Origin of the sequence: Promicromonospora alba, from assembly GCF_042654905.1 — a bacterium.
GTDB lineage: Bacteria > Actinomycetota > Actinomycetes > Actinomycetales > Cellulomonadaceae > Promicromonospora > Promicromonospora alba.
In genome coordinates this window covers 115,343-228,466 of record NZ_JBHSFI010000003.1, presented here as the reverse complement: position 1 = coordinate 228,466, position 113,124 = coordinate 115,343, and the positions used below count along the sequence as shown (strand labels likewise).

The following is a 113,124-nucleotide window of genomic DNA, read 5'->3' as shown; positions in this document are numbered from 1 at the left end:
ACGGCCGTGGTGTCGTAGGTCTTCGCGCCGTCGGACGACCCGGAGACCTTCTTGTAGTCGTGCGCCTCCTCGGGCGACTGCACGAAACGCACGGACCGAGAGCAGAACAGTGTCTCGAAGCCCAGGTCAGGCTTACGCGGCAGCTCGAACATGTCCATCGGGCACCTCCCATGTCGACAACCGGCAGGCGCCGCGCCTGCCCGATACCGATCCAACCGTCCAGCCCGCTGGCATCCCAGCGCACCGCTGATGCATCTCTGTGGCGTTCGTGCTGCACATCACCCCGCAGCCCTTGGCCGGCGCGCTGGCGGCACGGCTCCTCAGGGGGTGACACGTGACTGGTTACGCTGACCCGGTGATTCGCGCTGTGTGGTTCGACGTCGGTGAGGTTCTGGTCAACGAGACCCGCGAGTACGGCACGTGGGCGGACTGGCTCGGCGTACCACGGCAGACGTTCTCGGCGGTTTTCGGCGCGGTCATCGCCCAGGGGCTCGACTACCGGGACACGTTCCAGGTCTTCCGGCCGGGGTTCGATCTCGACGAGGAGCGGGAGATGCGTGCCGCCGTCGGCCAGCCGGAGTGGTTCGGGGAGGACGACCTCTACCCGGACGCGCGTCCCTGCCTGGCCGCACTTCGTGACCAGGGGCTGCAGGTTGGTATTGCCGGGAACCAGACCGTGCGGGCGGAGGGCATCCTGCGCGAGCTCGACCTGCCGAACGACATGCTCGGTACTTCCGACTCCTGGGGCGCGTCGAAGCCGGACGGTGCGTTCTTCGAGCGGCTCCTCGTCGAGGCCGACCTGCTGCCGGGGGAGATTCTCTACGTGGGCGACCGCCTGGACAACGACATCCGACCGGCCCTGGCACTCGGCATCCAGACGGCAGTGCTGCGCCGCGGCCCTTGGGGACACATCCTGCGCGGCGACACAGCGGCGCGGCTCTTGGGCGAGGACTGCGAGGCGCTCTGCCTGTTCCAGCTCGAAACACTCGCCGAGCTGCCCAGCCGCGTCGCGGAGTACAACGCCCGCTGACCGTCTCGCTCAGGCAGGCTGGAGGGTGCGGGCCCGTTCTGCGAGGCGGGTGCCGTGTGGAGTCCCGTCGAACCTGGACATCACGTCGCCGAGCCGATCGATCGCCGCGCTGTACGGCTCTGTCTCCAGAAGAGTGAGTGCCTCGTCTGCGTACGCCGCGCCCTGGTCCGCGTCGAGGGTCCGATGTGCGGCGGCAAGGTCAAGCAGGAGCACCGTGCGCTGCTTGGTCGCCTTGTCGTCGAGCTCGTCGAGTGCGCGCCCGAGCCAGGTCGCGGCGGTGGCGGGCTTGCCGGCCAGCAGCTCGGCGTTGCCGGCGAAACCGGCCAGGCGGCTTGCGTCGTAGAAGTCGAACCAGCCGGGAGCTTCTGTCGATCTGGCCAGAGCCTGCTCGGCGCGACCAGTCAGGTTCCGAGCCTCGACGGCGGACCCGTTGCGGGCATGCAGCTCGGCGGAGACGCAACCTAACCACGACTCCACCAGGCCGCTGGGTCGGTAGCGCAAATGGACCATGGAAAGGTCCAGGTGACGCTGGGCTGCCGTGAGGTCGCCGGCGAACCCAGGGACAAACGCGTGGTGACCGGCTACGACCGCGGCGAGCCACGGGTCTCGGGCGTCCGCCGCAATCGACTCAGCGACGGCAAAGCACCGCTCGGCCAGACGGGGTTGACCGAGGTCGAACAGTGAGACACGTGCCGCGAGTAAGGCCGTGTGCGCGACAGCGGCGGACATGGTTCTGGTCAGATGGTCGTCGCGCGCCGATGCGTTCAGGAGCTGGGTACCCAAGCGGAGGTGACCCAGGGTCACATCGAGCATTGCGGGCGCGTCGAGCGACCAATACAGGTCCCGCTGTACGGCTGCGATCGAGGCGTAGGACTTTACTGAGCGCGGATCGAGCACAGACCTGGGGGATGCCGCAGCCTCAACGGTGCTCAGAGCTGAGACGGCACCAGTGGCGAGTACCAAACGCAAGAACTGCTTGCGCTCCAGCTCGTCGCCCTCGTCCATCAGGATCCTCCACAGCACGTCATCGTCCAGGGTTGCTGGCCCGGGAGGCTCCTCTGCCACTGGCGTCGCGACGACAACCTCCTGCAGCGCGGCCGGATCGAAGACTGCATCCAAATCCACGAGCGAAAGTCCAAGAGCTTCGGCGAGCCGCGGCCGAACCCACGGGAGAGGAACGACCTCGCCTGACTCCCACCGCGCCACTGTGGTCCGCGCAACATTCAGCAGCGCGGCCAGCGCCTCCTGGCTCAGCCCTTGCACCCTACGACGTCGTGCGATCTCCTCGCGCCGGTTGTCCACCGTGCCTCCCTTGGGCTCGACGATGTCTCGCAGGCCACGCACCGGGGCTGCTACACCGCTGGTAACAGGGTGCCGCACGGCTCTGACAACGGGTATCCCGAAGATGCGATGCGTCAAAGGTGCTACAGAACTGCTACAGCGCCGGGCTCTCACAGATTTCGTGGTTGGGAAGGTCGAGCTCAGGAGCGCACGTGGATGACGGCGTGCGTGCCGTCGGTGCGCCATCCAGGCGTGTTGGCCTCCAGCTGCGTCAGGCGATCTGGGTCTACGCCGACGGCGACGTCCGACTTGAGTGTCCGTAGCGCCGCCAGCGGTGCGGGGAAGTAGGACGTCAGGTCCTGGAACGAGGTCGTGGGATCCCAGTGGGCGTCGCCGACGAGGCGCCGGTAGTTCAGGTCGCCCTTGATGATCACGACGGTCGCCTCGGCCAGCTGGGTGGCGAGGTCGGCGGGCAGCTCGTGGAAGCTCAGCGGGCTGCACCAGAAGGCATGGGCGCGGACCTGGAGTCGCCCATCGCCGATTGCGGCACCGAGTCGGTCAGCGATGTCGCCAGCGGTGTCACCTGCCGCCTCCAGGCGCCGTAGAACCTGGAGCAGGTCGGTGGTCGTGGCGTCAGAGACGTAGTAGGGGTGGGGCTTGAGGTGCAGCGTCACCGTTGCGGCACGCCCGGTCGCCAGGAGGCGGTCGATCAGGACGAGGTCGGCAGTCAGTTCCCGGCCGGCGTTGTCCGCGACGAGGTGCACCTGGCCCTGTGTACCTGCACCCAGGAGGCGCCACAGTTCTGCCGAGTCGTCCGCGACGAGGTCGTCGACCTGGTCCTTGCCCTGGGCGGACGGGTCGGACATCCGGAAGCCGAGGTCTGCCCGGTTGCCCCACAGCGAGGCGGTCAGCGCCGCGGACAGGCCGGCTTGCTCGGGGGCCGTGACGAGACGGTCAAGGTCTCCCAGGTCGCGGGCCAGGTCAGGTGTGTCGAGCTCTGCGGTCTTCTGCGGAGCGAACGGGTCGATCCCGGCCCACGGTCCCGAACTGAAGTAGCCCGTGGCTTCCAGCAGGAGGCGGTAGAAGTACGACTCGGACCACAGGAACGGTACGTCCAGCCACCCGCGACCCAGGTACGGGGCTGCCCACTCCTGCCATGCCGCCCGGTCGTGAGCGTCGGCCGGGAGCGGCGGAATGGTGCCATCGATGGTCACCAGCAGCTGGTCGAGCGACTCCTGGATCGCTGGTGGGTAGGGCACGAGCCGACGGACTGTGGCGATCAGCTCAGGGTGCCGTCGCGTCAGCACGCCCCAGGGGAACGAGTCGGGCACGTTCGACACGATGGCCGCAGCGGCCGGAACGGGATGCTGGCCCTCGTCAATGGTCACTCGCTGGCTCCTCGTTCGTCGTCATCTTCAGCGGTTCATGACCCTGGCGGCCGCGAGGGGGCGCCATGACATGCCGAGGCCACGGTAGAGACGGACGGCGGCGGCGTTCCAGCCGTCGACGATCAAAGCGGCCATGCCGTGGCGCTCGACGAGGCTGTCCAGGACGAAGCTGCACACCGCCGCGCCGACACCGCGACCCCGTGCCAGTTCCGCGGTCGCGACGCCGGCAAGGAAGCCGACATCTGGAGCGCTCCAGGCGTCGGCGGCACAGCCCAGCAGCGCTCCCGATTCGTCGCGCATGCCTGCCCAGCGGTGCACACCTGGCCGCCCGGGTCGGGCATAGGAGTCCGGAAACGTGTCATCGAGCAATGCGGTGATGTCATCGCCGTCTGCCGCGGTCAGCCAGGAGGCTGTGCCGCGGCTGCCCGTGGCGGTCTCGGTCTGCATCCATCCGAAGGCGTCGACGAACTCCAGTTCTGGAACTTCGGTCACCACATGCTTGATCAAGTCTTCGTCGCCGATCGGGCGGAATGCAGAGCCGACGTGCGGCAGCACTGCGCGGACCAGAGCCGAGGCGTCCCCGGCAGGGCCTGTGACGGCAAGCCGGTCGCGGCCGGACAGACCCGGCGCCGCCACCGCGGTGGCCTCGCCAACAGAAAATGCGCGCGAGCCACGTGCCGATCCCGCGGCGGCCCACAGCACCAGCGCATCGCCACCAGCCGCGCTGCGCACGTCAGCGAGGCTATTCAGCTCGCGCACGGTGGTCACGAGCGCAGAATAGTCGCAGTAGAAGCCACCGCTGAGGTGCCGTCACCTACCGGGCGGGAGCCTCAGAGGGGCCGCGACCTCGCCCACAGTTCTTCCGCCACGCTTCCTGGTCCGAACCCGAAGTGCTCCAGCATCGCCGTGGCCTCAGGAAAGTTCGCCGCGATCGCGTCAGGCGTGTGCGCGTCGCTGCCGATACTGACCGTCGCGCCGCCTTCTTCGGCCCACCACTGCGGGATCCACGACCAGAGTCGTCGCGTGTTCATCTCGAGGGCTCGGCCGCTCTCGGCGATCGACCGCATCGCGGCTCTGAACTCTTCCTCGAACACGCGCGGATCGAACGGTCCGACAGCTTCGGTAGGCCAGGACCGGACCGCGTAGTCGATGTGCGTGAAGACCTCGAACGCGTCCGACCCCTGCACCATGACGGGGACCTGCTCCAGGTAGGCACGCATGACGACCGCCGGGTCGTGCTCACGGAAGAGCGTCCTCGGTTCCGCGGCACCTCCGCCGAGGTCGAGGGTGTGCAGCGAGCCGAGGACCCGGTCGATCAGGCTCAGGTCGATGATCTCCGTGGCCTGAGCGCCGAACAGGTGCGGCTGCCCGAACTCCACTCCGGTGTGGATCCGGAGATCGGGGAAGTCGTGCCGCATGCGATCGATGGCGTCGAAGTAGCCATCGGCATCGAGCGGGGCGAAGTCGACGCGGCCCGCATCGTTGAGGAAGCCCTGCTGGTGCGGCATCAGGTCCTCGGGCTCGGCGTGCCACGTATCCGGGATGTCGAGGTGCTCGGTGAAGAAGAGCGCAGGCAGGCCGATCCTCACGGCCTGGGCGCAGGTGGCGCGCATACGTCCGACGGCGTGAGAATGCGGGCCGCCGGTGTCCCATGACCACTCGCTGTGAACGTGGCTGTCAGCCGGCAGCGTCATGAGCCGATGCTGCCGGTCGGAGAGGCGAACGAACAGACGACGTCGCCCAGGGCGCTATGGAAGGTCGGGAAGGTCTTCTTCACACACCCCGGGTCGTCGAGCGTGATGCCCGGCGTCCGCAGGCCGGTGACGCTGAAGGCCATGGCGATCCGATGGTCTCCGAAGCAGCGGATCTGGGCCGGGTGCGGCGTGCCGGGCTGGATCTCGATCCAGTCGGGTCCGGTCTCGACCTGGACCCCCATCGCGCGCAGGTTCGTGGCGCAGGCATCAAGCCGGTCACACTCCTTGACCCGGGTGTTGGCGACATCGACGATTCGCGTGGGCCCATCGGCGAAGGGCGCGATGGCCGCCAGCGTGGGCATCGTGTCCGAGATATCGCGCATGTTCACGGTGATCCCGCTGAGCCTGCCGGTACCACTGACCGTCGTCGCTGTGGCGCCCTTGTCGACGTGCGCGCCCATGCGTGCGAGGACGTCGACGAACGCCAGGTCACCCTGCAACGCGTCGACCCCGAGACCGGGCACGGTGATCGACTCTCCCAGCAGTGCAGCCGCTCCGAAGAAGTAGCTTGCCGACGACGCGTCCGGCTCGATCTCGTACCGCCGTGCCGTGTAGGTACCCGGCTCGACGCGGTAGACGCGTCCGGACTGGGTGACCTCGACGCCGAACGCGCGCATCATCTCCGTCGTGATCGCGACATACGGCTGCGAGACAAGGTCGGTGACCTCGACGGTCAACCCGTTCCGCATCAACGGCCCAGCCAGCAGCAGCGCCGTGAGGAACTGCGATGAGGTCCCCGCGTCCAGGCGGACCGAGCCACCGGCGAGCCCCGCGGCGTGCACGGTCACGGGATGATGATCGGGCTCGCCACCGAATTCCAGGTGCGCCCCTAGATGCCGCAGCGCCTCAGTCAGGGGTGCCATCGGACGCCGACGCATCTGGGCCGAGGCGTCGAAGGCGTACCGGCCGTGACCGGTCGCTGCCAGCGACGGCAGGAAGCGCGACGTCGTCGCTCCATCGCGGGTGAACACCTCGGCCGTCTCCAGCGGCGGCCCAGCGGGCGCTCCGCCGATCACCCACGCGGACGCGTCCTGCTCTACCCGGTACCCGAGCAGCCGCAGTCCCTCGGCGAACGCCTCGGTGTCGTCCGAGACCAGCGGGTTCACCAGCGTCGTGTCACCGTCCGCCGCCGCAGCGAGGAAGAGCGCACGCGCCGTCATGGACTTCGAACCAGGGATCTCCACCACAGTCACGCCCCGACGGTAACGGTCCCGCAGACCGTGGGCGCGGAACGATCACGCAGCGAACGATGGGGCCTGCACCAGGAGCCGCGAGCCTGAAGGTGCGGCCCTTGCCGACGTCGAGATCAGAGCTCGAACACGACGGTGACCGCATCCGTCAGCAGCACCCGGTACGGCAGCTCGGCCAGTGTCCCGCCGTCCACATCGATACCGCGCAGCTGGGCCGCTTCTGCCAGGTCCTCCCACGGATGGGAACCAGGATTGTGGCGGTCGTCCGCCTGCACCAGATCCAAGATCTCCGCGATCAGGTCGTCCGCCGTGCGCTTCCACGAGATATTCTCGTCGGCTTCGCTGCCGCCAGTGGTGACGCCTCGATCCATGTCGAGGCGGATCAAGGACTCGTCGGACAGGCGCACGTACTGCGTGATCTTGATGCTGATGCTCGGCTGGACGTTGGCCGTCGGTGTTTCATCGACGTCGCAGATGGCAACCGTCCCGATCACACGAAGGCCAAACAGGTCGAACGGCAGGCGCTGAGCGGGTTCAGCGTCCCCTGGCTTTCCATAGAACGGGGCGTAGTGAAAACCTTCGATGGGACCGTCCGAGGGCCCACGGACGCCGTCGGCGTCAGAAGAGGACGTCATGCTGGACCTCCGTCGTAGCCCGGGGCTTCGCGACCGGCGTCGTCCGGGCCGTGAGCAGCGCATCGTCCTCAGCGCGGTTCAGGGCCCAGCCCTGGAGCAGGCCGGTGTCCAGCAGGACGATCCCACCGGGCGTGGACAGGTACAGGTCGCGCCCGATCCGGCACACGACTTCACCGTTGATCGTGGCTCCGGTCTGCAGGGGATCGATCTCCTGCTCGGCGGCGATCCCGCCGTCGGGCAACCCGTAGGCCAGGGTGTGATCCACGGGGCCGGTAGCGGTGCGGGTCTGACCGGGCGGCCAGTCCAGGCCCGCGGCCTGTTCGGCGACGGCGACGAGCTCTGCCGCGCGGGCCGACGCCGTCCCAGGGGCCAGCCGGGCGCCACGCTTACGGGCGGTGTGGACTTGCTGGGGTACGCCGAGCGCGGTGGTGAGCAGTGCCTCGCACCGTCTGGCGGACAGCAGTGTCCCGGCCGATAGGACCATCGAGGACAGCGCGCCCTGTTCCAGCAGCCGGGCTTGCCCACGCTCGGTCGCGGTGATCCCAGCCTTGACCACGCTCCCGTGGTGGGCGAGATAGACGCAGAACTCGCGCGGGTCGTCCAGGACGGTGTCGGTCGCCACCGACCGGGTGCGGGCGATCGCCGCGCAGGAGTCGCACTGCCCGGACTTCGCACCCGCGTCGATCTGTGCGCGGGCGGTGCAGGGCACCCGGCGGCCGTCCCACCACAGCCCGACACAGCGCCGGTCCAGCCCGACCATGAGCGACAGGCGCGCCCCGAGATCGACAGCGCTGGCCCGCACGCCACCGGTCGGTGAGAGCCACTGCAGCGCGGCGCCCGCCTCGGTCCAGACGAGCCCGGTAGGCCGCCAGGCGGGTGCGGGGGTGTCGGTCACGAGGCGCCTCTCAGCGGTCATGGAGCGGGTGATCAGTACGTGCCGGCCCAGAGCTTCCTCGCGCGGTTCGCGAGCGTCTTCGGAGTCAGCTGTTCTCGCACGCCGAGGAGGTAGCTGACCTCGGACTCCGTGCGGAGCTTCTTCCGATCGTGTCGTACTCCTGTCCACCATGCCGTGCCGACAACTGCCACGGTCTCGACGCCCGCCGCGATCACTGGCTGGTCCAGCAGACTGGTGGCGGCCGCGACACCGGCCGGAGCCGCGAAGGAGCTCGCCGTCAGCATGGTCCGGGTCGTGGGCAAGCGGAGCAGCTTCAGCCCGCGCTCGAGGTCCTCCAGGGGCTTCTTGATGTGCTTCTCGACGTGCTCGTTGAACGTCTCGAGCTCGCGGTGGTCTACCGAAATCGATGCGATCTGAGCCAGCTCATCGGCCTGCTTGGCAACGTGGTCGCGGAAGGCCATGAGCTCATCCCGCAGCTTCTCCCGGCACTCCAAGATCTTGTCGGGCGGCACGATCGACAGGTCTGCAGGTGCAACTGCCTGTACCGAGAGTGCGACGTAGCGGTCGAGACCCTCTCGTGACGGCGGCCGAGACGCCGCCCCCACAAGAAGCTGGAGGGCTTCCGTGACGTCGCGATGCGGTACAGCGGCCCGCAGATCGTCCTGGTCGGTGATCGGCTGAAAGTTGCCGCGCTCGCTGAACCGGCCGACGAGGGCGGTCATGTACGCGGCGGCGACGGCGGGATGCAAGCCGATCCACGTCTCGGCCGGGTAATGGTCATAGCCGTAATCCGACCAGGCTGGGTCCTGCTCGCTGTCGACCGACGGCGCGCTGTCCCGGCCGCGGACCGCGAGCCCGTGGCCTACCAGCATGTCCACGGCCCCGAACGGGAACTTGTCGAGGTGTACCCATCCGAGGTGTTTGTGCCCCGCCGGGACGAACACGCCGCGTGCGGTGTCGTGGTCCACGTGTGCCGGGCCGTCGCCAGGGACGACACGGTAGCGGGAGGCCAGCTGGTCTGCATTGGCCCGAAGAGCCATGAGGAGGTCCAGTCCGGCCGTCGCGAGGAGCTTCCGCGGGTCCTCGCTGCCGAGTACTCCTGCCTCGGCGAAGACGCGTGCCGTCGGGGAGTCGCGGGTCTGATGGCGGTGGGGCACGAGCCGCCGCACGGTCGGCCAGTAGAGCGCCGCCGTCTTGAGCCAGTTGTCGTCGCGGACGTGGATGTAGGGGAAGTACAGGCCGTGGGGCTGCACGATGTCTCCTCGGTGCTCGAGTCCGTCCCGCGTAAGATCACCGATGATATGACCAGGCAGAACAGCGAGAGCGAGAGTGCGGCCGACGGGACCGTCCCCGCGGTGACGAAGGGCCGTTTCGAGAGCATCGAAGCTGCCTACTCGGTGCTGGAGCCGGTCATGCGCGCCGTCGCTTCCGCCGTCGGCGACCACTGCGAGGTCGTGCTGCACGATCTCAGCCAGCGCGACCTGAACCACACGATCTACGCGATCGTCAACGGTCACGTCACCGGCAGGAAGGTCGGCGGGCCGTCCACGAACCTCGGGCTCGAGGTGATGCGCGACGAGGCCGCCGAGCACGACGAGTTCGGCTACTCGGGCCGCACGACGGACGGGCGCGAGCTGCACTCGTCGTCCGTCTACTACCGCGACGAGTCGGGGCGGATCATCGCCGCGCTGTGCATCAACATCGACCTGACGCCGTTGCAGACGGCGCAGAACGTCCTCAGCGCCCTGCTGCCGCCGTCGCCGTCGGCGCCGCCGGGAAAGCGCGACCGTGAGCTGCACACGCACGACATCTCGAGCCTGCTCGACACGATGATGGCCGACGCCATCTCGGCGGTCGGCCGGCCGGTGGCGATGATGGACAAGTCCGACCGGATCGCCGTGCTGCGCACCCTCGACGAGCTGGGCGCGTTCCATGTCAAGCGTTCGGTCGAGACGGTGGCGAAGCGCCTGGGAATCTCCAAGGTCACCGCCTACGCCTACCTGGACCAGATGCGGTCGGGGCGCGACTGATCTCGGCGGCTCCGCGCGAGCGCTCAGACTTTTACCTTAACGAAACGTTCGAGGCGTAGACGTTGTGTTCAGAAGTCGCCATCATCGTCCGATGACGACTTCGCCGCTGACCCGAACCCAGAAGCGCACCATCGCCGGTGGCGCGATCGGCACGCTCATGGAGTACTACGACTACTACCTGTACGGCCTGGCCTCGGCGGCGATCTTCCCCGCGGTGTTCTTCACCGGTGAGGACCCGATCGTCGCGCAGCTCTCGTCGTTCGCCACCTTCGCGGTCGGCTTCTTCCTGCGCCCTGTCGGCGGCCTGGTGTTCGGCCACATCGGCGACCGCGTGGGTCGCAAGACGACGCTGATGATCACGGTCGTCGGCATGGGCATCGCCACCGCCGGCATCGGGCTGATCCCGCCGGAGGCGTCGATCGGCATCGTGGCGCCGCTGCTGCTGATCTTCTTCCGCATGTGCCAGGGCTTCTTCGTCGGCGGCGAGATGGGCGGCGCGGCGACGATGGTCGTCGAGCATGCCCCGGTCGGCCGGCGCGGCATGTACGGCGCGTTCCTGATCAGCGGCGCGGGCATCGCGAACGTGGCGTCCGCCGGTCTGATGGCCGGTCTGGGCCTCGGCCCGGAGTCCTGGTTCATGACCTGGGGCTGGCGCATCCCGTTCGTGCTCGGCCTCGTGCTCGCCATCGTCGCGATCGTGCTGCGCAGCAAGCTCGAGGAGTCGGAGGAGTTCAAGGACACCAAGCAGGCTCAGACGGACGCCGGAGTGAAGAGCAACCCGATCAAAGAGGTCTTCCGGCACCCGAAGAACGCGATCATGGGCATCCTCATCGGCCTGCCGCAGAGCATCGCCGGGTATGTGGTCCTGACGTTCGGCATCGCCTACATGGTGAACGAGAACGACATCCCGGCCTGGCAGGGGTTCGCGGGAACGATGATCGTCGGCCTGCTGCAGATCGTCGTCGCCCCGGCATACGGCGCGCTGTCCGACCGGATCGGACGCCGGAAGGTGTACATCGCGGGCTGCGTCGGGTTCGCGGTACTGGTCTGGCCGGCGTTCCTGCTGTTCGACACGAGCAACCTGCTCCTGATCTGGGCGGGCATGATCCTCGGCTTCGTGATCCCCGGCGTAGCCATGCAGGCGACGCTGCAGACCATGCTGGCCGAGATGTTCGACCCGGAGGCACGCACCACCGGGGTGAACATCGGGTACCAGATCTCCAACACCCTTGGCGGCGGGCTCGCGCCCTTCATCTGCACGGCGCTGGTCGCGCTGGTCGGCGGCCAGATCTGGCCCGTGATCGTGTACTGCGCGGTGATCTGCCTGATCGGCGCGATCGCGACCGCCACCGCGACCATCAGCACCGACGGCTCGCGCCTGCACGAGCTGAGGACCGCACCGGTCGCGGCCGACGCGTGACATCCGGGCCCAGCCCCGAAGCGGGCTCAGCCATCAGCCCCCGGCGGCGCGTCCAGCACCGTGGGGATGTACTCCAGAAGCTGGAGCTGCCCGTCGAACAGGTGGTTGTTGACCAGCTCGAGCGTGACGTCCGGGTACCCGTCGAAGATGCGTTCCTTGCCGTTGGCGCCCGTGATGACGGGGAAGACCACCACCCGGAAGCGGTCGACGAGGCCCGCCCTGAGCAGCGACCGGCTCAGGCTGAGGCTGCCGATGGTGCGCAGGGGGCGCGAGGACGTGCGCTTCAGCTCGCGCACCACCTCTACCGCGTCGCCGTCGACCAGCTCGGAGTTGGCCCACGAGAGCGGCGCCTTCAGGGTCGACGAGAACACCACCTTGGGCATGGTGTTCAGGGGATCGTCGGGCATCTTGGCGGCGAACCCGGACATGACCCGGTACGTCGTCGCGCCCATGAGCGTCGTGTGCGACGTCTCGGAGTCCGAGGTGATCCAGTCCAGGTACTCGGGCCCGCCCATGCCCCACAGGCCGGGCCAGTCCTCCGCCGCCGCGTAGCCGTCGAGCGAGATGATGAAGTCCACCATCAGGTTCGGCATCGGTCTCTCCTTCGTCGGGGAATCTTCCGTACCAGGAGAGACCTGCCGTGCGCGGAGAACTCATCGCCCCGCGCCGTTGACGGCTACTTCGATGCGACGTGCTCGATGCTCATCACCAGGATGACGCGGTCGGCGCTGTCCGGCGGCGGCAGCTGGTCCGGGTTGCCGTAGCGCTTGCCCAGGTGGACGTAGAAGTCACCCGTCGGGTCCGGGATCACCTCGATCAGCTTGCCGCGGAGCTCGACGTAGCCGAACACGTCCTCGTGGTTGATGATCGCGAGGCTCATCGACGGGTTGCGCTGCAGGTTGCGGTACTTGGCGCGCTTCGTGGTGTGCGTGAAGCGCAGCGTCTTGCCGTCGAAGTCGAACCACATCGGGTTGACCTGGACGGTGTCGTCCGGGCGGATGGTGCCGAGGAACCCGTAGTTCGGCGCCTCGAGGATCGGCAACAGGTGGGCGGGGATGATGTCGGTCGCACTCATACGGCAGAACATAGCCCGCACCTGGGCCCGGAGGCTCCGGAAGACGCCTCGCAGGTGGCGAGCCCATTTCGATTGGACCGGCACACCGTTTGTGAACTACTCTTCCGGAGCGTCACCACAGGGACTCGAAAGGGTCCGAGCTGGTGCAACGCGGATGTAGCTCAGTGGTAGAGCATCACCTTGCCAAGGTGAGGGTCGCGGGTTCAAGTCCCGTCATCCGCTCGAACCCGCTTTGGTGGGAGAGCACGGTGGGTTGGCCGAGAGGCGAGGCAGCGGTCTGCAAAGCCGTACACACGGGTTCGAATCCCGTACCCACCTCGCAATGGGCGATTGGCGCAGCGGTAGCGCGCTTCCCTGACACGGAAGAGGTCACTGGTTCGATCCCAGTATCGCCCACCAGCAGAACAAGGCCCTCTGGCCAGCGGAAACGCAGGCCAGAGGGCCTTTTGCATGTCTGGCGCCAGTGGACTGGTGTGGGCAGACGTCGTGCCAGCGGAGTCGCTCGGGTGTTGATTTCAAGGGCTCGTCCGCCCTCGCCGATCGACCGCATTGCTGCTCTGAACGTTTCCTCCACGGGCGCGGATCGAACGGTCCGGAATTCCTGTCGGCCACACTGGGTCGATGGAGTACGTCGGTCGGGTGCCAGGCCCGCCGCTCGACCAGTTCATCGACGATATCTACTGCTTGACGGGGGCACCGCGCCATCGCCGGATGAACGTTCCGCCGATGCCGTCGGCCCACCTGTTCATCAACCTCGGCGAACCCGCACGCCTGTTGGGTCCCGACCCGTCGGTGCCACCGGCGGTGGTGGCGGACGGATGGTTCATGGGCGTGTGGACCAGGCGTTTCACCATCGAGTACCCCACGCGAGTGCACTTCGTCGGGGCGCACTTCAAACCCTGGGGACTCTCGCCGTTCGTCGGCATACCCGCGACCGAACTGCGGGACCGATGGGTGCCGGTCGATGCCGTCTGGCCACGGTCCGCGGACAGGATCCGCAACCAGCTCGGCGACGTCGCATCGGCCGCCGAGGCGCTGCGGCTACTGGAGGAGGAACTGCGGACGCGACTTGCCGAGGCGCCGGCCCGTGGCCTCGACCTGGTCCGGCACACCGGCGGGCGCCTGGAGGCATCCTGGGGCGCGGTCCCCGTCCGCGCGTTGACCGATGCCGCAGGGGTGAGTGGCAACCATCTGGCTACGCAGTTCAAGTCTCACGTCGGGGTCACCCCGAAACGGGTGGCGCGGATCTACCGCTTCGCGCGGCTGATCGTGTCCGTGGACACCTCGCGTCCGGTCGACTGGTCGGCACTCGCTCATACGGCGGGCTACTTCGACCAGGCTCACTTCAGCAAGGAGTTCAAGGACTTCACCGGCCACACGCCGACGGAGTACCTGGCTCTGCGACGCAGACATCCGGCTGAGCGGGATTTCCCGCCGGACAGCGGTCCGATGCCCGCTGATTGATTTCCTACAAGCCGTGCTGCCCCGCCGGGCGACAAGATCGTCCGTGAGGTAGCGACGAGACCTAGGAGAAACCCGTGGGCACAGTGATCATGCACAGCGTAGCGTCGGTGGACGGCTTCATCGCCGACGAGAACGACGGCGTCGGACCGCTCCACGACTGGTACTTCAGCGGGGACGTCCCGATCACCGGCGACCGCGACGGACAGTACGACCATTCCGGCTCCGGGAGCGGGTTCAGGGTGTCGAGCGCGTCCGCGGAGTACGTCCGGCCGATGTGGCAGGAGATCGGCACGATCGTGATGGGTCGCCACATGTTCGACCTGATGAACGGCTGGGAGGGCCAGCCGCCTACGGGCGACCACGTGGTCGTGGTGTCCCACCGGCCCAAGCCCGAGGGCTGGCACCCCGAGGCGTCGTACCACTTCGTCGATGACGTGAAGGCCGCGATCGACAAGGCCCAGGAGCTCGCCGGAGAGCGGACAGTCGCCGTCAACGCCGGCGAGGTGGGCGGTCAGATTCTCGCCGCGGGTCTGGTGGACGAGGTGGCGATCGACGTGGTGCCGGTCGTGTTCGGGTCGGGCAAGCGTTACTTCGGCAGCATCGACGGACAGCATCTCCTGGAGGATCCCCACGTGGTCATCCAGGGTGGCCGGGTGCTGCATCTGCGATTCAGGGTCCGGCCTTCGTGACCGCGTCGATGACCGGTGGTCTTCTTGCGCTGAGTCAGGCGGGTGTGCTTGACGTAGGCGGTGACAACCTGGATCCAACCGAACGCAAGGGCTGTTGCGCTACCTGCCGAAATTTGCCCCTGACCAGCGCCGATGCAGGTCAGGGCGGGAAGCACTCATGAGACCCTCGGCATCGCTGGGCAGGGCTCTGAGCCGTAGCCTGCCCTCCAGGCGTCGTCGCACCCGCGTCGTCGTCCCCGGCCTGCGACAGCACCCGCGCTCAGCTCAGAGACGCTGTCGTTGCAGGTGAGAGCAGGTGCTGAAACAGTTTCGGTCCCAGTATCGCCCACCAGCAAGACGAGGCCCTCTGGCCGGCGGAAACGCCGGCCAGAGGGCCTTCTGCATGTCTGGTGCAGCGGGCGGTCCGGCCCTTCCCACGACCGTCAGCGGGAAGCCTCGGGCGCGGCGATCCCGTCGAACACCATTGCGGTCAGCCTGCGTCCTTGAGCCACGCCGAGCGCGTCGGGTGCCACTCGCCAGAGAAAGCTCATCAGGAGCAGCACGTCGCCGGCGCCCAGGCCGGGGCGGACCGAGCCCTGCTCGACACAGGCGTCCAGCAGCTTGCCGATGGCGGCGGTGACCGGGGCGTAGGTCCGGTTGATGGCGTCCTGGATCGCGGCGTGGTGCAGCGCCTCGCCCAGGCCGTGCTTGACGCGGATGTATGCGGCCAGCATCTCGAACCACTCGATGAAGGCCTCCTTCGCCGGGCGGTCAGCCAGGAGTTCGTCCACCGAGCCGACCAGCTTCTCCACGTCGTGCTGGTACACGGCCAGGATCAGCGCTTCCCGGGTGGGGAAGTGGCGATACAGCGTCCCTGCGCCGACGCCGGCCCGCTTGGCCACCTCGTTCAGTGAGGTCGCCGGGTTCTTGGCGAACAGGTCGTGGGCGACCTCCAGGATCGCGGCGCGGTTGCGCTCGGCGGCCTTGCGCTGTGTCCCGTAGGTCGCGGTCGTCTCTTCAGGCACAGACCTTTCCTCCCGTTGACTCCCGGAGAGTTCTCCGCTAGTTTCGCATCATGTTGCGGAGAACTCTCCGCGAGTTCCTACTTTAGCAGGAGGCACCACGTGCGTTACGTGAAGCTCGGCACCACCGGCCTGGACGTGTCCCCGGTCGCGATCGGCGCCATGACCTACGGCGAGCCCGACCGGGGACACCCTGTCTGGTCGCTCGGCGAGGAGCAGGCCCGCCCGCTGATCCAGCACGCGCTCGAGGCGGGCATCAACTTCTTCGACACCGCGAACCTGTACTCCAACGGTTCCAGCGAGGAGATCCTCGGTCGGGCGCTGGCCGACTTCGCCGACCGCGACGACGTCGTCATCGCGACCAAGCTGCGTCACCCCATGCGGCCAGGCCCGAACGGCAAGGGTCTGTCGCGCAAGGCGATCATGACCGAGGTCGACCACTCGCTACGCCGCCTGGGCACCGACTACATCGACCTGTACCAGGTCCACCGCAACGACCCCGCGACCCCGCTGGAGGAGACGCTCGAAGCGCTGAGCGACCTCGTCAAGGTGGGCAAGGTGCGCTACCTGGGTGCGTCCTCGATGCACGCCTGGGAGCTCGCCAAGGCTCTGCACCTGCAGAAGCAGCACGGCTGGGCCCGGTTCGTCTCGATGCAGGACCACTACAACCTCCTGGCCCGCGAGGAGGAGCGCGAGATGATTCCGCTGTGCCTGGACGAGGGTGTCGGCACCGTCGTCTGGAGCCCGCTCGGCCGCGGTCGCCTCGCCCGGCCCTGGGACCAGGCCAACGCCACCCACCGGGCCGAGACCGACGGTGCCTACGCCGACCTGCTCTACACGCCCGCACAGGAGGCGTCCAACCGCGCCATCATCGACGCAGTGGGGTCCGTCGCCGAAGTCCGGGGCGTGAGCCGCGCACAGGTCGCCCTGGCCTGGCTGCACCGCCAGCCTGTGGTCACCGCACCCCTGGTGGGCGCCGGCACGGTGGCGCAGATCGACGACGCCGTGGCATCCCTCGACCTCGACCTCACCGACGACGAGGTCCGCGCACTCGAGGGGCCGTACGCGCCCCGGTACGACTTCCAGGGCATCTCCGACGAGGCCGAGCTCGACGCCATCCGTGCCCGCATCCCCGGCATGGCCCTGAAGGCGTGAGCACCATGACCTCGATCCTGCGTACCGGGCCGGCCGCTCGGCTCGGCGCCCTCCTGCTGCTCGTCGGCCCGCTGGTCAGCTGGGCCGCCGAGCTCGTCACCGCCGCCGCGTGGACCAGTCCCCGCTACGCGCCCCTGTACAACTGGGTCAGCCACCTCGGTCTGCCCGAACGCGAGACCGCGTTCGGGCAGACCGCGGACTCCCCGCTGGCCTGGGTCATGAACACCGGCTGGGTGTTCTACGGCGCCGTCCTGATCCTTGGTGCCGTCCTGCTCCTGGACCAGCGCAAGGGCTGGCGGCCGATCGTCCTGACGGCGCTCGCGGTGCTCTCCGGCGTCGGGGTGTCGCTCGTCGGTCTCGTGCACGGCTCGACCGAGAACCTCGCCAACGGGCTTGCCGTGTTCCACTTCCTCGGCGCGCAGAGCGTCATCGTCAGCGGCAACGTCTTCGCGTTGGTCGCCGGCGTGTCCGCTCGGCACCTCGGCCTCGATCGCTCCCGCGGGAGGCTCCTCATCACCCTCGGCGTTCTCGGTCTGATCGGCTTCGTCCTGTTCATGGTGGACGTCCGCGCCGGCATCGAGTGGAACATCGGCCTGTTCGAACGCTGGGCGATCTACCCCATCATGGTCGGGCACGCACTGCTCGGCGCCACCCTGTCGACCCGGCAGGCGGTGCGCGTGGTGGACGCGCATGACGGCGCAGTGCTCGCGCGCTGAGGTGCTGGTGCTCCGATCCCGCCTTCTGCGTGTCCTCGCTCAGACGCGGACGAGCATCTTCCCGGTGTTGGCGCCGCGCATCATGTCGAGGAACGCGTCGACCGTGTTCTCGATGCCGTCGGCGATCGTCTCGTCGTAGGAGATCTCCCCGGCGGCGAACCAGGCCGTCATCCGCTCCTGGAACTCGGGGGCGAGGTGGAGGTAGGCGCCGAGGGTGAACCCCTGCAGGGTGAGCCCGCGCGTGATGATGTTGGCCATGTTGTCGGGCCCGGGGGTCTTCCCGGTGGTGTTGTAGACGGCGATGGCCCCGCAGAGCGCGGCCCGTCCGCCGTCGTTGAACGCGTCGAGGGCGGCCTCGAGGTGGTCGCCGCCGACGTTGTCGAAGTACACGTCGATCCCGTCGGGCGCGGCCTCGGCCAGCTGGGCGCGCACGTCGCCGTCCTTGTAGTTGAAGGCGGCGTCGTAGCCGTACTTCTCGGTCAGCAGGGCGACCTTCTCGGGTGATCCCGCGGATCCGATGACGCGCTTGGCCCCGAGGAGCTTGGCGATCTGGCCGGCGGCGGTGCCGACCGCGCCGGCCGCGCCGGAGACGAAGACGGTGTCGCCCTCCCGCATCCCGGCGATCGCCGTGAGCCCCACGTACGCGGTGAGTCCGGTCATGCCGAGGACGTGCAGGCGCAGCGACAGGGGCACGCCCGGCACGTCGGGGACGACGCGGAAGGTCGAGGCGTCGTCCTGCACCGTGTCGGACCAGCCGTGCTGGTGCAGCACGACCGCCCCGACGGGGACGCCTTCGGCGGCCGACTCGACGACGCGGCCGATCGCACCACCGGGGATGGTCTCGCCGAGCGCGAAGGGAGCGACGTAGCTGCGCACGTCGTTCATCCGCCCGCGCATGTACGGGTCGACCGACACGAACTCGTTGCGCACGCGTACCTGACCGGGCCGGAGGGCGTCGTGGGCGACGGCGACCGTGCGGAAGTTCTCGTGCGTCGGCCATCCGGTCGGGCGGGAGACGAGCTGGATCTGCGTGCTCATGAACTCGGACATAAAAACGTGCTCCCTCGGGGTGGATCTATTCTGTAACGACCCTTCCAATATATACTGGACCGAGCGTTACAGAACAACTGGAGGCAGGGATGGCTCGGACACAGGGCTTCGACCGCGATGTGGTGGTGCGTGCGGCGCGCACCCTGTTCTGGCGTGTCGGGTTCGAGGGTGCCTCGGTCCCGGCCCTGGAGGAGGCGACGGGGCTGAGCCGGTCGAGCATCTACAACACGTTCGGCTCGAAGCGAGGGCTGTTCGACGCCGCGGTGCAGAGCTATCTCGACGAGGTGATCCGGCCGAGGCTGCGCCCTCTGCGGGCCGACGTCGTCGCCCCGGAGGCGGTGCTCACGTACGTGGACGGGCTGCGGGAGGCGTTCACGCGGGCCGACTCGATGTCGGCGACCAGCGGCTGCCTGCTCATCAACACCGCCACCGCACCGGTCGTGCACGACGGCGAGGTGGCGCGCGTCGTCGCCGACTACCGTGACGAGCTGCGCGCGGCGATCGGCCGTGGGGTTGCCGCGTACCTCGGCGCGGTGGCGCCGGCGGAGCAGGAGCGCCTCGCCGACGCGGTCACCGGGCTCTCGATCGCCGCGTTCGCGCTCGTACGCATCACCCCGGCCGAAGCCGACCGCACGCTCGCCGCCGCTCGGGACCTGCTCACCGCGGCACGTGACCAGGCGGCGCGCGCCCGCTGACACGCGCCGTCGTCGCGGCGAAGTGATCAATACCGAACAACATCTTGGCGCTTTTCGCCGCTGGCTATAACGTGGCGCCCAGTAGCTGATCTTAAACGATCAGAAACGAACATCGACGCCGATGGTAGCCGAGTGCGGTTCGAGGAAGACCTGCACCACCTCCGCCGTGAGCCTGGCGTCGAACGAACACTTCAACGTGGAAGGGGAGCACCATGAGACGTAGCCGAATGTCGTCAGCCGCCATCGCCGGGATGCTCGTGTGCGGCGTGATCGGGTCGTCGCTGGTCGCGGGAGCCGGAGCATCGGCCGCGGAAGCACCTCGCGCGCCGGAGGTCACCGAGATCACCGTCGACGGGGACGACGTCGCCGCGGACAACGTCAACGGGCTGACGTTCAAGGGCTTCGGCGTGCTCAGCGCCAACAGCACCAGCGCCCTCCTGATGGACTACAAGTCCGAGCAGCCGCGGAAGTACGCGGAGCTGCTGCAGATCCTGTTCGGCGGCGAGCGCCCGATCATGCAGCACGTCAAGATCGAGATGGGCGACGACCGCAACAACTCGACAGGCTCGGACGTGTCGACGATGCGCACCCCGGACGAGCCCGCGAACGTGCGCCGGCACCCGGGCTTCCAGCTCGCGGCGGACGCCAAGAAGGTCAACCCCGACCTCAAGGTGTCGATCCTGCGCTGGAACGCCGCACCCTGGGCGAACACGAACGACAAGATCTACGACTGGTACAAGAACACGATCCTCGCCGCGTACCGCGAGTACGGGTACATGGTCGACTACGTCCACCCCGGCGTGAACGAGCACACCGCGGACCTGGACTGGACCAAGGAGTACGCCGAGCGCGTCCGCACGGACGACACGGGATACGTGAGCGACGACCCGCGGCTCGCGGGCTTCCGCCGCGGGGAGGCGAGCCTCTTCCACCAGATCCAGGTGATGATCTCCGACGAGGCAGGCCTCGGCAGCTTCGGTGACGAGATGGTCGCCGACGCGTCGCTGCGCGACGTCGTGGCCGCCTCCACCTACCACTACTTCACCGACGACGACGCGTCCGGGAACTTCAAGCGCCTGGCCGACGAGTTCGACGAGGAGGTCTGGAACAGCGAGGCGCAGGCCACGTTCAGCAACTCCTCGTTCCGGCCGAACAACAACACCGCGGACCCGTCCGTGGAGGGCACCGGCCTCGGCGGGAGCGGAAGCTCCCTGGAGATGGCGAACACCATCGTCAAGGGCTTCGCCAACTCCCGGCGCACGCACTTCATCTACCAGCCCGCGATCGGGTCGTTCTACGAGGGCGGGCAGTACTCGTACAAGGAGCTCGTGAGCGCCCGCGACCCGTGGTCGGGGTGGATCCACTACGACGCCGGCCTGGCCGCGCTGCAGCACTTCTCGAACTTCGCGGTGACCGGCTGGGAGGACTCGCGCAACCAGGCGGGGATCTGGCGTGCGGTACCCCAGGCCTCCGCCACCACCGCGACCGGCACCAACCCGGTCAACGGGCGGAACGGCGGCCCGAACTACCTGACGCTCGCGGCGCCCGACCGCTCGGACTTCTCCACGGTGGTCGTCAACGACTCCGAGACGCCGCGGACCTACCGGATCACCCCGGAGGACCTGGACCTCGGCTACAAGCCCCGCCTCGCGGTGTGGGAGACCCGTGCCGCGGACGACGGCGAGGCCTTCGACGCCCGGTACAAGCAGCACGTCGGCAACGTCTCCGCGGACGCCGACGGCGCCTACAGCGTCACCGTGCAGCCGTACTCGATCACGACCGTGACCTCGCTCGACGTCCGCCGCGACAAGGGCTGGACCACGCCGCTGCCCGTCGAGGGCGAGCGCACGGTGCTCGACGCCGGCGCCTCCCGCGAAGCACCGCGGAACGTGCTCTGGTCCGACGGCTTCGACTACTCGGACAAGCGCGTGCCCATCGTCCGCAAGGGCGGCGGGCTGACCGGCCGGACCGAGGACTTCACCGACTCCCGCGGCGGGGACACCGGCGCGATCCCGCTGTACACGTGGGACCGCAACGGCTCCTTCGAGGCCTTCAGGGCCGACGACGGCGAGCGGGTCCTGCGTCAGCAGGTCGACCGCGAGGGCACCGGCGTCGGCGGCGCGTGGAACAACGGCGAGCCGATCACCGCCGTCGGCGACCGGCGCTGGAGCAACTACCGCGCAACCGTCGACGTCCGCTTCGAGCGCGACACCGTGAGCGGCAACTACGCGGCCCTCGGCGCCCGCTCCAGCGGCGGCGACACCTCCCACGACCTCCGCGGCACGCCGTACGCGCTCAAGCTGGCCGTGGACGGCGGCTGGCAGCTCACGCGGCGGGGGAGCGTCGTCGAGAGCGGCTCCGTCGCGGGCGCCGGCTGGGACGGAGCCGCGTGGCACGAGCTGTCCGTGCAGGTCGCGGGCGACCAGGTCACCGGCTGGATCGACGGCACGCAGGTGTTCGCCTGGACCGACGCCACCCCGATCCTCTCGGGCTGGGTGGACCTCGCCAGCGGGTTCCACTGGACGCAGTTCGACAACCTCAGGGTCGAGCGCGTGGCCGACGAGGTGCCGTACTACGGCGAGTACCTCGACGGCCACGAGATGACCGACCTCGACGACCCGGCAGCCACCAAGCTCGTCTACGACGGCGAGTGGGCGCATGCCAACGGCAAGGGCATGTTCGAGTACGGCCGCACGTCGTCGATCAACCAGGCCGACGGCGCCTCCGTGAGCTACACCTTCACGGGCTCCGGACTGGACGTGCTGGGGCCGAACGACGGGTCCGCACGCCTGGACGTCGCCGTGGACGGCGAGCCCGTAGCGCTCAACGCCCGCACCCGCGCGTCCGGCCAGTACCAGCAGGCGTTCGAGCTGCGGGGCCTGCCCTGGGGCGAGCACACGGTGACGCTCACCGTCGCGTCGGGCAAGCTCAACGTCGACGCCGTCGGCGTGGTCTCGGCACCGGCTACCCGGGCGACCGACGTCCGGGCGCTCGCCGCCGCGCTGGACGCCGCGGAGGACGTCGAGCGCACCGGCGACTTCACCGACGTCGAGTGGACGGTCCTCCAGAACGGCATCGCGGACGCTCGCGCCGCGGTCGCCGACCCGAGGCGCTACCGGCTCGACGGGCAGGGTGCGGCGGACCTCGCGGCCCGGCTCCGGACGGCGTCCGCGCCGGTCGCGAACCGGATCGTCCACCTCGAGGAGCCCACCGTGGCGGCCTACGTCGGCGAGGCTCCGGAACTGCCGGACACGCTCACGGCGGAGCTCACCGACGGCACCACCCGCGAGGTCCCGGTGGACTGGACCGTCGACCCGGCGGCGTTCGACGAGGCCTGGGCGACGGTCGCCGTCAAGGGCTCGTACGGCCAGGCGTCCGCCACCGCGCACGTCGAGGTGGTGCCGCGGGGGACCGTCGCGTTCGCCGACGTGAACGCGACCAGCGGGGGTGCGCTCGGGTACGACTCGCCCGCCTACACAGCGATCGCCGGCCTCGTCGGGGACGCGCTCGTGAACGACGCACCCGACCAGGTGCGGGAGAACGGCGCGGACTGGGGTCACTGGGGGCAGGGCGCTTCGGGGAGCCGGTCGATCAGCTACAAGGGTGTCCTGCCCGGCGCGTACGACAAGACGACGACCACCGGGATGTACACGGCGAACCAGGTGGGGGCCGAGGTGTCCTACACCTTCACGCTGCCTGCCGGCTCGTACACGCTCGCTGCCGGATCGCACTCGTGGTGGCCGGACAGCAGCAGGAGCGCGGACGTCGTGCTCGACCACGGCGGCGCGAGCCACCCCGTCGGGACGGTGACCCTGAACTCGGGCAACCCGAGCGAGGTGCTCAGCTACGACGTCGAGCTGGCCGAGCCGGGTTCGGTGACGATCCGCCTCAGGTCGACGAACACCCAGTCCCCGATGCTCTCCTGGGCGGCGGCAACAACCCACCCCTGACCTCCCGTTGAGTGCTGGGTATTTGTTGGTTTGGGCCCGCCAAACCAACAAATACCCAGCACTCAACGAGGCGTGGGGGCTGTTAGGCGGGCGCGGAGGGCTCGGGTGTGGCCTCGGGTGAGGCCGTTGCGGGTCAGGTAGGCCTCTATCGAACCGTGGCGCGTGCGGAGGTGCTCCAGGGCGCCGAGGATGACGTGCCGGGTCGGCGGGATCTCCCGCCCGGGGACCGCCCCGTCCGCCGCCTCGAAGCGCTCGGCATACCGCGGGGCGAGCCGCTCGTTGGTGAGCTCGTAGTCGTCGGCCAGCGCGTCGAGGTCCGCCCCGACGAGCGAGAGCGCGAGCGCCACCACCAGCCCGGTGCGGTCCTTGCCGGCGGCACAGTGCACCAGCACCGGCCCCTCTGGCGCGTCCGCGACGGCGGCGACGGCGCGCGCGAACAGCTCGGGACGCCGGTCCAGCAGCCCCGTGTAGAGGGTGACCCACGGCCCTTCGATGGGGTCGTCCGCCGCCTGTACCGGGAGGTGCAGGTGGGAGGGGAGGCCGGCCAGCCTGCTCGGCCACTCCTCGAGCTCGGCCGGACGGCGCAGGTCGATGATCCGCGAGAGGCCGTACGCGGTGGCGGCGGCGACGCCGTCGTCCGTCAGGAAGCTGGGGGACTCCGAACGGACCAGCGCCCGTTCGCGGACGGTGCCGCCACCGGTGAGGGGGAGTCCGCCCAGGTCACGCACGTTGAGACAGCCGGGCCAGTCGAGATGGAGCGGTGTGTAGTCCGTCACAGGGGTGAGATTAACGGTCCGAATCGTCCGGATGTACCGGCAGCTTGCCCTTGCGCATCTCGACGGCGATCTGCTCGGCGTCCAGCAGGTCCAGGGCGTCGCCGAGCTGGGCCGAGTCGTAGGTGCCGGCGGCCCGGGCCGCGAGCAGCTCCTCGCGCTGGGCGGCGATGGCGGCCAGCCGCAGCTCCCGGTACTGGACGAAGCGCTCCCGGGTGAGCTCCGCGTCCTCGTCCTGCGACTCGTGCTCCCGGAACATGTCCTTGCGCACCCGGGCGACCACGCCGTCGTCGTACGGCGTGCCGTCGGGGCGGCGGGGATCGGCGAGGAACTCGCGCGCCGCCCGCACGGTCTCGCGGCGCAGGGCCGGGAGGTCGCCGGTGGTGTCCTGCCCGACCAGGCCCAGCCGGCGGGTCACCCACGGCAGGGTGCTGCCCTGGACCAGCAGCGTGCCGAACGCGACGCCGAACGCGACGAGGACCAGGAAGGACCGGCCGGGAGTCTCCGCGGGCAGCGTCTGTGCGGCGGCGAGCGTCACGACGCCGCGCATGCCCGCCCACACCAGCAGGGTGCCCTCGCGCCAGCCGAGCGGCTTGGCGAGGACGTAGTCGATGTCGGCGGTGCGGCGGCGCAGCGTGCCCTGGATGCGTTCCAGCCGGGCGGCGGTCGAGCGCCTGCCCTTGACCTCCGTGTTCCCGGCGGCCGGCGACGGGGTGGCGGCGACCCGGAGGTCTATGCGGTCCTGGAAGCCCGACAGGGTCTCCCGGACGGCTTCGCCGCGGCGGGCCCTGCGCGCCTGGAGGCCGATCAGCGGCGTGACGAAGGCCGTTCGCACCAGGAGCACCACGGCGCCCGCGATCGCGGCGACACCGGTGGCCTGCAGGACCGAGCCGTTGCCGCGCTCCACGTCCTCGATCAGGTCGAACAGCTGGATGCCCATCGCCAGGAAGACCGCGCCCTCGAGCAGCAGCTCGACGGTGTGCCAGTTGGACCGCTCGGCGATCCGGTCCTGCGGGCGCAGGTGCCGCGCGGAACCGTTGCCGGTCACCAGGCCCGCCGCCACCACGGCGACCAGGCCCGAGGCGTGCAGCTCCTCCGCGGGCAGGTACGCCGCGAACGGGACGACGAACGACATGGCGGTGCTCAGCGCGGCGTGCCCCAGCCGCTTGCGGATGCGCAGGCCCACCCAGCCGATGGGGACGCCGATGAGGACCGCCACGCCAGCGGCGTACGCGAAGTCGCCGACGACCTCCCACAGGCTGACGGTCGCCGCCGTCGCCGCGATCGCCGACCGGAGCAGCACCAGCGCCGACGCGTCGTTGAGCAGGGACTCGCCCTCGAGCATCGTGACGCTGCGCGGGGACGCCCCGAGCCGTTTGACGATGGTGGTCGCCACGGCGTCGGTCGGGCTGACGATGGCGCCCAGTGCGATGGCGGTGGCCAGGTCGATGTCCGGGATCAGCCACCGGAACAGCAGGCCCAGCAGCACCGAGCTGATCACCACGAGGGTGACGGACAGCCCGCCGATGGCCGCGAAGTCGCGCCGGAAGTCCATCGACGGCAGGCCGACCGCCGCCGAGTACAGGAGCGGGGGCAGCACACCGCCGAGGATCAGCTCGGGCGGCACCTCGATCGCCGGGACGAACGGCAGCAGGCTCACGCCGGCGCCGAGCACCACCAGGACCAGGGGCGACGCGACGCCGGCCCGGGGCGCGAGCGCGGTGACGGCGATGATGACGGCCGCCGCTGCGACGGCGATGGTCAGGTACTCCACGTACTCCACGGCCTGACGGTACGAGACGCGGAGCCCGCCTGCCGACTCCTGAGTCCGGAATGCTCCGATCTGCCCAGCCCAGCAGTGCGCGAGCGGCAGGGTGCGCGTAGGTTCTCGACTGGTGGCGGGACCCCGTCGCCGAGCAGGGGGCGCACAGCCGTGTGCCTGTGTCGAGAGGATTCGAATCATGGGGCTTTTTGACAAGGCCAAGGAGTTCGTGACGGACCCGGACAACATCGAGAAGGCGAAGGAGCAGCTCAACGACGGCAACGTCGACGCGGCTACCGACAAGCTCAAGGAGATCGCGCCCGACAAGGCGGACGGCCTCATCGACACGCTGGGCGAGAAGGCCAAGGACTTCGGTCAGAGCTGACTCACCGGTCCGCCTGCGGTGCGACCGCAGGCACGGAACCGCTGCTGTATCGGTACGATCGAGGGGCACCGTCCGCGGACGGTGCCCCTCGATCCGTTTCGTTCAGCTTTCGCAAGGAGCACCCCTGTGTCCGACGTCGTATCGCCGCCCAGCCCTGCCGCACTCAACCCGGCTGACACCGGCACGGAGGCGACGACGACCACCGCGACGACCACCGGTATCGAGCTGTACGGCACGCGCCGCGACGTCGTGGTGGTCCGGGTGGACGGTGAGCTGTGGGACCTCGACCGGGAGATCCCGGCCGGTCACAAGGTCGAGCCCGTGACGGTCGCCGAGCCCGACGGCCTGGCCGTGCTGCGGCACAGCGCCGCGCACGTGCTCGCCCAGGCGGTGCAGCAGGTCAACCCCGACGCGAAGTTGGGCATCGGCCCGCCCGTGACCGACGGCTTCTACTACGACTTCGACGTCGAGACGCCGTTCACGCCCGAGGACCTCAAGAACCTCGACAAGATCATGGGCCGCATCATCAAGGAGGGCCAGACCTTCCGCCGCCGGGTCGTCACCGAGGACGAGGCGCGCGCCGAGCTGGCGAACGAGCCGTACAAGCTGGAGCTGATCGGCCTCAAGGGCGGCTCCGACACCGACGACAACGGCGAGAACGTCGAGGTCGGCGGCGCCGAGCTCACGATCTACGACAACGTCCGGGGCGCGGGCCGCGAGACCGAGACCGTGGTCTGGAGCGACCTGTGCCGCGGGCCGCACCTGCCGAGCACCCGCCTGATCGGCAACGGCGTGCAGCTCATGCGCTCGGCGGCCGCCTACTGGCGCGGCAGCGAGAAGAACCCGATGCTGCAGCGCGTCTACGGCACGGCCTGGCCCTCCAAGGACGAGCTCAGGGCGCACCTGGAGCGGCTCGCCGAGGCCGAGCGCCGCGACCACCGCCGCATCGGCGCCGAGATGGACCTGTTCAGCTTCCACGACGAGGTCGGCTCCGGCCTGCCGCTGTTCCACCCCAAGGGTGGCGTGATCAAGCGCGTCATGGAGGACTATGTCCGCCAGCGGCACATCGAGGAGGGCTTCTCCTACGTCGGCACGCCGCACATCACCAAGGACGGCCTGTTCCACACCTCGGGGCACCTGCCGTACTACTCGGACACGATGTTCCCGGAGATGGACCTCGAGGGGTCCAAGTACCGGCTCAAGGCCATGAACTGCCCGATGCACAACCTGATCTTCGCCTCGCGCGGGCGCTCCTACCGTGAGCTGCCGCTGCGCCTGTTCGAGTTCGGTTCGGTGTACCGGTACGAGAAGTCCGGCGTGGTCCAGGGCCTGACGCGCGTGCGCGGCCTGACCCAGGACGACTCGCACTCCTACGTGACGCCGGAGCAGGCGCCGTCGGAGGTCAAGCACCTGCTGGACTTCATGCTCAGCGTGCTGCGCGACTTCGGCCTGGACGACTTCTACCTGGAGCTCTCCACGCGGGACGACTCCAAGCCGGACAAGTTCGTCGGCTCCGACGAGGACTGGGCCGCGGCCACGAAGATCCTCGAGGAGGTCGGCCGTGAGACCGGCCTGGAGCTGGTCGCCGACCCGGGCGGCGCCGCGTTCTACGGCCCGAAGATCTCCGTGCAGGCGAAGGACGCCATCGGCCGGACCTGGCAGATGGGCACCGTGCAGTACGACTTCAACCAGCCCAAGGGCTTCGGGCTGGAGTACACGGCCGCCGACGGCACGCGCCAGCAGCCGGTCATGATCCACTCGGCCAAGTTCGGCTCGATCGAGCGGTTCATGGGCGTGCTCATCGAGCACTACGCGGGCGCCTTCCCGGCCTGGCTCGCCCCCGTGCAGGTCAAGCTCGTGCCCGTCGCCGAGGCGTTCGACGACTACGTGAAGGACGTCGCCGCGCAGCTCACGGCCCGCGGCGTCCGCGTCGAGATCGACCTGTCGGACGACCGGTTCGCCAAGAAGATCCGCAACGCGTCCAAGGAGAAGGTGCCCTTCACGCTCATCGCCGGTGGCGAGGACGCCGAGGCCGGCGCCGTCTCGTTCCGGTTCCGCGACGGCACGCAGGAGAACGGCGTGCCCGTGGCGGACGCCGTCGAGCGCATCGTGGCAGCCGTGGCCGAGCGGTCGCAGCAGGCCTGATGGAACCCACCGTCCAGGACGCCGCGGACTTCGGCCCGCCGGAAGACGGCCTGCAGCGTCTCTGGACGCCGCACCGCCTGGTCTACATCGGCGGAGAAGCGAAGCCGGCCGACGGGAGCATCGAGAACTGTCCGTTCTGCCGCATCCCGCAGGGCGACGACGAGCAGGGCCTCGTCGTCGCCCGCGGCGAGCGGTGCTACGTGGTGCTGAACCTGTACCCCTACAACACAGGGCACCTGATGGTGCTTCCGTACCGGCACGTGTCGGACTACACGGACCTCGACGCGGCCGAGACGGTCGAGCTGGCCCAACTCACCCAGCAGGCCATGCGCGTGTCGCGCGCCGTCTACGCGCCCGCAGGCTTCAATCTTGGTATCAACCAGGGCGAGGTCGCTGGCGCGGGTATCGCGGCACACCTCCACCAGCACGTGGTACCACGCTGGCTGGGCGACGCGAACTTCCTGCCCGTGGTGGCGCAGACCAAGTCGCTGCCCGAACTGCTGGGAGAGACGCGCCGCCGGCTCGCGGAGGCGTGGGTGACCGCAGGGGGCGGCAACCAAGAGGAGAACTGAATGCTACGGAGCCTGCGCTCCCTCATGACCACGGTGTTCACGCCCCTGGCCCGGCTGCTGCTCGCGCTGCGGGTCTCACCGGACGCCGTGACCATCGCCGGCACGCTGATCGTCTCGGCGATCTCCCTGACCCTGTTCCCCCTGGGGTACACGCTCGTGGGCGGCCTCCTGGTCGGGTTCTTCGTCCTCTTCGACTCGCTCGACGGCGTGATGGCGCGCATGTCCGGGCGGTCCGGCCCGTGGGGCGCGTTCCTCGACTCCACGCTGGACCGCGTGGCCGACGGCGCCGTGTTCGGCGGCATCATGCTCTGGTTCGTGCTGCACCCCGACGAGCACAACGGCCTCTGGGGTATCGCCGTCGCGCTGGCCTGCCTGGTGCTCGGGAGCGTCGTGCCCTACGCCAGGGCCCGGGCCGAGAGCGTCGGCGCCACCGCCCAGGTCGGCATCGCCGAACGCGCCGACCGGCTCCTGCTCGCGCTCGTCCCGTTCACGTTCATCCAGGTGGGCCTGCCCGTGGTGGTGCTGGAGGTGGTCCTGACGCTGCTGGCGCTCGCGAGCCTGGTGACCGTGTTCCAGCGTATGGCGACGGTGCGGGGCCAGCTCACCAGCAGGGCCGGGCAGGAGGCCTGATGAACGTCGCGGCGGCGTACACGTTCGCGTGGCGGAACGCGACGAAGATTCCGGAGCCCGTCCTGCGGGGCCTGTTCACCGTGGTGGCCGACGTCACCTGGCTGCGGCGCACCAAGGGCGTGCGCCGCATGGAGGCCAACTACGCCCGCGTCCGGCCGGACCTCGACGCCGCCGCGATCCGTCGCCTGTCCCGTGCCGGGATGCGCAGCTACATGCGCTACTTCCGCGAGGCGTTCACCCTCCAGGGCGTCACGCCGGAGCAGCTGAAGGCGCGCGTGCGCGTAGTGGGTTACGACGAGCACGTCCGGCCAGGGGTCGACGCCGGGGGAGCAGCCTCCCTGGCGCTGGGCCACCTCGGCAACTGGGACCTGGCCGGGGCCTACGGCTCCCGCTACCTCGCGGGCGTGCTCACCGTCGCCGAACGACTCAAGCCCGACGAGCTGTTCGACGAGTTCGTCCGGTTCCGCAGCTCCCTCGGCATCAATGTGCTGGCCCTCGGCAGCGGCGACGTGCTCGGCGCCCTGGTCCGCGGCGCCAAGGAGGGCAGCCGGCTCATCCCGCTGCTCAGCGACCGCGACCTCACCTCGACGGGCATCGAGGTGGACCTCGCCGGGCACCGGGCCCGGGTCGCCGCCGGGCCGGCCCTGCTCGGCCTGGAGGCCGGCGTCCCCGTGCACGCCGTCAGCATCATCTACGAGCGGCTGCGGGGCGACCGGCGTCGGGCCGCCCGCACGCCGTGGGGGATCGTCATCACGTTCCACCCGCCGCTGCCCGTACCCGACGCCGGGCTGCCCCGCGACGAGCGGGCCCGCCTGCTCACGCAGAGCTGGGTGGACCAGCTCGCGCGGACGATCGTCGAGCACACCCACGACTGGCACATGCTGCAGCGCGTGTTCGTCGACGACCTCGGACCCGCCCGCCAGAACGCCGCTCGCCGCGCGCGGGAGACCGGATGAGAGGCGTCCGACGCCGCAGCCACCGCGTGCTGCGGATAGGTATCGTCTGCCCCTACTCCTTCGACGCCCCCGGCGGCGTCCAGTTCCACGTGCGTGATCTCGCCGAGGCGCTGCAGGCTGCGGGCCACGAGGTCTCCGTGCTCGCCCCGTCCAGCGACGACACGGAGCTGCCCGACGTCGTCACCGCCGCCGGCCGCGCCGTCCCCGTGCCGTACAACGGGTCGGTCGCCCGGCTCACCTTCGGGCCGCTGACCGCCACCCGGGTCCGCCGCTGGCTCGAGGGCGGCATCGGCGGCCACGCCTTCGACATCGTCCACCTGCACGAACCGATGGTGCCGTCGCTGTCGATGCTCGCGCTGTGGCAGGCGACCGAGCCGGTGGTCGCCACCTTCCACACTTCACAGGTGCGCTCGCGGGCGCTCCAGGTCGCCTACCCGCTGGTCCGCCAGTCCCTGGAGAAGGTCGCCGCCCGGATCGCCGTGTCCGAGGACGCGCGCCGCACCCTGGTGGACCACCTCGGCGGCGACGCCGTCGTCATCCCGAACGGCGTGTACACGCAAGTGTTCGCGAGCAGCCCCCGGCGCCCCGAGTGGACCGGCACGCCTTCCGCCCCGACCGTCGCGTTCCTCGGCCGGCTCGACGAGCCGCGCAAGGGCCTGAACCTCCTCGTGCAGGCCGTCCCCACCATCCTCGCCGGCAAGCCAGGCACCCGGTTCCTGGTGGCGGGCCGCGGGGACGGCATAGTCGCCGAGACCCGCGAGCTGCTCGGCGATCAGGCCTCGTCCGTCGAGTTCCTCGGCGGCGTCACCGACGCCGACAAGGCCGAGCTCCTGGCCTCCGCCGACCTGTACGTGGCACCCCAGACCGGCGGGGAGAGCTTCGGCATAGTGCTCGTCGAGGCCATGGCCGCCGGCGCCGTGGTGGTGGCCAGCGACCTCGGCGCCTTCCAGCGCGTCCTGGACGACGGCGCCGCGGGCGCCCTCTTCCGCACCGGCGACCCCGACGACCTCGCCGCCACGGTGCTGGCGCTGCTCGCCGACCCCGCGCGGCGCGACGCCTACCGCGCCCACGCCACGCAGTGGGTCCAGCGGTTCGACTGGTCCGGCATCACCGAGCAGGTGCTCGCCGTCTACGACATGACGCTCGCCGCCGACAACGCGATCGGCGGCGACGTCGTCGGCCGCGTCATGGGACTCTTCCCGCGCCGGGTCGGAGGCGACGCATGACCTGGTCGGAGATGGTGCTCGTAGGGCTCGGAGTCCTGGCGATCGGCCTGCTGCTCGCCTGGCGGGGTGCCTATCGCGTGGACCGGCTGCACCGGAAGGTCGCCGCATCACGGATCGCGCTCGACGCACAGCTCGTGCGCAGGGCGTCGACGGCGGTCGAGCTCGCGGCGTCAGGGGCGCTCGACCCCGCGAGCGCCATCCTGGTGGCGGACGCCGCGTACACGGCGTCGGACGCCGGACCCGTCACCTCGCCCGCCGCCGCGCTGAAGATGGACGGGCTGGGCCCGGACCGCGAGCGGGCGGAGTCGGGGCTCACCGCGACCCTCCGCGAGGCGATGGGCGCGCCGGAGTCGGTACAGCTCCTGCTCGCGGGGCCGTCGAGCGAGATCGTGGCGGCGCTCGCGGCAGCCTGGTACCGCGCGACGCTGGCGCGCCGGTTCCACAACGAGGCGGTCGCGCAGACGCGGCGGGTCCGCAGGCTCTGGTACGTCCGGCTGTTCCACCTGGCGGGCCGGGCGCCCATGCCGCGCACCGTCGAGCTGGACGACGCCCTGCCGCACGCCCTGGAGCCCAACGGCGGATGACCGCCCTGTGAACGGCGGACTGGGCGGGTCTGGACGGGCGACGGGGCGGGTCCGGGTGGGCGATAAGATCTAGTCAGGGCGCCGACCGCGCCCGGAACGACCGGCGTCGAGCTCATCGGCGAGAACTTTGCGAGGTAACCGTGACTGAATCCGTGACCGGCGAGAACACCGTGGGTACGGTCGGCACCGCGCGCGTGAAGCGCGGTATGGCCGAGATGCTCAAGGGCGGCGTCATCATGGACGTCGTCACCCCCGACCAGGCGAAGATCGCCGAGGACGCGGGCGCGGTGGCCGTCATGGCGCTGGAGCGGGTGCCTGCGGACATCCGTGCGCAGGGCGGCGTGTCGCGCATGAGCGACCCCGACATGGTCGACGGCATCATCGAGGCCGTCTCGATCCCCGTGATGGCGAAGGCGCGCATCGGGCACTTCGTCGAGGCGCAGGTGCTGCAGTCGCTCGGCGTCGACTACATCGACGAGTCCGAGGTGCTGACCCCGGCGGACTACACGAACCACATCGAGAAGTGGAACTTCACCGTTCCCTTCGTGTGTGGTGCGACGAACCTGGGTGAGGCGCTGCGCCGCATCACCGAGGGCGCGGCGATGATCCGCTCGAAGGGCGAGGCCGGCACGGGCGACGTGTCGAACGCGACCACGCACATGCGGCAGATCCGCCAGCAGATCCGCCGCCTGACCTCGCTGCCGGAGGACGAGCTGTTCGTCGCCGCCAAAGAGCTGCAGGCGCCGTACGAGCTGGTCAAGGAGGTCGCGACCACCGGCAAGCTGCCCGTCGTGCTCTTCACCGCGGGCGGCATCGCCACCCCGGCGGACGCCGCGATGATGATGCAGCTCGGCGCCGAGGGCGTGTTCGTCGGCTCGGGCATCTTCAAGTCGGGCAACCCGGAGCAGCGTGCGAAGGCGATCGTCCAGGCCACCACGTTCTTCGACGACGCCGACGTGATCGCCAAGGTCTCGCGCGGTCTGGGCGAGGCGATGGTCGGCATCAACGTCGACGAGATCCCGGAGCCGCACCGGCTGGCTGAGCGCGGCTGGTGAGGTAGGTCGCTCCTGCGACTGACGGAGGGCCCTGCGGACATCGAGTCCGCGGGGCTCTTCTGCTCTCCTGGGGCGGCGGGCGGCGTGAACAGACCATGGGTGCGTGGTTCGCCCTGGCGGTACCCGCCGACAGAGTTCGCGAGGCAGTCGCCGCCGCGTGGATCGTGACGACCTCGGAACTGCGGGGTATGTATCGGCAGCCATCGCCCGCCTGGGCGGTCCTCCGCCGTTTGATCCCGGTCCCATAGTTGTTGCCTCGTTCCAGGACTCACTGAAGGTTGCTACCGATCTTCAGAGCGACTCCGAACTGCGCGCCGTTCAGCGTGGCGCGCACCTCTCTGGCGGGGCGGTAGAAAAAGTTATACCGTTGATCCATGAAGACAGCGATCAGCCTCCCGGATCACACGGCGGAGCGCTTCGACCACATCGCGCAGAAGCACGGTATGACGCGGTCGGAGTTCTATCGGCGTGCCGCTGAGCACTACGCCGACGAACTGACCGGTGCGGACCTGACCGCACAGATCGACGACGCGATCGACGCCATCGGGCAGCCTGGCGACGACACCACCGACTTCCGCCGCACCGCGAACGCCCGCCTGGTCGAGGCCTCGGGCGAGTGGTGATCCGGCGCGCAGAGGTGTGCTGGGTCGACTTCGGAGAACCCAAGGGCAGCACTCCGGCCAAGCGGCGACCGGCCGTCGTCGTGCAGTCCGACCAGTACAACAAGTCCCGCATTGCCACCGTCGTCGTCCTGCCGATCACGTCCAACACGTCGCACGCACGGCATCCCGGCAACGTATTCCTGCCGGCCCTGGCGTCGGGGCTACCGAAGGACTCGGTCGTCAACGTGTCCCAGCCGATGACCGTGGACCGCACTGACATCGAACCCACCGGATTCGCACTTCCTGACAACCTGATGGATGCCGTCGACGCCGGCCTCCGACGAGTGGTGGACCTGTGACGGTCGACCCGCTGGTCCACGCCGCCCGCACCCTGCGCGAGCTCCTCGCCGACGTCGACCGGCGGCCGGCCCTCGTCGGTATCGACGGGCAGGGAGGCGCCGGCAAGTCCACGTTCGCCCGTGCCGTCGCCGGTGAGCTCGGGCACGCCGTCGTCGTCGAGGGCGACGACTTCTACCGTGACCTCCCCGACGACGAGCGTGCGGCGCTCGACCCGGCCGCGGGCGTCGAGCAGTACTTCGACTGGCAGCGGCTGCGCCGTGAGGTGCTCGAGCCGGTGCGGCGCGGCGACGCCGTCCTGCGCTACCAGCGTTATGACTGGGATCGGGCGACGATGGGCGACTGGGTCGAGCAGCCGATGCCCGACGTCGTCGTGGTCGAGGGGGTCTACATGCTGCGGCCCCAGCTCCTCGACCTCATCGATGTCGCGGTGTGGGTCGAGACGTCGGAGGAGACCCGCCTGCGGCGGCAGGTGGAGCGGGGCGAGAACGACGACGTGTGGATCCGGCGCTGGGTCGCCGCGGAGGACCACTATGTCGCCACGCATGACCCGCGGTCGGCGGCAGCGCTGCACGTCGAGGGAACCTGACGTACGTCCGTCGGCGGCCTCGGTGTGCCCGACGAGTGGCTGGTGGGTCACTCGGGGGCCGTGGTCACGGTGCCAGCATGCGCAGCGGGACCACGTCGACCCCATCCGGTCGTCGGGTTGCCATGCCCCCGTTGGTCAGTACCGCGAGGAAGGCGCACCGGTCGTCGTCTACGAGTGCGGCCATCTTCTTCAGGTTCGTCGCTGCGGTGTCGATGACGTTCGTCGCCGTGCCGAGCTTGATCTCGAACGCTCCCCAGCGGCCGTCGTGGAGTTCCACGATGGCGTCGACCTCGAGCTTGTCGTAGTCGCGGTAGTACGACACGCGCCCTCCCAGCGGCTGGCTGTACACGCGTAGGTCGCGCACCGCCAGGGACTCGAACAGCATCCCGAGTGTCTTGACGTCGGTGGCCGGGGTTCCACCCCGACCTGGAGCGCGGCAACGGCCAGCGACGGGTCGACGAAGTGCCGCTTCGGAGAGGTCTGCAGGCGGCGCGCGGAGCGCATGCTCGGCCCCCACGCGGGCTGGTCCTCGACCAGTCGTAGACGGCGCAGGGCATCCAGGTGGGTACTGACCGCGTCCCGGCTGGTCGCGTCGGGTCCTCTTTCCGGCGCCTCACCCTCGCGGAGGTCCTTGGCGATAGTGACTTCGCTCATCGGGGTCGAGACGCCCCGGGCGAACGAGCGCATCACGCGGAGGGCCACCACGGGGTCCTTGCCGCTTCCGGTGGCTCTCTGGATGTCGTAGCGGCGCACCATGTCCAGGTGGTCCCGGTTGGTCAGCAGTGCGTCGGCGGTGTTGAGGCCGACGTTGATCGGCCAGCCGCCGATGGCGACACGTTCGGCGATCCGCTCGCGTGCGCTTGTCGGGGTCCAGTCCGAGTCGAAGGCGCGGGGCGCTTCACCGTCGAACATCGCGGCGAGGGAGACCTGCCCGGTCGAGTGCCCGGTCTCGTACAGGCTCATGGGGCGCATCTGGATGACAGCGAACCGTCCCGCTCCTGTGTGCCGGCGGGCGTCGTCGTCGGGCGTGGCTGTAGGTCTTCGACACTGAGGCCCCGCGGACATCAAGTCCGCGGGGCCTTTCTGCTTCCTTGCCCAAGGTGGGTCACGCGGGCGTCGTCCGGCCGGCTCGCGCCCGCAGTGCCCCGACCCCCGCTCTCGCGGCGACGGCAGCCGTGAGGACGAGCGGCCCGAACAGCGCGACGGCAGAGGCGAGGGTCCACCAGAACGTCCCGGTCGCCGGCGACGCCGCGAGCCCGGCCACGGTCCAGGCGGCGGCCCCGCTGATCCAGGGCAGCAGGTACCAGACCAGGTAACCGACGGCGAACACCGGTCCGATCAGCCACACGTGGACGAACCAGCGGCTCACCCGGCGATCAGCCGCGGAGGCGTCGTTGAGTGTTTGCCGCTCCGCAGCGCTGATCAGGTGGAACATCGCCTTCGCGCGCAGCTGGGTCGTCTCCCACAGGTTGGTGCACCCGGTCGCGGTCACCAGCACGGCGTACAGGTCGGAGCGCAGGAAGACCATGGCCTGCCACATCAGTGTCGCCAGGTTGAGCAGCACGAGCAGCCGCAGGAACGGTGCGTCCCGCCACAGCACCTCGGCGAGCAGAGTCGCGGCCAGCAGCACGCCCTGGACGGCCATCCCGGCCAGCTGTGGTCCGTAGCGTCGGCGCCGAGCAACGCTCCAGATCTGCGTCAGGTCTGTCTCGAAGACGAGGAAGACCCCGTATCGCACGTCGATCCCGAACCGCGACTGCAGACCCAGCGCCCGGGCCGCGAGCCAGTGCCAGTACTCGTGCAGGGCGGTGATCGACCAGCCCACGGGCAGCACGATGAGCGCGCTGATCCCGAAGTCGGCCACGACGATCGCGTCCGTCGAGAGGGGGAGCAGGTCCGGACGTACGACCAACGTGACCAGGGAGAACAGCGCAGCGAGTGCGTAGCCGGTCCAGGCGGTCCGACCGAAGAACCACCGGGCGACCCGCTCGTCCGCGCCGGTGAACCAGGTGCGCTGCTGGACCGGTGCGGTCGGTGTCGGGCCTGCGTCACCGGCCGCGCTGTCGTGGGCGACGAACCCGAGCTCGTCGAGCGTCTCGACGAAGGACGCGACGTTCACGGTCTCCCCGGCGAACGTCTCGGCCTCGGCTGTCGCCTCGGCGACGGTCCGCCCGGCGAGCAAGGACCGGACCACGACGCCGCCCACGGCGGGGACGTTGATGAACGTCCCCGCGGACGGGTCGCCGATGATGCACTCCTCGCCGTCGTCGGTGACGGAGAGATCGCGCAGCGCGACCGTGGTGGTGCCGGCGTCGCTCACGATGTGCCCGCCATCGCGCGAGGTGTTCGGGCGCAGGCCGGGCAGGCCGGGTCACGGGTCCATTCCGTGCGGGTCTGGCGGCAGCCGTCGGCGGTGTCGAGTACCACGGACGCGCCCGCCGCGTACGGCGGCGTGAACCCGGTGAGATAGCGCAGCGCCTCGAAGGCCACGAGCGAGCCGACCAGCGCGGCCGCCGGGCCGATGCCCCGGTTGACGCGATCGAGCCCGTTGCTGAGCCGGCGGACGACGCCCTGGTCCGACGCTGTCCGGCTGCAGCGGTAGCACGCCGTCCTGCCGGGGTCGACCGAGAAGTAGATGACCATGGTGCCGAACATGCCGCCGCGGATCCACGGGACACCGGCCGCCGTGCAGGCTTCGTTCACCCACAGGTCGATGTCGTTCGGCTGGTCGATTCCGGAGACCACGAGGTCGGCATCATCGAGCAGGTCGCTGACTCCGTCGGGTCCGTCGACCCAGCGGCTCACGGTCCGCACGTCGATGTCAGGGTTGAAGGCCCGGGCCCACTGCGCGGCGCGCTCCACCTTCGGGGTGCCGATCTGCTCCTCGCGGTACACGAACTGGCGCGCGAAGTTCGCGGGCTCCACCAGGTCGTTGTCCAGCAGGGTGAGGTGGCCGACACCTAGCCCGCACAGCGACTGCAGGACATTCGATCCGAGGCCGCCGACGCCGAGCTGCACCACGTGCGCGTCGGCCAGGGCGCTCCGGAACCCCTCCGCGGTGACGTCGAGGCTGCTGAACAGGTCGAAGTACGCAAGATTGCTGTAGTCCCGGTGGTCCTTGGGCCGTCGGCCGATCGACGTCTCGGACCGTTCCAGCACCCGCAGGCCATCGAGGGCCTCGATCGCCGCCCGTACCGTGGCGACATCGGTGTCGTGGCCGGCCTCGCGCAGCCGGGTCGTGAGCGAGGCGGCGTCCTCGGTACCTTCACGGAGGGCAGCGAGGAGGGCGTTGACGTCCCCGGTCGGGTCGTCGAGCTCGATGGTCCGGCTCTGGTCCGCCATGAGGATCAACACCTCACCGGACCGCTCCCACCGGCAATTCTTCAGCGCGATCATCGCAGGCTCCCTGTCGTCGTGTGCCGGGCTGTCGCGAGGTGCGAAGGGCCGGCCCCTGCGCACGCGAGGTGTGTGGGGCCGGCCCGTTGTGCGGGACTGCCGCTCAGCTGTCGCCGGGCGGCACGGGGTAGTTGGTCGCCTTCACCGGCTCGACCTTACGAACGACGATCGTCATGGCTGGTCTCCCTCCTGGGTGTACGGACTGAGCCATCTAAGGCAGCGTGCGGTGGTGAGGACCAGGAAGTTCCTCCGGCAAATCGACCGGCACCGCGCAGGCAACTTTCGGCGACCGGCAAGATGTCCTGGGCGGTTCGGCGGCGCGCTGTCAGCATTCACCTGTCACCAAAGGTCTTGGTGCCGCACCCGAACGAGGAGACGCACATGACGACGATGAAGCGAGCGCTGGTGGTCGCCACGACGATGCTGCTGACGGTGGCCGGCGGCCTGTCGTCGGCCGCGCCCGCGAGCGCGTGGGACCCGTGCAAGCGGTTCGACTGCGGCGTACCCGCGCCGGTGAGCGTGCAACAGTGCCCGAAGGAACTGGTCTGGTGCGTCGCGCCGGAGTGACCGCGAGCCCGGCCGTAGCGGTCGCTCGTCGCCGTCGCCGGCGCGCGGCGCGCAGCGTGTGATCAGCTGTGCGCCGCGCGGCCGGTGGCCCAGTGTTCGAGCATCCCGCGCAGGGCCGCGCGTCTGATCGGCTCGGGGTCCTGGCCGACGCCGGTCTCCCGGGCGAACTCCCACAGCAGCCCGTGCAGCTCGTACGTGCCCGGCGACGGCTCCTCGACCAGGTGCGCCGAGACCAGTTCGGCCAGGATCCTGTCCGTGGTCTGGAACGGTAGGTCCCAGAGCGCCGTGATGGCCGCCCTGGACAGACGCGTACGCGGTGCGACTCCCAGCAGGCGGAAGTATCGGGCGGCCTCGTCCGTGATCTTCCGGTACGACGCCGAGAAGGCAGCGCGCAGGTCGCACTCGGCGTCGTCGGCGGTCTGGAACGCGTCGAGCAGTACGGGCTCGGCGAGCCAGGCCGCCAACGCCTCGGGCGCCTGCGTGGCGGCCCGGCGGATCAGGTGGTCGCATGCGATGCGCAGCGCGAGCGGAAGCCCGCAACAGCGGCGCACGATGGCGTCGACGGCCCCCGGTGCCCTGCGCAGGCGCTCGTAGCCCAGGAGCGTGCGGACGAGCCGGTCGGCGTCGTCGTCGGGCATCGGGTGGACGCCGACGTGCCGGGCGCCATCACGGATGCTGAGCCCGCGCAGCTGGTGCCGACTGGCCACGATCGTCGTGCAGGCGCCCGGGCCGGACAGCAAGGGCCGGACCTGCGAGGCGGACGCGACGTCGTCGAGGACGACGAGCATGCGCCGCGCGGCCAGGACCTGACGCAGCAGCGCGGTTCGGGCGACGGCCGACGACGGGACCCCGGCGTCCGGGATCCCGAGGTCGGTCAGGAACCGGCCGGCGATGTCCTCGGCCGAGGGCGGCCGGCCGGGGGCGGAGCCACGCAGGTCGGCGTACAGCTGACCGCCGGGGAACGCGCCGCGCCGTGCGTGGGCCCAGGCCTGCACGAGGGCGGTCTTGCCGACGCCGGCCGTGCCGTCGAGCACGGTGCACCGGTGACCGCCGTCGGAGCCGGTCAGCACGTCATCCAGCTCAGAGAGCTCCGCCGTCCGTCCGGAGAACGTCGACGGCGCGGCCGGGAGCTGGGCGGGCGCCTCGCCGGTGGCGGAGGGTGTGCTTGGAGCACCCGTGGCGGGGGTCGCCGGAGTGCGCCAGGTGGGCGGGGCGGCCGTGACCGGGCGGGCGGGGTCGTTCCGGGCGCCGTCCGCGGCCCGGTCCGCCCACCGGCGACGATAGAAGTCGAGCAGCTCGCCGACCCGGGCGTCGTCGAGTCCGAGGCCGGCGCCGATGGCGAGGAGGGTGCTCGCCCGCGGCCTCCCGACGGCGCTGCGCTCGATGTTGCTGACCGATCGCACGGCCAGGCCGGCCCGCTCGGCGAGCTCCTCCTGGGTCAGACCCGCCCGGCGGCGGAGCTGCGCGAGCAGGTCGTGCTGCGTGCTGTGCTCGGACATGCGACTCCCGAGGGGACGTGAAACGACGTGTCGTCCCCAGCGTGAGCGTTCGCCGCCGTGGCGTGGTGCAGGTTCCTGCAAACCTCTTCCAGCCCTACCAGGGCGACGGCACGTAGTCCTTGAGGAAGCACCCGTACAGGTCGGTCCCTGCCTCGCCCTGGACGATCGGGTCGTAGACGCGCGCTGCGCCGTCGACCAGGTCGAGGGGCGCGTGCCAGCCCTCGGCTGCGATCCGCAGCTTCTCCTGGTGCGGGCGCTCGTCCGTGATCCACCCGGTGTCCACCGCGGTCATCAGGACCCGGTCCTTCTCGAACATCTCCGCCGCGGAGGTCCGGGTCAGCATGTTGAGGGCGGCCTTGGCCATGTTGGTGTGCGGGTGCCCCGCGGACTTGTACCGGCGGGAGAACTGCCCCTCCATCGCCGAGACGTTGACGACGTACCCGCGGCGCGCCTTGGACGTCGCGGCCCGCATCGCCGGCCGCAGCCGGGAGATGAGCAGGAACGGCGCGATCGCGTTGCAGAGCTGGACCTCCAGGAGCTCCAGCGGGTCCACCTCGTCCACGACCTGGGTCCACGAGTTGGTCGTCTGCAGGTCGGGGAGGAGCCCGCCGGCGTCGACGGCGGTGCCGGCCAGGTGGGCGTCCAGGGAGGCCGAGCCCGCCCGGAGCGCGAGCGCAGTCAGGGATGCCGCGCTGTGCATCGCGACGGCGTCGTCCTGCGACTGTCCCTCGTGGTGGGCGACCGACAGGGCGGTCAGGGCCCCCGCGATCGCGGCGGGGTGCGCCTCCGAGATGCGGTCGAACGTGACCATCTCCGGCGCCACCAGCCCGTGGGGGAGCGGGGCGACCGGCGTCGACTCGCCCGTGACGAGCTGTGAGTAGGACCCCGGGGACCGGCGGACCGTCTGGCAGGCGTTGTTGACCAGGATGTCGAGGGGGCCCGCCGCGGCGACGTCGTCGGCGAGCGCGATCACCTGGGTGGGGTCGCGCAGGTCGATCCCGACGATCTTGAGCCGGTGCAGCCAGTCGGCGGCGTCGGGCATCGCCGAGAAGCGGCGCACCGCGTCCTTCGGGAAGCGGGTGGTGATGGTGAGGTGGGCGCCGTCGCGCAGCAGGCGCAGCGCGATGTACATGCCGATCTTCGCGCGGCCGCCGGTGAGCAGGGCGCGGCGGCCGGTCAGGTCCGTGCGCTGGTCGCGCCGCGCATGGCTCTTCGCTGCGCAGTCCGGGCACAGCCCGTGGTAGAACGAGTCGACCAGCGTGTAGTCCGCCTTGCAGATGTAGCAGGCGCGGGCGGTGCGCAGCTCCCCGGCGAACGCCCCCGGCGCGGTCGAGACCAGCGGGATGCCGGCGGTCTCGTCGTCGATCCGCGCCGCCGAGCCGGTCGCCGTCCGCTCGATGACGCTCCGGTCGTGCGCCTGGATCTCCTCGCGGACCGCGGCCTTACGGGACTTCTTGAGCAGCTTCCACATGTAACCGGTCGCCCGTTTGACCGTCTGGACGTCGGGATGGTTGGGGTCGAGGTCCTTGAGGCTGCCCAGCACCCGGAGGGTGGTGGCGAGCTCGTCCGGGTCGATCCCCGCGTTCGTTGGCACGCCGTAGGGTACCCGCCGCCCGGGCCGGAACCCCAGTCGGGGCACCGTCGCTGCCTGCCCGACGGCGTTCCGCGCGGCCCACGAACCCGCCACGTTAATCCTTTAGGTTCGTTGCCCCGCGCCGCCCTCCGACCGGAAAGTCATGACGCGCCCCGGCCCGCCGAGGCGTCGGCCATGTGCACCGACCAAGGAAGGCGGCCCGCCATGCACGGGATGCACGGGATGCACCGAGACCCAGCGGCTCCGAGGAGTCCGAGACGACGGCGGCGAATAGCCGCGACGACCGCGACGCTCACCGTCGCGGCACTGGCGACGATCGGCATGATGGCGCCCGCGAGCGCCGGCCTGCCGGGCGTCACCCCGGAGGACGACGGCGGCGGGGCGACCGTAGCCGCGCCGTTGGCGGTGGCCGGTGAGTACACCGACCGGTTCCTCGAGATGTACGAGAAGCTTCACGACCCGGCGAACGGCTATTTCTCGCCGCAGGGGATCCCGTACCACGCAGCAGAGACGCTGATGGTCGAGGCCCCGGACTACGGGCACGAGACGACGTCGGAGGCGTACAGCTTCTGGCTCTGGCTGGAGGCGTCGTACGGCCAGGTGACGGGGGACTGGGACCCGTTCAACCAGGCCTGGGAAACGCTCGAGGACAACATGATCCCGACGACGGAGAACCAGCCGACGAACGGCGCCTACAACCCGGCCGACCCGGCGACGTACGCCCCCGAGCACGACCACCCGAGCCAGTACCCGTCACAGCTCGACACCGGTGTGTCCGTCGGCTCGGACCCGATCGGCTCCGAGTTGCGGCAGACCTACGGCACGTCCGAGGTCTACGGCATGCACTGGCTCTCCGACGTCGACAACATCTACGGCTTCGGCGCCGCGCCTGGCTCGTCGACGCTGCAGGGCCCGAACCACCCCGGCCCCTCGTACATCAACACGTTCCAGCGGGGTCCGCAGGAGTCGGTGTGGGAGACCATCCCGCAGCCGTCGATCGACGACTTCTCCTTCGGCGGGCCCAACGGCTACCTCGACCTGTTCACGGGTGACGCGAGCTACGCGAAGCAGTGGAAGTACACCAACGCCCCGGACGCCGACGCCCGCGCCATCGAGGCCGTGTACTGGGCCAAGCAGTTCGCCGAGGCGCAGGGCGCCGGATCCGAGATCGCCGGCACCGTCGACAAGGCGTCCAAGATGGGCGACTACCTGCGCTACGCGCTGTTCGACAAGTACTTCAAGGAGCCCGGCTGCGAGTCGACGTCGTGCCCGGCGGGCAGCGGCCGCAGCTCGGCGCACTACCTGCTGTCCTGGTACTACGCGTGGGGCGGCGCGCTGGACACGTCCGGCCCGTGGGCCTGGCGCATCGGGTCGTCGCACGCGCACTTCGGCTACCAGAACCCGCTCGCGGCGCACGCGCTGTCGACGGACCCGGACCTGGTCCCGTCGTCACCGACCGCGCAGGACGACTGGTCGGAGAGCCTGGACCGGCAGATCGAGTTCTTCCAGTGGCTGCAGTCCTCCGATGGCGGGATCGCCGGCGGGGCGACCAACAGCGTCGGCGGCCGCTACGCCGCTCACCCGGCAGGTTCCAGCACGTTCTACGGCATGGTCTACGACGAGGACCCGGTCTACGAGGACCCGCCGTCGAACCAGTGGATCGGCATGCAGGGCTGGGGCATGGAACGGATCGCGCAGCTCTACCACGAGACGGGCGACGCGCGGGCCGAGGCCATCCTGGAGAAGTGGGTGCCGTGGGTGCTGTCGGAGATCACCGTCACCGACACCACCTGGGAGGTGCCGTCCACGCTGTCGTGGTCCGGCCAGCCCGACACGTGGAACCCGGGTAACCCGGGCAGCAACGCGGGGCTGCACGTCGAGGTGACCGACCACGGGCAGGACGTCGGCGTGGCGGGTGCTCTCGCCCGCACGCTGATCTACTACGCGGCGGCCTCGGGCGACCAGGCCGCGGACGACACCGCCAAGGCCCTGCTCGACGCCATGTGGACCCAGGACAGCGACGACATGGGTGTCGCCACCGTGGAGACCCGCACGGACTACGGCCGGTTCGACGACGAGATCACCCCGGGCGGCAACGGCACCTACGTGCCGCCGGGCTGGTCGGGCACGAACCCGAACGGCGACGTGGTCGAGCCCGGGGTGTCGTTCCTCGACATCCGGTCGTTCTACCAGGACGACCCGATGTTCCCCGAGGTGCAGGAGTACCTGGACGGCGGCGCCGCGCCGCAGTTCACGTACCACCGGTTCTGGGCTCAGGTCGCCGTCGCGACGGCGATGGCCGACTACGACCGGCTCCTGGGCGACGGCGTCGGCGAGCCGGACACGCAGGCGCCGACGGCGCCGACCGGCCTCCGGGTCACCGGAACGACGGCGAACTCCGTCTCCCTGACGTGGGCCGCCGCGACGGACGACGTGGGCGTGACGGGTTACGAGGTGCTGCGGGGTGGCGCGGTCGTGGGCCGTTCGAGCACGACGTCGTACACCGAGACGGGCCTGGACCCCGAGACCGCGTACGGGTACACGGTGCGGGCGTACGACGCCGCGCGCAACGTCTCGCCACCGTCCGGCGCGGTCACGGCGACGACCGGCGAGGGCCCGGTCGTCGAGCCGGGTGGCTGCACGGGCGCGCTGACCGTCGTGAACCAGTGGGGCGGCGGCTTCCAGGCGGCCGTCCGGGTCACCGCGGGCAGTGCCGCGATCGGTGGCTGGACCGCGAGGTTCGACCTGGCGCCGGCGTCGTTCGTGCAGGGCTGGAACGGGCGGTTCACCACGTCGGGCTCGGCGGTGACGGTGTCCGACGTCGACTGGAACGGGTCGCTGGCTGCCGGGGCGTCCACCGAGATCGGGTTCACCGCGAACGGCACCGCGCCGTCGTCGGTGCCGGTGACCTGCACCGCTGACTAGGCGCGGTTGCTCTCCGGTGCAGCTGAGCTCGTCCTGAGCAGGTGGGGAGCCCTGCGGACTCTTGTCCGCAGGGCTCCCTTTGTGGTTGAAGGGGTATGCCCAGCACTACCTCCGAACGGCCCCTTGCAGTCAATGACCGTGCCCGTGCCCCGATGGTCTTGTGGGGGCATGACAGCCATGAAGACCCGCGCACGCGGGCTGACCACCTTTCTCGTCATCGCGTTCGGCTTTGCCTGGCTGGGCATGGTCGGTGCCTGGGCGCTCGGCTACTCGCTGGTGAACCCGTTGGTGCAGCTGCCGTTCGCGTTCGCGCCGGCGCTCGCGGCCTTTGTCGTGCGACGGTGGGTGACCGGCGAGGGGTTCGCGGACGCCGGGCTGCGGTTGCGGCTGCGCGAGGCGTGGCCTCAGTACCTCATGGCCTGGCTCGGCCCGGTTGCTCTCGTCGCGGCCACCGCTGCCGTGGCCGCGCTGTTCGGCGTGCCCCTCGCCTCGTTGGACGGCCAGATGGGCGGCCTGCCCGGCTGGGCGCTGGTCGCGGTGCTCCTGTTTGTCGTGCCACTGCTCACGCCGATCTACTGGGGCGAGGAGTTCGGCTGGACCGGCTACCTGCGGCAACGGGTGTTCGTCGGCCGGCCCGTGGCAGCGACCCTCGTGACCGGTCTGATCTGGGCGGTCTGGCACTACCCGCTGGCGACGGGGCGGCTCGCCCCGGTGCCGGAGGTGGACCGCGACGCCACTGTTGAGGAAGCGACGGCGCAACCGTTGACCCGGTAGGCCGGTCCGGCTCCGCAAGGGATCACCTCAGCGGGACGATCCCCGTCCGGCCCTCCCAGGTGCCGTGCTCCGCGAGCGGGCGGAAGCGGAACGTCGCGAACTCGTGGTGGAAGTCACGGCGCCGCCGTTCGACCATGGCATCCGCGTGCCGCCGGTCGGCCGGGACGCCGGAGTGGCCGTGCACCATCTCCTCCATCTCGCGCACCGTGCGCCACACGGAGAACGTCGAGATCGTGTGCGTCGGCCGGAAGGCAGCCAGGGCGAGCGTGGTGCCGGGGTGGTCACGCACCTGACGCTCCACAGGCTTGCCCCACCGCAGGAACCGGGGGACCTCGAGCAGGCGCATCCGCGCGACGGTCACCGCGACCACCGGCTCGTCCTGGTCCCAGTCGCCTGCCCGGGCCGGCAGCCCCGGCAGGGCCGCCAGCCGGGACCAGCGGCGCAGGTACTCCAGACGGACGTGCCAGCCGGTCGCCAGATGGCGGCCGAGGACGTCGTCCGACAGGAAGCGGTCCACCGCGTCCTCGTCACGCCACTGTGCGAAGACCGCTATCCGCCGGAGCTGCAGCCGGTCCAGGGAGACGGTGGGCGCCCCCAGGCGCATGAGCGCCAGGCACTCGGCGTGGTCCAGCCCGGGTGTGGTGATGCCCGACGGCGGCCGCAGCAGCGCGCGTGCAGTGACCGCGGCCGGCAGCTCGGCGAGGTGGAAGGTATGGATCATCGGGCGGGCTCCATCTTGTCGTGGAGACACATCATCCAGGTGCGCCAGATCCGCATCGGGCGCAGGAACACCTGGACGTTGCCGGACTCGAGCGGGAACGCGACGTGGACGCTCGGCTGTGCCGCACCGGGAAGCCGACGCGTCGAGTAGCAGCCACTGAACACGTAACGGCCCGACGGCCGGAGCGTCCGCAGCCAGGCGGCTCCCACCTGCTCGCCGTCCCGGTCGCGGATCACGCGGACCCGGCTGTCCATGCCGTGCGCGACGTCGAGCGGGCGCATCGGGAGCGACAGCTGCAGCCCGGCGACCGGATCCTCCGCTGCGCCAACGTGGAGATGTCGTCCGCCGGGGTCTTCAACGCCCATGCCCGGGTAGCCGACAGGGACGACAACTACAACTACAGCGTCCGGGTTGTCGAGGTCCGCCTCCAGTACAACTACAACGGCACCTGGTTGAACCTCCGGGACGAGTTCCCCGCCGACAGCTGGGCTTCCGAGCAGGATGTGGAGCGCACCAACTCATGGTCGTGCGGCTCCTCCGCGCGAAAGCTCGTCCGGGCGCAGGCGTACGTGCAGTGGCTGCGGTCGGGCTCGGTGGGCGCGGACTGGGTCACCACGAACTCGGTGTACATCTGCCCGCGTAGCTGACCGCGTCGCCGGGAGCGCCCCGGTCAGGGGCGACGGGGCGCTCCCGGCGCGCAGGACGGTCAGGAGATCTGGACCGACTCCGCGCTGTTGTTGAAGCCGTACACGTTCAGGTTCGCGGCCTCATCGATGAAGGGCGTCGAACTGCCCGAGCCGCCGGTGCCGTTGTACAGCTTCACGTCGCAGCCGTTGTACGTCTTCACCGAGTTGATCTTGTTCCGGTGCGCCGTGCCCAGGGTGAAGCGCCCCTCGTTGTCACCGGTACCTCCGGTGCAGCCGACGGAGTACCGCGGGTTGTAGACGACGATCTGAAATCCCTCGACGCCGTTCCTGGTGACGTTGAAGTTGCTGTACTGGTAGAGACGAGCGACAACGAGCCCGCTGCCGATCGGGTAGCCGCTCTGGCAGCCGGTCGTCCCGTCGATCACCGCGCAGTAGTAGAACGTCTGCGCCTGGGCGCTGATCTCGCCGGCCGCTGCTTCCTTTGCCAGCACCTCATCGATGGTGAGTGTCTCCGTGGCGGACTGCGCCTGAGCTGCTCCCGTTGGCGCGGCGAACAGGAACGCGGAACAGAGGACGGCGATCGCGGCTGCGACAGGGCGGTGGATCCGCATGGTGGTTGCTCCTCGCATCTCAGTGCGTCCCCGCTGTTCGGGGAACGAACGAGCGCCATCGTGGCGCCGCAGGGCACCGGCATGTTGCAGGAATCTGCAACATGCACCCACGGGGCGAGGTCCTTGCGGCAGCGGCCGGTCAGGCGATGACGGCGCTCAGGTACTCCCGTAGCCGGACCCCTGCCACGAACCGCGTCGGCGCGTCGAGCAGGTCGAGGACCGCCGCGACCTCCGTGCGCACCGTCCGGACGCTCACCCCGAGCCGCCGGGCGATCTGCTCGTCCGACGGGCACGTGAGCATGAGCGTGACGACGCGCCGCTGGCGTTCCGACAAGCTCTCGATCGCCGGAGCCTCGGCAGCGCACGGATACATCGTGCTGCGCACCGCCTCCCAGTAGCCGCGGGCGGCATCCAGGCAGGCCGCGTCCCGTACCGCGATCACCGTCGGCTCGCCGCGGATCGTCGGTCCGTCCAGGAACACCTCGGCGTTGTCGACGATCTTCATCTGCACCGGTGCGTAGCCGAAGAAGTACGCCGCCGGGTCCTCGGCAGACAGGACCAGCCGCACCTCCGGGTCCAGGCCGTCGAAGTGCCAGATGCTGGTCATGCGCAGGCCGTTCTCCATCACGATCGTGTTGTTCGGGAGACTCACGGCGAGCTGGCCGATGGTGCCCGAGTTGCGGATCGACTCGAGAGTCCGCCAGGACGGCACCTCGAGGGCCATGTTCCGGTTGATGGCGATCGTGCCGCGCCCGAGGATGCGCGCTGCGACCCGCTGTCCGCACTCCACCGCGCGGCTGACCCGTGAGCGTTCGGTCTGGAGCCGAGCCAGCTGATCGAGCACTCGTAGCCGGCCCGGTCGGGAGAACCTTCCCGAGTCCACGTACGCGGAGAAGTCCATGTTGGGCAGCACGCGTTGGTTCATCGGTCTCCTTCATGCCTTCTGCGGCCGTCGAACGCCCGGTACCGCGTTCTGGACGTTTCTAGCAGAGCGAGGAACGTCGGGACAGGAAAGTGGTCGGTCAGCGCTCCTGGAATCGGTTAGCGTCGGGGCGTGCTGCTACCTGAACCGTCGGTGCGGGGGGCGGACCTGCCCGTCCGGGCCGTGCTGCCCGCCACGGTCGACGCCGTGCGGTCGCGCGGCACCGCGGTGCTGGTCGCGCCGCCCGGGTCGGGCAAGACGTCGCTGCTGCCACTCGCGCTGGCCGATGCGTTCGAGGGCACCATCGTCGTCGCCGAGCCGCGCCGGATGGCGACGCGCGCGGCCGCGGCCCGGCTCGCGACGCTGGTCGGCGAGCCGCTGGGCCAGCGGATCGGCTACGCGATGCGCGGCGAGCGCAGCGGCGGCAAGGGGCTCCGCGTCGAGGTGGTGACGACGGGGCTCCTCGTCCGGCGTCTGCAGCGGGACCCGGAGCTGCCGGGGGTCGCGGCGATAGTGATCGACGAGTGCCACGAGCGGCATCTCGACGCCGATCTGCTGCTCGCGCTCTGCGTCGACGTCCGGGCGAACCTCCGGGAGGACCTGGCGATCGTCGCGACGTCTGCCACGGCGGACACGGTCCGGCTGAGCCGTGCACTGGGTGCCGACGTCCCGGCGCCCGTGGTCACCGCGTCGGCCGCGCTGTTCTCCGTTGCGGTCGAGTGGGCCCCACCACCCGTCCCCGTGCCGCTGCTTCCGGGCGGGCGGGTGGACCCGCGTCTGCTGGACCACGTCGCCGCCGTCGTGCGGCGTGCACTTGCCGAGAATGAAGGCGACATCCTCGTGTTCGTCCCCGGGGAGGGGGAGATCAGCGGTGTGACTCGCCGGCTGGCCGGTGAGAACGTCCTGCCGTTGTTCGGCCGCCAGTCGCGGGCCGAGCAGGACCGCGCCCTGGCGCCGTCCGCCACTCGCCGGATCGTGGTGACGACGTCGGTCGCGGAGAGCTCGCTGACCGTGCCCGGGGTCCGGGTAGTGGTCGACGCGGGTCTCGCCCGGGAGCCGCGGACCGACCAGTCCCGCGGCCTCGGTTCGCTGGTCACCTGCCGGGTCTCGAAGTCGTCGGCCGACCAGCGGGCGGGCCGCGCCGGCCGGGAGGCACCCGGCCGGGTCTACCGGTGCTGGTCCGCCACCGACCACGCGCGTCTCGACGACCACGCGGCGCCCGAGATCGCGATCGCCGACCTGGCGGGCTTCGCCCTCGACCTCGCGGCGTGGGGTGCGCCCGCCGGCGCCGGTCTGACCTTGCTCGACGCGCCGCCGGCGCCGGCGATGACCGCGGCCACCGAGCTGCTGCGCCGCATCGACGCCACCGACGACGACGGCCGGATCACCGAGCGGGGCCGGCGGATGACGGCGATCGGGGCACATCCTCGTCTTGCCCGTGCGCTGCTGGACGGGACGCCGCGGGTCGGCGCCGACCGGGCGCACGAGATCGTCGCGATGCTCTCGGACGACTCCGGCCGCAGCTTCGGCGACGACCTGCCGGCCCGCTGGCGGGCCCTGCGCCGCGGTGAGGACCGCGGAGCGACGGCCCGCTGGCGAGAAGAGGCGAAGCGGCTCGGCCGAGGCACGGCGTCCGGCGGCCCGCAGACCGGCCGGGGGACGCGCGGAGTACCCGATGATCTCGCCGTGGGGATCGTGGTGGGGCTGGCCTATCCGGACCGGATCGCGCGGGCCCGGGGGACCGACTCGGCGACCTACCAGATGTCGGGCGGCACGGGCGCCGCCCTGGATCCGCAGTCCCCGCTGCGGACCACCCCCTGGCTGGCGATCGCGGTCGCCGACCGGGCCCCCGGTCGCGCCGACGCCCGGATCCGGTCCGCGGCGCCGATCGACGAGCCGACGGCGCGGGACGTCGCGGGCGACCTCCTGTCGACCACCGACCAGATCCGCTGGGACGACGGCCGGATCGTGACGCGGCGCGTCGAGGCGCTCGGCGCGATAGTGCTGGGCGACGTCCCGCTGGCGAAGCCCGACCCCCTGCTCGTGCAGGCGGCCGTCCGCGACGGCATCCGGCGCAGCGGGCTGTCCGTGCTGCGCTGGTCGGAGGCGGCACTCGCCCTGCGGGAGCGGCTCGCGTTCTGCCACGCGCACCTGGGCTCCCCGTGGCCCGCCGTCGACGACGAGGCGCTGCTGGCCGACCTCGACGGCTGGCTGGGCACCGAGCTCGCCTCGGTGCGCGGCACCCGCGACCTCGCCCGCATCGACGTGGCCTCCGCGCTCCGGCGGCTGATGCCGTGGCCCGCGGCGGCTCGGTTCGGCGAGCTCGCACCGGAACGGCTCCGCGTGCCGTCAGGCTCCGAGGTCCGGCTCGCGTACGACGGCGTCGAGCCGCCGGTCCTCGCGGTGAAGCTGCAGGAGGTGTTCGGCTGGACCGCCACGCCGGCCGTCGCGGACGGCCGGGTCCCTGTCGTCCTGCACCTGCTGTCGCCCGCACAGCGCCCGGTCGCGATCACCAGCGACCTCGCCTCGTTCTGGAAGCAGGGCTATCCCCAGGTCCGCGCCGACCTGCGCGCCCGCTACCCCCGCCATCCGTGGCCGGAGGACCCGCTGACCGCCGTCCCCACCAAGCGGGTCAAGCCTCGCCAGTGACTAACCGACCGGCGGGTGGGCGTAGGGGTTGCCGGGCGGGACGGCGGACGGACGCCGCGTCCGTCGCGTCGCGGCGGCGTCGTCGGACCAGGTCTTGACCGTGCGCCGGGCCAGCAGGACGATCACCGCCACGGCGAGCAGGACCGTCAGCACGGACACCCCGGCATAGACCCCGCCCAGCCAGCGGACCGAGCCGAACGGGTCGATGAGGAGCAGGAGCAGCGCGACGGGGATCGCGACCGAGCACAGGACGATGCTCAGGACGCGTCCGGTGGGGCTGCCCCGCAGGCCGAAGACGGTCAGCAGCACCGGGAGCACCGCCAGCAGGACCGCGCCGGTGGTGACGAGCGCCACGAGCACGGCGGCGAACGAACCGGCGAGCGGGTCCTCGGCCTCGGCGCTCACCGCGTGCTCGACATGGGGCAGGGCGAAGTACGCCGCGCCCGCCCCGGAGAGCCAGACAGCGGCGACACCGCCGAGCAGGTAGTTCGCGAGTGTGACGGTGCCGGGCCGCGGGGGCAGGCTCATCGTGCGCCACCCTCCGGTCCGACGGCGCCTGCCGCCACCGGCCGCCGCCCCCGTCCGAGCAGCAACGCTCCGAACACCAGCCACGCGACCAGCGGCAGCCCCGCGACGAGGTAGAACAACGGGCTCGACCACGGCGAGGCGGGTACGGGGATCGGGTCCCACGGCGGCCGTTCAGCTGCCTGGCCGCCCATCCAGACCGTGCCCGCGCCGTCGTCGGACGCGGGGAACGTGATGCCCTGCCTGGCGGCCGAGGCCGTGGTCTCGTACTTCTGGGCGAACTCGGCGTCCGGCACCTTCTCGGTGGGCACGTCCAAGAAATCGACGCCGCCGTAGACGTAGGTGTTGGTGACCACGTAATCGCCCTCGCGCGTCTCGCGCGTCACATCGAACTCGCCCTCGCGGTACGACTCGACGTAGGCGTCGAACGTGTCCTGGGGCGTCCAGTCGTCAGTCGCGGGCCAGCGCGCGACGTCGCCCGACCCGATGATGCTGTCGTAGGCGGTGGTCTCGGTCGCGCTGCGCTGCCGGAACCACTCGGCCGCCACCCGGCTGGTGTACACCCGGCGCAGGTCCGCGTACTCGGGTGCCTCGTTGACCGCCTTCTCCAGCTTCGGCAGGATCGTGCGCCGGTAGACCTTCTCGTTGTGGGTGGCGTCCTCGGGGGAGATGGTCTCGCAGCCTGCGGCGTCCGCGATGCCACCCTCGGACACGTACTCGTTCTCGAGCTTCACCTCCAGCGGCGCGTCGAGGATGAGCAGCTCGTCGCCGGCGTCCCGGACCACCGCGGGCCTCGGCACGATCCACTGCCGCATGGAGAGGCACTTGTCGACGCCGCGCAGGGAGTTCCAGAAGCGCAGGCCCGCTTTGCGGTCCGGGTGGATGAGCTCGCCGACGGTCCTCTTCATCTGGAAGTCGGCCTGGAGCAGCACCCGCCCGGCGTCGGTGGTGCCGAGCTGCTTGTCGACGATGCGGTCGGGCTCGTCGGGGTTGAGGTTCACCCAGAACGTCTCGGGGTCGAGGGCCAGCCACGTGTAGAACGAGTCAGAGGCGAGCTTGGCGGCCTCCTGCCCGCCGACCGAGACGCCGCCCTCGCCCGGCTCGACAGAGAACGAGTAGCTGGTGGACGTGCCGAGCTCGGGGTCGTAGTCGTCGGAGACGTACCGCAGCTCCACGGTGGAGAAGTCGACGCCGCCGAGGTCGTCGGCCACCATGTCGGCGTCGGCCGCGTTGAACTCGCCGAGGTCGCGCGCCATCTCGTCGAAGTGTTCCAGCAGCCCTTCGGTGAGGCCCTTCGTCCCGAGCGACGTGGCGGTGGCCTGGTCGATCGTGTCCTCGGACGGCGTCAGGACGCCGTCGCCGTCCATCGAGCCGGGCGGTCCGGCGAACGGCTCCGTGCCGACGTCGGCGGACGTTCCCGGATTGGGCATGGTCCTGACGTAGTAGACCTCGAAGCCGAGGCTCTCGAGGAACCTGACGGTTGCCGGGGCCGGGTTGTCGCCGAGGATGTAGATGACCCGGGTGCCGTACTTGTCCTTCAGCGCCTTGTACATGCGAGCCTGGTCGTAGTCCACCGACTTGCCGGACTTCGCCTCGATGGCGACCTGGAGGTTCCCGTCCTCGTCGACGTAGAAGTAGTCGCCCCGCCGTTTGCCGTCGGTGCCGGGCAGCGCCTTGTTGTACTGGTACCCGAGCGCGATGTATCCGAAGAGCTGGTCCAGGAGCTTCTCGAAGGCGGCGCCCTTGGCCCGGTTCTGCCCGATGACGATGTACCCCTTCAGGTACGCGCCCCACAGCTCCTTCTTCTCGACGTCGCTCAGCTCGTCCCAGGCCGGGACCTCGCCCTTGTCCTGGACCTTCAGGAGGAAGTCCCGCCATGCGGTCAGCAGGTGCTCCTCGGTGCCGTAGGCGTACTCGGAGTGGGCCTGGAGCGCGTCGAGGTTCCGGGTGCTGAGCTTGTCGGAGTCGGCGGGGACTCCCCAGAACTGGCTGAGGTTCTGGTACGTGTACTGCCAGCCCTCGCCGTCCGAGGCCGCTGCGTTGGTCGCCGCGAGCCGCTCCGGCGGCAGGGCAGGGTTCAGCGGGTCGGGCGCCGGAGCGGCCCCTGTGCCGAGCAGCGCGACGAGCAGTGCGACAACCAGTACTGCGACGGCGCCTCGGCGCTGGGTGCCTGGCATGGTGACCTCCGGTGTCGTGGCAGGTCAAGGGTAGGATCACCCGTTTCGTGGCCGCAAGGACTCACCCGCCTTTCGGAACCGCTCGCTCAGGTAGCCGTCCTCCTCCAGCGCCCCTTCGAGAGCGATCACGGGCGTGACCCGGGAGGTGCCGTGGGGTCCTAGCCCTTCGACCCGCGGGAAGTTCCGCTTTCCCGCCCCACGGGTCTTGACCCACGCACCGCCGAGGTTGCGCCGGAACGTCTCGCCGACGTACCACGCCGCGCCGTCGCGGAGCCGGAGATGCTCCGGCTCGTTCAGATCCGTGGTCGTGGACACCGTCGCGCGCAGGACCGCCTGGACGGCGGGCAGCGTCCCGGGCGTGAAGTCCCAGGCGGTATCGCCGCCGAACGACGCGACCCACGCGTCGAAGGAACCTGCCTGCAGGTCGAGCCAGTCGCGCAGTTCTTCCTCCAGCGACTCCGGAGGGTCGGCCATCGTGCGTTCCTTGTCGGGGCGCCAGCCGGGCGTGCGTGCCTGGCGGTCCGCGACCGCCTGCGCCCAGTGGTCGAGCACCCGCGCGAGCCGGTCGCCGGTCCGCGCGCCCACGGCGTCGTCGAGCAGCGCGCGCGGTGCCACGGGCTCCAGGCCCAGCTCCGGGTCCGCGGACACCAGCGGTGTGCCCGCGCCGTCGTCCCAGGTCCAGCGGCCGCCGGCCGCGCGCATGAGCGTCTCGCCCACGTACGCCACCAGGCCGTCCACGAGGTCGCGGCGCCCCGGGCGGGTGAGCTCACCGGTCGCCGCGAAGCGGTCCAGGACGACCCGTTCCAGGTCACCGAGCGAGTCACGGGTGTAGTCGAACCGCACTCCCGCGTCCCTCAGGTCGGCATCGGTCAGGCCGAGGAGGACGAAGTAGAGCCTGTTCTGCCACGCCGTGGTCCGGTCTGCGGACATCGATCGCCTCCGTATGCGCGTCGCTGGATGCAGGTACGGCGATTATGCGTCGTCGGGACCCCTCCCGGGACCCGGCCTGTACAACTGAGCACAGGATCCAGGACCCGACGGAGGGGATGTCCATGAGGCGCCGACATGCAGCGCTCGCGCTCGTAGTGCTCGGTCTGGTGGCCTGTGGTGGGCCCGGACAGGAGCCGAGCGGCCCGGACGGGGCGACGAGCACGTCCTCGGGAACGGCGTCCACGGTGCCCGACGACGGGCCGGTCGCCGCGGCGGACGGCACCAGCTACGACGCCTGCTTCGACGCCACCTGCGAGGTCGTCGTCGAGGCGGGCACCGAGATCGAGCTGGACGAGGAGCTGGGCTGGGAGATGCCGACAGGCCTGGCACTCGGCGGCTGGAGCCTGCTGACCGTCGACGACGTCGCCGACGGTTCGATCGGCCTGACGCTCTCCGCGGAGAGCGAGTCGAGCGGGGGCAGCACCGCCACGATCATCACCGCCGACGGCACCCAGTACTACCTGGACGGGATGCTGGTCGAAGCCGTCGAGGCACCCGACGGCCAGGCCGTGCTGAGCCTGGCGTGGGGCTGACGGCGCGACCAGCGTCGCGGGCGGGCCGCTCGCTACGCGGCCCATCATCACCGAGACCGCGCCGGTTATCCTGACCCGCATGTCCATCACCTCCGCCCTCGGGGACGACTGGGTCCCGGCACCGGACGGCATCCGGGAGCGTTCGGCGGCCCGCGTCATCCTGCTGGACGCCGCGGGCCGGGTCCTGGTGGTGCGTTCGCACGACGTGAACCAGCCCGAACGGTCCTGGTGGTTCACGGTGGGCGGCGGCATCGACGCGGGGGAGACCCCCGAGCAGGCAGCGCTGCGGGAGCTCCACGAGGAGGTGGGCATCACGCTCGACACGGACGACCTGGTGGGTCCGGTGCTCACGCGGACGGGCATCTTCGAGTTCTTCGCCGAGACGTGCCGCCAGCACGAGGTCTTCTACCTCGCGCGGACGCCGGAGGCGATCGAGATGACCGACGTCGGCTGGACGCCCGCCGAGCGGGAGCTGCTCGACGAGCTGGCCTGGCTGTCGGCGGCGGAGCTGCGCGACCAGCCGCTGGAGGTGTTCCCACCCGAGCTGCCCGATGTCGTCGACCGCCTGGTGGCGGGCTGGGACGGACAGGTCCGGCACCTGGGCGAGCAGTTCGACGACTGAGCCACACGTAGAATGATCAGTTGTGAGTACACCGACCATCGGCGTCCTCGCCCTGCAGGGCGACGTCCGTGAGCACCTGACCGCCCTGGAGTCCGTGGGCGCGCACGCCGTGTCCGTGCGGCGCCCGGCCGAGCTGGCCGCCGTCGACGGGCTCGTGCTCCCCGGCGGGGAGTCCACGACCATCGACAAGCTGCTGCGCATCTTCGAGCTGCGCGACCTGCTGCAGGCCCGGATCAAGGAGGGCCTGCCGGTGTACGGCTCGTGCGCCGGGATGATCCTGCTCGCCGACCGGATCCTGGACGGCACCGCCGACCAGCAGACCGTCGGCGGCATGGACGTCGTCGTGCGGCGCAACGCGTTCGGGCGGCAGGTCGACTCGTTCGAGACGGACCTGGATCTCGTCGGCATCCCCGACGGCGGTCCGGTACGCACCGCGTTCATCCGCGCCCCCTGGATCGAGGAGGCCGGGCGCGACGTCGAGGTGCTGGCACGCATCCCCGCTGTGGATACGCAGGGCCGTCCTGTGGCGGCCGCCGGTAGGATCGTCGCAGCACGGCAGGGTCCGCTGCTCGCCACCGCATTCCACCCCGAGATCACGGGGGACACGCGAGTGCACGGGTTGTTCGTCGGCATGGTTGCGGGCGGCTGAGCGCTTTCCCCGCTACCGTTCGACGCCATTGAAAGAGCCATCGGAAATGCAAGGAGTCAGGTAGAGGCATGTCAGGTCACTCAAAGTGGGCCACGACCAAGCACAAGAAGGCCGCGATCGACGCCAAGCGCGGCAAGCTCTTCGCGAAGCTGATCAAGAACATCGAGGTCGCGGCGCGCACCGGTGGCGGCGACCTCGCCGGTAACCCGACGCTGTTCGACGCGGTGCAGAAGGCGAAGAAGTCGTCGGTTCCGAACGACAACATCGACCGCGCACTGAAGCGTGGCTCGGGCGAGGGCGCCGACGCCGTCGACTACCAGACGATCATGTACGAGGGCTACGGCCCCAACGGCATCGCCGTGCTGGTGGAATGCCTCACCGACAACAAGAACCGCGCCGCCTCCGAGGTGCGCCTGGCGTTCAGCCGCAACGGCGGCAACCTGGCCGACCCGGGTTCGGTGTCATACCTGTTCTCGCGCAAGGGCCTGATCGTGGTCCCGAAGGGCGACGGCGTGGGCGAGGACGAGGTCATGCTCGCCGCGCTCGACGCCGGCGCCGAGGACGTGACGGACCAGGGCGAGGTCATCGAGGTACTCACCGAGGCCACCGACCTGGTGTCGGTGCGTACGGCCATCCAGGAAGCCGGCATCGAGTACGACTCCGCCGACGTGATCTTCCACCCGTCCATGCAGGTCGAGGTGGACGTCGAGGGCGCTCGCAAGATCCTGCGCCTCATCGACGCGCTCGAGGACAGCGACGACGTGCAGAGCGTCTTCGCGAACTTCGACGCGAGCGACGAGGTCATGGCAGCCCTCGACGAAGAGGAGTGACATCACCGCTGGTCGGGCCCGCTTCGTAGGTCCGGCCGCACCCTTTGGTCGAGCCTGTCGATACCCCGCCCGGCGTCATGAGAACCTGACGCCATGCGCGTACTAGGGGTCGACCCGGGCCTGACCAGGTGCGGAATCGGTGTGGTCGACTCCTTGCCCGGGCGCCGGGCGCGGATGGTCGCGGTCGGCGTGATCCGCTCGGAGCCGGAGCTGTCCACCGACCTGCGGCTGCTCAAGATCGCCGAGGGCCTGGACATGTGGCTCGACGAGCACGTGCCCGACGTCGTCGCGGTCGAGCGGGTGTTCGCGCAGCACAACGTCGGCACGGTGATGGGGACCGCCCAGGCAGCGGGCCTGGCCATGGTGGCCGCGGCCCGCCGGGGCGTGCCCGTCGCCCTGCACACGCCGTCGGAGGTGAAGGCGGCGGTGACCGGTTCCGGCCGCGCCGACAAGGCCCAGGTGACGACGATGATCACCCGCATCCTCGACCTCGACGAGGCACCGCGGCCCGCCGACGCCGCCGACGCGCTGGCCCTCGCCGTCTGCCACCTGTGGCGCCCTGCCGGCGCGCTGCAGGGCGGCGACCGGCACGAGCTCACCCCGGCGCAGCGCGCCTGGGCCGCCGCGGAACAGGCAGCGAAGCAGCGCCCCCGCCGCTAGCCCTGCCGGCCCCGCCCGGGTGCGGGTGCGTGCAGCTGCCGCCGGCGGCGTGGTGCGGGGGACCGGGTGGTCCGGCTTGTTAGGGTCGTCGCACGACTGTTCGAGTGGGTCTCGACGAGCTGGATCGCCGGGGCCCCATCCACGACCCGAGAAGGGGGACCCCGTGATCGCCTCGCTGACGGGAACCGTGGCCCATGTGGGCCTGGACCGCGCGGTGGTCGACGTCGGCGGCGTCGGCTATCTCGTGCACGCCACGCCCACCACGCTGGCCACGCTGCGCGTCGGCGAGACGGCTGGCGTCTCGACGAGCATGGTGGTCCGCGAGGACTCGATGACGCTGTACGGGTTCGGCGATCCCGACGAGCGCGACGTGTTCGAGGTGGTGCAGACGGTGTCCGGCGTCGGGCCACGCCTGGCGCTCGCGATGCTCGCGGTGCACACCCCGGACGCGCTGCGCCGGGCGGTCGCGGGTGAGGACCTCGCCGCGCTGACCCGTGTCCCGGGCATCGGCAGGAAGGGCGCGCAGCGCATAGTCCTCGAGCTGGGGGACCGGCTCGGGCCGCCGTCGGGGGCGCTCGCCGGAGCGGGCGCGGCGACCGAGCCCGCCGCGAGTGCGGGCGACCACTCCGAGCGCGTGGTCGAGGCCCTGGCGGGTCTCGGCTGGCCCGCCAAGCAGGCCGACGACGCCGTGGCGAAGGTGCTCGCCGACGCCGGGACCGACGCGATAGCGGCCGACGAGGTCGCGACCACGCTCCGTGCCGCGCTGCGCCTGCTGGGAGGACACCGTGGCTGAGGCCCCGGCAGGCTCGACCACCGGCATGGACTACTCGGACACCGGAAGCGGCTCGGCGGGCGAGCGGAGCCGCATCGTCGCGCCGAGCGCCGACGAGATCGAGCGGGCCGCCGAGGCCGCGCTCCGGCCCAAGCGGCTCGACGACTTCGTCGGCCAGCGGGTGGTGCGCGACCAGCTCTCCCTCGTGCTGCAGGCAGCGGTCGCGCGCGGCAACCCGCCCGACCACGTCCTGCTGTCCGGCCCGCCCGGTCTCGGCAAGACGACCCTGGCGATGATCATCGCGGGCGAGCTGGAGGCGCACATGCGGCTCACCAGCGGCCCCGCGATCCAGCACGCCGGCGACCTCGCCGCCGTCCTGTCCTCGCTGGAGGAGGGGGACGTGCTGTTCATCGACGAGATCCACCGCCTGGCCCGGCCCGCGGAGGAGCTCCTGTACGTCGCGATGGAGGACTTCCGGGTCGACGTCATCGTCGGCAAGGGCGCAGGCGCCTCGGCGATCCCGCTGGCGCTGCCCCGGTTCACCGTCGTCGGCGCCACCACCCGCTCCGGCCTGCTGCCCGCCCCGCTCCGGGACCGCTTCGGCTTCACCGGGCACATGGACTACTACTCGCCCGAGGAGCTGGAGCGCGTGATCCTGCGTTCCTCCGGGCTGCTCGGCGTACACCTGGAGCACGCGGCGGCCCACGAGATCGCCGGCCGCTCGCGTGGCACCCCTCGTATCGCCAACCGCCTGCTGCGCCGCGTGCGCGACTGGGCGCAGGTGCGCGGCGACGGACGCCTCGACCTGCACGCCGCGCGGTCCGCGCTCGAGGTCTACGAGGTAGACCCCATCGGCCTGGACCGCCTCGACCGCGCGGTGCTCACGGCGCTGTGCACCAGGTTCGGCGGCGGACCCGTGGGCCTGTCCACGCTGGCCATGACCGTGGGCGAGGAGGCGGAGACGGTGGAGACCGTCGCCGAGCCCTATCTCGTGCGCGAGGGCCTGATCGGACGTACCCCGCGCGGCCGCGTGGCGACCTCCGCGGCCTGGGAGCACCTGGGGCTCACGCCTCCCGCGCAGTCGTCCCCGGGAACTTTGCCCGAGCCCTGACGTTGATCACGTGGCGCCCCCCGCGGGGGCACCCGAGGATCCGGCCCCGGCACTACACTGGGTTGGATCCTCGTCGAACGTGCGCGACATACGAGCGCTGCTCATCCGACACCGCAATCGAACAGGGACCCTTACCGTGGAAATGCTCATTCTCGTCGCGATCCTCCTCGTGGTGATGTTCTTCATGTCCTCCCGCACTCGCAAGCAGCAGCGCGAGGCCGCGGAGTTCCGAAACAACCTCACGGTCGGGACCAAGGTCATGACCGCCTCCGGCATGATCGGCACCGTCCTCGACGTCGACGACGAGACCGACCAGGTGACCATCGAGTCCTTCCCGGGCAGCCCCACCACGTGGCTCCGCGCCGCGATCTCGAAGAAGATCGAGGAGCCCCTCGCCGACGACGCGGACACCGATGACGCGTCCGATGAGTCCGAAGTCACAACGGACGGCGAAACGGCAAGTACGATCAGCCCCGACACGAAGGACGTTCCCGACGACCTGTCTGAGCTGGACACCGCCAAGCGCGAGTACCAGGAGCAGCAGCGGCGGGACGCCGAAGCAGACGGTAAGTGACGGCCGCGCCGTCCGGTAACCCCGGGCGGCGCCGAACCCGCACCGGACGTATCCCGGTGCGCACACGAGAAGAGACAGACGTTGGCGACTGACACCCGGCGCTCGCGGCCGGTTCGCACGATCGTGCTCCTGACGATCTTGACGATCCTGCTGCCCTTCGGCGCCCTCTTGGCTGGTTGGCAGTTCGACGGAAGGTCGGGCGACAATCCTGATGGAGCGAGCCTGGCCCCTGGCCTGGCCCTCGACCTGCAGGGCGGCACCCAGGTCATCCTGAAGGCCGTCACCTCCGACGGATCCGAGATCACCCCGGAGGCGATGGAAGAGGCCATCGGTGTCATCCGGCAGCGTGTCGACGCCAACGGCGTCACCGAGGCCGAGATCGCCAGCCAGGGGGCCGACCAGATCGTCGTCGAGATCCCCGGCAAGGTGGACCCGGCGACCGTCGCGCTGATCTCGCAGGCGGCGCAGATGAAGTTCCGCCCGGTCCTGACGATCGGCAGCCCGGTTGCGACCGTGCAGCCCTCGGCGAGCCCCTCCGCGTCCGGCGACGGTGCCGACGCGGCCGCGGGCGACGACGCCGCGGCCGAGGACGCCGCGGCCGCCGAGCCGACCAAGGAGGAGATCGCCGAGCAGGAGAAGGCGATCGAGTCGGCGACGGACCCGTCCGACCTGGCGCAGATCACGCCGTCGGTCCAGGCCGCGTTCGACGCGCTCGACTGCACCGACCCGAAGAACCTCCAGGGCGGCGGTGGTGACAACCCGAACCTGCTGCTCGTCACGTGCGACCAGACCGGTGCGGCCAAGTACATCCTCGGCCCCGTCGAGGTGGACGGCACCGACCTGACCTCGGCCACCTCGGGCCTGCAGCCGGGCGCGAACGGTTCCGTCTCGAACGTCTGGGGTGTCAACCTCGACTTCAACGCCGACGGCACCACGAAGTTCCGTGAGACCACCACGCGCCTGACGCCGCTGGAGCCGCCGCGCAACCAGTTCGCCATCGTGCTGGACGGCCTGGTCGTCTCCGCGCCGAGCAGCAACGACCCGATCACCAACGGGCAGGCCAGCATCTCCGGCTCGTTCACCCGCGACACGGCCGCCACGCTGGCCAACCAGCTGAGCTTCGGTTCGCTCCCGCTCACCTTCGAGGTCGAGGGGCAGAACACGATCTCGGCCACGCTGGGCTCCGAGCAGCTCCAGCGAGGTCTGTTCGCCGGTCTGATCGGTCTGGCGCTGGTCGTCGTCTACTCGCTGTTCCAGTACCGCACGCTCGGTCTGCTGACCGTCCTGTCGCTGGTCGTGGCCGGTGCGATGACCTACGTGGTGATCGCGCTCCTGAGCTGGGGGATGGGCTACCGCCTCTCCCTGCCCGGTATCGCCGGTCTGATCGTGGCCATCGGCTTCACGGCGGACTCGTTCATCGTGTACTTCGAACGTATCCGTGACGAGCTACGTGACGGGCGCACGCTGCGGCTCGCCGTCCAGCGTGGCTGGCTCCGTGCGCGCCGCACCATCTACGCGGCCAAGGCAGTGAACCTGCTCTCCGCGGTGATCCTGTACTTCATGACGGTCGGCGGGGTGCGCGGCTTCGCGTTCACGCTCGGTCTGACCACGATCATCGACGTCATGGTGGTCATCTGGTTCACCCACCCGGTCATGGAGCTGCTGGCCAAGGTGCCGTTCTTCCGTGACGGCCACAAGGCGTCGGGCCTCTCGGCCGACCGCCTGGACGTCGCGCCGCGGTACCGGGGCGCCGGTCAGTTCTCCGGTCCGCAGTCCGCCGTCTCCGACGCCCCCGTCGCCGACGCGCCGGACCGTGAGCGTGAGCTGGTCTCGGCTCAGTCCGTGAGCAAGGCGCCACGTGTCGCCGAGGACGGCCGCAGGATGACTATCGCGGAGCGGCGTGCCGCCGAGCGCAAGGCTGCCGCCGAAGCGGCTCAGAACGAGGAGAAGCACTGATGGCTCGCGGCGGCTTCGCCCAGTGGGGCAACGACCTCTACACGGGGCGTCGGTCCTACCCGATCATCCAGAAGCGGCGGGTCTGGTTCTCGATCGTCGGCCTCTTCTCGGTCGCGTCGATCCTCGTGCTCGTGTTCCAGGGCCTGAACCTCGGTATCGACTTCCGCGGTGGTTCCGAGTTCACCGTCTCGGGCACGTCCAACACGGACCAGGACATCGCGATCGACACCGTCGCCGAGGTGGTGCCCGGCCATGAGCCGCACGTCACCCAGGTAGGTGGGGACGGCGTCCGCGTCCAGGTGTCGCAGCTCGACAACGACCAGACCACCGCGCTCCAGAACGCACTGGGCGAGGCCTACGGCGTGGAGACGTCGGAGGTCACGGCGAACTTCATCGGCCCCACCTGGGGTCAGTCGGTGAGCATGCGGGCCCTCTGGGGCACCGTCGCGTTCGTCCTCGCCGCGGCGGTCTTCATGGCCATCTACTTCCGGGCGTGGCGCATGTCGGTCGCGGCCATCGTCGCGATGCTCCTGGACGTCCTGGTCTCGGCCGGCGTGTACGCGGTGATCGGCTGGGAGGTCACGCCGTCGACGATCATCGGCTTCCTGACCATCCTGGGCTTCTCGCTCTACGACAAGATGGTCGTCTTCGACAAGGTCCGCGAGAACTCCGTGGCCCTGACCGAGCAGACGCGCAGCACCTACGCCGAGCGCGCCAACCTCGCGGTGAACCAGACGCTGGTCCGGTCCATCAACACCTCGGTCGTGGCACTGCTGCCGGTCGCGGGCATCCTCTTCGTCGGTGGCTTCCTCCTGGGGGCCGGCACGCTGAAGGACATCTCGCTGTCGCTGTTCGTGGGTATCGCGGTGGGCGCGACGTCGTCCATCTTCCTCGCCACGCCGCTGGACGTGGCGCTGCGCGAGGGCGAGCCCAAGATCGCCGCGCACACCAAGAAGGTCATGGACCTGCGTGCGGGTCTCGTGGCGGAGGGTGCCGACGAGAGCATGCTGGCCGCCGCGGCGTCCGGTTCCGCGCAGCTCGTTCCCGGGCATCACCAGGGACATACCGCTCAGCCCAAGCGTCGCCGGTAGGCTCCGCTTCGTGGCAGACGACATGACCGACGTCGCCCTCTCCGGCCTGCTGCCGGAGAGGGCGACGCGCGTTCGCGACCTGATCGTGGACGTCCCAGACTTTCCCTCCCCGGGCATCCTCTTCAAGGACATCACCCCGCTCCTGGCCGACGCCGAAGGGCTGGCCGACGTCGTGGAGGCCTTCACCAAGCTGGCGCTGGCCGACGGTGTCGACGTCGTCGCCGGTATGGAGGCGCGCGGCTTCCTGCTCGGTACCCCCGTCGCTCACGCGCTCGGGCTGGGGTTCCTACCCCTGCGGAAGGCCGGCAAGCTTCCGCCGCCCACGGAGAGCGTCTCGTACGACCTCGAGTACGGCTCGGCGACCATCGAGCTGCGCTCGGGAACACTCACCCCCGGTGCGCGTGTTCTCATCATCGACGACGTTCTCGCCACGGGTGGTACCGCGGCGGCGGCCGCACAGCTGGTGGAGCAGTGCGGCGGAGTGGTGGCAGGACTGGCGTTCCTGCTCGAGCTGGAAGCACTCCACGGCCGGGACAGGCTTCAGGGCCACAACGTCGATACTCTCCTGCGGGTGGGCACGACGTTTCGGTGACTGAGCCGTACGGACGGGGAATAGAGGTCCAGGGCTAGACTGGCGACTCCGGGTACAACCCGGGGAAGGAGGCGCGTACATGGCTGAGAACACGGTGTCACGCGCTCCCGTGCCCGAGAAGAATCCGCCGACGCCGCCCGGTGGCAACCGGATGCGGAACCGGCTGGTCCGTCTCGGTGTGCGCAGCGTGAGCGGTGGTGGTTCGCCCGCGGCGATCGAGCCGCTGCTGCAGGCGATCCGCAGCAACCATCCCAAGGCCGACGTCGCGCTGATCGAGCGCGCGTACGTGGTCGCCGAGAAGGCGCACCGGGGCCAGATGCGCAAGAGCGGCGACCCGTACATCACGCACCCCGTCGCCGTCTCCACGATCCTCGCGGAGCTCGGTTTCGAGGGCACGACGATCGCCGCCGCGCTGCTGCACGACACGGTGGAGGACACCGACTACTCGCTGGACTCGCTGCGCTCCGACTTCGGTGACGACGTCGCTCTGCTCGTGGACGGCGTCACCAAGCTGGACAAGGTGAAGTACGGCGACGCGGCGCAGGCCGAGACCGTGCGCAAGATGGTCGTGGCCATGGCCAAGGACATCCGCGTGCTGGTCATCAAGCTGGCCGACCGCCTGCACAACGCCCGCACCTGGAAGTACGTGCCGTCCAAGTCGGCGGAGCGCAAGGCGCGCGAGACCGTCGAGATCTACGCGCCCCTGGCCCACCGGCTGGGCATGAACACGATCAAGTGGGAGCTGGAGGACCTGTCCTTCCAGGCCCTCTACCCCAAGGTGTACGACGAGATAGTCCACCTCGTCGCCGAACGGGCCCCCGCGCGCGAGGAGTACCTCGGCGTGGTGCGCGGCCAGATCGAGTCGGACCTGCGCAGCGCCAAGATCAAGGCGACCGTGACGGGCCGGCCGAAGCACTACTACTCGATCTACCAGAAGATGATCGTGCGCGGTCACGACTTCGCGGAGATCTACGACCTCGTCGGCACGCGCGTCCTGGTGGACACCGTGCGCGACTGTTATGCGGCGCTCGGCGCGATGCACGCGCGATGGAACCCGGTCCCCGGCCGGTTCAAGGACTACATCGCGATGCCGAAGTTCAACATGTACCAGTCGCTGCACACGACGGTGATCGGCCCGGGCGGCAAGCCCGTGGAGATCCAGATCCGCACGCACGACATGCACCGCCGCGCCGAGTACGGTGTCGCGGCGCACTGGAAGTACAAGGAGAAGACGCCGGCCGGCGCGGGTGCCAACGACCCGAAGAACCAGGACATGGCCTGGCTGCGCCAGCTCGTGGACTGGCAGCGCGAGACCGCCGACCCGGCGGAGTTCCTCGACTCGCTGCGGTTCGAGATCGGCGGCGACGAGGTCTACGTCTTCACGCCCAAGGGCATGGCGATGGCACTGCCGGGCGGCGCCACGCCCGTCGACTTCGCCTACGCCGTGCACACCGAGGTCGGCCACCGCACCATGGGCGCCCGCGTGAACGGCCGCCTGGTGCCGCTCGACTCGCCGCTGGAGAACGGCGACGTCGTCGACGTCCTCACCTCGAAGTCGGAGACGGCGGGGCCGAGCCGGGACTGGCTCGGGTTCGTGAAGTCGCCGCGGGCGCGGAACAAGATCCGCCAGTGGTTCACCAAGGAGCGCCGCGAGGAGGCCGTCGAGACCGGCAAGGACTCGATAGCGAAGGCGATGCGCAAGCAGGGCCTGCCGATCCAGCGCCTCATGTCGCACGAGACCCTGCTCGGGGTCGCGGACGAGATGAACTACCAGGACGTCACCGGCCTGTACGCGGCCGTCGGCGAAGGGCTGATCTCCGCGAACAACGTGGTGGAGAAGCTCGTCAAGGCGCTCGGTGGCGCGGACGGCGCCGAGGAGGACATGGCCGAGGCGGCCCGGCCCGGCGGCCTCACCGCTCGGCGCGTGCGCTCGGGCGACCCGGGCGTCATGCTCAAGGGCGCCGACTCCGCCGACGTGTGGGTCAAGCTGGCCAAGTGCTGCACGCCGGTGCCGGGCGACGACATCGTCGGCTTCGTCACCCGTGGCCAGGGCGTGAGCGTGCACCGTTCGGACTGCGTGAACCTGGACGGCCTGCGCAAGCAGCCGGAGCGTCTCGTCGAGGTCGAGTGGACGCAGGGCGCCAACACGATGTTCCTGGTCCAGATCCAGGTCGAGGCGCTCGACCGGTCGCGGCTCCTGTCGGACGTCACCCGGGTGCTGTCCGAGAACCACGTGAACATCCTGTCGGCGTTCGTCTCGACGTCGGACGACCGGCTCGCGGTCTCCCGGTTCATCTTCGAGATGGCGGAGCCCGCGCACCTCGCCACGGTGCTCGCCGCGGTCCGGAAGGTCGAGGGCGTGTTCGACGTGCACCGCATCACCGGCACCAAGCCGGTGGAGCGGCCGCAGCTCCCGGTCTGAGGCACAGCCGATGTGTCAGACGTACAGGTCACCCGAGTGACCTGTACGTCTGACACGTCAGGCCAGTGAGGGCGCCCCGAACCAGCGGGCGAGCCGGTCGACCAGCTCCGCATGGTCAGCGCCGACCCACGCCACGTGGCCGTCGGGTCGCAGCAGGACGGCGGGCACGTCCAGCTCCGCGCCGGGGTCCACGACGTGCTCGACGCGGTCGGCCCAGCCGTCGACCGACAGCTCGCCCGTCCGGTCGAGCAGCAGCCCCTGTCCGCCGCGCATCAGCTCGTAGAGGCGGCCCTGCGTCAGGTCGATGTCGCGCAGCCGCCGGCCCAGCAGCTCGTGCCCCTCGCCGACGTCATAACGGATCCCCGTCGCCATGACCTTCTCGGCCAGGCGTCGGCTCACCTCCTCGATGTCCATCAGCTCGGACAGCAGCCGGCGCACGGCCTGGGCTCCGGGTTCCAGGGACAGCAGCTCGCCCTGGGCGCGGGTGTTGTCCAGCACGTCGGCGGCCACGGCGTGGCGTTCGGCGTGGTAGCTGTCCAGGAGTCCCTCCGGCGCCCAGCCACTGACCTCGGCGGCCAGCTTCCAGCCCAGGTTGAAGGCGTCCTGGACGCCGAGGTTGAGGCCCTGCCCGCCGTACGGCGGGTGGACGTGCGCCGCGTCGCCCGCTAGCAGCACCCGGCCGACCCGGTAGCGTTCGGCCAGCCGGGTGGCGTCCCCGAACCGGGACAGCCAGCGTGGTGAGTGTGCGCCGAAGTCGGTACCGGCGAGCTTGCGCACCTGCTGCTTCAGCTCGTCCAGGGTCGGCGGCGTGGCCCGGTCCTCGGCGACCCCCTCCGCGGGTGCCCCGATGCGGAACAGCCCGTCGCCGAGCGGCATGGCGCCGAACTCCCGCTGGGTCTTGCGCACCTCGGTGACGACGGCGTCCACCTCCTCGGGCGGGGCGGTCAGCTCCACCTCGCCGAGCAGCGTCTCGCGTCGGGCGGGCTCACCGGGGAAGCCGACGCCGAGGAGCTTGCGTACGGTGCTGCGGCCGCCGTCGCACCCGACGAGGTAGCGGGAGCGCAGCCGCGTGCCGTCCGCCAGCTCGGCGGTCACGCCGTCGTCGTCCTGGCTCAGGCCGACCAGCTCGCAGCTCCGGCGGATCTCGATGCCGAGGCTGATGGCGTGCTCGGTCAGCAGGCGCTCCGTGGTCGGCTGCGGGATGCCGAGCACGTACGGATACGTGGTGTCGAGGCCGCCCGGCGTCGGCTTGCTGATGCCCGCGAAGAAGCCGCCCACCGGGTACTGCTTGCCGAGCGGGAGGAACCGGTCCAGGAGCCCTCGCTGGTCCAGCACCTCGACCGTGCGGGCGTGCAGTCCCAGCCCGCGGACCACCTTGGTCGGAGCCGCCTCCTTGTCCAGCACGAGCACGCGCACGCCGCGCAGCCGCAGCTCGCTCGCCAGCATCACACCGGTCGGCCCGCCGCCCACCACTGTCACATCGATCATCGGTTCCCCCGTCAGCATCGCGACTCCCGCAGGCTCTGGCCTGGGTCGCCGATTCTGCGTCACGACGGGGGTCTTGCCGCAAGACCCCCTGTGCGCTATACGTTGAGAGTGGCGGGGGAATGCCGTTGCTCAGGCCGTTCCGGGTGCCCCCGGCAGCAGCTCGCCCAGGTCGAAGCCGACCGGCTCCTCCAGCTGCTCGTAGGTGCACGACGCCGGCTCGCGGTCCGGGCGCCAGCGCTTGAACTGGGCGGTGTGCCGGAACCTCGTGCCCTCCATGTGGTCGTAGCCCACCTCGAGCACGCGCTCCGCCCGCAGGGGGGTGAACGAGAGGTCCTTGCCGGAGCTCCAGCGTGACTGCGCGCCGGGCAGCCGGTCGCCGGCCTCGCCGCTCGCCGGATCGGTCCAGCCGTGCCAGGGATGCTCGTCCGCTGCCGGCGTGCCGGGCTCCACGACCAGCGGCGCCAGCTCCTCGACCAGCTCCGCGCGCCGGGTCGCCGAGAACGACGCGGCGACGCCGACGAACTGCAGCCGCGGCCCGTCGTCGGACTCGTCCCACAGGCCCAGCAGCAGCGAGCCCAGGACCGGAGCCTCGGGCGTCGAGGTCTTGTGCAGCCGGTAGCCCGCCAGGACGACGTCGGCGGTGCGGGTGTGCTTGATCTTCAGCATCGCGCGCTTGTTCGGGGCGTACGGGCCGTCGGCGGGCTTGGCGACCACGCCGTCGAGCCCCGCACCCTCGAACGAGCCGAACCAGTCCTGGGCCACCGCGGCGTCCAGGGTGCGCGGCGTGGCGAAGACGAGCGGGCCCTTCAGCCCCAGCCCGTCCAGAGCCGCGAGCCGTTCGGTGAGCGGCCGGTCCACGAGCGACTCGTCGCCCAGCGCGAGGACGTCGAACACCACCAGTGCGGCGGGCGTCGTCTCGGCGAGCATGTTCACGCGCGACGCCGCCGGGTGGATGCGCTGGGACAGCAGCTCGAAGTCGAGCCGTGCGCTCCCGGCAGTGCCCCCACCGCTGGTCGAGCCCCCACCGCTGGTCGAGCTCGTCGAGACCCCCGACGGCTGCGCGATGACGATCTCGCCGTCGACCACGCACCGCTCCGGGAGCGCCTCCAGGACCGCCGCGACGACGTCCGGGAAGTAGCGGTCCATCGGCTTGGTGTTCCGTGAGTCGATCCGGACCTCGTTGCCGTCGCGGTACACGATGGCGCGGAAGCCGTCCCACTTCGGCTCGTAGACGTAAGCGGGACCGACGTCGGTCTCCGCCTGGGCCGGGATCGACGCGACACTCTTGGCGAGCATCGGCCGGACCGGTGGCTGCACGGGCAGGTTGAGTGTGGTCACGGTACGAGCCTGCCTCAGCGGGGGACGTAGCGCAGGTAGACGGCACCGTTCGCGAAGTAGCTCGGGGTTCCCATGCACCTTCCGACGGTGCCGCGGGGCGGAAGTCATCGGGTCCGCACGCGTGCCGGTCCGCGCGTGCGAGCCGCTTCGGGCGGGGCCATCGTGGAGGTGAACGGTGCTGACGGCGAACGGTCAGCCTGAGCGGGAGGAGCAGCCATGCCGAAGCGTGACCCGGGCCCGAGCGTCAAGGACAAGGAGCTGTACGAGAAGCTCCGCGACGACGGCAACTCCAAGGAGAAGTCGGCGCGGATCGCGAACGCCGCGGCGAACACGTCCCGCAAGAGCGTCGGTCGCAAGGGCGGCAAGTCGCCCGAGTACGACGACTGGACGGCCGAGGACCTGCGCAAGCGCGCCGCCGAGATCGGCATCGAGGGCCGCTCCAAGATGCGCAAGGGCGACCTCATCAAGGCGCTCCGCAACCACTGACCCCGACCAATCCGCGAAGTAGAGCGCCTGTCTGGATCTCCAGGGATGACACCGGGAGATCCGGACAGACGCTCTACTTCGCGGACCGGCCGAAGGGGCCGGGTCAGTCCTGGCTCTTGTCGCGGTCCTTGTCGCGGCTGGGCTGGACGCGCTTGGGCTCGCCCGGCATCTTCGGGTACTCCGGGGGATAGGGCAGGTCCTCGAGGCCCTCGGCCTCGTCCCGGGCCGCGAGCTCCAGGGCCGAGTCCAGCGAGCAGTCCAGCGCCGGGTCGCGGTCGGCGCGCAGCGCGGCGAACAGGTCGCCCCGCTCGGCGAATCTCGCGGGCGCCGACAGGACGTCGAAGTCGTCCGGGTGCACGTCGGCGACCTCGTCCCAGTCGAGCGGCATCGACACGGTGGCCTTACCGTTGGCCCGGATCGAGTAGGCCGAGGCGATGGTGCGGTCCCTGGCCATCTGGTTGTAGTCCACGAAGATGGCCTCGCCCCGTTCCTCCTTCCACCACCGGGTGGTGACCTTGCCCGGGAGCCGGCGCTCCAGCTCCCGCCCGATCGCGATGGTCGCCCGCCGCGCCTGCGTGAACGTCCACCGGGGCTCCAGCGGCACGAACACGTGCAGCCCGCGACCGCCGGACGTCTTGGGATACCCGGTCAGGTTCAGCTCGCCCAGCAGCTCCCGCAGGTGCGGGGCGACGGCGGCCGCGTCGTCGAAGTCGGTGCCCGGCTGCGGGTCCAGGTCGATCCGCAGCTGGTCGACGGCCTCGACGTCGTCGCGCCGCACCGGCCAGGGGTGGAAGGTGAGCGTGCCCATGTTGGCCGCCCAGGCCACCACGGCGGGCTCGGTGGGGCACACCTCGTCCGCCGTCCGCCCCGACGGGAACGCGATCGTCGCGGTCTCCACGTAGTCCGGCGCGCCCTTCGGGACACGCTTCTGGTAGAAGCCGTCGCCCTTCGGGTCGTCCGGCTTCGGCATCCGCGTCGCGAGGCGCGCACCCTCGTGCCAGCCCTTGGGCCAGCGCTCCAGTGTCGTCGGACGGTGCAGGAGAGCGCCGGTGATGCCGTCGGACACGGCGACGAAGTACTCGACGACCTGCAGCTTGGTGATTCCACGGGGAAAGACGACGCGGTCCGGGCTCGTGACGCGCACGGTACGGCCCGCGACGTCGAGCTCCACCGCCGGTGTCTTGGATGCGGCCATGACCCGAACCTAGCCCGCAAGCCGCTTCAGCGCTGCTGAAAGCGCCCGGTGCGCCGCCGGACGGCCGATCACCCGCACCCGCCGGTCGAGGATCCGTCCGGCGTGCCGCAGGTCCGCCCCACACTCGGCGAGGGCCACCAGTGCGGGCACGGCGACCGCCGTCGGCGTCGTACAGGCGACGTCGAGGGCGGTCCGCACGAGCCCCGTCACCGGCACGCCGGCGATCCGGACCGTGTCCCGCGCCAGACCAGGCGCACGCCGTACGACCCGGCCCGGGCGCGGGGCGGGACAGCGCGTGCCGGGGGAGTAGGCCAGCTCCACCGGCGCGCCGGCCGGCCAGGCCGGGGCCGCGACGCCGTCGTACACGCCCGTGTGCACCCACGCGGCCGTCGAGGCGGCAAGCACACAGCGCACGACGACGTCGTCCGCGAGCACCAGCGCACGGTGCCGCGAGCCGACCACAGAGGCCGCGGCCACCGCCGCGCCGTCCCGCAGCTCGACCAGCGCACCCGCCCGCCGCAGGTCGGACCACGCCACCTGCCCGCCCACGTGCGCGGGCGTCACCACCAGTGGCACGGGCGCCGGGCGAGGATCGAGGAGCGCGGCGAGGGAGACGCCCGGGGAGTGCATGCGCAGAACCTACGCGCAACGGGCCCGGTCGCGCAGTGCGACCGAGCCCGTTGTGGACAACTCCGGGAGGCGTCAGCCCTTGGAGTCCTCCGCCGCCTTGACTACCTGCTCGAGCCACGAGCGACGGGCCGCGACAGCGGCCTCCAGCTCGGAGATCTTGCGCTTGTCACCCTTGGCCTGAGCGGCCGCGAGGTCCGCCTCGAGACCCTCGATGGCGGACTGGAGCTGTGCAGCGGCACCCTCGGCACGCGCACGCGTCTCCGGGTTGCTCCGCTTCCACTGCGCCTGGTCGGCGTCGCGGATCGCGGTCTCGACCGCACGCAGCCGGCCCTCGACACGCTGGATGTCACCGCGAGGAACCTTGCCGGCCTCCTCCCACCGCTCCTGGATGTTGCGCAGGCTGGCCTTGGCCTTGTTCAGGTCCTTGACCGGCACCAGCGCCTCGGCCTCCAGCAGCAGCTCCTCCTTGACCTTGAGGTTCTCGCCGTACTCCGCGTCGATGACGGCGTTCTCGGCGTCCCGCGCCTCGAAGAACCGGTCCTGCGCGGCCCGGAACCGGGCCCACAGGGCGTCGTCGTCCTTGCGCGACGCACGGCCCGCCGCCTTCCAGCGCGTCATGAGGTCGCGGTACGCGCCCGCGGTGTAACCCCAGTCCGTGCTGGTCGCCAGCGCCTCAGCCTCCGAGACCAGCTTCTCCTTCTCGATCTTGGCGCTGCTGTTGCGCTGCTCCAGGTCGGCGAAGAAGTGCCGGCGCTCGCGGTCGAACGCGGTGCGGGCGTGGCTGAACCGCTTCCAGAGCGACTCCTCCGTCGGGCGGTCGATACGCGGCCCGGAGCGCTGCGCTTCCTTCCAGCGGTCGAGCAGCACACGCAGCTCCTCGCCGGCGGGGCGCCACTGCATCTTGCTCGGGTCGGTCGCCGCGATCTTCTCGGCGGACTCCACGATCGAGGTACGGGCGGCGACGGCCTCCGCCTTCGCGGCGGACCGTGCCTCCTCGAGTGCGGCCCGACGCTCGGCGGCACGGCCGCGCAGCGTCTCGACCCGTGCCCGCAGGGCGTCCAGGTCGCCGACGGCGGCCGGCTCGGCGGTCTCCTCGCCGAGCTTCTGGAGTGTCTGGTCGATCTCGCGCACCGACAGGTCGGCGCTGTCCAGGCGGGCCTCGAACAGGCCCACCTTCGCGGCGAGGTCGAGGTACCGGCGCACGTACAGCGCCAGCGCCTCCTCGGTGGTGACACCGGGGAACTGGCCGACGATGCGCTCACCCGCGGAGTCGCGGACGTAGACGTTGCCATCGGAGTCCACGCGGCCGAACTTCTCCGCCTCGGCGTGCGCGGCGGCGTCGGCGACCGGCACCACGGGCGCGGGGGCGGCGGCCGGTGCGGCCTGTGCCGCAGCGGCCGACGGCGCGCCGGGCTTGGGCGGACGCGGCCTCGCGAGCGCGGCCGGCGACGGGATCGCCGCCGGCTTCGCGGGGGTGGGCTGAGCTGCGGGAGCCGGGGTCGGCGTCACCTCGGCGGGGGCCTCGGCTTCGGCCTGGGGAGCTGCCTCGACGGGAGCCGCTTCGACAGGAGCTTCTTCGACGGGAGCCTCTTCGACGACGGGAGCGTCCTCGGTCGCGACCTCCGCTGCCGGAACTTCCTCCGGTGCCGCAGCCTCCACGACAGAGGTCTCCTCCGCAGGCGCCTCCTCGGCAGCGGCCTCCTCAGCGGGGGCCTCGGTCGCGGCCTCGGGGGCCGCCTCGACGACGGGCTCCTCCGCCGGGGCGGCCGGGGCTGCCTCAGCGGCGTCCTCGGGTACCTCCACCTCGGCCGGCGCCTCGGTCACCTCTGCTGCCTCGCTCACCGCCTCGGCGGGAGATTCGGCTGCGGTCGGAGTCTCGGCCACGGGCTCGGCGGGCGCGTCCTGCTGGACGGGCTCTGCCGAGCGGGAAGTGGGTTCGCTCACTGGGTCTCAACTCCTTCGATGGTGACCGGGGTGGCTGGTGCACCGTCAGGTACACCGTCTGCCGCTCCCGTGTCAGCGACTGCCTGGACGAAGTCCAAGCCGGATGTGATCGTGCCGAAGACCGTGTACCCGCCGGCTGCGTCGGAAGGGATGGTCGATTCCTCGTAGACGAGGAAGAACTGGGAGCCCATGGACTCGGCGTCGCCGCCACGGCGCGCCATCGCCACGGTGCCCTCGGGGTAGACGTCGTTCTCCGGGGCGTTCTCGATCGGGCCGAACGAGTAGCCAGGGCTGCCGGATCCGGTGAACGTCGGGTCGCCGCACTGGAGCACGTGGATGCCCTCCGTGACGAGCCGGTGGCAGCCCGTGCCGTCGAAGTAGCCGCCCTGGGCGAGCGTGACGAAGCTGGCGACGGCCTGCGGGGCCTTCTTGCCATCGAGCTCGAGGACGATGTCCGCTTGTGTGTCGCCCGAGCAGGCCTTCAGCGTGACCGTCCACGTGCGGTCCTCGGCGACCGACGGGTCGGCGAGCTCGTAGTCGTCGCGCGCCTCCTCGACGCCCGCGGTGCAGGCACCGGAGGCGGCGTCGTCCTCGGCTGCGTTGTCGTTGATCAGCGCGGCGACGACGAACGCGCCGACCAGCGCGAGCACGGTGAACACTGCGATCAGGCCCCAGAGGCGCTGCCTCTGGGCGCGCTTGGCTGCCTGCCGCTGCGCTCGTTTCTCCGCCTGCCTGGCCTGCTGCGCGCGCTGCCGCTGCTTGCTGGACGCCACCGCGTTCCCTTCTCCGTGCTCTCTTGTGCTCGCCTCGACCCGGGGCTTGGCCGCGCTGGACCGATTCACTGCCGGATCCGGGGCGAATCACCCCGTGCGGGGACAGTGTAGGCATCGGATGCCATGACGTACTGTCTGAACCTTTTCACCGAAGGGTGAAGAGGGCCTGTCAAGGAGGGTGCCAGCCGCTAACGTGGGCTTCGTGGAGCTCCGTGTAGTGGTCGCACCCGTGTTCGGCACCAACTGCTGCGTCGTGTCCTCCGGCACCGACTGCGTGGTCGTCGACGCCGGCGCGGGAGTAGCCGACGCCGTCGTGCGCCTGGTCGACGAGGAGGGCCTCACCCTGCGCGCCGTCCTCGCCACGCACGGCCACGCCGACCACACGTGGGACGCGGGCGAGCTCTGCGCGCGGTACGACGTCCCGATGCGCCTGCACGAGGCCGACGCCTACCGGCTCGCCGACCCGTTCGGCACCCTGAGCCCCGCGCTGGAGGCCGCGCTCGGCATGCACCGCGACGACTACCGCGCGCCCGCCGTCGTCGAACCGTTCGCGACACCCGGCGGCTCGGTGGTACTGACCTTCGGGCAGGTCACGCTGCACGCCCAGCACGCCCCTGGCCACACGGAGGGCTCCACCCTCTACCGCCCCGACGACACGGTGATCCTCACCGGCGACGTCCTGTTCGCGGGCTCCGTCGGCCGCACCGACCTGCACGGCGGCTCCGGTCACGTGATGAGCGAGACGCTCCGTGAGGTGGTGCGCGGGCTGGACCCGGCGCTCGCCGTCGTGCCCGGGCACGGGCCCGCCACCACCGTGGCGCACGAGCTCGAGACCAACCCCTTCCTCGCCGCGGAACGCATATGAAGGCCTACGTCGACCAGCGCGCCGGGATGGCGGCGGAGGGCTGGTCGGCGGCATGGACCTTCGACCTCGAGCACTGGGGCACCTGCGGCCAGGGGCCCGACGACGCCACGGCGCTCGCCGACCTCGGCGTCCGGTGCGGCCTCGGCACCATGGCCGTCGAAGCCGGGGAGCTCCAGATCGCCGAGCGCGTGGACCGTGCGCGGAGCGGGGACGAGACGGTGTTCGCCCGGGACCGCGTACCGGCGTCGGAGGCGGAACGAGAGGCGACGCTCGCGATCCTCGAGCACGCGCGGTCCAGGACCCTGGAGCTGGTGCGCGCGGCGCCGCCCAGCGTGCTGGCGCACCGCGACCCGGACCGCGTGCTCCCGCCCTACGCCTGGTGGCACACGGTGGGGCAGCTCGCGCTGCACATCGCGGACACCGAGTCGCGCTACTACCTGCCGATGCTCGGGCTCCCTTCGCGGGACCGGGCGAGCGACCTCGTGACCGAGCTCGAGGAGTCGGGCGAGCACGTGCGGCGCGTCGTGTCGCAGATGGCGCTGCACCTGGAGTCGTCGTCCGACCGGAACGGGAGCTGGACCAGTACCAAGCTGCTGCGCCGGCTGGCGTGGCACGAACGCGGGGAGCTCGAGGTGCTCGACCGGCTGGTCGCGCACGCGCCTGTGGAAAGGCCGGGCTGACAGCGCCCCGCTCGTGGGAAGATCTGTGGCATGGCAAAGCCCACTCCTCTCTCCGGTTTCCCCGAATGGCTCCCTGACGGTCGCATCGTCGAGCAGCACGTCCTCGACACCCTGCGACACACCTTCGAGCTGCACGGGTTCGCCGGGATCGAGACGCGGGCCGTGGAGCCGTTGGACCAGCTGCTGCGCAAGGGCGAGACCTCCAAGGAGGTCTATCTGCTCTCGCGGCTGCAGGACGAGGACGGTCCCGACCAGCAGAACCGGGAGAAGCAGCTCGGCCTGCACTTCGACCTGACCGTGCCGTTCGCGCGCTACGTGCTCGAGAACGCGGGCAAGCTCGCGTTCCCCCTGAAGCGCTACCAGATCCAGAAGGTCTGGCGCGGCGAGCGCCCCCAGGACGGCCGCTTCCGCGAGTTCATCCAGGCCGACATCGACGTCGTCGGCGCGGGCGAGCTCCCGTACCACTTCGAGGTCGAGGTGCCGCTCGTCATCGCGGAGGCCCTCGGCTCGCTGGCCGGGATCGGCCTGCCGCCCGTCCGCATCCTGGTGAACAACCGCAGGGTCGCCGAGGGCTTCTACCGCGGCATCGGCCTGGACGACGTCGAGGGCGTGCTGCGCCAGATCGACAAGCTCGACAAGATCGGCCCCGAGAAGGTCTCCGGCCTGCTCGTCGCCGAGTGCGGCGCCACGGAGGACCAGGCCAAGGCCTGCCTGGCGCTCGCGTCCATCTCCGGGTCGGACGTCGGGGTGATCGCCGAGGTCCGTGCCCTCGCCGAGTCGCACGGCGCTGTGACGGAGCTGCTGGAGACTGGCCTGGGCGAGCTGGAGGCGCTGATCGCGGCGGCCTCGGAGCGTGCTCCGGGCGTGGTCGTGGCGGACCTCAAGATCGCGCGCGGGCTCGACTACTACACCGGCTCCGTCTACGAGACGGTGCTGGTCGGGCACGAACAGCTCGGTTCGGTCTGCTCGGGCGGGCGCTACGACACGCTCGCCTCGGACGGCAGGAACACGTACCCGGGCGTCGGGCTGTCGATCGGTGTCTCGCGCCTCGTGTCGCGCCTGCTGTCCGCGGAGCTCGTGCGGGCGACGCGTTCGGTGCCGTCGGCGGTGCTCGTGGCCGTGTCGTCCGAGGAGGAGCGCGTCGTGTCCGACGCCGTGGCCACTGCGCTGCGGGCCCGCGACATCCCGGTCGAGGTGGCGCCGAGCGCTGCCAAGTTCGGCAAGCAGATCAAGTACGCCGACCGGCGTGGCATCCCGTTCGTGTGGTTCCCGGGCACTGCGGGGGAGGACGGCGTGGTGGGCGCCGACCAGGTCAAGGACATCCGCTCGGGCGAGCAGGTGGACGCCGACGCGGCGACGTGGGAGCCGTCCGACGCGGACCGCTGGCCGCAGGTCGTCCCGGTGCCGTGACCGCCCGGCGTTCGACGCCGCGGGCGTAACAACTTGACGCCTGTTCGAACGAGTGTTCGAATCAGGTATGCGTTGGAACGGCCAGGCGATCAATCATGACGACGGTGCGCTTCCCGGGCTCGAGCTGCCCGAGTTGCGCACCGCCGGGCTGCTGCGGACAGTCCGGTCGCCCGAGTTCGCGGGCGTGACCTTCCACGAGGTGCTGGCCAAGAGCGCGCTGTCGAAGGTGCCGGCGGTATCGCAGATGCCGTTCAAGTGGACGGTGAATCCTTACCGCGGCTGCTCCCATGCCTGCTTTTACTGCTTTGCCCGAAATACCCACGAATATCTGGATCTGGATTCCGGGCACGACTTCGACTCCCAGGTGGTCGTGAAGGTCAACGTCGACCAGGTGCTGCACGCCGAGCTGGCCAAGCCGTCCTGGACCCACGAGGCCGTCGCGCTCGGCACCAACACCGACCCGTACCAGCGGGCCGAGGGCCGCTACAAGCTCATGCCAGGCATCATCTCGGCGCTCGCGGACTCGGGCACGCCGTTCTCGATCCTCACCAAGGGCACGCTGCTGCGGCGCGACCTGCCGCTGCTGACCCGGGCCGCCGAGAGGGTCGACGTCGGTCTCGGGGTGTCGCTCGCGTTCGCCGACTCGCCGGCCGGCAAGGAGCTGCAGCAGGCCGTCGAGCCCGGCACGCCGACGCCACGGGCCCGCCTCGACCTGATCCGCGCGATCCGGGCCGCCGGTCTGCCGTGCGGCGTCATGGTGGCGCCGGTCCTGCCGTGGCTCACGGACTCGCTCGCCCACCTCGAACGCCTCCTCGACGACCTCGTCGACGCGGGAGCGACCGGCGTCACCGTCCTGCCGCTGCACCTGCGGCCCGGTGCCCGCGAGTGGTACCTGGGCTGGCTCGAACGGGACCACCCGCACCTCGTGGAGGGCTACGGCCGGGTCTACGCGCGCGGCGCCTATGCGCACAAGGGCTACCGCGACTGGCTCTGGGAGCGGGTGCGACCGCTCATCGCCGAGCGCGGGCTGGGGGGTGCGGCCATGCACCGCCCCGGGGCCGCCGAAACGCAGGAGGGCGGTCAGCACGTCGAGGGTGATTACCCGCGTGGCGCGTTCAGCGGGGTGCGGGCCGACGGTAGCGGTGCGGCGTCCTTGGTCGCGGACGTCGCGAGCGAGACCCTGTTCTGATGGAGCACCCTTTCCCGCTCGTGGACCCTCGCCTCGCCGGCTACCTGCTCGAACCCCTGGCCGGAGGCTGGTCCGGGGAGACCTTCCTCGCCACACCGGACGACGCGGCCGGGACGGGAGGCGCGAACCAGGTAGTGGTCAGGTACTTCGCCGGCGCGCGGCACGCCGAGCACGCAGCAAGGATCCAGGCGGCGCTGCTCGCCCGGGTTCGCGACGTCCTGCCCGTCCCGGCGGTTCTCCAGGCGCACGACGGCGACGCCACCCTGCCGGGGCTGCTGATCACGGAGCTGGTGCCGGGGGAGCGCGGTGACCTGGTCCTCGCGCGGCTGACAGCAGGCGGCGCGGAGCCCGGGAGCCCGGCGGGCGCCCTGGGGACGATCGGCTGTGCGCTCGGGCGGATCGCCGGGGCGCTCGCCACCGTCCCGATGCCGAGGACCGGAATGTTCGCGGACGTCACGCTTCGGATCGAGCCCTTCGACGTCTCGCTCCCGGACTGGGTCGACACCCACGCTCCGCGGTTGGTGGAGACCGGCTGGTCCGACGGCGAGATCGGCGCGCTCCGGACCGTCGCCGAGCGCGCAGCCCGCGAGCTCGACGGCGCCCCGGCCTGCCTGGTGCACAGCGACCTCAACCCGAAGAACGTGCTGGTCGACCCCGCGACGTTCGAGGTGACGGGCGTGCTCGACTGGGAGTTCGCGCACGCCGGCCACCCCGCCACCGATCTGGGCAACCTGCTGCGCTTCGACCGCGAACCGGCCTACGTCGAGGGCGTCCTGGACGGCTACGTCACCGCTGCCGGGACCGCGGGCGCCGCCCGGGGTGAGGACGCCGACCCGCGCGAGCCCACCCGTCGTCGGGCAACCGAGCTTGCCCGGGCCGCCGACCTGGTCGCCCTGGTGGACCTTGCCGTCCGCCCGGCGGCCAACCCGGTGGTCGTTCGAGCGCGGGAGCACCTGCGTGCGATCGCTCGCACCGGAGACGTGCACGCGCACCCGGACCCGCGGCGTTAGCGTGTGGCCATGCCCGAGCTCGTTCCGCATACCGTCGCGCCCGGCACTCTCGCCGGGCTTCCGCAGCCCACCTTCCCGCTCGGTGAGGGCGTCGAGCTGCGCCCGTGGGCCGACGGCGACGCCCCGGCAGTCATGTCGGCCTACGCCGATCCGGAGATCCAACGCTGGCACGTGCGCGGGATCGACTCGGTCGACGAGGCGCACGAGATGATCTCGGCCTGGCGACAGGCGTGGGCACAGGAGCGGCGCCTCGAGTGGGCGGTCGCCGGGACCGATGGTGCGGTGCTCGGCCGGCTCGCCCTCAAGGACCTCGTCCTGTTCGACGGCATCGCCGAGGTCGCGTACTGGACCGTGCCCGCGGCTCGGGGACGCGGACTGGCGCCGAGGGCGCTGGCCGCGGCGAGCGGCTGGGCGTTCGACGTCGGCTTCCGGCGCCTGGAGCTGGAGCACTCGACGCGGAATCCGGCGTCGTGCCGGGTGGCGGAGAAGGCGGGCTTCCCCTGGGAGGGGACCCGCCGTGGGTCGGCCCTGCACGCGGACGGGCACCACGACATGCACGTCCACACCCGTCTGGCGCCGCGCGGGTCTGCCTGACACCGAGCACCTGCGTGCCATCGCCCGTACCGGCGACCTGCACGCCGTACCCTGACCTGCGGCGCTACCGTGTGGCCGTGACCGAGCTCGTTCCTCACCTCTGTCCGGCCACGGTAGGCCGCGCCCTCGGCCAGCAGTCCAGAAAGGCACCACGATGACCACCGTCCCAGTCCCCGAGTGGCCCCGCATCGAGGCCGTGGCCCGGCCCGACGGCACCGGTGAGCTCACGATCGACGGCATCAGCTACCCGGTCCAGGCATCCACCGTCGAGGAAGCCCGGCTGACGATCCTCGCGCGCATCGCCGACACCGCTGCCGAGCTCCAGCGGCCGGTGCGGGTGCTGGCCAGCGAGCCGGACGGGCAGTGGCCTCTGATCGTGCATCCTGACGGGCGCGTCCAGGCGGACGACGGCACGGTGGACGCTGTGCGCCCCGCGCCCACCGTGCCGTCGTCATCGTTCGCGCCGAACACGGCGAGCACGGGCGCGGCGGCGACCCCGGAGCCGCCCGCGGCCGACGCGGCCGAACCCGCCGTCGAGCAGCCCGCCGTCGAGAGGCCCGACACCGACGCCTGGGCGCGCGCCGCCCGTCAGGCTCAGGCGACAGCGATCACCACCGGGCCCCAGGAGATCACCGACTCGGCCCCGGTCGACCAGGCGGCGTCCCGTGAGCTGCCCGACGACGACACGGTCGTACGAGCCCATGGCGAGCTCCTCGACGCGGCGCCTTTCGAGCTGCCCGACGACGTGACGGTCGTACGCGCCCACAGCGACGCAGTGGTCGACGCGGCGCCGCTCCTCGACGTGCCGGACGAGGAAACGGCCGTCCGCGCCGTTGGCGGGGTCGTCGGTACCGCACCGGTCTTCGAGCTGCCCGACGACGTCAAGCCCGCGCGCGCTCCTGGCGAGGTCGTCGGCACCGTGGCGTTCCCCGGGCTGCCTGAGGTCGACACCGTCGTGCGAACCCATGGCGAGGCCGTGGACGCCTGGCCTGCTCCCGCCGAGCCGGCACCGCCGCGCCGGCGACGGATCGTGTGGCTGTCGGCGGCGGTTGCGGGGGCCGTCGTGCTGGTCGCCGCCGGGACGTACGGTGTGGTCGCCCTGACCGGCAACCTTCCCGAACCCGGACCCACCACCCCGGTGGATGCCCTGCCCGGAGCGGGAGCGACTCTCCCGGTCGAGGCGCCCGCGGGTTTCGACCAGGCCGCGCTCTGGTCGGTCCCGGTCGGTGACGAACCACAGATCCTGCTCACCCCCGACGGCGGTGTGCTCGCCGCGCCCGTCGGGGACGGCACGTTCACCATCTTCGACCGCGCCAAGGGCACCGTGACCTGGGAAGGGCAGGACCCGGTCGACGGCCTGCGCCTGTCCCAGATCGGCGCGGAGCCGGTGCTGGCCGCCGACAGCCCCGGAACGCTGCACGTGTGGCCGCTGGAAGCCCCCGACCCCGCGGGCGTGGCGCCCACCACCATCGACCTCGGCAGCGACGAGGCCGAGGTCACCTACGGCGGCACGGCACCGCTGATCGTGCTCCCGGACCAGAAGGTGGCCCTGTTGGACAAGAAGAGCGCTACCGCGATCACCCTCGAGGTGCCCGACGGTGCGACCCCGGTGGCCGCGACCCCCCAGCACGTCATCGCGGTCGGGCCCGGCGTGTGGTGGACCATCAGCCCTGACGCGGACCCGGTCCGCAAGAACCTGCCCAGGCCGAAGCAGGCGGTCGGTGACCCGACGGCGGCGATCGCCGTGGGCGGCAACCAGCTCGCCGTGGTCTGGCCCACCAAGGACTCCGAGAAGGACGTCCTGGCCCTGGTCGGCCTGAACCGCAACACCATCCGCGCGTCCGCCCTGATCCGGTCCTCGGCGTTCCCGCCAGGCACCGAACCGGTGCGCGATCGCGCAGGCTCTACCCGGACGCTCGGGCCGGTGCTCGTGGACGTCGGCCCCAAACCCGTGGTCGCCGACCTCGGGGAGATGACGCCCGAGGCAGTGATCGGGCGCACCGTGTACGGCACGAGCGAGGACAAGCCTGCCGTCGCGACCCTGGGTCCCGACGGCGTCAAGCTCAAGGTCGCCGAGAACCCCGGCGAGAGCGCACCCGTGGCGGCGGTGACCAAGAACATCGCGTTCGTCGTGGCGACACAGGGCGACGAGACCGTCCTGTACGCACTGCCCCGCACCGAAGCGAAGAAGCCCTGACCGGGCGAACTTTCGTGGCGCATGCCTGATTCACCTGCTTCACTCGGCACATGATCCTGCGCTCGACGGCGTCGCGCCGAGCACGCGCGACCCTCGCCCCAGTTCTTTCCCTCCTCTTCGTCGGCTCGCTGGCGGTGGGCGCGGTGCCCGCCCAGTCGGCGACCAAGACCTCACCGTCAGCCGGGACGGCTACCGCTGACATTCCCTGGACCACGTGCGCGAACGAGGCTGCTGCGGCCTTCGACTGCGCCACGATCGAGGTCCCCTCCGACTACGACGAGCCGCAGGGGCCCACCACCACTGTCGCGGTGACCCGCCTGCCCGCGCTGGACCAGGAGAACCGCATCGGCAGCGCGGTGGTCAACTTCGGCGGGCCCGGCGGCCCGGGCGTGGCGACCCTGCACGGCATCGGCCAGGGGCTCTTCGACGCGTCCGTCCGCGAGCGCTTCGACATCGTCAGCTTCGACCCGCGCGGCATCGGGATGTCTGATCCGACCACATGCTTCCCCACGCTCGAGGACGAGCAGGAGTTCATGGCGTCGAGCCTGATCCTCCCGCAGGACGCGTCGGAGAACTCCCGGTTCGTCCGTGAGGCGGCGACGCTCGCCAGGGGCTGCACGATCTTCGGCGGCGACCGCCTGGCGACGGCGTCGACGGCCAACGTGGCCCGCGACATGGACGTGCTGCGGGAGCGGCTGGGCGAGGACACGCTCACCTACGTGGGCTACTCGTACGGCACGGTCCTTGGCGCGACGTACGGGAAGCTCTTCCCGGACAACGTGCGCGCGATGGTGCTCGACGGCACGCTCGACCCCCGGGTGTGGACGGGAGACGCGGGCGGCAAGCTCTTCGGCGACCGGATCCGGCAGGCGGAGGGCGCCAGCGAGACCTACGCCGAGTTCGTGCGGCTCTGCACCGAGGCGGGCGAGCGGTGCGCGCTCAACGGCCTGGGGGATCCTGCTGAGGTCGTCGAGGGCGTCTACGCGGCGCTGAAGGAGCAGCCCGTCGAGCTCCCGACGGGCCCAGGGACCACCATGACGTTCGGGTACGGCCACCTGGTGGGCCAGATGTTCTTCACGATGTGGGACTCGGCGGACTGGGAGAGCCAGGCGGCCTTCGTCGCACAGCTCGCGCTCATGACCGGCGTCGCCCCGTCGACGAGCGCCGAGGCCACCCGGGGCTCTGGCCCGTCGATCAGCGAGCTGCTGCGCCGCCTCGGTATCTCGGAGGACTACCAGTCCATCGGTGGCCAGGTCGGCCCCGTCTGCGCGGACGCCGACTTCCCGGGCCGCGTGTCGTCCTACCCGGGCAAGGTCGAGGCGCTCAACGAGCAGTACCCGCACTTCGGGCTGTTCCGCGGCTGGCTCGGCATCCAGTGCGAGTTCGTCCCCGTCGACGACGAGGACGCGTACGCCGGCCCGTGGGAGCAGACGACGCAGCAGCCGGTGCTCGTGATCGGGACCCGGTTCGACCCGGCCACGAGCTACCACTTCACCGCGCCGTACGCCTCCCTGTGGCCGGACGCCCGGGTGCTCACCGTCGACGGCTGGGGACACACGACGATCGGCCGGAGCAACTGCGCCGACGCGGCGATCGCGGACTACCTCGTCACGCTCGAGGCCGACGACGGCGCGGTGTGCGAGCAGGACCTGGTGCCGTTCGCACCGGCCGGCTGACCGTCGTATCCGCGAAGTAGAGCGCCTGTCCGGGTCTCCTGGCAACAACAAGGAGACCCGGACAGGCGCTCTACTTCGCGGGAACGACTTTCAGGCCCGCAGGGTCTCCAGGTGCTCGGCGATCCGGCCGATCGCCTCGGTGAGGACGTCGACGTCGGGCAGCGTCACGAGGCGGAAGTGGTCGGGCTCCGGCCAGTTGAACCCGGACCCGTGCGTGACCAGGATCTTCTTGTCGCGCAGCAGCCCGATCACGAAGGCCTCGTCGTCCTTGATCCGGTACACATCGGGATCCAGCCGCGGGAAGCAGTACAGCGCCCCGCGCGGCCGCACCGACGTGACGCCCGGGATGTCGTTGAGCAGCTTGTCCGCGAGCATCGACTGCTCGTAGAACCGGCCGCCGGGCACGATGAACTGCTCGATCGACTGGTAGCCGCCCAGCGCCGTCTGGATGGCGTGCTGTGCGGGCACGTTGGCGCACATGCGCATGTTCGCGACGAGGGTGAGGCCCTCGAGGAAGTCCCTGGCCCGGTGCTTGGGGCCAGAGATCATGGCCCAGCCGGACCGGTAGCCGCAGACCCGGTACGCCTTCGACAGGCCGCTGAACGTGATGCACAGGACGTCGTCCGCGGCGAAGGTCGCGGTGTGGTGGTGCGTGGCGCCGTCGAACAGGATCTTCTCGTAGATCTCGTCGCTCAGGAGGATCAGGTCGTGCTTGCGGGCCAGCTCCGCGAGGCCCTTGACGGTCGACTCGCTGTAGACGGCGCCCGTCGGGTTGTTCGGGTTGATGACGACCAGTGCCCGGGTGGCGGGAGTGATCAGCGACTCGATGTTCTCCAGGTCGGGGTTCCACCCGTTGGACTCGTCGCAGAGGTAGTGCACCGGCCTGCCGCCCTGCAGGCTCACGGCCCCGGTCCACAGCGGGTAGTCCGGCGCGGGGATCAGCACCTCGTCGCCGTCGTCGATCAGGGCCTGCAGCACCAGGCTGATCATCTCGGAGACGCCGTTGCCGATGAAGACGTCGTCCACGCGCGTGTCGAGGCCGTGGGTCTGGTAGTAGTTCGCGACGGCCGTCCGCGCCGAGTAGATGCCCCGGCTGTCGCTGTACCCCTGTGCGTCGGGCAGGTGGTGGATCATGTCCGCCAGGATCGCCTCGGGCGCCTCGAAGCCGAACGGCGCCGGGTTGCCGACGTTCAGCTTGAGGACCTTGTGCCCCTCCGCCTCGAGCCGGTACGCCTCCTCGAGGATCGGACCCCGGACGTCGTAGCGGACGGACTTCAGCTTGCGGCTCTGCTTGATCTCTCGCACCGGCTCATGCTCTCAGACCGCACGGCCGACGTCGTACGAAGTTCACCCGGGCAACCAGCCGGTTCCGGCCGGACGGGATCCGCCGCGCCAGTAGCCTCCGGTCGGGCGGTGACGCCCCCCAGTACTCGAGCACCCGGACAGGTAACTCATGGCCACCACACGTGACGCGGCACCGACCGCCGAATTCTTCGACCCCTGGGCACACCTGCCCGACGGCGCCGCGCTGCGAGCAGCCTGCGAGACGGGCGACGCCGCCTCGGCGCTCGCCGTCCTGCGCGGCCTCACCAGGAACGACGACCTCCTGGCCACGCTGTGGACGATCGCGGGCCACGCGGTCGGCAAGGAGGGCTCCCGGCTCACGGAGGCGATCGAGGCGGCCGACGACGGCACGCCGCTCGCGCGTACCCTGCGCGCGCTCAGGTACGTCACCGAGGGCTGGGAGGCCCGGTCGCACGCCCAGGCGCAGTTCGTCTCCGCGAGCCAGTTCGAGCAGTTCCACGACTGGCTGCGGCGGGCCGAACGGATCCTGTTCGACGTGTGCTCGCAGCACCCCGGCTACCTGCCTGCCTGGGAAGCCCGGATCACGACGTCCCGCGGACTCGGCCTCGGGGTCGGTGAGACCCGTCGCCGGTACGACCGGCTGGCCGCTCTCGACCCGCAGGTGTTCGCCGCGCAGCAGGCCTGCCTCCAGCAGATCGTGCCCAAGTGGGGCGGCTCGTGGGAGCAGGCCTCGACGTTCGTCACGGAGTGCGCCGCACAGGCCGGACCGGGATCGCTCGGCCACCTGCTCGTGGTCGACCTGGCGATCGAGCGCTGGGTCGACGGCGAGAAGACCGTCCCGCCGGCGATGATCGACCGGGTTCGCCAGGCGGCGACGCAGTCGGTGTGGAACCCCCACCACGTGCCGAGCGCGATCACCCCGACCGCCCACGCGAACCTCGCCCTGTTCTTCTCGCTGGCCGGAGTGCCGGCGGATGCGTGGCTGCACTTCGCCGCCGTCGGACCGGCACCCGTCGAGGGCATGTGGGGGTACTACAACGCACCCGAGCAGATGTACCGCAGCCACCGTGACACCGCCGCCAAGGCCGCGGCGAAGGTGGCCGGCGGCCCCACGGGCGCACGCGCATGACCGCCGTCACGCTCCCCGACCTGTCCGAGTTCCCCGGAGTCACCCTTGCCGAGGCCGACGGCGTGCCGGTGCTCCTCGCGCCACGCGAGGGCAACACCGGCGGCGGCATCATCTTCCGCGTCGGCTCGGCGCACGAGACGCTCGCCACCGCGGGGATCACCCACCTCATCGAGCACCTCGCCCTGCGCGACCAGGTCCTCAGCGAGGCGCACCTGAACGGGCAGACGCACGCGGACGTCACCCTGTTCCACGTCGGAGGCTCCGCCACCGACGTCGTCACCTACCTGAACGACGTCTGCTCGGCGCTGCGCGCCCTGCCGGTGGACCTCATCGACACCGAGAAGGACATCCTCCGCTCCGAGGCCGCAGGGAAACACCGCGGGTTCGGCGCACGACTCCGGATCAGCAGGCACGGCGCTCGCGGCTTCGGCCTGGCCGGGTACGGCGAGCGGGGCCTCGACCGGATCACTACCGACGAGGTGCTCGACTGGGCGTCCACGTGGTTCACGCGGGAGAACGCCGTCGCCTGGGTCACGGCGGACGCGCTGCCCGAGGGCCTCGACCTGAGGCTGCCGGCGGGTGAGCGGATGCCGCCGCCGGTCCTCACGGACGTGCTCGGGACGGGCCCCGCCTACCTCACCGGCCTGGAGGACGGCGTCGCGCTGGACACCGTCGTGCCCCGCGGCACCGCCGGACGACTGACGTCCCGCGTGCTCCGGGAGGTGCTGCACCGCGACCTGCGCGGCACCGCCGACATCGCGAGCACCATCGACGTCGACCACGACTTCCTCGACGCGGAGCACGCGCGCCTGTCCGTGGTGGTCCAGGGCACCGAGGGGCAACAGGGCGCGGCCGCCGGAGGCCTGGCCGACGCGCTGAGCGGCCTGCGGTTCCACGTGACCGACGAGGACCTGGCCGCGGCACGTGCGGGAGCCGTCGAGGAGCTCACCGAGGCCGCGGCGGCGCCCGCGGCGGACCTCCTTCCGGGGCTGGCCCACCGCATGGTCACCGGGCGCCCGCTCGACGGACCGGAGCGGATGCGGGAGCAGGTGGTGAGCGTCACGGCGGACGACGTCCGTGCCGTCGCCCGCGAGGCGTGGGGGAACGCGCTGTGGTTCGGCCCGGTCGACATGGACTGGGCGGGGATCGACCCCGCGGCCAGCTGGTCGGCGCGGCGCGCCGAGGGCCGTAGCTTCCAGCGCATCGACGTACCGGACCTCTCGCTCGTCCTGGCAGCCGACGGCGTCGGGACGGTGACCCCTCAAGGCGCCGTCACCGTCCGGTTCGAGGACTGCGTGCTGCTGGAGACCGTGCCCGACGGCGCCCGTGCGCTCACGGGGGCGGACGGGTTCCGGATCCTGATCGAGCCGACGCTGTACGGCGGACTGGACCCGGCGGCGGTCGCCGCGCACGTGGACCACCGCGTCCCGCCGGACGTGGTGGTGCACCTGCCCGCGCGGGATCCGGACGACATCCCGGTGGCGCGGCCGCCGGCGAAGGAAGCCGTTCCACGCGTCAAGGCCGACGCCGGACCACGCTCGGTCCTGGCGACGGTCGGCTTCGTCCTCGGCCTCTGGGTGGCGGGCGTGGTCGTGCTCGGCGGCGGTCAGGTGTTCCTGCAGGAGGCCTTCGACGTCAACATCCGGCTGGGCTTCCTGCCCCTGCTCGCCCTCGGCTGGGCGACGTACGGCCTCATCAAGAAGCGACACCCGAAGGAAGACCGATGACGACCGACGCGCAGACCCGCCCGCGCGAGCTGTACGCACACCGGCCGGGGCGGGCGACGGGCGGACTTGTGTTCCGGGTCGGGTACGCCGACGAGACCCTGCCCACCAGTGGCACCACTGCTCTCGTCGTGGCGCTCGCGCTCCGTGCGGTCGAGCGACCGGGACTCGACGTCGCCGCCTCGGTGGGCCCCACCGTGACCGAGGTGCGGGTGAGCGGGTCCGAAGACCGGATACGGACCACGCTGCGCGACCTGTCGCGCGCCCTGGCGGACCTGCCGGTGCGGCACCGCGGGACCGAGACCCGTGCGCTGCGGGAGCGCGCGACCGACGGCGCCGTCCTGCCGCCCTGGCGATACGGGCTGCAGGGCTACGGCCTCGGCCCCGGCGAGTACACGGGGCTGTACCGGGCGACCGACGAGCACCTGCGGGCCTGGGCACGCGAGCGCTTCGCCGGCTCGAACGCCGTCGCCTGGTTCACCGGGGAGACCGCGCCGGACCTCGACATTCCGCTGCCCGACGCCATGGGCGCGGCGGCGCTGCTGCCGCCGCCCGTCCACGGTCTGACGCAGCAGCTTCCCGCCGATGCTCCCGCTGGCGGGACGCAGGTGCTCTGGGACGCCCTCGTGCCCGACGTGCCGGCAGTCGCCGTGCTCGCGGAGGTCGCCCGACGGGCGTTGTTCAAGAACCTGCGCCACGACCGCGGCTGGACGTACGACGTGTCCACGTCGGTCGACGTCCTCGACGGCGAGCACGTCACGCTGCAGATCGCCGCGGGACTGCGTGGGGAGACCGCCGCGGCGGCGACCGGCGAGTTCCTGGACACCTGGGGGCGGCTCCGGTACGCCGTCGACGCGGACGAGCTGGAGGCAGCACGCGCGCACCTCCTGGTCGCGTTCGACGAACCGCACCGGGAAGCCGCCTGGCTCCCCGACGACGCGGTCCGGACCCTGCTGGGCCGACCGGTCCCGACGCCGGCCGAGCGCCGCGCCGCGATCGCCGCGGTGACCGCCGCCGACGTCATCTCGCTCGCGCACCAGGCGTGGGACTCGGGGCTGCTGGTCGCACCCGTCGGACAGGGCTGGGCGGGCACGTCGCTCATCACCCGCGGTGCGGGCGAACCCGTTCCGGGCCGGGCCTTCGAGCGCATCGACGCCGACGCGACGATCGTGGTCGGCGACGCCGGCGCCACGCTGCGCGACGGGCGGACCCGGACCACCATCCGGTTCGACGAGACCGCCGCACTCCTGGTCTACCCCGACGGAGGCAGGCTCCTTGTCGGGCTCGACGGCGCGCAGGTCCCGTTCGAGCCCACGCTGCACGACGACCTGAGCGCACGAGGCGTCGCGGAGCTCGTCGACCCGAACCTGCCCGCGGAGCTGGTGATCCCGGTGCCGCGCCAGGAGGCCCCGGAACGGCCCGGCAGCGACCAGATCCAGCGGGTCGAGCAGGCACGCATCGAACGCCAGGTCGAGGAGGGCACGCTCACGGGCAGCAACCGCGAGATGGCGGTGGCCGTCGGGAGACTGGCGTTCGTCATCCTGCTCGGCCTGGTGCTGCTCGCCGGGGCCGGCGGCACGATCCTCTGCCTCGCGACCCTCATGGCCTGGGCGGGGGCGTGGCCGGACGGGCCCTGGGAGGTACCCGCCCTCGTGGTCCCGGCGGGCCTGGTCTCCGCCGGCGTGACCTGGCTCTGCTATCGGAAGATCGTGCGGCTGGGGGACGCGGCGGGTGACGGGGCGAACCGCTGACGGCCGACGGGCAGGTCAGCTCTCCGCGAGTCGCGCGGGGAACCCGCCCGTCGCGATCGGCCCCCAGCGCTCGATCGTGATCCGCACTATCGACTTGCCCTGCTCGACCATGGCCGCGCGGTACTCGTCCCAGTCGGGGTGCTCCTTGCCCGCGGCGGCGCGGAAGTAGTCGACGAGCGGCTCGACCGACTCCGGGATGTCCAGCACCTCGGCGGTGCCGTCCACCTGGACCCAGGCGTCACCGAAGTCCTCGCCCAGCGCCATGAACGACGCCGCGGGCCTCGCCTTCAGGTTCCGTACCTTGGCCCGCTCCGGGTACGTGGAGACGACGACGCGACCCTGCGGGTCCACGCCGTAGGTGACGGGGCTGAGCTGCGGGGCGCCGTCGGCCCTGCTGGTCACGAGGATCCCGTTGCGGCGCGAGCGGAGGAACTCCAGCAGCTCGTCACGGGTCACGGTCGTGTTGGTCGCGATAGTCCTGGGCATGAGCGCCAGGCTACGCCGGACCACCCACACCCCGGCCGACGGCGCCAAGGAGCCGCGACGGTGACTAGAATTCTCGGGACCCTCACCCCCACGCTGGAAGGACCTCTCAGTGCTCCGCACCAACACGGCCGGCTCGCTACGAGCCGAGCACATCGGCCAGACCGTCACTCTCACGGGCTGGGTCGATCGCCGCCGTGACCACGGAGGAGTGGCGTTCATCGACCTGCGTGACGCATCGGGCATCGCCCAGGTGGTCATCCGGGACGAGGAGATCGCCCACCCGCTGCGCGCGGAGTACGTGCTGCAGGTGACCGGTGAGGTCGGACGCCGCCCCGAAGGTAACGCGAACCCCAACCTCGCCACCGGCGAGATCGAGGTCGTCGCGACCGAGGTCGTCACGCTCAACGAGTCGGCCCCGCTGCCCTTCCAGGTCTCCACCGCGCTCGCGGACACCGAGGTCATCGGCGAGGAGGCGCGCCTCAAGCACCGCTACCTCGACCTGCGCCGGCCGGCTCCGGCCGCCGCGCTGCGCCTGCGCTCGAAGGCCAACCAGGCCGCGCGGCGCGTGCTGGACGCGCAGGACTTCGTCGAGATCGAGACGCCGACGCTCACCCGGTCCACCCCGGAGGGTGCTCGCGACTTCCTGGTCCCGGCCCGCCTGGCGCCCGGCTCCTGGTACGCCCTGCCGCAGTCGCCGCAGCTCTTCAAGCAGCTGCTCATGGTCAGCGGCATGGAGCGCTACTACCAGATCGCCCGCTGCTACCGCGACGAGGACTTCCGCGCGGACCGGCAGCCGGAGTTCACGCAGCTCGACGTCGAGATGAGCTTCGTGGACCAGGACGACGTCATCGCCCTGGGGGAGCAGATCCTGCAGGCCCTGTGGGCCCTGGTCGACGTCGAGATCCCGACCCCGATCCAGCGCATGACGTTCCACGAGGCCATGCGCCTGTACGGCTCGGACAAGCCCGACCTGCGCTTCGGCAACCCGATCGTCGAGCTCACCGACTTCTTCGCCGACACGCCGTTCCGCGTCTTCCAGGCGGAGTACGTGGGCGCCGTCGTCATGCAGGGTGGGGCGTCCCAGCCTCGTCGCCAGTTCGACGCGTGGCAGGAGTGGGCCAAGCAGCGCGGCGCGCGCGGCCTCGCCTACGTGACGTTCTCGGAGGAGGGCGAGCTCGGCGGCCCGGTCGCCAAGAACCTGTCCGACGACGAGCGGGCGAACCTCGCGAAGGTCACCGGCGCGGAGCCGGGCGACGCGGTGTTCTTCGCCGCTGGCAAGACCACTGACTCCCGCTCGCTGCTCGGTGCCGCGCGCGTCGAGATCGCGCACCGGACCGGCCAGATCGACGAGGACGCCTGGGCCTTCGTGTGGATCGTCGATGCGCCGCTGTTCAAGCCGGCCGGCGAGGACGACGACGTCGACCTCGGCTCGTCCGCCTGGACCGCGGTGCACCACGCCTTCACGTCGCCCACCCCCGAGTGGGTCGACAGGTTCGAGGAGGCGCCCGGCGACGCCCTCGCCTACGCGTACGACATCGTGTGCAACGGCAACGAGATCGGTGGCGGCTCGATCCGTATCCACCGTCGTGACGTGCAGGAGCGCGTCTTCGAGGTCATGGGCATCGGGCAGGAGGAGGCGCAGGAGAAGTTCGGCTTCCTGCTCGACGCCTTCGCGTTCGGCGCCCCGCCGCACGGCGGCATCGCGTTCGGCTGGGACCGCATCGTCGCCCTGCTGACGAAGTCGGCATCGATCCGCGACGTCATCGCGTTCCCGAAGTCGGGCGGCGGCTTCGACCCGCTGACGGCGGCCCCGGCGCCGATCACGCCCGAGCAGCGCAAGGAGGCCGGCGTGGACTTCAAGCCCGAGGCCGCAAAGCCGGTGGCTGCCACCACCACGGCATGACAAGAGGTACCTGACCGAGGTATCGAGGCCCTGGCCGGAGAGATCTTCTCCGGCCAGGGCCTCGGCCGTGTCACGTCCGTGGGCGCGATACCGGGCCTGATCCGCGTGTTTCCCGGGCGCGCCCTGTCGATCACTGGTTAGGTGGAACCGGGGCGCCGGTCCCGGCACCCCGGGACACAGACCTGGAAGGTGGCCTCATGACCGAGAACGCAGGCGGCACACCGCGCGATCCTCAGCAGGACCCGGAGACGCAGCCCACCCAGCCCCTGCCGGAGTCGTCACCCGGCGCTGAGCCCCCGGCGGGTCCAGCGGATCCGGACCGCACGGAATCCTTCGAGCGCACGGAATCCTTCGAGCAGAGCGGTGCTACGGCGCCCTACGGGCAGCCCGCCGTGAGCACGCCCTACGAGCAGCCTGCTGACCCCGCGCCCTACGGGCAGCCCGCGGCCCCGGCCGCCCCGCAGTACGGGTACACGCCCTCGCCGCCCAAGAACGACCTGGCTGTCTGGTCGCTGGTCACCGGAATCCTCAGCTACGTGATGTGCCCGATCCTGCTCGGCGTCGCCGCGATCATCACGGGAACCATGGGCCGCAGGGCCGCCGACGAGGGCCTGGCGGACAACCGCGGCATGGCCACCGCCGGCGTGATCCTGGGCTGGGTCAACATCGGGCTGTCGATCCTCGGCATAGTGCTCTTCTTCATCCTGCTGAGCGCCGGACTGCTCGCCGGAGCCTTCGGCGAGTGGAGCGACGTGAACGACATGAACGGCTATGGCTACTGACACCTCGGCCCGCACGGGGCCGGGCAGATCTCTCCGGCCAAGGGCGTGTGTTTCACGTGCTCCGGACGGCCTCCGACCTGTAGGTTTGGCCTCTCTCCGCCGGTTCAGCCCCGGCACCACGCAATCAGAAAGGCAGCACGATGACCCAGCCTGACGGCGGCCAGTCGCCGTACGACCCGCCGCAGCAGCCGGAGCAGGGCCAGCCGGCCACACCGCCGCCGGGCTCGGTTCCCGGGCAGCCCGCGCCGTACGAGCAGCAGCCGTACGAGCAGCAGCCGAACCAGCAGCAGCCCTATCAGCAGCAGTACGAGCAGGCGCCGGTCTACGCGCAGGGTGGGCAGCCCGCGCCGTACGGTGCCGCGCCGCTGCCGAAGAACGGCCTCGGCGTGTGGTCGCTCGTGCTGGGCATCCTGGCCGTGCTCGGCTGCGGCCTGCTCACGGGTATCGCCGCGATCATCACGGGTCACAAGAGCCGCAAGGCCCAGCAGGAGGGCCAGGCCGACAACGGCGCCATGGGCCTCGTGGGCATCATCACCGGCTGGGTCGGCATCGCGTGGACCACTGTCGTGTACGGCTTCCTCATCGCCGGCGCGATCACGCTGGCCACGACGGCCAACGACCCTGCCTTCCAGGAGCAGATGGACCAGATGGAGCAGGAGTACGGCGACAGCGGTCAGACCATGGACCCTGAGCTCGAGGAGCTCATGGACGAGCTCGAGAACCTCGAGAACAGCTGATACACCCGTAGCCGGTCAGCCCGCCGCATCCGAGGTGATAACTTCTCGGTCGCGGCGGGCTGACTCGTCGTCTTGCGTCCGCGCCGCGTGGCGCGGCTGAGCCTGGAAGGCAGCCCCCGATGACCCAGCCCGACGACGGGTACGTCCCCCACGACCCGTCGAACCAGCCGGCTGTCCCGCAGCCGCCGGGGGACCAGCCCCCGTCTCCGCCCGTGCCGCCGCCCGCTGATGCGGTGTCCGCGCATCCCGTGCAGCACCCGTCGGACCAGCCGTTCCAGGATTCCCCGGGTCCGGCTGCGCAGTACCCGACCGGCCAGCAGACCTCCGGTCAGTACCCGGCGGGTCAGTACCCGACCGGGCCGCAGCCGACGGGTCAGTACCCGACGGGTCAGTACCCGACGGGTCAGTACCCGGCCGGCCAGTACCCGACGGGCCAGTACCCGACCGGCCAGTACCCCTCCGGACAGCTGCAGCCGCACGCGCCGCAGGGTCAGGTGCAGTACCAGTACGGCCCGCCGCAGCAGTACGGTTACGCGCCCCCGCCGCCGAAGAACGATCTGGGCGTCTGGTCCCTGGTGACCGGCATCCTGAGCTGGATCCTCTGCCCGCTCGTCCTCGGCATCGTCGCGGTCGCCACCGGGAACGCCAGCAGGAAGGCGATCCGGGACGGCCTGGCGAACAACACCGGTGCGGCGACGGCCGGACTCATCCTCGGCTGGATCAACATCGCCTTGTTCGGCGCCGGGATCCTGGTGTGGCTCGGCATAGTGATCGTGGGGCTCCTCGGAGCGGGGCTCGCGGTCTCCCAGACATGAGTCCGATCAGATCGCTGGCCATGGAGCACGCCCTGGCACCCCGCACGTGGAAGGCACGAGCATGACCCAGCCGGACGAGTGGAAGTCCCCGTACGAGCCTCCGCGGGAGAACACCCCAGGCCCCGCCCCTGACCAGGCTCCGACGCCGGACCAGGCCCCCGCGCCGGACCAGGCAGCGGTACCGCCCCCGTACGGACAGCCGTACCCGGACCTGCAGCAGCCCGCGCCGCCCCAGCCCTACCAGCCGGGGCCCGCCGAGCAGCAGCCGTTCTCCCAGCAGCCGTATCGGCAGCCCTATCAGCAGCCGTATCAGCAGGTCGGCTCGCCCGGGCCGTACCAGCCGCACGCGGGGCAGTACGGAGCTCCCTACGGGTACACCGCCCCCGCCGAGAAGAACGCGCTCGGCGTGTGGTCGCTCGTGCTGGGCATCCTCAGCGTCGTCATGCTGTTCACCTGCTTCGTCGGCTTCCTCGCGGCCATCCCCGCGCTCATCACGGGGTACATGAGCCGCAAGGCCAACAAGGAGGGCCTTGCCGACAACCCCGGTCTGGCCCTCGGTGGCATCGTCACCGGCTGGGTCACCATCGGGCTGACGGTTCTCGGCGGCATCGGCCTCGCGATCCTGGTCAGCATCCCGGAGTTCCGGGAGGGCTTCTCCGATGGCTTCAACGGCTCCTCCAGCTACTCGGACTACTCCGACTACTGACCCCTGGCCGCCGCGACGTAACCGTCGGGGCGGACCAGCAGGGTCGTGGCGCCGCCGTCGGCCCTGCGGACCACCACGCGCTCGGCGAGGTCTACCTCGCCGAGCGCGCCGGGCAGGTCCGGCGTCGGCGCACCCGCGGGGGCGACCAGGACGAACCGGCCAGCGCGCAGCGCCTCGGCGAGGCGCGAGCCGCCCTCCAGCGGCAGGTCGCGGGCCCGCGACCCGACCAGCGGGTGCGCCCCGCGCGGGCTCCGGTACGCGACGCCGAGCGCGGACACGGTGAGCGCGGCCCGGCGCCGGATCGGGGCGACGTGCGACACGACGCCGATCACGGATCGGCGCACGACCGCGAACAGCGGTCCCGGGAGGGTGGCCACCCGCAGGATGCCGCCGCTCGCCCGCAGCACCTGCTTGCCGACGGGGTGCCGCTCGGCCTCGTAGCTGTCGAGGACGGCGGCCCCCGCGCCGTCGGGCAGCCGCAGCGCGGCGGCGAGCTTCCAGCCCAGGTTCGCGGCGTCCTGCATGCCCGTGTTCATACCGAGGCCGCCCGCCGGGCTGTGCACGTGGGCGGCGTCGCCCGCCAGCAGCACGCGGCCCTCGCGGTAGGTGGGTGCCTGCCGCTCGTCCGCGTGGAAGCGGGACAGGAAGCGCGGGTCGTGCATGCCGAAGTCGTCCTTCAGCGTGGCACGCGCGATCGATCGCACCTCGTCGAGGTCGACCGGCTCGTCCTCGCTGACGTCGCGGTTGCCGTGCCAGCCGATGAACCGGTACCAGCCGTCGCCGAACGGCGCGAGGAAGCCCAGCGAGTTGTTCTCGGCCGAGACCGTGATGAGATCGCCGGGCTTGCGGGCGAGCCGGACGTCGGCCAGGACCATCGAGCGGATGACGGCGCGGCCCGGGAACGGGATGCCGACAGCTCCCCGCACCGCGGACCGGGCGCCGTCGGTGCCGACCACGTACGCGGCGCGCAGCGACGACCCGTCGGCGATGGTGACGGTGACGCTCTCGGCGTCCTGAGTCAGGCCCGTGACCTCGGCGTCGTGCCGGAACACGGCGCCGGCCTCCTCGGCCCGCCGGCGCAGCAGCCGCTCCACCTCGTACTGCGGAGCGATCAGCACGTACTGGAACCGGGACGGCAGGTCCGCCAGGTTGATCGTGAGGCGCTGGAAGAGCTGGAGGCTCCGGACCGGCTGGCCCTTGGGGAGCAGCTCGTCCGCGAGGCCTCGCGCGTCGAGCACCTCGAGACTGCGGGCGTGGACCGCGAACGCCCGGGTGAGGTTGCTCAGCCCTGCCGGACGCTTCTCCAGCACGGTGACGCGGGCTCCCGCGGCGGCGAGGTCTCCGGCGAGCAGGAGGCCGGTAGGCCCCGCTCCGACAACTATGACGTCCGTGTGCATGGCATCCGTGTTCATGGTGTCCTCCTCGGCTGTCCCGCCGGCAGCTGTTCCGTCGACGGCCGTTGGTGAACGCGTGTTCGCCAACGCTTGTTTGCCAACGCTTGTTGACCACCCTAGCCAGCGTGGTGAGCACACGTCAACAGATGTTGGCCTACAGTTGTTGGCATGACAGGTTCAGAAGCCCCGCGCCGCTCCGACGCGACCCGCGCCGCGATCCTGGAGGCCGCGAAGGAGCGCTTCGCGGCCGACGGGTACGAACGCGCGACGGTGCGCGCCATCGCACGCGACGCCGGTATCGACCCCTCCATGGTCATGCGCTACTACGGCTCCAAGGAAGGCCTGTTCGCCGCGGTGATCGACGTCGAGCTCGACTTCCCGGACCTCAGCGCGATCGACCCGGACCGGCTGGGCGTCGTCCTGGTCACGCACTTCCTGGAGCTTTGGGAGCGGGACACCGTGCTGCGGACCCTGCTGCGTGTGGGCGTGACCAACGAGTCCGGCTCGGACCGCCTGCGCCAGGTCTTCGGCACCCAGCTCGTGCCGGCCGCTCGGGCGTTCGTGCCCGACCCGGCTGACGCCGAACGCCGCGCCGCACTCGTGGCCTCGCAGGTGCTCGGCATGGCGCTGGTGCGGTACGTGCTGAAGTTCGGTCCGGCCGCGGACATGTCCCGCGACGACGTCGTCGCCTGGCTCGCGCCCACCGTGCAGCGGTACATCACCGCGGAGGCGCCGTGACCTGTGGCGTGACCTGCGCCGTGACCTGTGGTGCGGCTCGTCCGGCCCTGTCCGGCCAGGGGCTCAGCCCGCCCGGGGCCAGACGACGGTGAACCTGGCGCCGCCGTCCGGCGACTCGCCGACCGCGACCCGGCCGCCCCGGCGGCGGACGAGCTCGGCGACCAGCGCCAGGCCGAGCCCTGCGCCGCCGGAGGCGCGGGCGCGGTCGTCGGAGACCCGGTAGAAGCGGTCGAAGATCTTCGTCCGGTGCTCCGGCCGGACACCCGGCCCGTCGTCGTCGACGAGCACGCGGACGGTGGACCGGCTCGCGAGCACCGACATCACCACGCGCGTGCGGGTGTACCGGCAGGCATTGCGCAGCAGGTTGTCGAGGACGAGCTCGACCTCGGTGTGCGCCGCGGCCGCCCAGGCCTCGCCGCTCATGGCGTTGACCACCAACTGCACCGGCTGCTCCCCGGCGCGGTCCACGGCGGCGCGCACCTCGCCCACCAGGTCCACGGTCTCGGACGGCGGGAGCTCGCCGGCGTCCGAGCGGGCCAGCACCAGCAGCCCGTCGAGCAGCGCCGAGAGCCGCTCGGCATCGGCCAGGACGTCGGCGTGCACCTCGTGCGAGAGCTCCGGGTCGGGGTTGGCCACCGCGACCTCCGACTGCAGGCGGATGGACGCCACGGGGGACCGCAGCTCGTGCGCGGCGTCGCCCGTGAACCGCCGCAGGCGTTCCGCGGTGGCGTCCTGCTGGTCCAGCAGGGCGTTGAAGTCGTCGGCCAGGGCGCGCAGCTCGCCGGCCGCGGCGTCGGGCACCGTCACGCGTTCACCGGGCGCGAGACCGCGGACGGACCGGCGCATCCGCGCGACCGGGCGCAGCGCCGACCCGACGGCGAACCAGATCGCCACCCCCGCGACGACCGTCCCGACCAGCGCCGTCACCAGCAGCCACCGGCTGCCCGACGCCTCGGCGGCACGCTGCCCCACGAGCCCGGCCCCGACGACCACGAGCCGCTGGCTGCCGTCCGGGGCGGTGACGACGGCGCCGTGCCAGCGGACCGGCCCCCGGCCGTCCGCGGTGGTCGGCGTGCCGGCCTTCAGGCTGCGCACCTCGTCGCGCGTCAGTGCCGGCGGTGCGCCGTCGTCGACGGGACTGCCCGCCGTGTCCAGGACACGGACCGCCAGTCCGTCGGGCGCCGCGGGTGCACCGCCCGCGGCGACGGAGCGCGCGGCGCCGCTCAGCACCTCCTGGAGCTCGTCGTCCACCGCGCCCGTCAGCAGCGGCCCCAGGCCCCGGCCCGCGACCGTCGCGAGGCCGAGCAGGCAGGCCAGCGTCACCGCCGTGACGAGGGCCGTGATCCGCAGGCGCAGCGACGTGCCCGCCCAGCGCCCGCCTGGCGTCGTCGGCCCTGATGCCCGCACTAGCGTGGCTCGCCGAGCTGGTACCCGCGGCCCCGCACGGTCCGGACCAGGTCGCCGGCGCCCGCCGCGGACAGCTTGCGGCGCAGGTAGCCCACGTACACCTCCACGACGTTCCTGGTCGCGGCCCACTCGTCGCCCCACACCTCGTGCAGCAGCTCCTCCTTGGTCAGCACCGTCCCGGCCCGCACGGCCAGGGCCTCCAGCAGCGCGTACTCACGCGGGCTCAGGGGGACGTCGACGCCGTCGTACCGCGCCGTGCGCGTCTCCCGGTCGATCGTCAGCGGCCCGAGCCGGATCCGGTCACGCGCGGACCCCGTCGCCGCCCGGCGCAGGGTCGCGCGCAGCTGGGCGAGGAGCACCACGAAGGAGAACGGCTTGACCACGTAGCCGTCGGCGCCGAGGTCCAGCCCGTCGGCCTGGTCCACCTCGCCGTCCTTCGCCGACACGAGGAGCACGGGCGTCGCGACGCCGTCGGACCGCAGCTCCTGCAGCACGCGGTACCCGGACAGGCCGGGAAGCATGATGTCCAGCAGGATCGCGTCGTACGACCCCGTGCGGGCCAGCTCGAGCGCCGACGGTCCGTCCGCGGCGACCGTCACGTCCATGCCCTCCGCGCGCAGGCCGCGGTCGAGCGCCTTGCGGACGCCCGGCTCATCGTCGACCACGAGGATCTGCGGCCTCATGCCGCCCAGCATGCCGTATCGCACGCCCTGCCGGGGCGTCCCGCACGAGGTCACCGCATGCGACCGCTCCCTGAGGAAGGTCTCAGCAGGCAGGGGGCATCGTTGACGGTATCGGTCGACGTATCGATTGACGTATCGGTAGCGCACACTGGTCGAAGAGCGAAGGAGTCGGACATGAGGCCCAGGACGAAGGCACTGGTCGCCGCGGGATCTGGCATCACCGTGGGGCTGGCGGGCCTCGCGCTGAGCGCCCTGCCCGCGGGCGCGGACGACGAGCCGGTACTGCCCCAGGTCGGTGCGGAGGAGCTGGTCGCCTCGGCGCTCGCGGCCGAGGCGCCGGCGTTCGCGGGAGTGGCCGAGCTGAAGAACGAGCTCGGGCTGCCCGCCGTACCAGGGGCCGAGGCGCTCGACTTCGAGACGGTGCGCGTGTTCCATGACGGCGCGGAGAGCGCCCGGGTCCAGGTCGAACGGCAGGCGTCCGAGCTGACGTTCGTCAAGAACGCCGAGGAGGCGTGGGCCTACGACTCGCAGGAACGCACGGCCAAGGGCCTCACCTGGGACGCGGCCGACGCCGACGCCGCGCGCGGGCACGCGGAGGCCGAGCTGGCGGACCCGTCGCAGGCAGCGGCCGAGATCATCGAGCGCCTCCGCCCGACCAGCGACATCTTCGTGGACGGCACCGCAAAGGTCGCCGACCGTCCGGCGTACGAGCTGGTGCTGACGCCGAAGCCGTCCGAGAAGACGCTGCTGAGGGAGATCACCGTGGCGATCGACGCGGAGACGCGGATCCCGCTGCGGTTCGACGTCTTCGCCAACGGCACGTCCGATCCCGTCCTGTCGCTCGGCTTCGTCGAGCTGGAGCTCGGCGCGCAGGACGCCGACCTGTTCGAGTTCACACCGCCGGACGGCGCGAAGGTCGAGACCACCGAGGCGGACGACGCCGCGAGCGAGCTCCGCGACGCCGGGGGCGAGGACGCCGTCGAGCAGCGGACGACGACGGTCGGCGACGGCTGGGACACGGTGGTGATCGGCGAGGCGCCTGCGGAGGCGCCGTCCGCGGGCTCCTTCGAGGGCGGCCCGCAGGGCGGCCAGGACCTCAGCGGGATGCTTGAGCAGATCGGCACGCCGGTGTCCGGCGAGTTCGGCTCCGGGACCCACGTCCAGGTCGCCGTCGGAGGCGCCGTCATCACCGACGACGGCCGGATCGCGGCCGGTGCGGTGCCGCGGCAGGTGCTCGTCGACGCGCTGGACCAGCAGTGACCACAGCGCGAGCCGAAGTGGCGGTGCCGCAGGCGGGGAACGCCTCCGGCACCGTGCTCGCGGCCCGCACCAGGGGGCTGCGCAAGGTCTACCGCGGCACGGTCGCCGTGGACGGCGTCGACCTGGAGGTCCCCGAGGGCGCCGTGGTCGGGATGCTCGGGCCGAACGGCTCCGGCAAGACGACGACCATCCGGATGCTGCTCGGCCTGGTCCAGCCGACCGAGGGCGAGATCGAGCTGCTGGGCGTGCCGATGCCTGGGTCCGCCGACCAGGTGCTCCCGCACGTCGGGGCCCTGGTGGAGGGCCCGGGCTTCCACCCGTTCCTGTCCGGCCGGGAGAACCTGCTGCGGTTCGCCGCCGCCGAGCCGCTGCTGGCCGGCGGCGACCTGGACGGCGCGGTGTCGACGGCCCTGGAGCGCGTGGGGCTCGGGGGAGCGGCCAGGAAGAAGTACCGCGCGTACTCGCTGGGCATGAAGCAGCGCCTCGGGCTCGCCTCGGCGCTGCTCGCGCCGCGCAGGCTGGTCGTGCTGGACGAACCGACGAACGGGCTGGACCCGGCAGGCACGCAGGAGGTCCGCCGGATCATCGCCGAGCTGCACGACCGCGGCGTGACGGTGCTCGTGTCGTCCCACCTCCTGGCCGAGGTCGAGGCCACCTGCACCCACGTGGTGGTGCTGAACGCCGGGGTGGTGGTGGCGCAGGGCGCGCTCGACGACCTGCTGGAGTCCGGCAGCCCCACGCTGCTCGTGTCCACGCCCGACGGCGCGGCAGCGGTGGACACCCTGCGGGACCACCGGATCCCCGCCCGCCTCGCACCGGGCGGCGTCCGCGTGGACCTCACGACGACGGCGCCCGCGACGGTGATCGAGACGCTGGTCCGCGGCGGCGCGCGCGTGGACGAGGCCCGGCGCGAGCGCACCGGCCTGGAGGAGGCCTTCGCCCGGCTGACGCACGACGTCGGCGAGCTGGTCGGCGAGCTGGACACGGACGAGCCGGAGGTGGCGCGATGACGGCCGGGACCACGTCGACAGCACACGGCCTGGCGGCTGCGCCGGGCGCCGTCGTCCCGGGGTTGCCGGCCGGCAGGCGGCGCGCCCCGCTCGGGCGCCTGCTGCGGGCCGAGGTGCGGTGGATCTTCCGGCGTCCGCGCACCCTGGTGGTGCTGGCCCTGCTCGCGGCGCTCCCGGTGATCACCGGTATCGCCGTCGACCTGACGCTCGACGGCGGCGGCGCCCCGGTCGACGCCGGACCCGTGGGCGCCGGTCCCGGCGCGTCCGACGGCGGCCCGCCGATCTTCGTGACGATGGCCACCAGCGCGTTCGTGCTGCCGCTCGGCTCGCTCATGACGCTGCTGATGCTCATGCTGCCGCTCACCGTGGCGATGGCGAGCGGCGACGCGCTGGCCGGCGAGCAGTCCAACGGCACGCTGCGCGGCTGGCTGCTCGCCCCCGTCTCCCGCGGCCGGCTGCTGCTGGTCAAGGCGGTGGGCGTGCTCGTCGTCGCGTTGGTCGCGTCCGCCGTCGTCGTCGCGTCCGGCCTGGTGACAGGGCTGGTCCTCGCGGGAACGGACGGCCTGGTGTCGATGTCCGGGACCGAGCTGTCGATCGCCGACGTGCTGTGGCGGCTGGGTGTCGCCGTCGCCTGGGCAACGCTCTACCTGATGGCGATCGGCGCCGTGGCGCTCGCGATCTCGGCGTCCACCGAGCACCCGATGGTGGTGGTGGTCGGCGTGCTCGGCGGGCTGATCGTCTCCGTCGTGCTGCTGCAGATCTCGGCGCTGGACTGGCTGCACCCGTACCTGCTGCCGTCGTCGCTCGCCAGCCTGGTCGACCTGATCCGTGACCCGGTCTCGTTCGACGGCCTGGCCGAGGGAGCGTTCCGGGCGGGGTGCTACCTCGTGATCGGTATCTCGCTGGCCTACGCCCGCCTCACGACGAGGGACGGCTGAGCGAGTTCGGCGTATTAAACGTTTAGCGCCGTGTTCTGCGGTGATACCCGCGTCCTACGTTTCCCTCGACCGCGCCGCTGACGTCGCACGAGACGGAGACCACGACATGACCATCGATGCTCCAGGCCCCACCGAGGCCGTCAGATCCGCCGCACCACGCCCAGCAGCCCAGGCCGCAGCGCGACCCTCGGCACGAGACACCGAACCCGCCGCCGGCGCTCGCGGCTGGATGGCGTTCGCGGGACGGGCCGCTCCCGTGCTCGGCTGGCTGATCACGCTCGTGATCGCCGTGAACCTCGGCCAGGGCGCGTACGGCCAGCTCACCGAGTCCGAGCGGTCCGTCGGCATGTTCGAGGCCATCGGCTACCCGGCGTCCGCCGTCCTGCTGATCGGGGTGCTGCAGGCCGCGGCGGTGGTCCTCTACGTCGTGCCGTGGACGGCGTTCCTCGGCGGGCTGCTGCTGACCGCCTACCTGGGCGGCGCCGTGGCCGCGCACATCCGGCTGGAGGACACGGCGGAGCACACGCTCATGCCCGTCCTGTACGCCGTCGGCGTCTGGGCCGCGCTGTTCCTGCGCAGCGAGCGCATCCGCTGGGCCGTCCTGACCGGACGCTGATCTCGCCGGGGCGCACCGTGGCGCGCGGCAAGGGCGCCGCGAATCACGTTGCGCCTCGGCGTGGGGTCGTGGCAGGCTTTCTCTGCTCCTGCGGGCGGTCCGCGGTGTGAGGGAGCGACCCGAAGGACTGTGATGACAGGCATCTCCCGGTACGAGACCACCTCGCGCTGACGCCTGTCCCGCCGCACCATCCGTTGCGGCATCCCGGCGTCGGCACCAGCCACCACCCGGGAGTCCTTCCATGTTGTCCAACCCTTCCGTCGTGCTGCACGACGTCACCTTTGCCTGGCCCGACGGTGCCGTCGCGCTCGACCACGTCTCCGGTTCCTTCGGCCGCGGCCGCACGGGCCTGACCGGCCTCAACGGGGCCGGCAAGTCCACCCTGCTTCGCCTGGTCGCCGGGCTCCTCACGCCGACGTCGGGCAAGGTCACCCTGAGCGGGACCGCCGACTACCTACCGCAGCGGATCACGCTCGACGTCGACGCAACGGTCGCCGACCTGCTCGGCATCTCGCCGGTCGTGCGCGCGCTGCGCGCCATCGAGTCGGGCGACGTCGACCCTGCGCACTTCGACGTCGTCGGCGACGACTGGGACGTCGAGGAGCGCGCCGTCGCCCTGCTCTCGGCCACCGGGCTGCCCACCGGGCTGGACCGCTCGGTCGCGACGCTCTCGGGCGGCGAGACGATGCTGACCGCGATCACCGGCGTCCGCCTGCGGCAGTCGAACGGGAGCGCCGCGGTCGCGCTGCTCGACGAGCCGACCAACAACCTCGACGGCGGCGCCCGCGAGCGCCTCTACGAGCTCGTGCGGGGCTGGCGAGGCGCGCTCGTCGTCGTCTCGCACGACCTGGCTCTGCTGGAGCTGCTGGACGAGACGGCGGAGCTGCGCGCCGGCTCGCTGACCACGTTCGGCGGCCCGTACTCGGAGTACCGGGCGTGGCTGGAGGTGCAGCAGGAGGCGGCGGCGCAGACGTTGCGCGCGGCCGAACAGACGCTGCGGCGGGAGAAGCGGCAGCGGATCGAGGCCGAGGAGCGGATCGCGCACAGCGAGCGCAAGGGGCGTAAGGACGCCGCGAACAGCAAGTACGTGAAGGCGGTGATCAACGACCGCCGCAACAGCGCGGAGAAGTCGCAGGGTTCGCGCCGGGGGATGCTCGACGACAAGGTGGACGCGGCCCGGGCGGCGGTGGACCAGGCGGAGCGCGCGGTGCGGGACGACGACCGGATCTCCGTCGACCTGCCCGACCCGGGTGTCCCGGCGGGCCGTCGGCTGGCGGTGCTCCGCGGCGCGGACGGCCGGGAGGTGGTGATCCAGGGCCCGGAGCGCATAGCCCTCACGGGCCCGAACGGCTCCGGCAAGACGACCTTGCTGGAACACCTCCTCTCCACCTCGGCGCCGTTGAGTGCTGGGTATTTGCGGGTCGAAACCGATGTCACTCGACAAATACCCAGCACTCAACGAGGCGGGGCGGGGGGTGAGGTGCTGACCGAGCGGGTCGGGTATCTGCCGCAGCGGGTGGATGTGTTGGCCGATGACGCACCGGTGCTGGAGGCCGTGCGGGCGGGGGCGCCGCACGTGCCGCCGGGGGAGCTGCGCAACCGCCTGGCACGGTTCCTGGTGCGGGGCGCGGCGGTGGACCGGCCGGTTGCGACGCTGTCGGGTGGCGAACGGTTCCGGGTGGCGCTGGCGAGCCTGCTCCTGGCCGACCCACCGGCGCAGCTGCTGCTGCTGGACGAGCCGACGAACAACCTGGACATCGCGAGCACCGACCAGCTGGTCGACGCGCTGTCGGCGTACCGGGGTGCGCTGCTGGTGGTGAGCCACGACAAGACGTTCCTGGACCGGCTGGACCTGGACGCGGAGATCCGCCTGGACGCGGAGGGCAACCTGACGGAGGTGCGTCGGTAGCGCGCTGTGGTCGGTGTACGGGGAAGCCCTGATGTTGCGGGTGTCAAAGAAGTCGTAAGTTCTCCTTACTTACAAGCCTGAAAGTATCAAGGAGGACGACCATGCAAGCACGTCTACGGCGCCGTGTGTTCGGTGGCCTCGCGGTTCTGTCCATGGCACTCGTGACCGCGCTGACGCTCGGCGCCGGCGCGCTGCCCGCGCAGGCGGCCACGGGTGCGATCACCGGCTACGGCGGCAAGTGCGTCGACGTCGCCGCGGCCAACAGCGCGAACGGCACACAGGTCCAGCTCTACGGCTGCAACGGTACGAACGCGCAGAGCTGGGACGTGCGCGACGACGGCACGGTCCGCGCTCTCGGCAAGTGTCTCGACGCGGCGGGCGGGAGCTCCGCGAACGGGACCCGTGCCCAGCTCTGGGACTGCAACGGCACCGCCGCGCAGCGGTGGACCGCCGGCGGTGACGGCACGCTGCGCGTGCTGGGCAAGTGCCTGGACGCGACCGGGCCCAGCTCGGCCGACGGCACACCCCTGCAGCTCTGGGACTGCACTGCCGGGGCCGCCAACCAGCGCTGGACCCTTCCGACCGGCGGCGGCAACCCGCAGCCCAACCCGGCCAAGATGCCTGCCGCGCCCTACCTCTACCTGGGCTGGGGCAACCCGCCGAGCGCCACGTCGGTGATGAGCCAGACGGGGATCCGGGCGTTCACCATGGCGTTCATCCTGTCCTCCGGCGGCTGCAACCCCGCCTGGGACGGCAGCCGCCCGCTTACCGGCGGCGTCGACCAGCAGACCATCAACGCGATCAAGGCCGCGGGCGGCCAGGTGCAGATCTCGTTCGGCGGCTGGTCCGGCAACAAGCTCGGCCCGAACTGCTCGACGCCGGCCGCGTTCGCCGGGGCGGTGCAGCAGGTCATCAACGCGCACCAGCCGCACGTCGTCGACTTCGACATCGAGAACTCCGACGAGTTCGAGAACTACACCGTCCAGGACCGCATCCTGCAGGGCCTGATCATCGTCAAGCAGAACAACCCGAACGTGAAGATCGCCGTCACGATCGGCACCGGCCGCGGCGGTCCGGAGGGTGCGGGCACCCGGCTGATCAACCGGGCCGCACAGCTGGGCGTCCCGATCGACAACTACACGATCATGCCGTTCAACTTCGGCTCCTCGAACATCGCGCAGGACACGATCAACGCGTCCGAGGGACTGAAGAACCAGCTCAAGTCCGCCAACGGCTGGACCGACGCGCAGGCCTACGCCCACATGGGCATCTCGGGCATGAACGGGAGCTCCGACCAGGGTGAGATCACCACGACGGCCGCCTGGACGCAGATCCGCGACTACGCGCGGAACAACGGGCTGACCCGGTTCGCGTTCTGGTCCGTCAACCGGGACCAGCCGGGGTACGACTTCACGCGCATCACGGCGGGGTTCTGATGCGCCCCGGACGGCACGGGGCGGCAGGGGCGCTGGCCAGCGTCGGCGTGAGCGTCGCGGTAGCCGTCGGCATGCTGCTGTCGACGGCGGGGACGGCGAGCGGGGCTGCCGGCGGGACGACGACGGCGGCGGGCGCACCCACCGCCGTCGGGCCGGCCGCTGTGCCCGACGCTGGGCCGGCTGCCGTCCCGGCGGACGTGCCCACCACCTTCACCCACCCGGGGGTCCACGTCAGCCGGTCGCAGCTCGACTTCGTGCGCCAGCAGGTGCAGGCCGGCGCGCAGCCGTGGCGGCGGGCGTACGACTCGATGATGGGCAGCCGGTACGCGTCGCTCTCGTACACGCCGCACCCGCGGGCCGTCGTCGAGTGCGGGTCGTACTCCAACCCCAACTACGGGTGCACCGACGAGCGGGAGGACGCCATCGCGGCGTACACGCACGCGCTCGCCTGGTCGGTCACCGGCGACACGCGGTACGCGCAGAAGTCGATAGCGATCATGAACGCGTGGTCGCCCGTGATCCGGGACCACACCAATTCCAACGCGCCCCTGCAGACGGCGTGGGCGGGCTCGGTGTGGCCGCGGGCCGCGGAGATCATCCGGTACACGGGCGCTGGCTGGGCGGCGGCCGACGTCGACCGGTTCGAGACGATGCTGCGCAACGTCTACCTGCCCGAGGTGATCAACGGCTCCCGCAGCAACGGCAACTGGGAGCTGTCGATGATGGAGGCCGCCGTCGGCATCGCCGTCTTCCTCGACGACCGGAACGCGTACGCGTCCGCCCGCCAGCGGTTCCTCGTACGGGTGCCCGCGTTCATCTACCTGACCTCCGACGGGTCGGTGCCGCGCACCGTGCCCGGCACGGGCCGGGACACGCCCGACCAGATCTTCGCGTTCTGGCACAACCAGCGCACGCTGGTCAACGGCCTGTCGCAGGAGACCTGCCGGGACTTCACGCACACCGGCTACGGCCTCTCGGCGATCTCCCACGTCGCGGAGACCGCCGCCATCCAGGGTGACGACCTGTACCCGCAGGTGGGGGAGCGGCTGCGGCACGCGCTCGGGCTCCACTCGACCTACCAGCGCGGGACCGCCGTCCCGTCGTGGCTCTGCGGCGGTTCGGTGCACCTGGGCCTCGGCCCGATCACCGAGGTCGGCTTCAACGCGCTGCACAACCGGCAGGGTCACGGGATGACGAACACCCAGGCCCTGACGGAGTCCATGCGGCCGCAGGGCACGAACAACCTGTTCGTGGCGTGGGAGACCCTGACGCACGCGGACAACCCGCGCGTGCTCGGCTGACACCCCCTTGAGTGCGGGCTATTTGCGGGACAGCGGCCGCCTGTCCCACAAATAGCCCGCACTCAACGAGCCAGGCGGGTGTATCTCATGGGTAAAGATGTGGGTATGACCTCTGCGAGCACCACCACCGAGGGCGCGGACACCGTCCTCGACCCGGCCAACCCCTTCGCCGCCCCGTCCACCCTCCCGTACGAGCTGCCCGACTTCGCGGCGATCCGCGAGGAGCACTACGAGCCCGCGGTGCTCGCGGGCATGGCTGCGCACCGCGCGCAGGTCGAGGCCATCGCGACCAACCCGGAGCCGGCGACCGTCGAGAACACCCTGGAGGCGCTCGAACGCGCGGGGCAGCTCCTCGGCCGCGCGGCGACGGCGTTCTACGGCACCCTGCCCGCAGACTCGACGCCCGGCCTGGAGGACATCCAGGAGCGGCTCGCGCCGCAGCTCGCCGCGCACCAGGACGCCATCAGCATGGACGCCCGCCTCTACGCACGGGTGCAGTCCCTGGCCGGCCAGGCGCTCGAACCGGACGCCGCCTACCTGCTCGACAAGCTCGTCACGCAGTTCGAGCGGTCCGGCATCGCGCTCCCCGAGGCCGACCAGGAGCGCCTGCGCGAGCTCAACTCCCGGATCACGACGCTGCAGGCCAGCTTCGGCCGCAAGCTCCTGGCGGGCGCCAACGAGGCGAGCGTGCTCGTGACCGACGAGGCAGAGCTCGCCGGGCTGTCCCCGGACGCCGTCGCCGGGGCGCGCGCGGCCGCCGAGGCCCGCGGCCAGGAGGGCTGGCTGCTGGAGATGCAGCTCTTCACGCACCAGAACGTGCTGGCCTCCCTGGCGGACGCCGGCCTCCGGGCGCGGGTCCAGGAGGCCTCGGCGTCGCGCGGCGCGACGGGCGGCGAGACCGACACACGCGAGGTGCTCCTGGAGCTCGCCCGCCTGCGCGCCGAGCACGCGCAGCTCCTCGGCTACGAGCACCACGCCGCCTACATCGCCGCGGACGCCACCGCCGGCACCACCGCCGCCGTCAACGAGATGCTCGCCCGGCTCGCACCCGCCGCCGTCGCCAACGCGCGGCGCGAGGCGACCGAGCTCGCGAAGGTGAACGGCACGGCCGGAGTGGCCGCCGCCGACTGGTCCTACCTCAACGAGGCGGTGCGCAAGGAGCGGTTCAACCTGGACGACGCGGCCCTGCGCCCCTACCTCGAGCTCGAACGCGTGGTGCACGACGGCGTGTTCAAGGCAGCGACCCTCCTGTTCGGGCTCTCCTTCACCGAACGGCACGACCTGGCCGGCTACCACCCGGACGTGCGCGTCTTCGAGGTGTTCGACGCACCCGAGCCGGGCGAACCCGACGAAGGTCTCGGCCTCTTCCTCGCCGACTGGTACACCCGCGAGTCGAAGCGCGGCGGGGCCTGGATGAACAGCCTCGTGAACCAGAGCCACCTCCTGGGCCAGAAGCCCGTGGTCGTCAACAACCTCAACATCGTCAAGCCGCCCGCCGGCGAGCCCACCCTCCTCGTGTGGGACGAGGTCACCACGCTGTTCCACGAGTTCGGGCACGCCCTGCACGGGCTGCTCAGCGACGTGCGCTACCCGTCCCGGTCGGGCACCTCCGTGCCGCGCGACTTCGTCGAGTACCCCTCGCAGGTCAACGAGATGTGGTCCTGGGAGCCGGAGATCCTGCGGTCCTTCGCCGTGCACCACGCGACCGGTGAGCCGATGCCGGCCGAGTGGGTGGACACCATGCTCGCGTCCCGGATCTGGGGCGAGGGCTTCGCGACGACGGAGTACCTCGCCGCCGCACTCCTCGACCAGGCGTGGCACCAGCTGACACCGGACCAGGTGCCGACGTCGGTCGACGACGTGCTGCCCTTTGAGGCGGCGGCGCTCGCGGCGGCCGGCGTCGACTTCGACGCGGTGCCCCCGCGGTACCGCACCACGTACTTCAACCACATCTTCGGTGGCGGCGGCTACTCGGCCGGGTACTACTCCTACATCTGGTCGGAGGTGCTCGACGCCGACACCGTCGAGTGGTACGCCGAGAACGGCGGCCTGACGCGGGAGAACGGCGAGGCGTTCCGCCGCAAGCTGCTCGCCCGCGGCGGGTCGCAGGACCCGCTCGCGTCGTTCGAGGACCTGCTGGGGCGGGCGCCGGAGATCGCGCCGCTCCTCAAGCGCCGCGGCCTGGCCTGAGGTTCGGTCAGCGAGACGCCTTCCGGTCCGTGTCGGGTGTCCGGCACGGGCCGGTTACGGTGGCTCCGTGACCGATACCTTTCCGACCCCCACGCCCGTGCCCACCGCCGCCGACGAGGTCATCCGGATCTGCCAGGAGCTGATCCGGTTCGACACGTCGAACTACGGGAACAACGAGGGCCCGGGGGAGCGCGCCGCGGCCGAGTACGTCATGGAGCTGCTGCACGAGGTCGGGCTGGAGCCCGAGCTGTTCGAGTCCGAGCCGGGGCGCGCGTCCGTCGTCGTCCGGCTGGAGGGGGAGGACCGCAGCAGGCCCGCCCTCGTCCTGCACGGGCACCTCGACGTCGTGCCGGCGGCCAAGGACGACTGGACGGTTGACCCGTTCGGCGGTGAGGAGACCGACGGCCTGCTCTGGGGCCGCGGCGCCGTCGACATGAAGGACATGGACGCCATGATCCTGGCGGTCGTGCGGCAGATGGTGCGCGAGGGCCGCAAGCCCGCGCGCGACGTCGTCGTCGCGTTCTTCGCCGACGAGGAGGCCGGCGGCGTGTACGGCGCGCGCTGGGCCGTGGACCACCGCCCGGACCTGTTCGAGGGCGCCACCGAGGCGATCTCCGAGGTCGGCGGCTACTCGGTCGAGGTGGGCGGCAAGCGCGCCTACCTGCTGCAGACGGCGGAGAAGGGGATCGCCTGGCTGCGCCTGATCGCCGACGGCACGGCCGGGCACGGCTCGCAGGTCAACCCGGACAACGCGGTGACCGAGCTCGCGGCCGCCGTCGCGCGCATCGGGCAGCACGCTTGGCCGTACACGATCACGCCGACCGTCGACGCGCTGCTGCGCGGCGTCGGGGACCTCACGGGCCTGCCCGTCGACTACGAGGACCCGGCGACGATCGACGCGCTGGTCGCGGCGCTGGGCCCGGTCGCGAAGTTCGTGGGCGCCACGGTGCGCAACACGTCCAACCCGACCCAGCTGGAGGCCGGCTACAAGGCCAACGTCATCCCCGGACGCGCCGAGGCGGCCATCGACGTGCGCCTCCTGCCCGGCCAGGAGGAGTCGGGCATGGCGACGCTGCGCGAGCTCGCCGGCCCGCGCGTGCGGATCGAGCCGATCCACCTGGACACGGCGCTCGAGGTGCCGTTCAGCGGGAACCTGGTGGACGCCATGGTCGCGGCGATCGACGCCGAGGACCCGGGCGCGAAGGTGCTGCCGTACACGCTGTCGGGCGGCACGGACAACAAGTCGCTCCACCGGCTCGGGATCACCGGTTACGGGTTCGCGCCGCTGCAGCTCACGAACGACCTCGACTTCGCGGGCATGTTCCACGGCGTCGACGAGCGCGTGCCGACCGAGGCGCTGAAGTTCGGCACCCGAGTCCTGGACCGCCTCCTGGCGACCTGCTGACCGCGGTTCGCCGAAGTAGAGCGCCTGTCCGGGGTCTCCCCGGTGCACGCCGGGGAGACCCCGGACAGGCGCTCTACTTCGGCGAACCGGGCTCAGTCGAGGGTCGAGGAGACCCTGATGATCTTGCGGCGGAGCCAGACCTTACGTCTGCCGCCGATGTAGAGAAGGGTCCTTGCCAGCTCCCAGCGGCCGTACTCGGCCTCGTCGGTGAGCAACCGGCGGGCGTCGGGCACGCTGGTGTCCGGATCGAACGTCACGATGCGGTACTCGTACTGGCTGTGCTTGCGGAACACGGAGCCGTCTCTCGCCATCTGATGCACCGTCCTCGGGTCACGGGTGAGGTCAGTTTATGCCGGTTTCCACGCCGGGCTGGCAGCAACACACTTCGTAGCGCTCATTGTGACCCACCGGGCGGTACAGCACAGTGACCGAGGTCGCACCTCGTCGCGTGTCGCGGCGGAGCGCCACCATGTTCCCAGGTCAGGGAAGCGGACGGACCCCGTGCCGCACGTCCCTGACCGGCGCGGTCGTGCCCCCGGGGTCTTCGCAGTAACGATCACGAATTGCGATCCCGCTGGCCTGGACCTGGCGCTACAGTTCAAGGCATGACCGTAGAACCGCGTGCCGCGCTAGATCGCCTCATTGCCGCACTCGAGGCCCATCACCACGCGGTCGCCACTCGCCGGAGTGACGACGACCCCGCCGTCGACGACGCGTACGACGTGCTCGCCGACGCCTACGAGGTGTACGAGGAGTCCCTGGCCACGGTGTTCGGCGAAGTGACGCCGTTCTACCTGGCCGACGAGGTCGACGACGACGATGATGACGACGACGATGACGAGGACCTCGAGGACATCGACTTCGACGACGACCTGGACGAGGCAGAGGAGTCCGTGGAGGAGGAAGAGCCGCAGCCTGCGCAGCAGCGCTGACTCGCCACAAACACGGACGCGGGCACGGACGCCGGTACGGTCACCAGCGTTCCGGGTAGCCGATCTCGGGGGCGGAGACGTCGTCGAGGGCGGCATGCACCTCGTAGGGCAGCTCGAGGCTCGTGGCCCCTAGCGACGAACGAAGCTGGGCGGGCGTCCGCGCGCCCACGATCGCCGACGCGATGCCCTCACGCTCCAGCAGCCACGCGACGGCGACCTCCCCGGCGGT

General features: G+C 71.1%; 105 protein-coding genes, 3 tRNA genes and 1 pseudogene (2 of these 109 only partly in view). 68 read left to right on the top strand and 41 right to left on the bottom strand.

What is annotated here, in order from left to right; genetic code table 11:
* On the bottom strand, window positions 1-158 hold the 5' portion of the coding sequence (locus tag ACFO6V_RS06270; protein ID WP_377133337.1) for a hypothetical protein. It extends 4 nt beyond the left edge of the window; 158 of the gene's 162 nt are visible here — the first part of the coding sequence; the start codon lies at window positions 156-158; its stop codon lies beyond the left edge, outside the window.
* A 197-nt stretch (window positions 159-355) separates the two neighbouring features.
* Here ACFO6V_RS06270 and ACFO6V_RS06265 point away from each other — a divergent pair, with 197 nt between their 5' ends.
* Window positions 356-1,030: an HAD family hydrolase gene (locus ACFO6V_RS06265; protein WP_377133335.1), complete on the top strand. Its 675-nt coding sequence runs from the start codon at window positions 356-358 to the stop codon at window positions 1,028-1,030.
* A 9-nt stretch (window positions 1,031-1,039) separates the two neighbouring features.
* On the opposite strand, the gene ACFO6V_RS06260 is transcribed toward ACFO6V_RS06265, so the two are convergent.
* The 8 genes from ACFO6V_RS06260 to ACFO6V_RS06225 form a co-directional block, all read right to left on the bottom strand.
* Window positions 1,040-2,374 (bottom strand): helix-turn-helix domain-containing protein, encoded by a 1,335-nt coding sequence (locus ACFO6V_RS06260; protein WP_377133333.1) that lies wholly within the window; start codon window positions 2,372-2,374, stop codon window positions 1,040-1,042.
* 137 nt (window positions 2,375-2,511) lie between these two features.
* Entirely contained in the window at window positions 2,512-3,699 is a 1,188-nt protein-coding gene (locus ACFO6V_RS06255; protein ID WP_377133331.1) for a damage-control phosphatase ARMT1 family protein, read from the bottom strand.
* Between the two features lie 27 nt (window positions 3,700-3,726).
* A complete protein-coding gene (locus tag ACFO6V_RS06250) occupies window positions 3,727-4,467 on the bottom strand; it encodes a GNAT family N-acetyltransferase (RefSeq protein ID WP_377133329.1) in 741 nt (246 codons plus the stop codon).
* 62 nt (window positions 4,468-4,529) lie between these two features.
* A complete protein-coding gene (locus tag ACFO6V_RS06245; protein WP_377133327.1) occupies window positions 4,530-5,393 on the bottom strand; it encodes a PHP domain-containing protein in 864 nt (287 codons plus the stop codon).
* Window positions 5,390-6,646 carry a 3-phosphoshikimate 1-carboxyvinyltransferase gene (gene aroA / locus ACFO6V_RS06240; protein ID WP_377133325.1) on the bottom strand — a complete coding sequence of 419 codons (1,257 nt, stop codon included), beginning with the start codon at window positions 6,644-6,646 and terminating at the stop codon, window positions 5,390-5,392. The genes ACFO6V_RS06245 and aroA overlap by 4 nt, the downstream gene beginning before the upstream one ends.
* A gap of 113 nt (window positions 6,647-6,759) precedes the next feature.
* Window positions 6,760-7,278: a hypothetical protein gene (locus ACFO6V_RS06235; protein ID WP_377133323.1), complete on the bottom strand. Its 519-nt coding sequence runs from the start codon at window positions 7,276-7,278 to the stop codon at window positions 6,760-6,762.
* Window positions 7,262-8,194 (bottom strand): DUF2797 domain-containing protein, encoded by a 933-nt coding sequence (locus ACFO6V_RS06230; RefSeq protein ID WP_377133318.1) that lies wholly within the window; start codon window positions 8,192-8,194, stop codon window positions 7,262-7,264. Before ACFO6V_RS06230 ends, ACFO6V_RS06235 begins: the two co-directional genes overlap by 17 nt.
* Window positions 8,195-8,205: 11 nt before the next feature.
* Entirely contained in the window at window positions 8,206-9,636 is a 1,431-nt protein-coding gene (locus ACFO6V_RS06225) for a DUF6236 family protein (protein WP_377133316.1), read from the bottom strand.
* Between ACFO6V_RS06225 and ACFO6V_RS06220 the strand changes: the two genes are divergently transcribed.
* Both ACFO6V_RS06220 and ACFO6V_RS06215 read left to right on the top strand, forming a co-directional pair.
* Window positions 9,586-10,203: a helix-turn-helix transcriptional regulator gene (locus ACFO6V_RS06220; RefSeq protein WP_377133314.1), complete on the top strand. Its 618-nt coding sequence runs from the start codon at window positions 9,586-9,588 to the stop codon at window positions 10,201-10,203. The two genes, ACFO6V_RS06225 and ACFO6V_RS06220, sit on opposite strands and share 51 nt — an antisense overlap.
* Window positions 10,204-10,294: 91 nt before the next feature.
* Window positions 10,295-11,623: an MFS transporter gene (locus tag ACFO6V_RS06215; protein ID WP_377133312.1), complete on the top strand. Its 1,329-nt coding sequence runs from the start codon at window positions 10,295-10,297 to the stop codon at window positions 11,621-11,623.
* A gap of 26 nt (window positions 11,624-11,649) precedes the next feature.
* Here the strand turns inward: ACFO6V_RS06215 and ACFO6V_RS06210 are convergent, their stop codons facing one another.
* Both ACFO6V_RS06210 and ACFO6V_RS06205 read right to left on the bottom strand, forming a co-directional pair.
* Window positions 11,650-12,216 (bottom strand): dihydrofolate reductase family protein, encoded by a 567-nt coding sequence (locus ACFO6V_RS06210; RefSeq protein ID WP_377133310.1) that lies wholly within the window; start codon window positions 12,214-12,216, stop codon window positions 11,650-11,652.
* 83 nt (window positions 12,217-12,299) lie between these two features.
* Entirely contained in the window at window positions 12,300-12,698 is a 399-nt protein-coding gene (locus tag ACFO6V_RS06205) for a PPOX class F420-dependent oxidoreductase (RefSeq protein ID WP_377133308.1), read from the bottom strand.
* A gap of 150 nt (window positions 12,699-12,848) precedes the next feature.
* Here ACFO6V_RS06205 and ACFO6V_RS06200 point away from each other — a divergent pair.
* The 5 genes from ACFO6V_RS06200 to ACFO6V_RS06180 all read left to right on the top strand — a co-directional run bounded on the left by ACFO6V_RS06200 (window position 12,849) and on the right by ACFO6V_RS06180 (window position 14,851).
* Window positions 12,849-12,920, top strand: a tRNA-Gly gene (locus ACFO6V_RS06200).
* A gap of 25 nt (window positions 12,921-12,945) precedes the next feature.
* A tRNA-Cys gene (locus tag ACFO6V_RS06195) sits at window positions 12,946-13,016 on the top strand.
* Window positions 13,017-13,022: 6 nt separating this feature from the next.
* Window positions 13,023-13,097: transfer RNA gene (locus tag ACFO6V_RS06190), tRNA-Val, on the top strand.
* Window positions 13,098-13,319: 222 nt separating this feature from the next.
* Entirely contained in the window at window positions 13,320-14,162 is an 843-nt protein-coding gene (locus ACFO6V_RS06185) for an AraC family transcriptional regulator (protein WP_377133306.1), read from the top strand.
* Window positions 14,163-14,236: 74 nt separating this feature from the next.
* A complete protein-coding gene (locus ACFO6V_RS06180; protein WP_377133304.1) occupies window positions 14,237-14,851 on the top strand; it encodes a dihydrofolate reductase family protein in 615 nt (204 codons plus the stop codon).
* Between the two features lie 422 nt (window positions 14,852-15,273).
* Here the strand turns inward: ACFO6V_RS06180 and ACFO6V_RS06175 are convergent, their stop codons facing one another.
* Window positions 15,274-15,855 (bottom strand): TetR/AcrR family transcriptional regulator, encoded by a 582-nt coding sequence (locus ACFO6V_RS06175; RefSeq protein WP_377133302.1) that lies wholly within the window; start codon window positions 15,853-15,855, stop codon window positions 15,274-15,276.
* Between the two features lie 99 nt (window positions 15,856-15,954).
* Between ACFO6V_RS06175 and ACFO6V_RS06170 the strand changes: the two genes are divergently transcribed.
* Complete coding sequence (locus ACFO6V_RS06170) at window positions 15,955-17,007, top strand: aldo/keto reductase (RefSeq protein WP_377133300.1); 1,053 nt, start codon at window positions 15,955-15,957, stop codon at window positions 17,005-17,007.
* Window positions 17,008-17,012: 5 nt separating this feature from the next.
* Complete coding sequence (locus tag ACFO6V_RS06165) at window positions 17,013-17,723, top strand: DUF998 domain-containing protein (protein ID WP_377133298.1); 711 nt, start codon at window positions 17,013-17,015, stop codon at window positions 17,721-17,723.
* Between the two features lie 39 nt (window positions 17,724-17,762).
* On the opposite strand, the gene ACFO6V_RS06160 is transcribed toward ACFO6V_RS06165, so the two are convergent.
* Entirely contained in the window at window positions 17,763-18,773 is a 1,011-nt protein-coding gene (locus ACFO6V_RS06160) for an NADP-dependent oxidoreductase (protein WP_377133296.1), read from the bottom strand.
* A gap of 89 nt (window positions 18,774-18,862) precedes the next feature.
* Here ACFO6V_RS06160 and ACFO6V_RS06155 point away from each other — a divergent pair, with 89 nt between their 5' ends.
* Complete coding sequence (locus ACFO6V_RS06155) at window positions 18,863-19,468, top strand: TetR/AcrR family transcriptional regulator (protein WP_377133294.1); 606 nt, start codon at window positions 18,863-18,865, stop codon at window positions 19,466-19,468.
* A 212-nt stretch (window positions 19,469-19,680) separates the two neighbouring features.
* Window positions 19,681-23,418: an Ig-like domain-containing protein gene (locus ACFO6V_RS06150; RefSeq protein ID WP_377133292.1), complete on the top strand. Its 3,738-nt coding sequence runs from the start codon at window positions 19,681-19,683 to the stop codon at window positions 23,416-23,418.
* A 62-nt stretch (window positions 23,419-23,480) separates the two neighbouring features.
* Here ACFO6V_RS06150 and ACFO6V_RS06145 read toward each other — a convergent pair whose 3' ends face one another.
* Window positions 23,481-24,194, bottom strand: a complete 714-nt coding sequence (locus ACFO6V_RS06145) for a tyrosine-protein phosphatase (protein WP_377133290.1) — start codon at window positions 24,192-24,194, stop codon at window positions 23,481-23,483.
* A gap of 10 nt (window positions 24,195-24,204) precedes the next feature.
* Window positions 24,205-25,974, bottom strand: a complete 1,770-nt coding sequence (locus ACFO6V_RS06140; RefSeq protein ID WP_377133288.1) for a cation:proton antiporter — start codon at window positions 25,972-25,974, stop codon at window positions 24,205-24,207.
* A 178-nt stretch (window positions 25,975-26,152) separates the two neighbouring features.
* Here ACFO6V_RS06140 and ACFO6V_RS06135 point away from each other — a divergent pair, with 178 nt between their 5' ends.
* The 11 genes from ACFO6V_RS06135 (at window position 26,153) to ACFO6V_RS06085 (ending at window position 35,054) form a co-directional block, all read left to right on the top strand.
* Window positions 26,153-26,338 carry a hypothetical protein gene (locus ACFO6V_RS06135; RefSeq protein ID WP_377133286.1) on the top strand — a complete coding sequence of 62 codons (186 nt, stop codon included), beginning with the start codon at window positions 26,153-26,155 and terminating at the stop codon, window positions 26,336-26,338.
* A gap of 126 nt (window positions 26,339-26,464) precedes the next feature.
* Entirely contained in the window at window positions 26,465-28,483 is a 2,019-nt protein-coding gene (gene thrS, locus ACFO6V_RS06130) for a threonine--tRNA ligase (RefSeq protein ID WP_377133284.1), read from the top strand.
* Window positions 28,483-29,055, top strand: a complete 573-nt coding sequence (locus ACFO6V_RS06125) for an HIT family protein (RefSeq protein WP_377133282.1) — start codon at window positions 28,483-28,485, stop codon at window positions 29,053-29,055. The genes thrS and ACFO6V_RS06125 overlap by 1 nt, the downstream gene beginning before the upstream one ends.
* On the top strand, window positions 29,056-29,685 hold the full coding sequence (gene pgsA / locus ACFO6V_RS06120; protein WP_377133280.1) for a phosphatidylinositol phosphate synthase: 630 nt from the start codon (window positions 29,056-29,058) through the stop codon (window positions 29,683-29,685).
* Window positions 29,685-30,641 carry a phosphatidylinositol mannoside acyltransferase gene (locus ACFO6V_RS06115; RefSeq protein WP_377133278.1) on the top strand — a complete coding sequence of 319 codons (957 nt, stop codon included), beginning with the start codon at window positions 29,685-29,687 and terminating at the stop codon, window positions 30,639-30,641. The genes pgsA and ACFO6V_RS06115 overlap by 1 nt, the downstream gene beginning before the upstream one ends.
* Window positions 30,642-30,670: 29 nt before the next feature.
* Window positions 30,671-31,867, top strand: a complete 1,197-nt coding sequence (locus tag ACFO6V_RS06110; protein ID WP_377135174.1) for a glycosyltransferase family 4 protein — start codon at window positions 30,671-30,673, stop codon at window positions 31,865-31,867.
* Window positions 31,864-32,451, top strand: a complete 588-nt coding sequence (locus ACFO6V_RS06105; protein ID WP_377133275.1) for a hypothetical protein — start codon at window positions 31,864-31,866, stop codon at window positions 32,449-32,451. The genes ACFO6V_RS06110 and ACFO6V_RS06105 overlap by 4 nt, the downstream gene beginning before the upstream one ends.
* Window positions 32,452-32,591: 140 nt before the next feature.
* Complete coding sequence (gene pdxS / locus ACFO6V_RS06100; protein WP_377133273.1) at window positions 32,592-33,506, top strand: pyridoxal 5'-phosphate synthase lyase subunit PdxS; 915 nt, start codon at window positions 32,592-32,594, stop codon at window positions 33,504-33,506.
* A 374-nt stretch (window positions 33,507-33,880) separates the two neighbouring features.
* The gene (locus ACFO6V_RS06095) at window positions 33,881-34,129 is read left to right on the top strand and encodes a CopG family ribbon-helix-helix protein (protein WP_377133271.1); all 249 of its coding nucleotides are present in this window, start codon (window positions 33,881-33,883) and stop codon (window positions 34,127-34,129) included.
* On the top strand, window positions 34,126-34,467 hold the full coding sequence (locus ACFO6V_RS06090; RefSeq protein WP_377133269.1) for a type II toxin-antitoxin system PemK/MazF family toxin: 342 nt from the start codon (window positions 34,126-34,128) through the stop codon (window positions 34,465-34,467). Before ACFO6V_RS06095 ends, ACFO6V_RS06090 begins: the two co-directional genes overlap by 4 nt.
* Window positions 34,464-35,054 (top strand): uridine kinase family protein, encoded by a 591-nt coding sequence (locus ACFO6V_RS06085; protein WP_377133267.1) that lies wholly within the window; start codon window positions 34,464-34,466, stop codon window positions 35,052-35,054. The genes ACFO6V_RS06090 and ACFO6V_RS06085 overlap by 4 nt, the downstream gene beginning before the upstream one ends.
* A gap of 64 nt (window positions 35,055-35,118) precedes the next feature.
* On the opposite strand, the gene ACFO6V_RS06080 is transcribed toward ACFO6V_RS06085, so the two are convergent.
* From ACFO6V_RS06080 to ACFO6V_RS06065, 4 genes and pseudogenes are all read right to left on the bottom strand, one after another.
* On the bottom strand, window positions 35,119-35,439 hold the full coding sequence (locus ACFO6V_RS06080; RefSeq protein WP_377133265.1) for a DUF4143 domain-containing protein: 321 nt from the start codon (window positions 35,437-35,439) through the stop codon (window positions 35,119-35,121).
* A gap of 50 nt (window positions 35,440-35,489) precedes the next feature.
* A pseudogene (locus ACFO6V_RS06075) lies at window positions 35,490-35,810 on the bottom strand (DUF4143 domain-containing protein); the annotation flags it as partial.
* Window positions 35,811-36,159: 349 nt separating this feature from the next.
* Window positions 36,160-37,374 carry a hypothetical protein gene (locus ACFO6V_RS06070; RefSeq protein ID WP_377133263.1) on the bottom strand — a complete coding sequence of 405 codons (1,215 nt, stop codon included), beginning with the start codon at window positions 37,372-37,374 and terminating at the stop codon, window positions 36,160-36,162.
* Window positions 37,371-38,450: a HesA/MoeB/ThiF family protein gene (locus tag ACFO6V_RS06065; protein WP_377133261.1), complete on the bottom strand. Its 1,080-nt coding sequence runs from the start codon at window positions 38,448-38,450 to the stop codon at window positions 37,371-37,373. The genes ACFO6V_RS06070 and ACFO6V_RS06065 overlap by 4 nt, the downstream gene beginning before the upstream one ends.
* Before the next feature lie 381 nt (window positions 38,451-38,831).
* On the opposite strand from ACFO6V_RS06065, the gene ACFO6V_RS06060 reads away from it, so the two are divergent.
* Complete coding sequence (locus tag ACFO6V_RS06060) at window positions 38,832-39,017, top strand: hypothetical protein (protein ID WP_377133259.1); 186 nt, start codon at window positions 38,832-38,834, stop codon at window positions 39,015-39,017.
* A 62-nt stretch (window positions 39,018-39,079) separates the two neighbouring features.
* Here ACFO6V_RS06060 and ACFO6V_RS06055 read toward each other — a convergent pair whose 3' ends face one another.
* Window positions 39,080-40,516 (bottom strand): helix-turn-helix domain-containing protein, encoded by a 1,437-nt coding sequence (locus ACFO6V_RS06055; RefSeq protein ID WP_377133257.1) that lies wholly within the window; start codon window positions 40,514-40,516, stop codon window positions 39,080-39,082.
* A 94-nt stretch (window positions 40,517-40,610) separates the two neighbouring features.
* A complete protein-coding gene (locus ACFO6V_RS06050; RefSeq protein ID WP_377133255.1) occupies window positions 40,611-42,110 on the bottom strand; it encodes an SDR family NAD(P)-dependent oxidoreductase in 1,500 nt (499 codons plus the stop codon).
* 324 nt (window positions 42,111-42,434) lie between these two features.
* Here ACFO6V_RS06050 and ACFO6V_RS06045 point away from each other — a divergent pair, with 324 nt between their 5' ends.
* Together ACFO6V_RS06045 and ACFO6V_RS06040 are read left to right on the top strand one after the other, a co-directional pair.
* Window positions 42,435-45,035, top strand: coding sequence for a glycoside hydrolase family 48 protein (locus tag ACFO6V_RS06045; RefSeq protein ID WP_377133253.1), 2,601 nt, complete (start codon window positions 42,435-42,437; stop codon window positions 45,033-45,035).
* Window positions 45,036-45,203: 168 nt separating this feature from the next.
* A complete protein-coding gene (locus ACFO6V_RS06040; protein WP_377133251.1) occupies window positions 45,204-45,809 on the top strand; it encodes a CPBP family glutamic-type intramembrane protease in 606 nt (201 codons plus the stop codon).
* 22 nt (window positions 45,810-45,831) lie between these two features.
* Here ACFO6V_RS06040 and ACFO6V_RS06035 read toward each other — a convergent pair whose 3' ends face one another.
* Together ACFO6V_RS06035 and ACFO6V_RS06030 are read right to left on the bottom strand one after the other, a co-directional pair.
* The gene (locus ACFO6V_RS06035; protein ID WP_377133249.1) at window positions 45,832-46,530 is read right to left on the bottom strand and encodes a hypothetical protein; all 699 of its coding nucleotides are present in this window, start codon (window positions 46,528-46,530) and stop codon (window positions 45,832-45,834) included.
* Window positions 46,527-46,811: a hypothetical protein gene (locus ACFO6V_RS06030; protein WP_377133247.1), complete on the bottom strand. Its 285-nt coding sequence runs from the start codon at window positions 46,809-46,811 to the stop codon at window positions 46,527-46,529. Before ACFO6V_RS06030 ends, ACFO6V_RS06035 begins: the two co-directional genes overlap by 4 nt.
* Window positions 46,812-46,859: 48 nt before the next feature.
* Here ACFO6V_RS06030 and ACFO6V_RS06025 point away from each other — a divergent pair, with 48 nt between their 5' ends.
* Window positions 46,860-47,177: a hypothetical protein gene (locus ACFO6V_RS06025; RefSeq protein WP_377133245.1), complete on the top strand. Its 318-nt coding sequence runs from the start codon at window positions 46,860-46,862 to the stop codon at window positions 47,175-47,177.
* Window positions 47,178-47,236: 59 nt separating this feature from the next.
* Here the strand turns inward: ACFO6V_RS06025 and ACFO6V_RS06020 are convergent, their stop codons facing one another.
* Window positions 47,237-47,788 carry a hypothetical protein gene (locus tag ACFO6V_RS06020; RefSeq protein ID WP_377133243.1) on the bottom strand — a complete coding sequence of 184 codons (552 nt, stop codon included), beginning with the start codon at window positions 47,786-47,788 and terminating at the stop codon, window positions 47,237-47,239.
* A gap of 139 nt (window positions 47,789-47,927) precedes the next feature.
* Window positions 47,928-48,713 carry a helix-turn-helix transcriptional regulator gene (locus ACFO6V_RS06015; protein ID WP_377133241.1) on the bottom strand — a complete coding sequence of 262 codons (786 nt, stop codon included), beginning with the start codon at window positions 48,711-48,713 and terminating at the stop codon, window positions 47,928-47,930.
* 129 nt (window positions 48,714-48,842) lie between these two features.
* On the opposite strand from ACFO6V_RS06015, the gene hrpB reads away from it, so the two are divergent.
* Window positions 48,843-51,359: an ATP-dependent helicase HrpB gene (gene hrpB, locus ACFO6V_RS06010; RefSeq protein WP_377133239.1), complete on the top strand. Its 2,517-nt coding sequence runs from the start codon at window positions 48,843-48,845 to the stop codon at window positions 51,357-51,359.
* On the opposite strand, the gene ACFO6V_RS06005 is transcribed toward hrpB, so the two are convergent.
* The 3 genes from ACFO6V_RS06005 to ACFO6V_RS05995 are packed head-to-tail and all read right to left on the bottom strand — an operon-like array spanning window position 51,360 to window position 54,991.
* Window positions 51,360-51,887, bottom strand: coding sequence for a hypothetical protein (locus ACFO6V_RS06005; RefSeq protein ID WP_377133237.1), 528 nt, complete (start codon window positions 51,885-51,887; stop codon window positions 51,360-51,362).
* Window positions 51,884-54,061: a hypothetical protein gene (locus ACFO6V_RS06000; protein ID WP_377133235.1), complete on the bottom strand. Its 2,178-nt coding sequence runs from the start codon at window positions 54,059-54,061 to the stop codon at window positions 51,884-51,886. Before ACFO6V_RS06000 ends, ACFO6V_RS06005 begins: the two co-directional genes overlap by 4 nt.
* A gap of 36 nt (window positions 54,062-54,097) precedes the next feature.
* Entirely contained in the window at window positions 54,098-54,991 is an 894-nt protein-coding gene (locus tag ACFO6V_RS05995; protein ID WP_377133233.1) for a hypothetical protein, read from the bottom strand.
* Between the two features lie 122 nt (window positions 54,992-55,113).
* Between ACFO6V_RS05995 and ACFO6V_RS05990 the strand changes: the two genes are divergently transcribed.
* The 12 genes from ACFO6V_RS05990 (at window position 55,114) to ACFO6V_RS05935 (ending at window position 66,863) form a co-directional block, all read left to right on the top strand.
* Window positions 55,114-55,584 carry a hypothetical protein gene (locus ACFO6V_RS05990; RefSeq protein WP_377133231.1) on the top strand — a complete coding sequence of 157 codons (471 nt, stop codon included), beginning with the start codon at window positions 55,114-55,116 and terminating at the stop codon, window positions 55,582-55,584.
* A gap of 79 nt (window positions 55,585-55,663) precedes the next feature.
* Window positions 55,664-56,206, top strand: a complete 543-nt coding sequence (locus tag ACFO6V_RS05985; RefSeq protein ID WP_377133229.1) for an NUDIX hydrolase — start codon at window positions 55,664-55,666, stop codon at window positions 56,204-56,206.
* A gap of 22 nt (window positions 56,207-56,228) precedes the next feature.
* Window positions 56,229-56,855, top strand: coding sequence for a pyridoxal 5'-phosphate synthase glutaminase subunit PdxT (gene pdxT / locus ACFO6V_RS05980; protein WP_377133227.1), 627 nt, complete (start codon window positions 56,229-56,231; stop codon window positions 56,853-56,855).
* A 68-nt stretch (window positions 56,856-56,923) separates the two neighbouring features.
* Window positions 56,924-57,685 carry a YebC/PmpR family DNA-binding transcriptional regulator gene (locus ACFO6V_RS05975; RefSeq protein ID WP_377133225.1) on the top strand — a complete coding sequence of 254 codons (762 nt, stop codon included), beginning with the start codon at window positions 56,924-56,926 and terminating at the stop codon, window positions 57,683-57,685.
* A gap of 93 nt (window positions 57,686-57,778) precedes the next feature.
* Entirely contained in the window at window positions 57,779-58,345 is a 567-nt protein-coding gene (gene ruvC, locus ACFO6V_RS05970) for a crossover junction endodeoxyribonuclease RuvC (protein ID WP_377133223.1), read from the top strand.
* Between the two features lie 163 nt (window positions 58,346-58,508).
* Window positions 58,509-59,138 (top strand): Holliday junction branch migration protein RuvA, encoded by a 630-nt coding sequence (gene ruvA, locus ACFO6V_RS05965; protein WP_377133221.1) that lies wholly within the window; start codon window positions 58,509-58,511, stop codon window positions 59,136-59,138.
* Window positions 59,139-59,163: 25 nt separating this feature from the next.
* Window positions 59,164-60,228: a Holliday junction branch migration DNA helicase RuvB gene (gene ruvB / locus ACFO6V_RS05960; protein WP_377135172.1), complete on the top strand. Its 1,065-nt coding sequence runs from the start codon at window positions 59,164-59,166 to the stop codon at window positions 60,226-60,228.
* Window positions 60,229-60,370: 142 nt separating this feature from the next.
* Complete coding sequence (gene yajC / locus ACFO6V_RS05955) at window positions 60,371-60,802, top strand: preprotein translocase subunit YajC (RefSeq protein ID WP_377135170.1); 432 nt, start codon at window positions 60,371-60,373, stop codon at window positions 60,800-60,802.
* An 81-nt stretch (window positions 60,803-60,883) separates the two neighbouring features.
* Window positions 60,884-62,758 (top strand): protein translocase subunit SecD, encoded by a 1,875-nt coding sequence (gene secD / locus ACFO6V_RS05950; protein ID WP_377133219.1) that lies wholly within the window; start codon window positions 60,884-60,886, stop codon window positions 62,756-62,758.
* Window positions 62,758-63,849 carry a protein translocase subunit SecF gene (gene secF / locus ACFO6V_RS05945; RefSeq protein ID WP_377133217.1) on the top strand — a complete coding sequence of 364 codons (1,092 nt, stop codon included), beginning with the start codon at window positions 62,758-62,760 and terminating at the stop codon, window positions 63,847-63,849. Before secD ends, secF begins: the two co-directional genes overlap by 1 nt.
* A gap of 22 nt (window positions 63,850-63,871) precedes the next feature.
* Window positions 63,872-64,441, top strand: a complete 570-nt coding sequence (locus tag ACFO6V_RS05940; RefSeq protein WP_377135167.1) for an adenine phosphoribosyltransferase — start codon at window positions 63,872-63,874, stop codon at window positions 64,439-64,441.
* A gap of 79 nt (window positions 64,442-64,520) precedes the next feature.
* Window positions 64,521-66,863: a RelA/SpoT family protein gene (locus ACFO6V_RS05935; RefSeq protein ID WP_377133215.1), complete on the top strand. Its 2,343-nt coding sequence runs from the start codon at window positions 64,521-64,523 to the stop codon at window positions 66,861-66,863.
* A 57-nt stretch (window positions 66,864-66,920) separates the two neighbouring features.
* On the opposite strand, the gene rox is transcribed toward ACFO6V_RS05935, so the two are convergent.
* A complete protein-coding gene (gene rox / locus ACFO6V_RS05930; RefSeq protein WP_377133213.1) occupies window positions 66,921-68,351 on the bottom strand; it encodes a rifampin monooxygenase in 1,431 nt (476 codons plus the stop codon).
* A gap of 129 nt (window positions 68,352-68,480) precedes the next feature.
* Window positions 68,481-69,689, bottom strand: coding sequence for an ATP-dependent DNA ligase (locus ACFO6V_RS05925; protein WP_377133211.1), 1,209 nt, complete (start codon window positions 69,687-69,689; stop codon window positions 68,481-68,483).
* Window positions 69,690-69,905: 216 nt separating this feature from the next.
* Here ACFO6V_RS05925 and ACFO6V_RS05920 point away from each other — a divergent pair, with 216 nt between their 5' ends.
* Window positions 69,906-70,175 carry a DUF7218 family protein gene (locus ACFO6V_RS05920; protein WP_377133209.1) on the top strand — a complete coding sequence of 90 codons (270 nt, stop codon included), beginning with the start codon at window positions 69,906-69,908 and terminating at the stop codon, window positions 70,173-70,175.
* A gap of 103 nt (window positions 70,176-70,278) precedes the next feature.
* Here the strand turns inward: ACFO6V_RS05920 and ACFO6V_RS05915 are convergent, their stop codons facing one another.
* The 4 genes from ACFO6V_RS05915 to ACFO6V_RS05900 form a co-directional block, all read right to left on the bottom strand.
* Window positions 70,279-71,370: a DNA polymerase domain-containing protein gene (locus tag ACFO6V_RS05915; RefSeq protein WP_377133207.1), complete on the bottom strand. Its 1,092-nt coding sequence runs from the start codon at window positions 71,368-71,370 to the stop codon at window positions 70,279-70,281.
* A gap of 9 nt (window positions 71,371-71,379) precedes the next feature.
* Complete coding sequence (locus tag ACFO6V_RS05910) at window positions 71,380-72,000, bottom strand: hypothetical protein (protein ID WP_377133205.1); 621 nt, start codon at window positions 71,998-72,000, stop codon at window positions 71,380-71,382.
* A gap of 72 nt (window positions 72,001-72,072) precedes the next feature.
* Entirely contained in the window at window positions 72,073-73,944 is a 1,872-nt protein-coding gene (locus ACFO6V_RS05905) for a DUF349 domain-containing protein (protein WP_377133203.1), read from the bottom strand.
* On the bottom strand, window positions 73,941-74,786 hold the full coding sequence (locus ACFO6V_RS05900; RefSeq protein WP_377133201.1) for a peptidylprolyl isomerase: 846 nt from the start codon (window positions 74,784-74,786) through the stop codon (window positions 73,941-73,943). Before ACFO6V_RS05900 ends, ACFO6V_RS05905 begins: the two co-directional genes overlap by 4 nt.
* A gap of 133 nt (window positions 74,787-74,919) precedes the next feature.
* On the opposite strand from ACFO6V_RS05900, the gene ACFO6V_RS05895 reads away from it, so the two are divergent.
* The 8 genes from ACFO6V_RS05895 (at window position 74,920) to ACFO6V_RS05860 (ending at window position 84,338) form a co-directional block, all read left to right on the top strand.
* The gene (locus ACFO6V_RS05895) at window positions 74,920-75,582 is read left to right on the top strand and encodes an MBL fold metallo-hydrolase (RefSeq protein WP_377133199.1); all 663 of its coding nucleotides are present in this window, start codon (window positions 74,920-74,922) and stop codon (window positions 75,580-75,582) included.
* Window positions 75,579-76,262 carry a DinB family protein gene (locus ACFO6V_RS05890; RefSeq protein ID WP_377133197.1) on the top strand — a complete coding sequence of 228 codons (684 nt, stop codon included), beginning with the start codon at window positions 75,579-75,581 and terminating at the stop codon, window positions 76,260-76,262. The genes ACFO6V_RS05895 and ACFO6V_RS05890 overlap by 4 nt, the downstream gene beginning before the upstream one ends.
* Before the next feature lie 30 nt (window positions 76,263-76,292).
* Entirely contained in the window at window positions 76,293-77,672 is a 1,380-nt protein-coding gene (gene hisS, locus ACFO6V_RS05885) for a histidine--tRNA ligase (RefSeq protein WP_377133195.1), read from the top strand.
* Between the two features lie 67 nt (window positions 77,673-77,739).
* Complete coding sequence (locus ACFO6V_RS05880; protein ID WP_377133193.1) at window positions 77,740-78,861, top strand: Rv2578c family radical SAM protein; 1,122 nt, start codon at window positions 77,740-77,742, stop codon at window positions 78,859-78,861.
* Window positions 78,861-79,871, top strand: a complete 1,011-nt coding sequence (locus ACFO6V_RS05875; protein WP_377133191.1) for a phosphotransferase family protein — start codon at window positions 78,861-78,863, stop codon at window positions 79,869-79,871. The genes ACFO6V_RS05880 and ACFO6V_RS05875 overlap by 1 nt, the downstream gene beginning before the upstream one ends.
* A gap of 9 nt (window positions 79,872-79,880) precedes the next feature.
* Window positions 79,881-80,465: a GNAT family N-acetyltransferase gene (locus ACFO6V_RS05870; RefSeq protein WP_377133189.1), complete on the top strand. Its 585-nt coding sequence runs from the start codon at window positions 79,881-79,883 to the stop codon at window positions 80,463-80,465.
* Window positions 80,466-80,619: 154 nt separating this feature from the next.
* Window positions 80,620-82,662: a hypothetical protein gene (locus ACFO6V_RS05865; RefSeq protein WP_377133187.1), complete on the top strand. Its 2,043-nt coding sequence runs from the start codon at window positions 80,620-80,622 to the stop codon at window positions 82,660-82,662.
* A 50-nt stretch (window positions 82,663-82,712) separates the two neighbouring features.
* Complete coding sequence (locus tag ACFO6V_RS05860) at window positions 82,713-84,338, top strand: alpha/beta hydrolase (protein WP_377133185.1); 1,626 nt, start codon at window positions 82,713-82,715, stop codon at window positions 84,336-84,338.
* A gap of 90 nt (window positions 84,339-84,428) precedes the next feature.
* On the opposite strand, the gene ACFO6V_RS05855 is transcribed toward ACFO6V_RS05860, so the two are convergent.
* Window positions 84,429-85,643: a pyridoxal phosphate-dependent aminotransferase gene (locus ACFO6V_RS05855; protein WP_377133183.1), complete on the bottom strand. Its 1,215-nt coding sequence runs from the start codon at window positions 85,641-85,643 to the stop codon at window positions 84,429-84,431.
* A gap of 148 nt (window positions 85,644-85,791) precedes the next feature.
* Between ACFO6V_RS05855 and ACFO6V_RS05850 the strand changes: the two genes are divergently transcribed.
* Genes ACFO6V_RS05850 through ACFO6V_RS05840 form a run of 3 tightly spaced genes read left to right on the top strand, consistent with a single transcriptional unit; the run spans window position 85,792 to window position 90,247 of the window.
* The gene (locus ACFO6V_RS05850) at window positions 85,792-86,772 is read left to right on the top strand and encodes a hypothetical protein (protein WP_377133181.1); all 981 of its coding nucleotides are present in this window, start codon (window positions 85,792-85,794) and stop codon (window positions 86,770-86,772) included.
* Window positions 86,769-88,499: a peptidase M16 family protein gene (locus ACFO6V_RS05845; protein ID WP_377133179.1), complete on the top strand. Its 1,731-nt coding sequence runs from the start codon at window positions 86,769-86,771 to the stop codon at window positions 88,497-88,499. The genes ACFO6V_RS05850 and ACFO6V_RS05845 overlap by 4 nt, the downstream gene beginning before the upstream one ends.
* Window positions 88,496-90,247, top strand: a complete 1,752-nt coding sequence (locus tag ACFO6V_RS05840) for an insulinase family protein (protein ID WP_377133177.1) — start codon at window positions 88,496-88,498, stop codon at window positions 90,245-90,247. Before ACFO6V_RS05845 ends, ACFO6V_RS05840 begins: the two co-directional genes overlap by 4 nt.
* A gap of 15 nt (window positions 90,248-90,262) precedes the next feature.
* On the opposite strand, the gene ACFO6V_RS05835 is transcribed toward ACFO6V_RS05840, so the two are convergent.
* Complete coding sequence (locus ACFO6V_RS05835; RefSeq protein WP_377133175.1) at window positions 90,263-90,733, bottom strand: PPOX class F420-dependent oxidoreductase; 471 nt, start codon at window positions 90,731-90,733, stop codon at window positions 90,263-90,265.
* 109 nt (window positions 90,734-90,842) lie between these two features.
* Here ACFO6V_RS05835 and aspS point away from each other — a divergent pair, with 109 nt between their 5' ends.
* The 5 genes from aspS (at window position 90,843) to ACFO6V_RS05810 (ending at window position 95,676) form a co-directional block, all read left to right on the top strand.
* Entirely contained in the window at window positions 90,843-92,636 is a 1,794-nt protein-coding gene (gene aspS, locus ACFO6V_RS05830) for an aspartate--tRNA ligase (protein WP_377133173.1), read from the top strand.
* Window positions 92,637-92,833: 197 nt separating this feature from the next.
* Window positions 92,834-93,418: a DUF4190 domain-containing protein gene (locus ACFO6V_RS05825; protein ID WP_377133171.1), complete on the top strand. Its 585-nt coding sequence runs from the start codon at window positions 92,834-92,836 to the stop codon at window positions 93,416-93,418.
* Between the two features lie 140 nt (window positions 93,419-93,558).
* Window positions 93,559-94,155, top strand: coding sequence for a DUF4190 domain-containing protein (locus ACFO6V_RS05820; RefSeq protein WP_377133169.1), 597 nt, complete (start codon window positions 93,559-93,561; stop codon window positions 94,153-94,155).
* Window positions 94,156-94,274: 119 nt separating this feature from the next.
* A complete protein-coding gene (locus ACFO6V_RS05815) occupies window positions 94,275-94,970 on the top strand; it encodes a DUF4190 domain-containing protein (protein ID WP_377133167.1) in 696 nt (231 codons plus the stop codon).
* A 61-nt stretch (window positions 94,971-95,031) separates the two neighbouring features.
* Window positions 95,032-95,676 carry a DUF4190 domain-containing protein gene (locus tag ACFO6V_RS05810; RefSeq protein WP_377133165.1) on the top strand — a complete coding sequence of 215 codons (645 nt, stop codon included), beginning with the start codon at window positions 95,032-95,034 and terminating at the stop codon, window positions 95,674-95,676.
* Here the strand turns inward: ACFO6V_RS05810 and ACFO6V_RS05805 are convergent.
* Window positions 95,670-97,088, bottom strand: coding sequence for an FAD-dependent oxidoreductase (locus ACFO6V_RS05805; protein WP_377133163.1), 1,419 nt, complete (start codon window positions 97,086-97,088; stop codon window positions 95,670-95,672). The genes ACFO6V_RS05810 and ACFO6V_RS05805 overlap by 7 nt on opposite strands.
* A gap of 150 nt (window positions 97,089-97,238) precedes the next feature.
* On the opposite strand from ACFO6V_RS05805, the gene ACFO6V_RS05800 reads away from it, so the two are divergent.
* Window positions 97,239-97,808 (top strand): TetR/AcrR family transcriptional regulator, encoded by a 570-nt coding sequence (locus tag ACFO6V_RS05800; protein ID WP_377133161.1) that lies wholly within the window; start codon window positions 97,239-97,241, stop codon window positions 97,806-97,808.
* Window positions 97,809-97,871: 63 nt separating this feature from the next.
* Here the strand turns inward: ACFO6V_RS05800 and ACFO6V_RS05795 are convergent, their stop codons facing one another.
* The gene (locus ACFO6V_RS05795; protein ID WP_377133159.1) at window positions 97,872-99,215 is read right to left on the bottom strand and encodes a sensor histidine kinase; all 1,344 of its coding nucleotides are present in this window, start codon (window positions 99,213-99,215) and stop codon (window positions 97,872-97,874) included.
* Window positions 99,215-99,898, bottom strand: a complete 684-nt coding sequence (locus ACFO6V_RS05790) for a response regulator transcription factor (RefSeq protein ID WP_377133157.1) — start codon at window positions 99,896-99,898, stop codon at window positions 99,215-99,217. Before ACFO6V_RS05790 ends, ACFO6V_RS05795 begins: the two co-directional genes overlap by 1 nt.
* Before the next feature lie 174 nt (window positions 99,899-100,072).
* Here ACFO6V_RS05790 and ACFO6V_RS05785 point away from each other — a divergent pair, with 174 nt between their 5' ends.
* The 9 genes from ACFO6V_RS05785 to ACFO6V_RS05745 all read left to right on the top strand — a co-directional run bounded on the left by ACFO6V_RS05785 (window position 100,073) and on the right by ACFO6V_RS05745 (window position 111,963).
* Entirely contained in the window at window positions 100,073-101,158 is a 1,086-nt protein-coding gene (locus ACFO6V_RS05785) for a LolA family protein (protein ID WP_377133155.1), read from the top strand.
* On the top strand, window positions 101,155-102,168 hold the full coding sequence (locus tag ACFO6V_RS05780) for an ABC transporter ATP-binding protein (protein ID WP_377133153.1): 1,014 nt from the start codon (window positions 101,155-101,157) through the stop codon (window positions 102,166-102,168). The genes ACFO6V_RS05785 and ACFO6V_RS05780 overlap by 4 nt, the downstream gene beginning before the upstream one ends.
* Complete coding sequence (locus ACFO6V_RS05775; RefSeq protein ID WP_377133151.1) at window positions 102,165-103,106, top strand: ABC transporter permease subunit; 942 nt, start codon at window positions 102,165-102,167, stop codon at window positions 103,104-103,106. Before ACFO6V_RS05780 ends, ACFO6V_RS05775 begins: the two co-directional genes overlap by 4 nt.
* Window positions 103,107-103,212: 106 nt before the next feature.
* The gene (locus ACFO6V_RS05770) at window positions 103,213-103,722 is read left to right on the top strand and encodes a DoxX family protein (protein ID WP_377133149.1); all 510 of its coding nucleotides are present in this window, start codon (window positions 103,213-103,215) and stop codon (window positions 103,720-103,722) included.
* A 241-nt stretch (window positions 103,723-103,963) separates the two neighbouring features.
* Entirely contained in the window at window positions 103,964-105,631 is a 1,668-nt protein-coding gene (locus ACFO6V_RS05765; RefSeq protein ID WP_377133147.1) for an ABC-F family ATP-binding cassette domain-containing protein, read from the top strand.
* Between the two features lie 101 nt (window positions 105,632-105,732).
* Window positions 105,733-107,067 (top strand): ricin-type beta-trefoil lectin domain protein, encoded by a 1,335-nt coding sequence (locus tag ACFO6V_RS05760; protein WP_377133145.1) that lies wholly within the window; start codon window positions 105,733-105,735, stop codon window positions 107,065-107,067.
* Complete coding sequence (locus ACFO6V_RS05755; protein WP_377133143.1) at window positions 107,067-108,368, top strand: alginate lyase family protein; 1,302 nt, start codon at window positions 107,067-107,069, stop codon at window positions 108,366-108,368. The genes ACFO6V_RS05760 and ACFO6V_RS05755 overlap by 1 nt, the downstream gene beginning before the upstream one ends.
* Window positions 108,369-108,473: 105 nt before the next feature.
* Window positions 108,474-110,558, top strand: a complete 2,085-nt coding sequence (locus ACFO6V_RS05750) for a M3 family metallopeptidase (RefSeq protein WP_377133141.1) — start codon at window positions 108,474-108,476, stop codon at window positions 110,556-110,558.
* Between the two features lie 67 nt (window positions 110,559-110,625).
* On the top strand, window positions 110,626-111,963 hold the full coding sequence (locus ACFO6V_RS05745) for a M20/M25/M40 family metallo-hydrolase (protein ID WP_377133139.1): 1,338 nt from the start codon (window positions 110,626-110,628) through the stop codon (window positions 111,961-111,963).
* A gap of 92 nt (window positions 111,964-112,055) precedes the next feature.
* On the opposite strand, the gene ACFO6V_RS05740 is transcribed toward ACFO6V_RS05745, so the two are convergent.
* Window positions 112,056-112,274 carry a DUF5703 family protein gene (locus tag ACFO6V_RS05740; protein WP_377133137.1) on the bottom strand — a complete coding sequence of 73 codons (219 nt, stop codon included), beginning with the start codon at window positions 112,272-112,274 and terminating at the stop codon, window positions 112,056-112,058.
* A gap of 294 nt (window positions 112,275-112,568) precedes the next feature.
* On the opposite strand from ACFO6V_RS05740, the gene ACFO6V_RS05735 reads away from it, so the two are divergent.
* Window positions 112,569-112,895, top strand: coding sequence for a primosomal protein (locus ACFO6V_RS05735; RefSeq protein ID WP_377133135.1), 327 nt, complete (start codon window positions 112,569-112,571; stop codon window positions 112,893-112,895).
* A gap of 40 nt (window positions 112,896-112,935) precedes the next feature.
* Here the strand turns inward: ACFO6V_RS05735 and ACFO6V_RS05730 are convergent, their stop codons facing one another.
* Window positions 112,936-113,124, bottom strand: the 3' portion of a protein-coding gene (locus tag ACFO6V_RS05730; RefSeq protein ID WP_377133133.1) for an aldo/keto reductase. The gene runs 786 nt beyond the window's last position; the window shows 189 of its 975 coding nt (coding positions 787-975); its start codon lies off the right edge, out of view — the gene reads right to left on this strand; the stop codon is at window positions 112,936-112,938.

Bases quoted from the DNA above. Each gene is read 5' to 3' on its own strand.
- ACFO6V_RS05800 (WP_377133161.1), top strand. From the start codon at position 97,239: ATGACAGGTTCAGAAGCCCCGCGCCGCTCCGACGCGACCCGCGCCGCG.
- ACFO6V_RS06165 (WP_377133298.1), top strand. From the start codon at position 17,013: ATGACCTCGATCCTGCGTACCGGGCCGGCCGCTCGGCTCGGCGCCCTC.
- ACFO6V_RS05840 (WP_377133177.1), top strand. From the start codon at position 88,496: ATGACGACCGACGCGCAGACCCGCCCGCGCGAGCTGTACGCACACCGG.
- ACFO6V_RS06000 (WP_377133235.1), bottom strand. From the start codon at position 54,061: ATGCCAGGCACCCAGCGCCGAGGCGCCGTCGCAGTACTGGTTGTCGCA.
- ACFO6V_RS05770 (WP_377133149.1), top strand. From the start codon at position 103,213: ATGACCATCGATGCTCCAGGCCCCACCGAGGCCGTCAGATCCGCCGCA.
- ruvC (WP_377133223.1), top strand. From the start codon at position 57,779: ATGCGCGTACTAGGGGTCGACCCGGGCCTGACCAGGTGCGGAATCGGT.
- ACFO6V_RS05775 (WP_377133151.1), top strand. From the start codon at position 102,165: ATGACGGCCGGGACCACGTCGACAGCACACGGCCTGGCGGCTGCGCCG.
- ACFO6V_RS05825 (WP_377133171.1), top strand. From the start codon at position 92,834: ATGACCGAGAACGCAGGCGGCACACCGCGCGATCCTCAGCAGGACCCG.
- ACFO6V_RS06030 (WP_377133247.1), bottom strand. From the start codon at position 46,811: ATGCGCCCGCTCGACGTCGCGCACGGCATGGACAGCCGGGTCCGCGTG.
- ACFO6V_RS05935 (WP_377133215.1), top strand. From the start codon at position 64,521: ATGGCTGAGAACACGGTGTCACGCGCTCCCGTGCCCGAGAAGAATCCG.
- ACFO6V_RS06115 (WP_377133278.1), top strand. From the start codon at position 29,685: ATGAACGTCGCGGCGGCGTACACGTTCGCGTGGCGGAACGCGACGAAG.
- ACFO6V_RS06135 (WP_377133286.1), top strand. From the start codon at position 26,153: ATGGGGCTTTTTGACAAGGCCAAGGAGTTCGTGACGGACCCGGACAAC.
- ACFO6V_RS06210 (WP_377133310.1), bottom strand. From the start codon at position 12,216: ATGCCGAACCTGATGGTGGACTTCATCATCTCGCTCGACGGCTACGCG.
- ACFO6V_RS05735 (WP_377133135.1), top strand. From the start codon at position 112,569: ATGACCGTAGAACCGCGTGCCGCGCTAGATCGCCTCATTGCCGCACTC.
- ACFO6V_RS06150 (WP_377133292.1), top strand. From the start codon at position 19,681: ATGAGACGTAGCCGAATGTCGTCAGCCGCCATCGCCGGGATGCTCGTG.
- ACFO6V_RS05990 (WP_377133231.1), top strand. From the start codon at position 55,114: ATGAGGCGCCGACATGCAGCGCTCGCGCTCGTAGTGCTCGGTCTGGTG.
- ACFO6V_RS06185 (WP_377133306.1), top strand. From the start codon at position 13,320: ATGGAGTACGTCGGTCGGGTGCCAGGCCCGCCGCTCGACCAGTTCATC.
- yajC (WP_377135170.1), top strand. From the start codon at position 60,371: ATGCTCATTCTCGTCGCGATCCTCCTCGTGGTGATGTTCTTCATGTCC.
- ACFO6V_RS05755 (WP_377133143.1), top strand. From the start codon at position 107,067: ATGCGCCCCGGACGGCACGGGGCGGCAGGGGCGCTGGCCAGCGTCGGC.
- ACFO6V_RS05835 (WP_377133175.1), bottom strand. From the start codon at position 90,733: ATGCCCAGGACTATCGCGACCAACACGACCGTGACCCGTGACGAGCTG.
- ACFO6V_RS06065 (WP_377133261.1), bottom strand. From the start codon at position 38,450: ATGATCGCGCTGAAGAATTGCCGGTGGGAGCGGTCCGGTGAGGTGTTG.
- ACFO6V_RS06055 (WP_377133257.1), bottom strand. From the start codon at position 40,516: ATGTCCGAGCACAGCACGCAGCACGACCTGCTCGCGCAGCTCCGCCGC.
- ACFO6V_RS06235 (WP_377133323.1), bottom strand. From the start codon at position 7,278: ATGACGTCCTCTTCTGACGCCGACGGCGTCCGTGGGCCCTCGGACGGT.
- ACFO6V_RS05910 (WP_377133205.1), bottom strand. From the start codon at position 72,000: ATGCACTCCCCGGGCGTCTCCCTCGCCGCGCTCCTCGATCCTCGCCCG.
- ACFO6V_RS06015 (WP_377133241.1), bottom strand. From the start codon at position 48,713: ATGAACCAACGCGTGCTGCCCAACATGGACTTCTCCGCGTACGTGGAC.
- ACFO6V_RS05790 (WP_377133157.1), bottom strand. From the start codon at position 99,898: ATGAGGCCGCAGATCCTCGTGGTCGACGATGAGCCGGGCGTCCGCAAG.
- ACFO6V_RS06215 (WP_377133312.1), top strand. From the start codon at position 10,295: ATGACGACTTCGCCGCTGACCCGAACCCAGAAGCGCACCATCGCCGGT.
- ACFO6V_RS05985 (WP_377133229.1), top strand. From the start codon at position 55,664: ATGTCCATCACCTCCGCCCTCGGGGACGACTGGGTCCCGGCACCGGAC.
- rox (WP_377133213.1), bottom strand. From the start codon at position 68,351: ATGATCGATGTGACAGTGGTGGGCGGCGGGCCGACCGGTGTGATGCTG.
- ACFO6V_RS05845 (WP_377133179.1), top strand. From the start codon at position 86,769: ATGACCGCCGTCACGCTCCCCGACCTGTCCGAGTTCCCCGGAGTCACC.
- ACFO6V_RS06045 (WP_377133253.1), top strand. From the start codon at position 42,435: ATGGCGCCCGCGAGCGCCGGCCTGCCGGGCGTCACCCCGGAGGACGAC.
- ACFO6V_RS05915 (WP_377133207.1), bottom strand. From the start codon at position 71,370: ATGGCCGCATCCAAGACACCGGCGGTGGAGCTCGACGTCGCGGGCCGT.
- hisS (WP_377133195.1), top strand. From the start codon at position 76,293: ATGGCAAAGCCCACTCCTCTCTCCGGTTTCCCCGAATGGCTCCCTGAC.
- ACFO6V_RS06105 (WP_377133275.1), top strand. From the start codon at position 31,864: ATGACCTGGTCGGAGATGGTGCTCGTAGGGCTCGGAGTCCTGGCGATC.
- ACFO6V_RS05865 (WP_377133187.1), top strand. From the start codon at position 80,620: ATGACCACCGTCCCAGTCCCCGAGTGGCCCCGCATCGAGGCCGTGGCC.
- ACFO6V_RS05920 (WP_377133209.1), top strand. From the start codon at position 69,906: ATGCCGAAGCGTGACCCGGGCCCGAGCGTCAAGGACAAGGAGCTGTAC.
- ACFO6V_RS06125 (WP_377133282.1), top strand. From the start codon at position 28,483: ATGGAACCCACCGTCCAGGACGCCGCGGACTTCGGCCCGCCGGAAGAC.
- secF (WP_377133217.1), top strand. From the start codon at position 62,758: ATGGCTCGCGGCGGCTTCGCCCAGTGGGGCAACGACCTCTACACGGGG.
- ACFO6V_RS06205 (WP_377133308.1), bottom strand. From the start codon at position 12,698: ATGAGTGCGACCGACATCATCCCCGCCCACCTGTTGCCGATCCTCGAG.
- ACFO6V_RS06155 (WP_377133294.1), top strand. From the start codon at position 18,863: ATGGCTCGGACACAGGGCTTCGACCGCGATGTGGTGGTGCGTGCGGCG.
- ACFO6V_RS06080 (WP_377133265.1), bottom strand. From the start codon at position 35,439: ATGCTGTTCGAGTCCCTGGCGGTGCGCGACCTACGCGTGTACAGCCAG.
- ACFO6V_RS05975 (WP_377133225.1), top strand. From the start codon at position 56,924: ATGTCAGGTCACTCAAAGTGGGCCACGACCAAGCACAAGAAGGCCGCG.
- ACFO6V_RS05750 (WP_377133141.1), top strand. From the start codon at position 108,474: ATGACCTCTGCGAGCACCACCACCGAGGGCGCGGACACCGTCCTCGAC.
- ACFO6V_RS05880 (WP_377133193.1), top strand. From the start codon at position 77,740: ATGCGTTGGAACGGCCAGGCGATCAATCATGACGACGGTGCGCTTCCC.
- ACFO6V_RS05860 (WP_377133185.1), top strand. From the start codon at position 82,713: ATGATCCTGCGCTCGACGGCGTCGCGCCGAGCACGCGCGACCCTCGCC.
- ACFO6V_RS05740 (WP_377133137.1), bottom strand. From the start codon at position 112,274: ATGGCGAGAGACGGCTCCGTGTTCCGCAAGCACAGCCAGTACGAGTAC.
- ACFO6V_RS05815 (WP_377133167.1), top strand. From the start codon at position 94,275: ATGACCCAGCCCGACGACGGGTACGTCCCCCACGACCCGTCGAACCAG.
- ACFO6V_RS05870 (WP_377133189.1), top strand. From the start codon at position 79,881: ATGCCCGAGCTCGTTCCGCATACCGTCGCGCCCGGCACTCTCGCCGGG.
- pgsA (WP_377133280.1), top strand. From the start codon at position 29,056: ATGCTACGGAGCCTGCGCTCCCTCATGACCACGGTGTTCACGCCCCTG.
- ACFO6V_RS06005 (WP_377133237.1), bottom strand. From the start codon at position 51,887: ATGAGCCTGCCCCCGCGGCCCGGCACCGTCACACTCGCGAACTACCTG.
- ACFO6V_RS06220 (WP_377133314.1), top strand. From the start codon at position 9,586: ATGCGCGCCGTCGCTTCCGCCGTCGGCGACCACTGCGAGGTCGTGCTG.
- ACFO6V_RS05785 (WP_377133155.1), top strand. From the start codon at position 100,073: ATGAGGCCCAGGACGAAGGCACTGGTCGCCGCGGGATCTGGCATCACC.
- ACFO6V_RS06035 (WP_377133249.1), bottom strand. From the start codon at position 46,530: ATGATCCATACCTTCCACCTCGCCGAGCTGCCGGCCGCGGTCACTGCA.
- ACFO6V_RS06160 (WP_377133296.1), bottom strand. From the start codon at position 18,773: ATGTCCGAGTTCATGAGCACGCAGATCCAGCTCGTCTCCCGCCCGACC.
- ACFO6V_RS06040 (WP_377133251.1), top strand. From the start codon at position 45,204: ATGACAGCCATGAAGACCCGCGCACGCGGGCTGACCACCTTTCTCGTC.
- ruvB (WP_377135172.1), top strand. From the start codon at position 59,164: ATGGACTACTCGGACACCGGAAGCGGCTCGGCGGGCGAGCGGAGCCGC.
- ACFO6V_RS05765 (WP_377133147.1), top strand. From the start codon at position 103,964: ATGTTGTCCAACCCTTCCGTCGTGCTGCACGACGTCACCTTTGCCTGG.
- ACFO6V_RS05760 (WP_377133145.1), top strand. From the start codon at position 105,733: ATGCAAGCACGTCTACGGCGCCGTGTGTTCGGTGGCCTCGCGGTTCTG.
- ACFO6V_RS06095 (WP_377133271.1), top strand. From the start codon at position 33,881: ATGAAGACAGCGATCAGCCTCCCGGATCACACGGCGGAGCGCTTCGAC.
- ACFO6V_RS06060 (WP_377133259.1), top strand. From the start codon at position 38,832: ATGACGACGATGAAGCGAGCGCTGGTGGTCGCCACGACGATGCTGCTG.
- ACFO6V_RS05890 (WP_377133197.1), top strand. From the start codon at position 75,579: ATGAAGGCCTACGTCGACCAGCGCGCCGGGATGGCGGCGGAGGGCTGG.
- ACFO6V_RS05875 (WP_377133191.1), top strand. From the start codon at position 78,861: ATGGAGCACCCTTTCCCGCTCGTGGACCCTCGCCTCGCCGGCTACCTG.
- ACFO6V_RS05805 (WP_377133163.1), bottom strand. From the start codon at position 97,088: ATGAACACGGATGCCATGCACACGGACGTCATAGTTGTCGGAGCGGGG.
- ACFO6V_RS06230 (WP_377133318.1), bottom strand. From the start codon at position 8,194: ATGACCGCTGAGAGGCGCCTCGTGACCGACACCCCCGCACCCGCCTGG.
- ACFO6V_RS05995 (WP_377133233.1), bottom strand. From the start codon at position 54,991: ATGTCCGCAGACCGGACCACGGCGTGGCAGAACAGGCTCTACTTCGTC.
- ACFO6V_RS05940 (WP_377135167.1), top strand. From the start codon at position 63,872: ATGACCGACGTCGCCCTCTCCGGCCTGCTGCCGGAGAGGGCGACGCGC.
- ACFO6V_RS06245 (WP_377133327.1), bottom strand. From the start codon at position 5,393: ATGACGCTGCCGGCTGACAGCCACGTTCACAGCGAGTGGTCATGGGAC.
- ACFO6V_RS05820 (WP_377133169.1), top strand. From the start codon at position 93,559: ATGACCCAGCCTGACGGCGGCCAGTCGCCGTACGACCCGCCGCAGCAG.
- ACFO6V_RS05810 (WP_377133165.1), top strand. From the start codon at position 95,032: ATGACCCAGCCGGACGAGTGGAAGTCCCCGTACGAGCCTCCGCGGGAG.
- ACFO6V_RS05850 (WP_377133181.1), top strand. From the start codon at position 85,792: ATGGCCACCACACGTGACGCGGCACCGACCGCCGAATTCTTCGACCCC.
- ACFO6V_RS06020 (WP_377133243.1), bottom strand. From the start codon at position 47,788: ATGCGGATCCACCGCCCTGTCGCAGCCGCGATCGCCGTCCTCTGTTCC.